Here is a 112,222-nt window from a genome sequence, read left to right as displayed (position 1 = left end):
CGGATCGACCAAGCACATGATCGACTGGGTCAAGGCCAACAAGCCGGCCAAGGTGATGATGATCACCGAGTGCTCCATGGCGGACAACGTGGCCAGCGAAACGCCGGACGTGGATTTCATCCGCCCCTGCAACCTGTGCCCGCACATGAAGCGCATCACGCTGGCCAAGATCCTCGACGCCCTCGTCGAGATGAAGGAGGAGGTGACGGTCGACCCGGCGGTTGCCGCCCGCGCCCGTCTGGCCGTCGAGCGCATGATCAATCTGAAGATGTGACAGTCCCGACGGGCGAGGCCGCAAGCCTCGCCCGTTCTGCTTTCCCCTCCCGGCTGACCTGGCGCGCGCATTGCCCCGCCCAGCCTGAGCGGCTAGGCTTTGCCTCCGCAGTCCAGAAACGAAAGCCCTCCCATGGCAGTACGCAGCGACCAGTTTGTCCCGGCCCAGTCGGCCCGAGGCGTAGATGATGTTGTGATTCTTGGCGGCGGCCTCGCCGGCCTGTTCTGCGCGCTGAAACTGGCGCCGCGGCCGGTCACCATCATCTCCAACGCCCCGATTGGCGAAGGCGCGTCATCCGCCTGGGCCCAGGGTGGCATCGCCGCAGCCGTCTCCGAAGGCGACACCACAGAAGCCCACATGGCCGACACCATCGCGGTGGGCGGCGGCATCTGTCAGGACAAGATCGTCGCCATGATGACGGCGGAAGCGCCGCGCCGGGTGCGCGATCTCCTGAGCTATGGCGTTCCCTTCGACAAGGATCTGGAGGGACATCTCGCCGTCTCACGCGAGGCGGCCCATTCCGCCAGCCGCGTCGTGCGCGTGCGCGGTGACATGGCCGGACGGGCCATCATGGATGCCCTGGTCGCTGCCGTGCGCCAGACCCAGTCCATCCGCGTCATCGAGGGTTTTCTGGGCGAGAGCCTGATCACCGAGGGCAAGTTCGTCACCGGCGTCATGGCGCGTCGGCGCGGCGGTCTGGAGCGCCTTGCCTTCCAGGCGGCGGCTGTCGTGCTTGCCTCCGGTGGCATCGGCCATCTCTATGCGGTCACCACCAACCCGGGTGAAGCGAACGGCCATGGCATCGGCATGGCCGCACGCGCCGGTGCCGTGATTGCAGACGCCGAGTTCGTGCAGTTCCATCCGACGGCGCTGGATGTGGGCCGTGATCCGGCACCGCTCGCCACGGAAGCCCTGCGCGGCGAAGGCGCGACCCTGATCAACTCTGCCGGCGCCCGTTTCATGGAAGCGGTGCATCCGCTGATGGAACTCGCCCCGCGTGACATTGTCGCCCGTGCCATTTTCCGCGAGCGTGCTGCCGGCCGCGGTGCGTTTCTGGATTGCCGCACGGCCATTGGCGCGAAGTTTGCCGAGCACTTCCCCACCGTCCATGCGGCCTGCATTGCCGCCGGGATCGACCCGGCCACCGATCCGATCCCGATCGCGCCGGCCGAGCACTACCACATGGGCGGCGTGCTGACCGACGCCAACGGCCGCACCTCGCTGGACGGCCTCTGGGCTGCCGGTGAAGTCGCCTGCACCGGTGCGCATGGCGCGAACCGGCTGGCCTCGAACTCCTTGCTGGAAGCCGTCGTCTTTGCCGCACGCATTGCCGAGGACATCCAGGGCCTGATGCCGACCCCGCGCACCGCGTATTGGGAAGCACTGGATGACGAACCGGGCCTGCCCAGCCAGCGCAACCAGGAGGAACGCGCCGCGATCTCCATCCTGCGTCAGACCATGAGCGATCTGGTTGGTGTCGAGCGCGACGCCGACGGCCTCACCAAGGCACTTGCCCGCATTGCCGCCGCCGAGACGCGCGTGCAGCGCACCTCGATCCGCAACATGATGATCGCCGGCAAGATCGTGGCTGCCGCTGCCCTGCAACGCAAGGAAAGCCGCGGCGCGCACTATCGCACAGACGCAAGGGAGACCGATCCCGCCCAGGCCCAGCGCAGCTATCTGACGCTCGATCAGGTCAACGCCGCTGCAGCCAAGGCGAGCGTCGCCCACCCGAACGCGCTGCAGGGCGTCACCAGCGCCGCAACGGCGGGAGAAACCCAATGACCGCTCCCCTGCCCGAACTGCCGCAGCTGATGATCGATGACGCGGTTCACGCGGCCCTGCTGGAAGACTGGGGCCGCGCCGGCGACATCACGAGCCAGGCAACCATCGGTGCCGGCGTCACCGCGCGCGCCGTGATTGCCGCACGCAAGCCCGGCGCACTGGCCGGGATGCGGCTCGCCGAAACCGCCTTCCGTCTTACATCACCCGATCTGAAGGTGGAGGTGCTGAAGACCGACGGCGCGCGCCTCTCACCGAAAGACGTTGTCGCGCGGATCGAGGGACCGGCGCGGGCGCTGCTGTCCGCCGAACGTGTAGCGCTCAACTATCTGGGCCATCTCTCCGGCATCGCCAGCGCCACCGCGCGCTTTGCCGAGGCGATTGCCCACACAAAGGCGAAGATCGTCTGCACCCGCAAGACGACGCCGGGCCTGCGTGCCTTCGAGAAATATGCCGTGCGCTGTGGCGGCGGCATGAACCACCGCTTCGGCCTCGATGATGCAATCCTGATCAAGGACAATCACATCGCCGTTGCGGGCGGCGTCACGGCCGCCATCACGGCGGCCAAGGCCTTTGCCGGGCATCTGGTGAAGATCGAAGTGGAGGTCGACACGCTTGATCAGCTGCGCGAGGCCATTCCCGCCGCGCCTGATGTGATCATGCTCGACAACATGAGCCCGGACCGCCTCGCAGAGGCCGTTGCCATCGTCCGGGCGGCTGTCGGCGACAGGATCAAGCTGGAAGCCTCCGGCGGCATCGAGTTGGACACCGTCCGCGCGGTCGCCGAAACGGGCGTCGATCTCATTTCCTCAGGCTGGATCACCCATTCAGCCCCGGTGCTCGACCTCGGCCTCGACATCGAAATCGGCTGACACCGCCAAGCGCGGCGACACGTCCCTGCGCTGACAACATCAAACCGTTCCTGAGGGCAGCTGGCGGCCACCAGCCGCCCGCAGGACCGCGTTGTCAGCCGGCCAAAATGCCAATACCTGCCACTGCGACAACCGCGCCGAGGGTTCGCGATACAAGAGCGCCGGTGCGGCTTTCGGTTCCCAGCACGGCCCCGATGGCCCAGCCAAGCGCGAGGCCACTGGCATGCAGCAGCGCGGTGGCCAGCACAAAGCCGAGCGCATAGCCGAGTTCCCCGGCCGATCCGATCTCCCCGCCATGGGCATGACCGTGGAAGAAGGCGAACACCGCGACAATAGCGGCGCTGGGAACGACCGGCAGACGCACGGCCATAGCCACGATCAGACCGAGAGCAACGACCGAGGCGGCGATCACCGGCTCGACAAAGGGCAGCGGCATGCCAATCACGGCGGCGGCAAAGCCCAGCACCATGGTGCCTACAAAAGCAGCAGGAATGATCCAGATCGCGCGGCCGCCACTGCTAAAGGCCCAGAGGCCAACCGCAACCATCACCAGCACATGATCGAGCCCGAAGACCGGATGGGTGAAGCCAGCGGCAAACGAGCCATGCGCCAGCGGATCAAGGTGAGCGTGAGCTGGAAGGCTCAGGGCAAGCAGGGCAAAGGCGGACATCGCAAGGCGCGGAAACATCATTCAATCCCTCATCTGACGGCAGCAGCGGTAGAGCGCGCATGTCGGGATTGTTTCCGCTTCGACCAGCAAGGCCAAGCTCAAAGCGTTCGCAGACTTCGACCCGGAGTGCACAAAATGAAGGCGGCGGACCGATCTGCAGGGTCGCAAGGTGCGGCCGGAGAGCTTTTCGCCGGGACAACGTCAGCCGCCCCGGCGAAACATCAATTCATTCAGCCGTTGCGGCGGCCGGACCCGTCGCGGTGCGAGCGGGACTGCACTTCTGCAGCGATCTGCGCCGGACCACCCGACTGGGGCTTGCGGCTGCTCTGGCCGTTACGGGCCGGGCGCTTGTCGCCATGGGCTTAGCTGGCCACCACGGGCGTGCGGCTGCGGGCGGCCCTGGCCACCCTCGCTGCGGCCACCTTCGAAGCGGCCTTCGCCGGAGCGGCCACCGGGCTTGCCCTGGCCATTGCGGCCCTGGGACTGACCCTGGGACTGGCCCTGACGCTGGCCACCGCCTGCACCACGCCCCTGGCCCTGACCCTGGCGGCCACGCGGCGGACGGGGAGCGGCAAATCGGCCTTCCGGCGGAGCTTCACCGCTGGCAACCGGGATCTTGAGGCCCGTCAGCTTCTCGATGTCGCGCAGCAGACCAATTTCATCCGGTGCACAGAAGGCAATAGCATCGCCATCAGCGCCGGCGCGTGCCGTCCGGCCGATCCGGTGGACGTAGCTTTCCGGCACATCCGGCAGGTCGAGGTTATAGACGTGGCTGACGCCCGGAATGTCGATGCCGCGCGCGGCCACGTCGGTGGCAACCAGAATGCGCGTCTCGCCGGACTTCAGTTCCTTGATGGCGCGGTCACGCTGGTTCTGGCTCTTGTTGCCATGGATAGCATTGGCCTTCAGACCAGCCGCCTCGATCTTGCGCACAACCTTGTCGGCACCATGCTTGGTGCGGGCAAAGACCAGCGACAGATCCTGCGGCCGTTCACTGAGGCAGGCGATCAGCTTGTCGATCTTCTCCGCCTGCGACACGAAATGGACGCACTGGGTGACCTTGTCAGCCGTGCGGCCGGCCGGAGCCACTTCCACGCGGATCGGATCATTGAGATAGGAACGCGACAGTTCCTCGATCTGCTTCGGCATGGTGGCCGAGAACAGCAGGGTCTGGCGCTTCTTCGGGATTAGCGTCGCGATGCGGCGCAGGGCATGGATGAAGCCGAGGTCCAGCATCTGGTCGGCTTCGTCGAGCACGAGATACTCGACCCCGTCCAGACGCAGGGCATTGCGCTCGATCAGGTCGATCAGGCGGCCCGGCGTTGCAACGAGGACGTCGCAGCCCCGCGCCATGCGCTTGATCTGCGGGCCCATCGAGACGCCACCCATGATGGTGGTCACCTGCAGCGGCGAGCCCTTGACGAAGGTGATGAGGTTCTGTGCGATCTGGTTCACCAGTTCGCGGGTCGGGGCCAGGATCAGCGCGCGGGTGCCGCGCGGCGCGGCCGGAACCGGGCGCGCCATCAGGCGCTCGATCAGCGGCAGACCGAAGGCAGCGGTCTTGCCGGTGCCGGTCTGGGCCAGACCCATCAGGTCATTGCCGGCCAGCACATGCGGAATGGCCGCCTGCTGGATCGGGGTCGGAGTGGTGTAGCCAGCAGCGGCAACGGACTTCAGAAGAGCGGACGAGAGCCCGAGGGTAGCAAAATCAGTCAAGAAATGTCCTTCACATGCGGCATGGCCTGAACAGCCATGCACGCAGGGGCAGGCGGCGAGACGTCTCGCACCAGCCCGAATGCGGTTGCGGTTCAAGGTCTTGAGGCGGACCTCATTGTCCGCCGGTCCTCAGAACCGTCAGAACCCCGCGTGACATGGGAACCAGGGAAGAAACGCCGGGACAGACCGTCCTGCGGCGAGCGATGGTCCTCGTTGCAATCAATCTCCGCTGCCAGCTGCCGGATCGCCCAACGTCAGTCCTGAAGGGACCGGGGCCATCGTGCCGGTTTCAGCCCGGACGCGGCTTCTGGCCGCGTTGCCCAGGGAATGCCAGGGCGGGCGCATGGAGATTGGCACGGGTCGCTCACGCGGCGACCGGACCACATCCGCCCCCGTGTATCTGCCTTGTGCGCTGCAATGTCAAGCACGGGACTGTCCGGCCTTGCCCGGCCGATCAGGCCTAACCCCGCGCCAGCGCAGCAACAATGCGCCTCAGGCCGGCGCCCGGTCACTCAATGGTAGCCCGGTCCGTGCTGAAATGGTGCGTTGCTCGTAGGCGACATTCCAGTCGATCAGCACCTGCCAGACCGCCTCGACCTGGTCCGGCTCAAGCCCGAGGACTTCGGCCCGCGCCCGCAACTCAGCCAGCATGGTGTCGATTCGGTGCTGGTCATAGGCCTCGTCCGGGTGCTGCTTGATCTCGGCCATGCGGCGGACATAGGTCTGCCGTTCAGCAAACAGATGCAGCAAGGCGCGGTCGAGCCGGTCGATCTCGTGCCGGATATGCGCCTTCTCCGTGCAATCCGCTGCCACGCGCAGCCGCCTGTCCGCTTCGTCCGTCACACCATCGCCTCGCCGTTCATTGCGGTCCCGGCTGCGGTAACGGCATGGGGTGTGCCGGTCAAGCGCCGCATCGTCGCAATGCGGCGCAGCGAAAACATCAGAACAGCGACAGCTGCACGCCGCCAGTCTGAGGCGCGCTGAACAGTTCGGTCGTCAGCTTGCGCCGGCGCTGGTTGAGACCAAGACGCCGGGCGGCGAGCGTGAAGCGCTGGCCGATCTGCTGCGCGTAAGGTCCCTGCCCCTTCATCCGCTGGCCCCATTCGGCGTCGTAATCCTTGCCGCCGCGCATCGACCGCAGGATGTTCATGACATGGCGGTAGCGGTCTGGCCGGTTGCGCAGCAGCCAGTCGCGGAACAGCTCCGACACTTCCAGCGGCAGACGCAGCAGGATGTAGCCCGCCTCCCCCGCGCCGTTCTCGGCCGCCGCCTCAAGGATCGCCTCGATCTCGCTGTCAGTCAGCGCGGGGATCACCGGGGCCATCATCACCGACACGGGAATTCCGGCCTCGGACAAGCCCTTGATGGCGGCAAGGCGGCGATGCGGCGCGCTCGCCCGCGGCTCCAGCGTGCGGGCAATGTCCTTGTCGAGGGACGTCACCGACAGCGCGACCTTGGCGAGGCCCTTTTCGGCCATCCGCGAAAGGATATCGACATCACGCAGCACCAGCGCCGACTTGGTCACGATGCCCACGGGATGATTGGTCTTTTCGAGCACTTCGAGGATCTCGCGCATCAACCGGTAGCGCCGCTCGACCGGCTGATAGGGATCCGTATTGGTTCCGATCGCAATCGTCCGCGGCTGATAGCCCGGCCTGCCCAGTTCCCGTTCGAGCAGCTCGGCGGCGTTCGGCTTGGCAAACAGCTTTGTCTCGAAATCAAGGCCGGGCGACAGTCCGACATAGGCATGCGTCGGCCGAGCAAAGCAGTAGACACAGCCATGTTCGCAGCCCCGGTACGGGTTGATCGAGCGGTCGAAGGAAATATCGGGCGAGGAATTGCGCGTGATGATCGTGCGCGCCTTCTCTTCCTGCACCGTTGTCTTCAGCGGCGGCAGCTCGTCGAGCGTTTCCCATCCGTCATCAAAGACCTCGCGCTGGTCCTTCTCGAAGCGGCCGGACCGGTTCAACCCTGCCCCGCGACCCCGGCGCAGGTCTTCCGCAACACGCGCGCCAGCAAGCGCCGATTCGCTGTTCACCTGATCAATCAGCGTGATCGCTGCCATGGGTCCGTCCACTCGACTCGAAATGAGAACATTACAGGAACATTATCCGAAATCGCAGACGCGACAAGGGCCTCCCTCGCCTTGACCCAAGAAAGGCGCTAGAACGGCGTGCATGATCAGTGTCGTCGTCTCCTGTCTCGATTGCGAGGAAGGCCTCGCCCACAGCCTGACCGCCCTCGTCCCGGCGGCTGCCGAGGGCATCGTGCGCGAAGTCGTCGTGATGGATGGCGGCTCGCGCGATTCAACCCGCACGGTTGCCGACGCCGCAGGCTGCGAGATGCATGTGGTCAAGGGCAGCGAGGGAGCCAGGTTTGCCGCGGGCTCAAAGGTGGCGCTAAAATCGCCATGGCTGATGTTCCTGCCGGCCGGTTCGATGCTTGAACCGGGCTGGCACGTGGATGCCTCGAACTTTGTCGAGCGCGCCGAGCGCAGCGGCCAAGCAGAACGTTGCGCCGCCGCCTTCCGCCTCAAGCGCGATGCATTTGGCTGGGGTGCCCGCGCCGGGGAAGCCCTGTCCAACCTGTCGACACAGCTGCTTGGCATGGCGTCGAGCGAACAGGGCCTTCTGATTTCGCGGCGGCTCTATACATCGGTCGGCGGACATCGCGATCTGGGAACGCTGTCCGATTTTGATCTGATCAACCGGATCGGGCGCAGCCGCCTCGTTCTGTTGCGCAGTGCCGCTGTCGCGCCGCAGGACGCCCCGCGTCCGGCACGCCAGAAACTGGCGCGCTTTGCGGTCTCCGCGCTGCGCCTGCCGCCGCGCCTGCTGGCAGGCCTCAACGGCTAGGCCAACGGCTCACGCCTTGCCCGAACGCCCCTTGCGCAGTGTTTCCGCGGGCGTCTCGCCAAAAAGCTCCCGATACGCTCCCGCCGCGCGCCCAGCATGCACCAGCCCGCAGGTTTGCATCAAGGCAGTCACATTGGCTTTGCCCCCGGCCGCCAGAAGATGCTGGCGCAGCAGGCTGAGGCGGCGTTCCTGCACCGCCTGTGAAATCGTCTGGCCGCGCTCGGCCTGGAAAGCCAGCTGCAGCGATCGCAGGCTGTAGCCGCAGGCCCGGGCGAGTTCAGCAAAATCAATCGGCTCGGCGAGGTGTGCGTCGACAAAGTCCAGCGCACGCGACACCTTCCGCCGCGCTCCTCCGGTCTCCTGCGGCGCGGCCAGAAGCAGGTCTCGGGCGCTGCCGGCATGGGTCCACAGCAGCGCGTGCGCAACCGACCATCCAAGGCTGTTGAGCGCCTCGTCCCGACCCGGTTCACCGGGCACGCCCGCATCGGCCATCCGGGCCAGTGCCAGGATCTGCGCGCCGAGCGTCCGGCCCGGTTCGCTGTCCAGACGCAGCTGCGGCTCAAAGACGATCTCGCCGGTCTCCCGGCCGCTCAGGGCCGCAAGCAGATCCTCGACGGCCCGTCGCTCCAGTTTCAGGATCACCTGACCGCAGTTTGCCTGCCAGCGCATCAGGCTCGGCCGCGTGGGCGACAGGACGGATGCAGCACGGCCTGGCGCGGTGGTCACCATCTTGCTGCCGATCCGGATCTGCGTGCCGCCGCTGAGCGGCACTTGCACCAGAAAGAAGCGTTCAAGGCAGCCCGGATCGATCTCCACGTCACCGCCATAGGCGACATAGTTGATCGACCCACCCGCAAACAGCCGACTGTTGTGGCAGGCAAAGAAGTCGCGGCCATGGTCATGCGGTGACAGGCGGTGCGAGCAGAAGATCCTCCCGACCTCCTCCGCAGCCTGATCCACATCCCGCGTCGCCACCCGGGCGTGACCCGACAGCGGCATCTGCATGGCTTGCATCTGCATGGCTTGTACCAGCTTGTTCCCCCGGCCCGTCCCCTCGGCTTTTTTGCTCCTTGCTGGACCGGTTGTTGCTGACGCTAGCACCGGCATGCCGGCAAAGGAAAGCGGATTTCAGCCGAATTTCGCTGGCTGTATGCAGCCTTGCGCGCAGTGGATAGACCCACGCGCCCCGGAAGGGATCTCCTGAGGTCAGGACGGAGACAGGTGCAAGGCTCCTGCGATGCAGGTCCGGCCAGCAAGCGCCGCCCGTCTCAAGGGAACAGCGTGCCCGCAGAGGGCCACGAAGGAGAGACCAACATGAAAACCGCCATTGCAAACATGGTGCAAGTCAACACCGATCCGGGCATCACGCGGGCCGGCACCGGCCAGCACGACGTGGAATGGAGCATCCTGGGGCACACCTACTGGATGAAGACCGAGGGCGAGACCTGCTTCTCCTTCGAAACCCTTGATCCCCCGGGCACTTTTGTTCCCCCGCATATCCACCCGACGCAGGACGAGTTCATCTATGTCCTCGAAGGCCGCTTCGATCTCTATCTGGGTGGCGAGCATCATGTGGCGCAGAAGGGCGATCTGGTGCGCATGCCGATGGGCATTGCGCACGGCTACTACAACCTGACCGACAAGCCGAACCGTGCCCTCTTCTGGGTATCGCCGGCCCGCCGCCTGCGTGAGCTCTTCGACAATCTGCACAATCTTGGCGATCCGATGGAAGTCGTGCGCCAGTCGGCCCTGCGCGAGGTCAATTTCCTGCGTCCGGACGAAATGGTGTTTGACCCGCTGACGCTGAAGATCTGACGGCAGCCGCGACTGACCGGAACGGACAGCAACCGGCCTGGCGGCCATATCCGCCGGCCGGACCGGCTCGGCGCGGGCAGATTTCCCCCGGTTTACCCTCTGGCGTCCCATCCGCCGCCCTGTCTGACCGGGACCTCCCTGCCCGCGCCGTCCGCTCGTCCGGCACGGCGATGGAGATTTCGATCATGACAAAACGCAAAGCAGTCTGCGTCATCGGCGCGGGCGTGAGCGGCCTTGCCGCAGCGCTGGCCTTCAAGGACCAGGGACACGACGTCACCGTCCTGGAGCGCAGCCATGAACTGGGCGGCGTCTGGGCACCGCACCGGTCCTATCCGGGCATCCGGACCCAAAGCCCCAAGGATCTTTACCGATACACCCAGGCAGCCATGCCGGACAGCTATCCGGAGTGGCCGTCCGGTGCACAGGTTCATGGATATCTGGACGACTTCGCGAAGAAGCAGGGCATCGCACCGCTAATCCGGTTCAAGACGACCGTGACCGGCATGAGCCGCCGCGACGGTGGCGGCTGGTGGGTCGAGACCACGCAGGACAATACTCCAAGCCGCACAGGCTATGACTTTGTCGTCGTGGCCAGCGGGGTATTCAGCGATCGGAACGAGCTGAAGCATCCCGGCATGGAAGCGTTCCGGGACGCTGGCGGCGAGATCCTGCATTCCAGCGAATACACCGACCCAAAGCAGATAAGGGGCCGCAAGGTCGTCATCCTCGGCTTTTCCAAGTCGGCAACGGATGTCGCCGTCAACGCCGTACAGCAGGGCGCGGCGTCGGTCACGATTGTCTATCTCGAACCGGTCTGGCGGGTGCCCTATCACTTCGGCGGCCTGATCAACTTCAAGCGAATACTCTACTGCCGCGCTTCCGAGGCCATGTTCCCCGGATGGGAAATGTCCTGGGGCGAGAAGCTGCGCCACGCCCTCACCAAACCCCTCGTCTGGGCAAACTGGCGGGCGCTGGAAAGCCTGCTGACGATGCAGTTCGGGCTGAAGAAGCTTGGCATGCGGCCAAGCCAGCCAATCGAGAACGGCATATCCTGCGGGCTGTCCCTGGCAACCGAAGGCTTCTATCCGATGCTGAAAGACGGCCGGATCAAGGCGATCCAGGGCACGATCTCAGGATATGAACCGGGCAAGGTCCTGCTGTCGACCGGTGACAAGGTCGAGGCGGACGTCGCTATTCTTGCCGTCGGCTGGAAGATGGGCGTGCCGTTCCTGCCGGAGGATGTGAAGCAGAAGCTGATGGAACCGGACGGCCAGTTCCGCCTGTACCGGCTCGCTGTGAACCCGGATGTGCCGGACCTCGGGTTCGTCGGCTTCAACTCATCCTTCGCGACGGTTCTGACCAGTGATGTGGCCGCCCGCTGGCTGGTTCGCTACGCCGACGGCAAGCTCGCAAAGCAGCCGGACAAGGCGTCGATGCAGGGCTGGATCGACAGCCATCTCGCCTGGCGGCGGACCGTACGACCGGCTGCAAAGGTCTATGGCGGCCTGTGCTCTGCGCCCTACCACTTCCGCTATCTCGACGATCTGATCACGGACATGGGGGCAACCAGGCGCAGCCGAGGCAATCCGCTGGCGGAAAACTTGCTGCCGCCCGATGCCGACGCCTATCGGAGTTACCTGGAAACGGTCCCGCGCTACACCGTCTCAACCAGCTGAGCCTCATGTTCCGGCCGGGTGGCGCGAGCCAGTCCGGCCGGGTCAGGCACCATGCTGGCCGGCTGCAGCCAGGCAGGCTCGCCCGGATGGAAGTTCAGGTTAGAACACACCAAAATAGTTATTTTTGACAGTGAAAGATTTTACGGAAAAGCAACATTCAAGCAACCGAAGCCCAAGAACGAACTTAGCCATCAAATAAAATGAACAACATTTTGAGTTCTGAGTATCACCTCATTTTGATACCGATCATTTGCCTGTTCTTAACACAGTTTTTCTAGTCTACCTTCGCCGCGGCGCGATCACCTCCAGCGCAAACAGAGCCTTTTTCGCAGCACCGCGGCCGATCGCAACTCGATCTGACCTAGGGGACGATTTCATGTCGACGACTTTCTTCAAGACTGGATTGGCTGCAGCCCTGTTGATGACCGCATCCGCGCCGGCACTGGCCGATGCCTTCAAGCTGACCACGCTGGAATGGCCGCCGTATGTGATGGCAGATGCAAGCGGGACGAGTTCCGACGCCGTGAAGGCCGCCTTCGCGAAGGCCGGTCATTCTGCAGAAGTTGCCGTGTTCCCCTGGAACCGCGCCGTGAAGATGGCGGCCGAGGATCCGGCCTGGATTGGCGTTTATCCTGAGTATTACGCCGCCGATTCCGATGCCGAAAAGGGCGGATCGCGCTGCCTGTTCTCCAAATCCTTCGGCGTGAGCCCGGTCGGCTTCGTCCAGCTGGCTGACAAGCCGATGGTCTGGAAGACCCATGACGATCTGAAGGCGTTCAAGATCGGCGTCGTCCGCGGCTACAACAACGAAGAAAAATTCGACGCGATGGTCGCCAAGGGCGAAATCAAGGTCGATGAAGCCGAAAGTGACAGCCAGAACATCCTGAAGGCAGCTGGTGGTCGCACCGCTGCAGCCGTTGTCGACAAGCTGGTGTTCGAACACCTCGCCAAGACCGATCCGCAGGTCGCCGCCGTTGCCGGCAAGCTGACCTTCAATGAGGTCCTCCTTAAGGAACACGGCCTGCACGTCTGCTTCAAGAACTCGGACGCCGGCCGCGCCGCGCGCGACGCCTTCAACAGCGGTCTCTGACGGACCATCGGAGGAGCTGCTGCCAGCACGCTCCTCCGCCACCTCGCCTTGAGGAAGTTGCTCGCCGGAAATCCGGTTCGCGACCTTCCGCGTAAAACTCCCGTTAAGCCAAACGCCGCAAGGCATCGGGAGCCAGCATGACAAGCGCACGTGATCCATTGATGCAACGACTGGCCGTCGCCTGTCTTGTCGCAGCCGCACTTCTGCTTGCTGCAGTTCCCGCCCGCGCCGACCTTGGACCTGCCAGTCGGCTTGTTCCATCTGCGGAACTCGTCGGCCAGGGACGGCTGACGTTCTTCGGCTTCCGGATTTTTGACGCAGAACTCTACGCCCCTGATGGCGTTTACGCGCCAAGCAAGCCCTTCGCCCTCAAGCTCACCTATCTGCGCAATTTTTCGGGCGACTCGATCGCCGAGCGGTCGATCGATGAAATCCGCCGCCAGGGCTACGCCAACCAGGCGAAGCTGGCGGACTGGGACGCAAAAATGCGCAGCATTTTCCCGGACGTTTCGCCTGGTCAGTCGATCACGGGCGTACGCGACACCGCCGGGCGCACTGTCTTTTACAGCGGCAGCCGGCGGCTTGGCACAATCGACGATCCCGAATTCGCGCAACGCTTCTTTTCCATCTGGCTCGGCAACAATACGCAGGATCCGGATCTGCGGGCCCGCCTGATCGGCGCGTCGCGGTGAACACAACACCTTCCCCTGCCGGGACCCTCTCCGCGCTGGCCATGGCACGCTATGGCGCAATGGCCCTGCCGCTGGCCTTTGCGGGGCTGCCGGTCTATCTGCACGCACCAGACTTCTATGCGACCGATCTTGGCGTCAGCCTGACGGCACTCGGGCTCATCCTGCTGGTCCTGCGGCTGATCGATGCGGTTCAGGACCCATTGATTGGCAGCTGGTCTGACCGTTGGTCGAACCATCGACCTGCGATCCTGACTGTCGGCGCATTGATGCTGGCGGGCGGGTTCTGGATGGTGTTCACACCGTTCGTCTCGGCTCCGCTGACGTGGTTTGCCATGGCCGTCCTTCTTTGCACCACAGGCTTTTCGGTGGTCTCGATCAATCTGCAGGCCTTGGGCGGACTCTGGCACGCAACGGATGCCGACCGGACCCGCATCGCCGGCTGGCGCGAAGGCCTCGGGCTGCTTGGCCTCTTGCTGGCTGCCATGGCCCCAACGCTGCTCGGGGCAGGTCAGGACCGCTCCAGCGCCTTTGGCTGGCTCGCGGTGCTGTACCTGCCGCTCATTGCGCTGGGTCTCTGGTCGTTGCTGTCCTGGTTGCGGCAGGCGGCCCTCGACCATCCGCTCGGTGACCAGCCGGCACTGCGCTGGCGCGATCTTGTCTCCAGCCCCTGGCGGAAGCGGTTCTTCGGCCTCTATCTCCTCAACACGATTGCCGGCAGCATCCCGGCCGTGCTGGTGATGTTCTTCATTCGGGACCGCATTGGCGCGGAAGATCTGACCGGCCTGTTTCTGCTCGCCTATTTCCTGTCCGGAGCAGCATCGATGGCCGTCTGGCCGAAAGTGGCAGCGCGCATTGGCAAGGCGCGGGCCTGGGCCCTATCGATGGCTCTGGCCATCGCCACCTTCATCTGGGCCGCCCTGCTCGGTTCCGGCGACATTGCGGCCTACACCATCGTCTGCGTGCTTTCGGGACTGGCGCTGGGGGCAGATCTGGCCCTGCCAGCCGCCATCCTCGCCGACCACATCGTGCGAACGAAGGCGCAGGAAGCGGCATCGCGGCTCTACTCGATCATGACGTTCGTCTCCAAGGCAGCTTTGGCATTGGCAACTGGCCTGGTCCTGCCGGTCCTGGGACTGCTGGGATACGTTCCGGGAAACCTGCCGGATACGACAACCGCGACGTTGCTAAGCATCGCTTATGCCGCGCTTCCCTGCGCCCTGAAGCTTGTAACGCTCATCTGGCTGCTCCGTTGTCTTCCAGCCCTTGATCACGCAGCGGCATCAAATCTCGCACCAGCGCGTGAGAGACACGAAAATATCTGAAGCGTTCAGTGCGGACGGCTTGCAAGCCGTGCCCCGCAAATGATGTTGTGGCGTCATTCGGAACGTGATTCGCAGAGATGCAGCCTTGCGCCTGCCGACTGCGTTTTGTCCGCAAAAAACCATGTTTTCGTCTTGCGCTTTAATCATTGGCCCGTGTAATTCCACGCGGCGGGGGCCTGGAGTCAGGCGATGGAATTGACAGGAAGAAAGCGCCCGGCACGGCGCATCTCTTTGGCCATGGCTGGCTTTCTGGCGGCTTTTGGCTTCGCCTCGTCGTGTCTTGTGGACAGTCCGGTGCAGGCTCAAGGCGTCCGCGTCGTCCCGGAAGGCAACCGCAACGGCCAGCAACCGTCCATTCCCTTTGCCTCCGCCCGCCGGACGGCCGCGCTCAAGTCTTCCTATGACGCCAAGTTCGAGCGTGTCCTGGCTGTCTTGCGCCGCGACACAACGCTGATCTCCGACATCAAGCGCGTCGCTGCGCGCTATGACATTGATCCGGTTCACATGATCGGGGCCATCGTCGGCGAGCACACCTACAACTACGATTCCCTCGACAGCGCCCAGAGCTATTACGTCAAGGCCTTGGCCTATGCCGGCGTCAGCCTGCGGTTCCAGTATGACGGGGTCGATGTCGCTGACTTCGTCATGCGCCCTGAGTTTGCTGAATGCAATTCGGACGACAAACAGGACAACAGCAACAGCCTGTGGACCTGCTATGAGGCCGTCTGGGAAAACACCTTCCGCGGCCGCAGCGTCGACGGTGTCCGCTATCCGCGCAAGAACCTGAACGAAACGTTCTTCCAGCCGCTCTTCGCCGGCCAGAGCTTTGGCCTCGGTCAGCTCAATCCGCTCACAGTCCTGAAGATGACCGACAGGGTCGCCCGCGTCAGCCGGTTCTCTCGCCTGACGGCCAAGGACGCGAACGAGATCTACCAGGCCACGATGGACCCGAATATTTCGCTGCACTACATGGCAGCGATCATTCAGGACGCCATCGAAGCCTACAAGAAGGCTGGCGGTGTCGACATCTCGGACAACCCGGGCCTGACAGCCACGCTTTACAATCTCGGCAATCCCTGGGGCCGCGCGGCGCAGTTCCGCCGGTCAGGCAACGCCTGGCCGGAGGAGAACTATTACGGCTGGCTGGTCAATGACCGGATCAAGGACCTGCGCAGCCTGCTCTGACCTAGCGCGAGCGCCTTAACGCAGGAACGGATTTGTCAGCCGCTCTTCGCCGAAGGTCGACGCAGGCCCATGGCCCGGCAGGAATGTGACATCGTCGCCGAGTGGCAACAGCTTGTCGCGGATCGATGCGATCAGCGTCGCATGGTCCCCGCCCGGCAAATCGGTGCGCCCGACCGAGCCGGCGAACAGCACATCGCCGGAAATGGCGAACCGAAGATCCGCGTCGAAGAACACAACATGCCCCGGGGCGTGCCCAGGGCAGTGCAGGACCGCAAAACTACGGTCAGCTATCTCAACAGTATCGCCTTCCACCAGCCAGCGATCCGGCGTGACGCTCTTGAGCCCTGCCACACCAAACTGCACCGCCTGCTGCTCGACCCGGGCAATCAGCGGCCGATCCGCTTCGTGCGGCCCCTCGACCTGAACACCGAGTGCCGCAGCCAGATCAGCAGCGCCACCGACGTGGTCCAGATGGCCATGTGTGATCAGGATCCGCTCGACCTTGACCTTGTAGGCAGCAATCGTCTCCAGGATGATTTCAACGTCACCACCCGGGTCAACGACCACTCCATGTGACGTCGCCGGGTTCCAGATCAGCGAACAGTTCTGCTGGAAATTCGTCACCGGAATGATCGCGACCTGGATTGGCGGCAGACCGCTCAGGTCTTCGGCAGGCATGGACATGGACAGCTCCGGCGTTTGATCGGTCGATGCGTCTGAGTACCCGGCAAGGGTCAGGCGATCAAGCGCCCGTGTCAGGTCGAAAAACGCTGGCAATCATTCACATATCTGGCGCCGCCACTAGGGTTTGCACTGCAAGATCGCAGATCCGGGCTGCCAAGGCTTGAGACCGTGTCGAAGCCAAGCCCTCCAGAACTTCGATATATTCATTACAACGAACAGTGGCATTCATGGTCTTGAGGGAACGACCGACCGTACAGAAGGCGACACGTTGGCAGCTTTTGCAAAGCGAATGTCTTTCTTGGTGCAGTCACAGTCTGCAAGGCTTCAGATTAGCTCTGCTCAAATCGGCACAGCCTCTGGAACCTTCCCTTGCGGGAGACCTTGCAAAGCTGCCCCGTGTCTGAAGGTTCGAAGGCGAAAGATTGAGAAGGATTCACTTGCCGGAAGCCCTTGAGCACAGCTATGATATTTTCTGCGGCGGACTGGGTCGGGTTGCAGCATCGATGTTCCACCCCAATACCATGCTGTTTGCAGGTGCTGTCCTGTGGCCGGCACAAAACCCGCGTCTGTGATGCGGATAACGAGGAATGGGTCGGTGCCGTCAAAGGCGGCACGAAATGAAGGTGATTCAGCAATGCACGATGGCGATTCGGACCGGCGGGCGCGCGGCAAGCGCGGCGGCAAGCGCGAGTTCGGCGGTCCGCAGGACTTCGGCAGCGATTTCGGCGGCGGTGATTTCGGCGGCGGCAGCAGCGGTGACTTTGGCGGAGCCCGTCGCAGCGGCGGCTTCGGCTACGGTCGCGAAGAATTTGCGTCCGGCGACCGTGACGTTGGCGGCCGTTACGGCGGTGGTGGCGGCGGCGGCTACGGCGGCGGTCGCGATGGCGGCGGCGGCGGTTACGGCGGCGGCCGTGATGGCGGCGGCGGCGGTTACGGTGGTGGTCGCAGCGGTGGCGGCGGTTACGGCGGCGGCCGTGACGGCGGCGGCGGCGGCTACGGCGGCGGTCGCTCCGGCGGCGGCGGCGGTTATGGCGGCGGCGGTGGCGGCGGCTACGGTGGTGGTCGCTCCGGTGGCGGTGGCGGCTACGGCGGTGGCGGTGGCGGCGGTCGCTTCGGCGGCGGCGGCGGTGGTGGCGACGGTGATGGCGAAGGCGGTTTCCGTCCGCGTCGTCCGCGTCCCGAGTTCGACGCACCTGTCGAGCGCGGTCCGCGTCAGCCCGGCACGGTGAAGTTCTTCAAGGCCGACAAGGGCTTTGGTTTCATCACTCCGGACAACGGCGAAGCCGACGTGTTCGTTCACATTTCTGCCGTTGAGCGGTCTGGCTTCCAGGCTCTCGACAGCGGTCAGCGCGTGTCTTTCGAGACCGAGCCGGACCGTCGTGGCAAGGGCCCGAAGGCTGTGAACCTGCAGCTTCTCGAAGGCGAAGCTGGCGCTGAAGCCAACGATGCCGATGGCGACAACGACGGTTACGACGACTGATCGTCACTTCAACGAAAACAGATTGCGGCGGCCCCTTTCGGGGCCGTCGTTTTTTGAAGTCCCGCATTATTGACGGCCCGGCGCGCGCTGCCCGGCCTCTGCAAACTGGTGCCAATTGCCGATCCGCCCTGCCCGACCTGACGACCTGCCCCAGCTTCTGACCATCAACAATGCCTGCACGCCCGGTGTCGGCGAACTGACCATGCCAGAGCAGGTCCGGCTGACCGAACAAGCTGCGCATGTTCTTGTTGCCGACGAAGGCAACGGACCGGCAGGGTTTCTGCTGTGCCTGCACGAGGGCGCCGATTACGGCAGCCCGAATTACGCCTGGCTGAGCGCGAAGTACCCACGGATGGCTTATGTTGACCGGATTGCAATCGCTGAGAACCACCGTAGCCTTGGTCTCGGAGAGCAACTCTATACGGCGCTGGCAAAGGCCGAAGGAGGTTCGGGCCGACCGATCACCTGTGAAGTGAACGAACGTCCGGCCAATCCGGGCTCGCTGCGTTTCCACAAGCGTCTGGGCTTTGAACCGGTTGGAACGAAGGATCACGGCGACAAGGCGGTGGTGTTCCTCGCAAGGGCCGCAAAGGATGAGCTTGCATGAACTATCGCCACGCCTATCACGCCGGTAACATCGGCGATGTCCTGAAGCATGCAGTGCTGGCAGCCTGTCTGGTCTACATGCAACGTAAGACCGCACCCTTCCGTGTCATTGACACCCATGCCGGCATTGGCAGTTATCCGCTGGCGCTGGAAGAGATGCAGAAGACAGGGGAATGGGAACGGGGCATCGGACGTGTGCTGGCTGAGCCCTGCCCGCCAGCCGTCGCAGCTGTTTTGCAGCCTTGGCTGGACACTGTCCGCGCAGCAAATCCGGCAGACAAACTTGAGGTCTATCCAGGCTCACCAGCCCTGACCCGCGCATTGCTGCGCGATCAGGACCGTCTGACCCTCACAGAACTGCACCCCGCCGATTATGAGACCCTGGCTGCCCGGTTTGCAGGCGACCATCAGGTCAAGGTCATCCACCTCGATGGCTGGCTCGCCCTTGGCAGCTTTGTTCCGCCAAAGGAAAAGCGCGGCGTCGTGCTGATCGATCCTGCCTTCGAGGTCACCGACGAGTTCGAACGCATGGCCGACGGCGTCATCAAGGCCTGGAAACGCTGGCCGGGCGGAATGTATCTCCTCTGGTATCCGCTCAAGGATCGCCGTGCCGTCGACTGGTTCCACGCTGCGCTTGAGGAAGCCGGGTTGCGGGACATTCTGGCACTGGAGCTGAGCATTGGCCGCAGCGACCCGGACAGCCCAATGCGCGGGTCGGGCATGACGCTGATCAATCCGCCCTTCACGCTGGCAGAGGACATGAAGACGGCCTTGCCCTGGCTGCGCGATGTGTTGGCCGAAGGGCCTGGGGCTGCCGCGATCGTCCGCCAGATTGTCCCCGAGTAAGGCAGCTTTGCTGGCTGCCGGCGAGCAGCCACAAAGCGAGCAAGCGCGGCTCGGCTTTCGTCTTGACGCTGCCGGGCTGCTCGGCCAAGGTCAAATCAGCTTTCGCTGTTGACCCTTGGGGATTTTCGCATGTCCAGCTTCCGTAACGCCTCTCGCCTGTGCATCGCGGCTGCGATGCTGGTCAGCGCCACCGCGCTCGGAGCGCCGACAGTCGCCGGCGAGCGGGTCTATTTTGCCACGACCGCGGAACCACGCCTGCCATCCTGCGACAGCGCTTCCGTTCAGAGCGCAGTTGCCGGTCACATCGCGTCCGCCGACACCCTGTATTATGGCGGGCGGACGATTACGGCGATCGACCGTATTGCCGAAGTCGCCTACAAGGCCGACGGCATCAGCCCGGTTGCTCGCCGGTATTGTGCTGGTGTGGCCACCTTGACGGACGGCAGCCGGCACAGCCTGCATTATGCGCTGGTTGAATATGGCAGCTTTACCGGCCTGACCTGGGGCGTCGATGCCTGCCTCGACGATCTCGATCGCTGGCGCGTCCACGACGGCATCTGCCGCACCGTGCGCCCTTAAACAGAGACGGCCCATGCTTGGATCCTGGATCGCGAAGCGCGCGGCAATCGCGCTTGTCCTCGCTGGCGCAGCGCTTGCGCCGGCCTGGGCAAATGAGGACGAGCCGGGTGACTTCGACTTCTACGTCCTGGCGCTGTCCTGGTCCCCCACCTATTGCGCCGAAGCGGGCTCACGTGCCGATCCGCAGCAATGCCGCGCGTCGCGGCCATTCCGCTTCATCGTGCATGGCCTTTGGCCGCAGAAGGAACGTGGCTGGCCGGATTTCTGCGCCTTGCCGCGCGAGTTGCAGCCAAGCCCGGAGGTGCTGCAAGGCATGTATGACATCATGCCGAGCCGGGGCTTGATGCAGCACCAGTGGCGCAAGCATGGCAGTTGCAGCGGCCTGAGCCCGTCCGCCTATTTTGACAAGACCCGCGCAGCCTTCGAGAAGATCCGCATACCTGCGGCCTTCCAGAACCTGCGCAATGGCGGCCGCATCGGGCCGGATGCCGTTGAAACCGCGTTTCGCCTTGCCAATCCGGGTCTGCGCGACACGGCCATCGCCGTTACCTGCACGAGTGGAAAGCTGCAGGAGGTCCGGATCTGCTACGACAAGGAGCTGAATTTCCGGTCGTGCCCGGGCGTTGATCGGGCGGACTGCCGCTCACGGGTGGTGGAAGTTCCAGCTCCCCGGAACTGAACAGCTGTCAGCGCGGCAGGTTGAGCTTCAGATTGTTGTCGATATATTCGCGGCGCATCCTCTCGATGCGCAAGGTAACGACACGCGCCGGGCCGCTCTCCAGCACATACTGAGCCTCATCCGCTGCCTCGTGCACTGCTTCACGATAGGCACGCAGCGGAGCGTCGGCAAAACCCGGTCGCCAAGCCTCAAATGCCGGACCGGACAGAGCATAGAACAGGCAAGCGAGCAGCCCCGTTTCAATCAGGCATCTTGCAAACCAGTATCTGCTCCAGATTTCTGTAACCGCCAATTCCCGGCTCCGCGCTTCACGACGTTCCCGAACCTAGCCGCAATCCTTTAAAAAAACTTAAGACAATCCATTAGAGTTTATTTCAAAGATCCCAGCGATTTAACGGCGTTTCCCCCCTTGCGGCTCTGCGGATGGCGTGCACAGTTAACGCCTTGCCACAACCGGCTGTCCAGCCGCACGCATGCTCCGGAGTTTCCTGCCCATGCTCATCCTTCGTTCCTCGCCGGCCTCCCCGTTCGGGCGCAAGGTCAAGATCGCAGCCAGCGTGCTGGGGTTGATGGACCGCATCACCATCGATCCGGCCGACACCGCCAACCCGGAAGATACGCTGCGGATCCAGAACCCGCTGGGCAAGATCCCGGCCCTGATCCTCGAGGATGGCACGGTGCTCTACGACAGTCGCGTCATCGTCGAGTATCTCGATTTCATCGCTGGCGGCGGCCGTATCATTCCGGCCGACATCGCCCGCTTCGACGTTCTCCGCCTGCAGGCGCTGGCCGATGGCATCAACGACGCCAGCATCCTGCAAGTCTATGAAAAACGCGTCCGCCCGGAAGAGCGTCGCCACCCCGACTGGGTCGCCTATCAGGCCGACAAGGTTGCGCGGGCCCTGTCAGCGCTGGAAGCCGCGCCACCGCGCATGGTCACGAGCGGCAGTGTCGACATCGGCGAGATCGCCCTCGCCTGCGCTCTTGGCTATCTCGACCTGCGCTTCAAGGGTGTCTGGCGCGACAACGCCCCGCATCTGGCAGCCTGGCTCGGCAGCTTCGAGGCGCATGTCCCGATGTTTGCAAAGACCCGGATCGAACCGGTCGAGTGGTAAGTATGAATGGCCTGAGGCAGGGCGTTTGTCCTGCCTCGGCGTTTTCAGGTCCGCGTGCCGAGTGCTCCGCGCTTGCCCAGTATGGCCTTCAGTCCGCGGCGCCCCGAGCGCAGCGCCATGCCGCAATCATGCTGGATCGCCAGCAGTGACGGCGTCAGAAGCAGCACCAGCAACAGGCCGAAGCCGAGACCATAGGCCAGCGTAATCACGGTCGGCAGCAGGAACTGTGCCGCGCGGCTTGCCTCGAACAACAGTGGTGCGAGACCGAAAACCGTCGTCGCCGTGGTCAGGATCACCGCGCGCAACCGGTCACAGACGCCATCGACAATCGCCTGCCGGAACGGCTTCACCATCCGCTGCTCGTCAATCGTCGTCACCAGCACGATGGAGTCATTGATGATGATCCCGGCCATGCCGATGAAACCGATGATCGAAAACATCGACAGCGGCAGTCCGTGCAGATAGTGGCCCCAGATCATCCCGACCGCGCCAAACGGGATCACCAGCATGATGATCAGCGGCCGTGTCCAGGACTCGAAGATCCAGGCCAGGGTCAGGTAGATGCCGGCAAGGCAGAGCCCGAGCCCGAGCATCGCATCGCGCAGGAAATCGTTCTCCTGTTCCGCAAGGCCGCCAAGCTCGGTTTCGATGCCATATCCGCTGGCAATCTGCGGCAGGATGCGCCCGGTCAGGCTGTCCATCACCTGAACGGCTGCGGATGCATCGTCTTCCGAAATGTCACCCGTCACCCGCAGCGTTCTCAGCCCATCCTCGCGCCGCACGGACGAAAAGCCGTAGTCCGCTGTAACGGTGACGACCTCGTTCAGGGCCACATAGGCACCGGCCGGTGACTTGATCCGGGTTTCATACAGGAACGCGGAATTTGTTTCCTCGTCCGGCATGTTCACCTTGATCGTCACCGTGCGCCGGTCGAGCGGGAACTCGACGACCTCGATGCCCTCCAGCCGGTCGCGCAGCTCCTTGGCAATCTGCTCGGAGCGGAACCCCAGGGCTTCGCCCTTGGGCGTCAGGCGGACGGTGAGTTCCGTCTTGTCATAAGCCATCGTGTCTTCGAGCGCGCCGACGCCGGGAAGCATCGACAGCTGCCGTTTCAGGTCTTCGGCTGCCGCCTTCAGCGTATCGGCCGATCCCCCGCGCAGGCGGACGTCGATGGCCTGGCCACCCGGACCCGATCGGCCGCCACGCAGCGACAGGGTCTCCATCAGCGGCGTCGCCTTCACCTCTTTTTCCCAGTCGGAAAGGAAGCGGCTCGCGGAATAAGGCCGCAGATCCGGGTCAATCAGCTCAATGTCGATGCTGCCAAGCTGGTCCGGGTCCTTGGTCTCCCCGGCCCTGAAGCCCCAGCCCGAGCTGCCGCCAACCTGCGTCAGGGCAAAGAGCACCGGCGCCGTGCCATACTGTTCCGTATAGCGTGCATTGACCGCAGCCAGCGCCCGTTCCATCTCGCGCAGCATCGCCTTGGTGTCGTCCCGCTCCGCCCCCGGCATCATCGCGACATTGGCGGACACAACCGCCCGCTCCGGCGAATTGAAGAACCGCCAGGGCACGGTCCCGTCCACATAGAGGCTGAGCGACAGCAGCAGGATCATGATGCTGCCGCCCAGAACCGGGTAGCGCAGCTTCAGCACAAGCGCAGTGAACGGACGGAACAGCCGCCGGACGAACCATTCGAAGCCACGATTGAAGACGCGGTTAGGCCAGTCGATCCAGGACTGCGTCCGCCGCTCGGCGGCAATGGCGTGTTTCATGTGGGCTGGCAGAATGAAGAAGGACTCCACCAAACTGGCCATCAGGACAATGGCGACGGTCACCGGAATGTCCTTGATCAGCGAACCAAAGCGTCCACCAACAGCTGCAAGCCCGGCAAAGGCGATGATTGTGGTCAACGACGCTGCAATCACCGGCGCCGTCATCCGGCGTGCCGCGAGGGACGCCGCATCGGCCGGCGAATAGCCCTGTTTGCCAAGTGCATCCGCATGCTCGCCAACGACGATCGCGTCATCGACCACGATGCCGAGACAGATGATGAGCGCGAACAGCGACATCATGTTCAGCGTCATGCCGAGCGCGTACATCATGCCGATGGTGGCCGCCATGGCAACCGGGATGCCGGCCGCGACCCAGAAAGCCGTGCGTGCCGACAGGAACAGGAACAAGAACAGCAGCACCAGCAGAAGCCCGCCGATGCCGTTCTCGACCAGGATGTTCAGCCGGTCGACAATCTCCTGTGTCCGCGTTTCCGTCAGCGTGATCTGCACGCCGGACGGCAGCGTCGGCCGGATGTCCGCAATGGTCTTTTCGACCAGGGATTGCAGCTTGATCGTATCGCCCTGGGCATTGCGATCGATGCGCAGGACGACGGCCGGCTGGCCTTCATGGAAATAGGCAACGCCCTTCTCCGCGCCCTCGGTCGCAATGTTGGCGACGGCGCGCAGCACCAGGGCCTCGCCGCCGGCCGGTGCGCGGATGCGAATATCGCCAAGATCGCTCTCGCTGCGCCGGTCTGCCCCCGTTCGCAGCCGCGCGGAGCCGTTGGCGATGTTGCCCGCCGGTGTCGCTTCCGCCTCGGTGCCGATGGCATCGGCGACGTCCTGAAGCGTCAGGTCATGCCGGATCAGATCGGCCTCGCGCAGGCTGACGCGGATGATCGGATCAGCGACACCGCGCACGGTCACCTGCGTCACACCGGCGCGAAACAGCCGGCTCTGCAGATCGTCGGCAAGCCGGCCGATCTGGTCGAGATCCACCGGGCCGTAGATGACGACATTCGTCACCCGGTCACGAAAGCCGCCGCGGGCAACGTCAGGCTGCTCAGATCCGGCTGGCAGGTTGCTGCGGTTCTGGTCGACAGCGGCTTTCACCTCTTCCGAGGCGCGGGCCATGTCCCAGTCAGCCTCGAAGGTCAGGGTGAAGGTCGCAACGCCCTGCCTGGCAACGGTCTGCGCTTCCTCAACGCCCTCGACGGCGAGCAGCGGCGGCGCGAGCACTTCGACGACGCCCCGGTCCATGTCCTCTGGCCCTGCGCCGGCCCAGCGCACGGTCACGGTCATGGTCTCGTTGACCACGTCAGGAAAATACTGCGTCCGGATCTGCGTCGCGGCAAAGACGCCGGCCAGCAGCATGATCATCAGCAACAGGTTCGCCGCAGTCCCATGCCGGACCATGTAGTCGAGGAAGGAGCCAAACTTCTCGCCGCCAGGAGAACGCATCGGTCAGCCCCTCCGTCCAGCGCGCGCTTCGATCCGTTCGATCAGGGCCTTGGAGACTTCCGGCTGCTTCAACGCCTCGATCAGCCGGGTTTTGCGGTCCTGCGGCATGTTGCTGGCCTCAAGCTGTGCCAGCAGCGCCGCGCGGCGCTCCGGATCCAGCGTCACGACATCAGATGCCGGCGCTGACGGCGTGCCGGACGCGACAGCCGGGCCGGGCTGCGGCTGATTGGCCGGGCGCTTCTGGATGCGAATGCCTGTTCCAAGCTGCGGCAGCCGTTCACGCACGAAATCCTTGCCGAAGGGAACATCCGCCACGATCAGCTCGTTGCCCCTGCGGCGCAGAATGCGGGTCTGGATCTCTTCGAGACGATCCCCCTCCCCGACCACCAGCACGCGGCCATCCTCGGTCGCAGCACTTGCAGGAAGCAAGGCGACGCCGGTCAGCGCGGGTTCCTCGACTTCGACGGTCACGAAATCACCGGGCCGGAACACCGTGTCGGCGGTGACATCCAGGCTGGCGAACAGCGTCCGCCCTGCTTCGCCCTCGCCGACGACAGCGGCGACCCGCTCCAGCAGCCCCCGCGCCTCGATCTTGCGTTCACCCAGTCCCAGCACGACCCGAACCGGCTGCGGCAGCAAGCGGCCCTGGGTATCCAGAAGCCGCGAGAACTGCTCGGTCGAAACCGAGAACCGCACTTCAAGCGCTGTTGGATCGATGAGATTGGCAAGCGCCTCGTTGGGCGAGACACGGCGCCCGAGGGTCACACCGACGGTGTCGAGAATGCCATCGAACGGAGCCGTGACAGTCGTTTCCTGCAGGATGCGTTCGGCGTCGCTGACGGCAACCTCACCGCGCTTCACGGCGAAATCGGTGCGCTCGATGCGCTTGCGGGCCGAGACAACCGACTGCAGACGGTTGTTGAGGGACTGTTCGATCGACGCCACGGCGAGCTGCTCCTGCTCGACCAGAGCCATCGTGGAATATCCTTTTTCCATCAATTGCTTCTGCCGGTCCAGCGCCTGCTTGCGCAGCTCGACCTGCTGGCGTGTTGCCTCCAGCTCGCGCTCCGCTGCGCCAATCGCCTCCTCGGCCTCCGCCTTGTCAGACTGGGCATCGGCAAGGTTGGCTTGCGCATCAAGAAGGCGCGATGTGGCTTCGGCCGGATCGATGCGCAACAGCACATCGCCTGCCTTGACCCTGGCGCCGTCGCGGAACGTATCGGCCATCTCGACCAGGCGCCCATCCGATGACGCGCGCAGTTGCAGCGTCCGCCAGCTGCGGATCTGGCCATAGGCCGTGATGGTGGGCGCAACCGTGGTCGCCTCGAATGTCGCCGTGTTGGCCATGAAGCTGCGCTCGGCCGGCGGCTGCATGCGCGCCTCCCGAGGCGTGGTAACCGCGCTGTAGAAGCGATACCCGCCAAAGCCGATGGCAGCCAGCATCACGGCAAACAAGAACAGGCCCATGATGCCGCGCAACACAAATCGCATCCCGTCACTCTCCCTCATGGCCGCCGGCCCGGCGTACAGGGTCCATCGCCTGTTCGGCCGAACTGCAGTCTATACGTGCAATCGTCGCTTCTAAGTCGGAAAACCGAACTCCAGAAAACACTTGTCGCAACTTGTATCAAAACGAAAAAGGCCCGGTGACGGATCACCGGGCCTCATCAAGCTGCCGTCAGGCAGACTGATCAGAACTTGTAGCTGACGCCAGCGCGGATCGTCGACGTCTGGGTTTCGGTGCGGTACCGAACCGGACCCAGGTTGAAGCTGTCGCGGCCGTAGTCGGCGTAGATGTACTCGAGGCGAGCGGTGACATTGTTGGTCACAGCGCCTTCAACACCGGCACCAACGGTCCAGCCCAGCTGGGTGGCGTCATGCTTGCCGGTCGGAGCGCGGACGGTCAGGTCGGCGATGGCCAGACCACCGGTACCGTAGATCATGAAGCGATCAAAGGTCACGCCCAGACGACCGCGCAGGCTGCCGTTCCAGTTGGAGCTGGCGCGAACGCTGATGCCGTTCGACACGCGGCGCTTTTCCAGATCCGAGTACTGCAGGTCGGCTTCGACACCGGCGATGAAGTTCGGGAAAATCTCATGGTTGTAGCCACCATGGACACCGAACCCGACGCCGTGCGTGTCGGCATTGAACTTGCCGGTCGGGGTCGACTGGGTGCGGAACTGGCCCCAGCCCCAGCCAAGGTTGCCACCGAAGTAGAAACCAGACCAGTCAAAACGGGAATTGTCGACCGGCGCGCTATAGTCGGTTGCCGGATAGGTCGACTGCGGAAGGTCAGCCGCGAACGCCTGGCCCGAGACAGCGGCGAGAACGGCGAGGGAGACGCCGGCTGCTGCAAGACTCTTCATGATCATGCTCCACGCATTACAGTTACAAACAAAAAAAACGTCACCTGAAGAAGGGACAGCGCCGCAATGAAGCGTGGCAGCAATCCCCAACCTCACCCGCGATCAGGTATGGGCTCCATTTGTGTCCGAAAGATTAGTGGAATGAGGAAAAACCGTGGCACGGGCAGGGTAACTTTCGGCATGGTTAGCCCATGGTTAACGCAGCCCGGAGCCGCAGCGGCCGCGCGAAAACGCAGATGATCCGGGCCTTGCCAATGATGCGTATGCACGGGCAAACCAGATGCCTGATCTCGATCCGGCGATCGGCTGAACAAGAAAGACAATCATGACCCCATCGACCGGAACTGCCCTGATTACTGGGGCTTCCAGCCGCATCGGCGCGGCGATCGCCCGTGATCTGGCAGCCCATGGCTGGCGGCTTGCCCTGCATGCCCATCATGGCCGGGACCGCGTCGAAGCCCTCGCAGGGGAGCTGTCGGATGCCGGGTGCGTCTGCGGCACTTTCTTCGCTGACCTCACCGAGGCAGGAGAGACCGCGCGCCTGATGCGCGACATCGCCGCATCACCGCTTGGCCCCGTGACCTGCCTTGTGAACAACGCCTCCATCTTCCAGCCGGACGAACTCGGCGCGCTGAACGAGATGCTGTTTGACCAGCATTTTGCGATCCATGTGAAGGCACCGCTGTTTCTGACTGACGCTTTCGCCCGGCAATTGCCGGAGGGCTCGGACGGTCTTGTCGTCAACCTGATCGACCAGCGGGTCTGGAAACCGACACCGAAGTTCATGTCCTATGCGCTGTCGAAAAGCGCCCTGTGGGAACAGACCCGGATGGCCGCCCAGGCTCTCGCGCCGCGCATCCGCGTCAATGCCATCGGGCCGGGACCAAGCTTCCGTAACGAACGGCAAAGTGAGGACGATTTCCGGCGGCAGCAGGACGCCGTTCCGCTCCGTCGTGGCCCGGCTCCCGAAGACTTCGGCGCGACCGTGCGCTATTTCTGGTCGGCGCGATCCGTTACCGGCCAGATGCTCGCACTGGATGGCGGGCAGCACCTCGCCTGGGAAACAGCCGACGTCGTGGGCGTGGGCGAATAGGCCGACCGGGAACCAGAATCGCCAGCGTCTTCGGCTTTCGCCCGATCCGGTATAGTCTCGCGCTTCTGCCCTCAAGATTCGCGGCGGCCACAGGCCGGCCGGCGCAAGCGATTGAAGTGATGTCCAGCAGCCGTTCCCGATCCGACACGCCTGAAGAGGCCGAGGAAGTCGTCGAAGCCGTCCAGCCCGCAGTCACCTTCCTGCCAGCGGACACGGAGAGCGCGACAGGCCTCGTCGGTGTCGAGGTCATTGCCGATGTGGTGAAACGCCTGCCGATGGGGCCGGGCGTCTATCGCATGCTCGATGTGAATGGCGATGTTCTTTACGTCGGCAAGGCGCGCAGCCTCAAGAAGCGCGTGACCAACTACACCCGCCTTCAGGGGCAATCGAACCGGATCATGCGGATGATCATGGCAACGGCCGCCATGGAATTCGTGCTGACACGCACTGAAACCGAGGCGCTGCTGCTCGAAGCCAATCTGATCAAGCGACTGCGCCCGCGCTTCAACGTGCTGTTGCGCGACGACAAGTCGTTCCCCTACATCCTGATCACTGGCGATCATGCATCCCCGGCCATCGTTAAGCATCGCGGCGCCCGGCGGCGCAAGGGCGATTACTTCGGCCCCTTTGCCTCGGCAACGGCAGTTGGCCGGACGATCAACGCGCTGCAGAAGGCGTTCCTGATCCGCAACTGCACAGACAGCTACTACGAGAACCGCTCCCGGCCCTGCCTGCTGTATCAAATCAAGCGCTGTGCAGGCCCCTGCACCGGCGAAATTTCATCGCAAGGCTATGCCGATCTCGTCGGCGAAGCGAAGGCGTTCCTGTCCGGCAAGAGCCAGCTGGTGAAGCAACAGCTCGCCGCCCACATGGAGGCCGCCTCGCAGCAGCTCGATTTCGAGCACGCTGCTGTCTACCGCGACCGCCTCGCGGCGCTGTCGCATATCCAGTCACACCAGGGCATCAATCCGCAGACCGTCGACGAGGCGGACGTGGTCGCGATCCATCAGGAGGGCGGCCAGACCTGCGTCCAGGTGTTCTTCTTCCGCACCGGCCAGAACTGGGGCAACCGGGCTTACTTCCCCAAGGCAGACAAGTCACTGGAAGAGGCCGCCGTTCTGGAAAGCTTCCTTGCCCAGTTCTACGACGACAAGCCGGCGCCCCGTCTGATCCTGCTGTCGCACGAGATCGAGGAACAGGAGCTGCTGGCGGCTGCGCTGAGCGAAAAGGCCGAGCACAAGGTCGAGATCGCCGTGCCCAAGCGCGGCGAGAAAAAAGATCTGGTCGACCATGCCATGACCAACGCCCGCGAGGCGCTTGGACGGCGGTTGGCGGAAACGTCGAGCCAGACCCGCCTCCTGGAGGGCGTCGCCGAGGTGTTCGGCCTCTCCGCCACGCCGCGCCGCATCGAGGTCTACGACAACTCGCATATCATGGGCACCAATGCGGTCGGCTGCATGATCGTTGCCGGACCGGAAGGCTTCGCCAAGGGCCAGTATCGCAAGTTCAACATCAAGTCCGAGACCATCACCCCGGGTGACGACTTCGGCATGATGCGCGAAATGCTGACCCGGCGCTTCAGCCGGCTGCTCAAGGATCACGCCAGAACGCCGGTCGCGAGCGAAGAGACCGCGGGCGAGACATCTGCCGTTCTGGAGGCTGAGGCGAGTGGCGACACCGAGGACGATGACGGGCTTCCCCAGGCTGACATGCCGGCCTGGCCGGATCTGGTGTTCATCGACGGCGGCCTCGGTCAGCTCAATGCGGTGCGCGAAATCCTGACCGGCCTCGGCATAACGGATGTTCCCCTTGTCGGCATCGCCAAGGGACCGGACCGCGACGCCGGCCGGGAGAAGTTCTTCATGGAAGGACGGCCCTCCTTCATGCTGCCGGAGCGCGATCCGGTGCTCTATTTCGTCCAACGTCTGCGGGACGAGGCGCACCGCTTCGCCATCGGCACGCACCGCGCCAAGCGGTCGAAGGAGATCGCGAAAAACCCGCTGGACGACATCGCGGGCATCGGCCCGACGCGCAAGCGCGCCCTGCTGCGCCACTTCGGCACGGCCAAGGCTGTCTCCAAGGCTGGCATCGAAGACCTGATGGCGGTCTCGGGCATTTCCGAAACCGTGGCCCGTCTGATCTACGATCATTTCCACGACTGACACCGCATGCTAGAGGAAACCGGAACACCTCGCTGCATTGCAACATCGCCACTGGCCGGAGACTGACGACCCATGAGCACCGCCGCGTCCGGCCCCTCCGGCTTGCGCCGCGCCCTGACGGCGCTGTTCCGCCTTGCGGCCTGGAGCGCCTTGCTGATGGCTCTCCTGATGGCGGTGCTGTCTCTCCTGCCCTTTGTCGCACCGGATTTCTGGTTCTCCGACAACATGAGCTTCTTCCTGCCGCAGCTGTTTGGTGTCGGCTTGCTGGCCCTGGCTTCGGCGCTGCTCTGCCGCTGGATCGCGCGGCGCCGGTTTCGCCGCAGCACCTTCGTAGTGATGACAGCGGTCGTGTTGGCTGCGCTGATCGCTGGCGCCGCATTGACTGCGCTCAGAACGCTCACGGTTCTGGCCATCGGGCGGGATCCGACGACGGCCAACAGATCGGCAGATGGCACAGCGTTTCGCGTTGTCTCGATCAATCTGGAAATGCGCTATCTCGGCGATCCGCAGTTCATGGCCTATCTCGAGAGCCTCAACGCGGATGTGCTGGTGTTCCAGGAGACCAATTGGCGGCAGCAGCTGCGCTACCGGGAAAAGGTGATGAAGGAGACCGGCCCCCTGCCCGGCGTCGGTCCCTATTCCAGCACCTTCCTGACTGGCGAACTCGGCAGCTTGGTGTTCTTCTCGCGCCATCCGATCCTTGAAAGCCAGTCGATCCGGGTCGACGATGTCTGTGGCAACGGCCGCTGGGGCCAGCGCGAGATCCTGCGCATCAAGCTGGATGTGGCCGGAAAGCCGCTCACCTTCATTGCCCTGCACCCGGAAAGCCCGCGCTCGCCCTGCCGCTTCGAGGCGCGCCAGAATTACTACTCAACGCTCGGCATGGAAGTGGCCAGGCTGCGCCGCGAAGGCGTGGACCCGGTCATCATCGCGGGCGACTGGAACATGTCGCCCTGGTCGGCGCATTTCAGCCAGCTGCTCGAGGCCGGCGGACTGAAGACACAATTCCCGTCCTTCATGCCCGTCATCACGCGCTTCTTCTTCAGCTACAGCCTCAGCTGGTTCCTCGGCTCGGCTGTCGATCACATCGCCGTCTCGCCGGACGTCGGCATTGCCAATGTCAGCCTCGGTCCGGACATCGGGTCCGATCATGTCCCGCTAATCGCCGACCTCATCCTGCCCTGACCGGCCAGATCGGGCGATCCACAGCAAAGTCCGGCGTTGCTACAAGACGCGTTGAGCGTTGCCGGTCAAGCGGCAAGAGTAGCCGCAAGCGACGGGCGATTCTTCGCCGTCTTTGCAAACTCATGTCGGACGCGCGATGGCCAAGCTCTATTTCAACTATTCGTCGATGAACGCCGGCAAGTCGACCGTGCTGCTTCAGGCGTCTTACAACTATGTCGAACGCGGCATGCATACATTGCTGATGACAGCGGCCGTTGATGACCGCGCCGGCGTCGGCCGCATTTCCTCGCGCATCGGCCTGTCGGCCGCAGCAGACATCTTCCGCGCGGAAGACGACCTGTTTGAACACATCCGCAAGGCGCATGCCGCAAAGCCTGTTGATGCCGTCTTCGTGGACGAAGCCCAGTTCCTCACAGAAGCCCAGGTCTGGCAACTGGCGCAGGCCGCCGACCGCATCGGCATGCCGGTCATGTGTTTCGGATTGCGCACCGATTTCCAGGGTCAGCTGTTCCCCGGCAGCAAGGCGCTGCTCGCCCTCGCCGACAGCCTGAAGGAAATCAAGACGATCTGCTGGTGCGGCCGCAAGGCAACCATGGTCGCCCGGCTTGACGGCGCTGGCCGGATCGTCGAGGAAGGAGAGCAGGTGGTCATCGGCGGCGAGGAATCCTACGTTTCGCTGTGCCGCCGTCACTGGGTCGACAAGGATCTGGGCCAAGGATCGGGCGAGCCGGCCTGACAGAGGCCAGACGCCAACGCAACCATGAGGGCACCATGCTCGGCAAGCTGTTCGGATCACTGTTCAAGGCTGGCGCCCCAAAGGCCCCGGAAGGCCCTGCGGCCCAGGAAGACTACAAGGGCTTCCTGATCCTGGCCGAGCCCCGGCAGGCGGGCAGCCAGTGGCAGATCTCCGGTCGCATCCTGCGCGAAAAGGACGGCGAGACGCTCGAACACGTCTTCATCCGTGCCGACCAGTTGCCCACCCGCGACGAGGCAGCGGAATACATGCTGCGCAAGGCGCGCAGCATGATCGACCAGCAGGGCGACAGCATCTTCCGCTGAACGCTCTTAAGCCTCCCGGCAGTCCTCAAGCCGGCGCAGCTGCCGTCCGTCCGCATCAAAATTCGCCGGATCAAGCCAGGCTTCAAAGCCGGCCTTCACGCTCGGCCATTCGCTGTCGATGATCGACAGCCATGCCGTGTCGCGGTTGCGGCCCTTGTAGACCATCGCCTGCCGGAAGATACCCTCGAACGTGAACCCCAGCCGGGCTGCTGCCCCCCGTGAAGGGCCATTGCGGTCATCGCATTTCCACTCGTAGCGGCGGTTGCCGAGATCATCGAAGGCGTGACACATCATCAGGTACATCGCTTCCGTGGCCAGCGTGCTCCGCTGCAGCGAAGGACTGTAGCTGATGTGGCCAACCTCGATGACGCCATTGGCCGGATCCATGCGCAGGAAGCTGGCAACACCAACGGCCTTGCCGGCCACAAGGTCCACAATGGCATAGAACAGCGGATCCTGCTTCTCGGCCATCGGACCATAGAAGGCCTCAATTGCCGTCTGATCGGCAAAAGGGCCGTAGGCCAGATAGGTCCAGTTACGCCCGGCGCTATCCGCCTGGTAGGCCGCAAACAGATCGGATGCATGCCGGGCAATATCGAGACGTTCCAGCCGGCACAGGCGGCCCTGCAGCGGACGACCGTCGGGAAGCTGTGCCCCGGTCCAGCCGGGAACCGGCGCGCCTTTGGGCTGATCGGAAGGGGATGCGTTCATCTGTCTCTCCGCACGTAGGTTTTATCTGTCCTATCCAAGCAGATGGTCTGACAAAAGCACCACGCCCCCGGAAAGTACGGGACCAGTTGCGACAGTTGCCGCTCAGGCAAAGCCGCAGCCCTCCCGAGGATGCGTTGACACCCGCGCCGTTCGCATGCTTGTGTCGCCCCAAACTCGCTAGCCCTCGTAGCCGCAGACCTTTTCATGGCCCGAAACGTCGTCCTGAGCCTGCCGAATATCCTGACCTACGCTCGGATTCTGGCGATCCCAGCCGTGGTTGCCTGCTTTTATTTCGATGGCAACACCCCGCGCTGGATCGCCCTGTCGATCTTCATCGCTGCTGCCGTCACCGATTTCTTCGATGGCTATCTGGCCCGCGCCTGGCAGCAACAGTCGGCCCTCGGCCGCATGTTGGACCCGATCGCCGACAAGCTGCTCGTGGCCGTCTGCCTGATCCTGCTGGTGGACAAGGGCGACATTGGCGGCTGGTCGTTGATTGCGGCCATCATCATCTTGTGCCGCGAAATCCTCGTCTCCGGCCTCCGGGAGTTCCTGGCAGAACTGCGCGTCAGCGTTCCGGTGACCAAGCTTGCCAAGTGGAAGACCACCTTCCAGCTGGTGGCAGTCGCCCTGCTGGTCGCCGGTCCTGCGGGTGAGACGGTTCTGCCCGGCACGATGCTGGCCGGCTTGATCGCCCTGTGGATTGCGGCCATGCTGACCCTATATACCGGCTACGACTATTTCCGCGCCGGCATTGGTCACCTGATCGAAGAGTAAGCCCCAGCTCGCTGCTGGCTTGCCCGTCGGCGAGGCTGACCATGCCAGCACTGCCAGATCACGGCAAACCGGCACAGGGACGGGAAGACATGCTGATCCGCTATTTTGCATGGGTGCGGGAACGGGTAGGCCTTGATCAGGAAGAGATCGACCTGCCGCCAGCGGCCAAGACGATTGCCGATGTGATCGCCTGGCTGCAGACCGTCGATGACGCCCACGGACACGCCTTTGCCGATGCCGAGGCGATTCGCGCTGCGCTGGATCAGGTCCATGTGGACATCGACACGCCCATTGCAGGCGCGCGCGAGATTGCCTTCTTCCCGCCGATGACCGGAGGCTGAACCGATGGCTGCGCTCGTCGTCCGGGTCCAGGCAGAAGACTTCGATCCTGCCAGCGAGGCCAATCGCCTGACCGAAGGCCGCCGGGATGTCGGTGCCCTCGTTACCTTTACCGGCCTTTGCCGTGATGAAAGCGGCCGTCTGGCCGCACTCGAGCTTGAACATTTCCCCGGCATGGCCGAAGCGCAACTGACGAAGATTGCTCAGGAAGCGCTCGAGCGCTGGCCGCTCACCGGCCTCACGGTCATTCACCGCCATGGCCGGATCACCCCCGGCGACAACATTGTTTTTGTCGCAGCGGCTTCATCGCACAGGCAGGCCGCATTCGAGGCCGCCGACTTCCTGATGGACTATCTCAAGTCCCGGGCGCCCTTCTGGAAAAAGGAAATTCCGGTCGACAACACGTCCGGGACCTGGGTTGAAGCAAGACAGAGTGACGAACAACGCCTCGCGCGCTGGTGATCCTGCGTTCCAGACTTCAGCCTTGACGGCGCCCTGAAACTGACCGACAGGTTGGTGATTACCGTCCGCACCGTTTCCCCTTGCGGATCTTTCCCGGTTTCCCGTCAGGGTTCAGAGGTCATTCATGTCACAGTTGCCCCGGTCCACCAGCCCGGACGGACAGCCGCATCCCGGCATGTCGTTCCTGGAATTCGTGATCATGATAGCGGCACTGATGGCCCTGAATGCGCTGGCCATGGACATCATGTTGCCCGCACTGCCGGACATCGGCAATGCCCTCAAGATCGCCCATGAAAACGACCGCCAGCAGATCCTGATTGCCTATCTGGTCGGGTTTGGCGGCGCGCAGCTGCTGTTCGGGCCGCTGACTGATCGCCTTGGCCGGCGTGCGGTCATTCTCGGCAGTCTGGCCCTCTATGCGGCCGCCAGCCTGCAGGCCCTGTTTAGCCAGACGCTCGACGGCCTCCTGATCGCCCGCCTGCTGCAAGGCGTAGGCTGCGCCGGGACACGTGTCGTCGCAGTTTCCGTGGTTCGCGACTGCTATGCCGGCCGCCGCATGAGCCAGGTGATGTCGCTGGTGATGATGCTCTTCATGGCCATCCCGATCATCGCGCCCTCCATTGGACAGGGCATCCTGCTGATCGCTGACTGGCACTGGATCTTCAGCACCTTGCTGATCGCAGGTGTCATCATGCTGCTGTGGACCGCCTTTCGGTTGCCGGAAACCCTCCCTCCTGAGGCACGCCAGCCGCTCAAGCTGCGGCCGGTCCTGCGCTCCTATGGCCGCGTGCTCAGCAACCGCCTCAGCGTCGGATACACACTCGCCACGACGGCCATCTTCGGCGCGCTGTTCTCGTTCATTTCGATGGCACAACAGATCTATGTCGACATCTTCGGTCTTGGCGTCTGGTTTCCAGTCGTCTTTGCCGGGGTTGCCATCACCATGGCTTGCACGTCCTTCATGAACTCCCGCCTCGTGACCAGGATCGGAATGCGGCGCCTGTCGCATGGGGCGATCCTGACATTCATCACGTTCGGGCTGTTGCAATGCGCGCTGCAGTTGTTCGGCATCCAGGATCTGGTGCTGTTCACGATTTGCATGTCGATCAACATGGCCTGCTTCGGCTTCATGGGCGGCAATTTCAACTCGATGTCGATGGAACCTCTCGGCGACATCGCCGGAACCGCGTCTTCGGTCATTGGCTTTGTCACCACGCTGGGCGGAGCGATTCTTGGCTTTGTCGTCGGCCAGAATTACGACGGAACACTCTGGCCGATTGCACTCGCTTGCGCCGGCTATGGCACGCTTGGCCTCGGCTTTGTCCTGCTGGCCGAGCGTGGCAAACTGTTCCGGACACAGCACGCGGCCCCACCGCGGACGTGAACAGGCGCGAATGGGCCCGTAACATTCGGTAGCCGGAAGTGACAGGACGCGTTCGCGCGATTCTCCTAAGAACCTTGGGGCGACGGACAATCGGCCTCAAAACCAGAGAGTTGATCCTTTCGTCAGCGCATCGAAACTGGCAATAATCGGGTCAGGCAAAGTCAATATGGCTGACGTAAATTTCATGACCCTGAGCAGTTTCACCAGCCCATCGCTGACCAAGACAGATGCGGCACGACTAGCCGGATCCCGGGATGCTGCCGAGACATCAGAGGGAATCCCGCCTTACGATCTGATCGAACTGCTGTTCTTCGCCTATCGGGATTTCACCGCCGATCCGGACACCGTCCTGTCCGAGTTCGATTTTGGCCGTGCGCATCACCGGGTGCTGCATTTTGTTGACCGCAATCCGGCCATCCGCGTCACCGATTTGCTGGCGATCCTGCGCATCACCAAGCAGAGCCTTGGCCGTGTGCTGAAACAGCTGGTTGATGAAGGCTTTATCGAGCAGCGTCCCGGACCGCTCGACCGGCGGCAGAGACTGCTGCACACGACCGAGAAAGGCCATGGCCTCGCCCGGAAGCTGGCAGCGATGCAGGCTCGTCGGATCGACGCCGCCGTCAGTGCCCTTCCCGAAACGGGGGCAGAAGTCGTGCGCCGGTTCCTGTTCCAGATGATCGATCCCGACCTTCGACCCGACGTTGGCCGGATGCTCGGCCCTGCCGCCTTGTCCCGCGTGCAAGGGAGTGCCGGGCCGGCCGCCGAAAGCAGCGAGGCTTAGTGCATGCCCAAGGCCCCCGACGACAATGCCCCGCACATCCTGCTCGTCGATGACGACAGCCGCATTCGCGACCTTCTCAGCCGCGTGCTGCGCGAGGATGGCTATCGGGTTACAACGGCGGCCAATGCGGCAGAGGCGCGGCGCTGCCTGACCGGGCTGGATTTTGATCTCCTGATTCTCGACATCATGATGCCCGGCGAGAGCGGGTTGGACCTTGCAACCGCCCTGCGCCGCGACAATGCTGTCCCGATCATCATGCTGACGGCCCGGTCAGAAGCTGAAGACCGGATTGCGGGTCTTGAGGCGGGCGCCGACGACTACTTGCCCAAGCCCTTCGAGCCGCGTGAACTGATGCTGCGCATCGCCGCGATCCTGCGCCGGGGGGGGCCGCGCCGCAGCGAACGTACGGCCGAGATCCGCTTCGGGCCCTTCACCTATCTGACCGAACGCGGAGAACTCAAACGCGGCGACGAGATGATCCGCCTCACCGACCGGGAAAAGCAGATCCTCAACATCTTTGCCGATCAGCCCGGCGCCACTGTGCCACGGCACAAGATTGTCGGCGACGACAGCGGCCTGGGTGAGCGGACCGTGGATGTGCAGATCAACCGTTTGCGGCGGAAGATCGAAGAGGATCCGGCCAATCCGGTCTATCTGCAAACCGTCCGCGGGATCGGATACCGCCTTGCCTGTGACTGAGACGGACCCACCTCAAGGAGGCGAAACCCCCGAAGCCACAAAGGGATCGGGGCCGCTTCACTCGACCTTGTCCGCCGCTGCGGCACCGTATCGCCTGATCGCCGGCAGCCTTTATCGCTACATGCCCAAGGGGCTCTACACCCGTGCCCTGCTGATCATCGTCGTGCCGATGGTGATCCTGCAATCGGTGCTGGCCTTCGTCTTTATGGAGCGCCACTACCAGCTCGTCACCAACCGCCTGTCCGAAGCCGTGGTCCGCGAGATTGCGGCCGTTGTCTATGTTCTCGACAACTTCCCGCAGGACGCCGACTATCGGCTGATCGAGGAAATGGGCAGCCGCGCGCTGGACATGACGGTCTCGGTCCTGCCGCCGGAGCCCCTGCCCCCGCCGCGCCCCAAGCCCTATTTCGATCTGGTTGATCACAACCTCAGCCGCGAGATCGCCGAGCGGATCGGCAAGCCGTTCTGGATCGACACCATCGGCCGTTCGCGCTTTGTCGAGGTGCGGATCCAGCTGAAGGACAAGGTGCTGCGCGTCGTCACAAGGCGCAGCCAGACCTATGCCTCGAACTCGCATATCTTCCTGGTCTGGATGATCTGCACTTCGCTGGTGCTGATCGTTATCGCCATGATTTTCCTGCGCAATCAGATCCGCCCGATCGAACGGCTCGCCAACGCGGCCGAGAGTTTCGGCAAGGGGCGGCCGATCGAGAACTTCCGCCCCAGCGGCGCACGGGAAGTGCGGCGGGCGGCGCAGGCCTTTATCGAGATGCGACGGCGCATCGAGCGTCAGCTGGAGCAGCGCACCACCATGCTGGCCGGCGTCAGCCATGACCTGCGCACCATCCTGACCCGCTTCCGCCTGCAGCTGGCGCTGTTTGGCGACACGCCCGAAACGGCCGGCATGAAGCGCGATGTCAGTGAAATGAAGCACATGCTGGAGGATTACCTGGCATTTGCAAGGGGCGACAGCGGTGAAGCCGTCGAGGTGGCGGACATGTCGCTGATGCTGGAAGAGCTTGAAGAAGAAGCAGAAATTATTGGCGCCACCGCCAAATCCACCTTCACCGGCGAGCCGGAACTCTCGCTCCGGCGCAATGCGGTGAAGCGGTCGCTGATGAACCTCGTCACCAACGCGGCCCGGCACAGCTCGAACGTCATGATCACCGGACGGCATGCCGATGGCTGGCTGACAGTGACCATCGACGATGACGGTCCGGGCATTCCGGCCGAAGAGCGGGAGAACGTGTTCCGGCCCTTCTACCGGCTCGACGAAGCGCGCAACCAGGACGAAGGTGGCAGTGGTCTGGGTCTCGCCATCGCGCGTGACATTGCCCGCAGCCATGGCGGTGACATCCAGCTGGAAGACAGCCCGCTCGGTGGCCTGAGAGCCCGGTTCCGGATCCCGGGCTGACAAATCAAGACGCTGATTTTGTTATCGATTCAGTAAAGCCGGCCACCCAGGGGCACGTCCTTGTCCGGGACGACCAGCACCACCTCGCCGGTCTCGTCCGGCACGCCAAGTGTCAGGACCTCGGACATCACTGGACCAATCTGACGCGGCGGGAAATTGATCACGGCGAGTACCCTGCGCCCGATCAGTGTTTCTGGCGTGTAGTGCTTTGTGATCTGGGCCGAGGACCGTTTCACGCCGATGTCCGGCCCGAAATCGATCCGGAGCTTGAAGGCCGGTTTGCGGGCTTCGGGGAAGGTTTCGGCTTCGACGATCTGGCCAACACGAATGTCGACCTTGAGAAAATCATCGAATGTGATGGGGCTCGACGGGCCCTTGGAGGATGCGGACATGGCAGGAACCAGCAAGAACAGGCAGGACGCTTAGCCTGCCTGCCCTGGTCTGCCAAGACAAGCAAAATCGGGGACTTAGGTAAGAGGTGCCACCGGCTCGGCCGTGCCAGGATCAGCCTCGCCATCTGCCTCCTCCTGACGTTTCGCCCGCCGCCGCTGACGCCGTTCGGCGAGGCGGCACAGGCCGTCGACGAAGGGTTTTGCCATGCGCTCGACCCCGTCGAGGCGCTGCATCCAGCCTTCGCCCCGGTCGAGTTCGCGGTCGAGTGCGGCCATGGTGCGGGGCAGACCGGGATCGTCCTCGTCGAGGAACACATCGACCACGCGCGCGAAGGAAATCGCAAGTCCTTGCAAGAGGATAGCCCCCTTGATGCCCGGCACCTCTATGCCGGCCGCACTGAGCATCCAGCCGTGCGAGCGCAGGGCAATGCGGTTCAGGGCGAGGGCCAGCGAAGGATCGCGGCGCATGGAGTTCTTGAGATTTTTCAGGGCCTTACGATAAGGCGACAGCATGTCGAGCCGAGACATCAGGACGTCGAACAGGCGATCGCGGGCCGGCTGGTCGCCCATGTCCTCGTCCAGATCATCCAGCACCTTACCGTCGATGCGGGCGGCAAAGGCCTCCAGGATCTCGAGCTTCGAGCCGACAGCACTGCGCAGTTCGCTGAGGCGCATGCCAGCTTCCCGGGCGACGTCGGGGAGGCTTATGTCCTTGAAATCATGGGTTTCCAGCAGCCGGAACAGGGTGTCCACAGCCTGCTCGCGCAGATCCGGGGCAGTGGGCTTGGCAGATTTTGCAGCAGACATCAGCGCGTCTCCTTGCCGGGCGCAACAGGAACGGTCACTCTGGTAATGTAGGAGCTGGGCGTGAAAAGGCAAAGTCCGGCGCCTCAGCTGCCCTCTGACGCAGGGCATGAAAAGGGCAGCGCACAGGCTGCCCTTTTTGCGACAATTTCAGGTCAAAGCCGGACAAAACGGGAGAAATCAGCCCGCAAGCTCGCGTGCCCGGCGGGCGGCAGCCTGAACAGCCGCATCCATCAACGGCTGCAGCCCCTCCGCCCCCATCAGAACCGACAGGGCAGCTGCAGTCGTGCCATTGGGAGAGGTGACGTTCTGCCGCAGCGTCGAAGGCGCATCATCGGACTGGAACATCAGTTCCCCTGCCCCGGTCACGGTCGCCTCGGCGAGCCGGGCGGCAAGCTCCGCCGGTAGCCCGGCCTTGCGGCCGGCCTCGGCAAGGCACTCGACCAGCAGGAAGACATAGGCCGGACCAGATCCGGAAACGGCGGTGACGAGATCGATCTGGTCTTCCGTGGTCAGCCACTCGACGGCCCCGACGGCGGACAGGAGCGAACCAACCATCTCGCGATCGGCGGCCGTGACGGACGGTGTCGGATAGAGAGCGGTAATGCCGCGCCCGACCATCGCCGGAGTGTTGGGCATGGCGCGCACGACCGGGACGGGTCCGAAGACTGCCTCAAAGGTGCTGACCGGAGTTCCGGCCGCAACGGAGAGGACGAGGGTGTCGGGAGCAACCGCCGGACGAAGAGACGGCAGGACCGTGCCCATGATCTGCGGTTTGACCGCGATGAGGACCAGCGCCGCCTGAACGCCCTCAGGCGCGGCCGGAGCATGGGCTATGCCATGTTCGGCAAGGAAGACCTTGAGGCTGTCGGACGGGTTCGGGTCAATGATCAGGAGGCTTGCGGCGTCGATGCCGCGTGCCATCCAGCCCGCGAGCATCGCGCCACCCATCTTGCCCGCCCCGACGATCAGGAACGGGCGCTCTTTTGAAAATCTCATGCTTCTCCTGCCGTTTCGAACAGGGCGGTGTTCACCGCCTCGCTCGCGCTCTTGCCGGCCCAGACGACGAACTGGAAGGCCTGATAGTAGCGCTCGCAGCATTCCAGCGCATTGGCCAGCATGCCTTCAATCTGGGCGCTGGAGGCTTCCGCACCGCCGGCCAGCAACAGGGACTGGCGGAACATGATCATGTTCTCGCGGCTCCACAAATCGAAGTGTCCCATCCACATCTGCTCGTTGATGAGAGCCAGCAGCCGGACGATCTCGGTCTTGCGCGGCTCGGTCACCTTGAGGTCGAAGGCGCAGGCGAGGTGCAGCGATTCCAGCTCTTCCATCCACGAGAAGGAGACGTGGTAATCACTCCAGCTGCCGCCGATGGAGATAGAAATCTCGTCTTCACCCGACCGCTCGAAAGCCCAGTCATTCAGGGCTGCGACTTGTTCGATCATGTCGACGGGATTGCCGGGACGCTCGAATTCGAACTCGATGAGGCTCATGTCGATCCTCTCCGTTGCGGGCCGCCGAAGCCGGGGCAGGACGCCACCGGTCCAGCAGGACAGTCCCATGTTCAGCAGGGCACCAGAGCGGCATCTTTGGCCCTTAACCGGCGCGTGGACGATTCCCTGTTTAGAATCAGAATATAAGGTTCCTTCGCAATTGCAGTACAAAAGCGCCGGTCATTCTTGATCAATTCTTGTGGACGAGCGGACATTTTGAGCAAGTCCGCACGCCCTGCCCTCCCGGGATCAGTCTTCGGTCTTGGTCTTGCGCGCGGTCTTGGCCGGAGCTTCGGCGAGCTTTGCTTCCAGCTCGGCGATACGGGCTTCCAGCGCATCGATCCGGTCCAGCGCCCGCACGGCCATGTCGCGGGCGACGTCGAAGTCCTCGCGCTTGACGATGTCCATGTCCGAGAGGAAGCGTTCGGCCTGCGCGCGGAAGGCGGTTTCCACCTCACGGCGTGCGCCTTGCGCGACACCGGCGGCGTCCGTCATCAGCTTTGCGAATTCGTCGAGAAACCTGTTCGGGCCCTGGTTCATGACACGCTCCTGGTCAGCTGGAGCCGCAAGGGAGGCGCGGCCCGCTTGCACACACCTATTGACCTTTTGCGCCAACTTCAAGGTGAGCGCACCGCGACGTGACGCCCGGCCGCTGGGCGAGGGGTGTGGAAGGGGCGTCGGGAGGTCTGTCGAGAGGTCGGTCGTGCGGATGGGGAACGGCATGGATGCCATGGTCGAGCCATGGCATGACGAAGATAATCGCCTATTGACGGCCTCTCCACACCCATGACCAAACTCTGCAACCTGTAATCGAGAATGCATTTGGGTGTGCCATGAACCTGACGTCCGTCCTCCTTGCCATTTTCCTTCTCGCAATTGCAACACCGGCGTCTGCACAGATGTCGCCAGACTTCCAGCTTGGCATGGTCACCGAACGCGCGATCCTGTGCGATCTGCACATTGACTTCGACCTTATTCACATCGATCTGCGAAAACGTGGCGCCCTGACCGACGCCCGGAAGCAAGACTTCGAAGAAGGCGCTAGGGTGGCCACTGTCGCATGGCAGGTCAGCAGTGACACCTGCAAGATGGCAGAACGCCGGGCCCACGAGGTCGGCATCATGGCCAAATGGAAACGCTAGCAAATACACCTGACCCCATCCCAACGCGGCCGGGCCTCACGGAAGAGTGTTGGGCTGAGTAAGAGGCATCTTGGAACATGCATGTCGGGTTTTCGGTACTGGTTGGGTCCGCGTTCCCCCGGTCGTCATGCCATGACTTGATCATGGCATCCATGCCGCGACACTGCAGCGCGGGGAGAGGCCAATGGAGTGTCGTAGAGGGGCCTGTCGAGGGGATGGGGAACGGCATGGATGCCATGGTCGGGCCATGGCATGACGAAGGGATGGGGGTGGGATGGGGGAGAGGTCTGGACGGCCTCGGATGGCGGGTTTCCGGTACTGGTTGGCCCCTCGTTCCCCCTGTCGTCATGCCATGACTTGATCATGGCATCCATGCCGCAACTTTGCGGCGCGGGGAGAGGCCAATGGAGTGTCGTAGCGGGGCCTGTCGCGGGGATGGGGAACGGCGTGGATGCCATGGTCGGGCCATGGCATGACGAAGGAGAGGTTGGGACTGGGGGAGAGGTCTGGACGGCCTCGGATGGCGGGTTTTCGGTGCTACCGGGACCCTCGTTCCCCCGGTCGTAACGCCATGGCAAGACGAGGGAGCGGGCGGCAGTGTGGCCGGCGACTTGACGCATGGCGGCGAATGCGCAAGGTCTCACACGGCCGCGCCACTGGCTGCAGAGGCAGTGCGGACCTTTTGAGGATGACCGATGACACCGCTTCTTGCCCTGCCCTTCCCGGCCATTGATCCGGTCGTTTTCGAGGTCGGGCCGTTCGCCCTGCGTTGGTATGCACTTGCCTATATCGCCGGGATCCTGCTCGCCTGGCGCTACATGGTGACGGTGGTCCGCAAGGACGCCCTGTGGGGCGCAACGCCGCGTCCGACACCGGTCGACATCGATGACTTCGTCACCTGGGGAACCATCGGCATCATCGTCGGCGGGCGGCTTGGCTATGTGCTGTTCTATGATCCGGTGCGCTATCTGAACGACCCGCTCGATGCGCTGGCGATCTGGTCCGGCGGCATGTCGTTCCATGGCGGTTTTGCCGGAACCGTTCTGGCAATGGTGCTGTATGCGCGCAAGCGTGGCCTGAATGTCTGGACGCTGTTCGACCTTGCCGGCATCGCCGCGCCCATTGGCCTGTTCTTCGGCCGCATCGCCAATTTCATCAATAGCGAGCTGTGGGGCCGGCTGAGCGACGCGCCCTGGGCGGTGGTGTTCCCCAATGGCGGGCCATTTCCCCGCCACCCGAGCCAGCTTTACGAGGCCGCGCTTGAGGGTGTGCTGTTGTTTGTCGTGCTGCGGCTCTTGTCGCACCGGGCAGGTCTGCTGCAAAAGCCCGGCTTCATTGCCGGTGCCTTTGCTGCCGGCTATGGCATCACCCGGTCGACGGCCGAGTTCTTCCGCGAGCCGGATGCCCATATCGGTTTCCTCTCCGGCGGGCTCACCATGGGCATGCTGCTGTCAGTGCCGATGATCCTGGCCGGGATCGCACTGATGGTCTGGTCGGCCCGCAAGGCGCGCATTGCATGAGTACAAACCGGCTGAAGGCACGGCTTGAGGACCGGATCCGGCTGACCGGGCCGATCAGTGTGGCGGACTACATGACCGCCTGTCTCGCCGACCCCGAGGACGGCTACTACACCACCAGCCCGGAACCATTCGGCCGCGATGGCGATTTCATCACCGCACCCGAAGTGAGCCAGATGTTTGGCGAGCTGATCGGCGGCTGGGTGGTGGCGACGTGGATTGCCATGGGCGCCCCCAGTCCGGTGCATCTGGTCGAACTCGGACCCGGGCGCGGCACGCTGATGGCCGACATCCTGCGCACCGCGCGGCTGCGTCCGGCCTTCATGGAAGCGGTCGCGGTGCATCTGGTCGAGGTCAGCCCGAAGCTGCGCCACCGGCAGGGCGAAACGCTCGGCAGCATCGTGGGGGCGTTGAAGAGCGCCCCGCAGTGGCATGATCATCTCTCCGCCGTGCCGGAGGGACCGGCGATCCTGATTGCCAACGAGTTCTTCGATGCCTTGCCGATCCGTCAGTTCGTCAAGACCGGCAAGGGCTGGTGCGAGCGCGTTGTCGGGCTCGATGCTGCGGGCCAGCTGGCCTTCGGCGTCAGCGGTGTGGCGCTGGCGGAAGGTCTTGTGCCCACCGCCGCGCGAGCGGCGGCAGTTGGCGCCATCCTTGAGGCCTCGCCGGCATCCGCTGCCATCGCGGCCGAAATCGGAACGAGGATCGCCGCCCAGCGCGGAGCGGCCTTGCTGATTGATTACGGTTATCTCCGCTCTGCTCCGGGGGATACGCTGCAGGCCCTGTCGCGTCACGCCTTTGCCGATCCGCTGGCAGAGCCGGGCAAGGCGGACCTGACGGCGCATGTGGACTTTGAGGCTCTGGCGCTGGCGGCGACACACGCCGGGGCGGAGGCCCTGGCACCGCTGACGCAAGGCGAATTCCTGCTGCGGCTCGGCCTGCTGGAGCGCGCCGGACAGCTGGGCGCGGGCAAGGACGCCGCAGCGCAGGAGAGGCTGCGCGGCGAAGTCGAGCGGCTGGCAGCGCCGGACCAGATGGGCGAGCTGTTCAAGGTTCTGGCCCTCGCAACCCCGGGTCTGGTTCCGCCCGGCTTCGAGCGGCGCGGGCGATAAGGGGGGATGAAGACGGGGCTGCCACGGGGCGGAAATGAGGTGACTGCAGCGGATCGTGGAAGCAGATTGGCCGAGGCCTCTCAGCCCCCCTCCCCCTCGTGGGGAGGGGTAAGGGGTGGGGGGAGCCACGGACGCAGGGCCTAGACGGTCTTTACAGGGTGGGCGGGATCAACGTCTTCGGCTGCTGCCGGGGCTGGCTCCGCTCCCCCCTCCCCCGGCCCCCCCACTAGGGGGAGGGGAGCGAGAGGCCGTGCCACGGGAACAAACCCCTGTCGCCCGGACTTACAGGATCAGATTGAAGCGGACCGCGAGCTTCAGAAATTTGACAGGCCCGGCCAAGCGCCGCAGGATCGGCGCGCCTGGGACAGACACGGAGAGTGCTGATGATCACGTCTGACCTTCTTGCTCAGTCCGGGGGGATCCGGCACGGGTTCTTTACCCGTCAGGGCGGTGTGTCCGGGGGGATCTACGAGAGCCTGAACATTGGTCTGGGGTCCGACGATGACCGGGCCCATGTGCTGGAAAACCGGGCGCGGATTGCCGGGAAGCTGGCGGTGGCGCCGGAACGGCTGGTGTCGCCCTATCAGGTCCACTCCCCTGATGTGATCACCGTCGAGGCCCCGTTTGCGGCGGACGCCGACCGGCGGGCCGATGCGCTGGTGACCGCGACGCCCGGACTGGCGCTTGGAATCTCGACGGCAGACTGCGGACCGGTGCTGTTTGCCGACGCGCAAGCGCGGGTGATCGGCGCAGCCCATGCCGAAGCTGGCGCGGGGCGCTGACCGGGGTGCTCGACAACACAGTCGCCGCGATGGAAGCGCTCGGGGCCGAGCGCGGCCGGATCCGGGCCGTGCTGGGGCCGACAATCTCGCGCGCCGCCTATGAAGTTGGCCCGGAGTTTCAGGCCCGGTTCCTGGACGAGGCAGAGGGCAGCGGCGCGTTCTTCAGCCCCTCGCAGAAACCTGAGCATTTCATGTTCGATCTGCCGGCCTTCATCCTCGCCCGGCTGGCGGCCGCCGGTGTTGGCGCAGCGGAAAGCCTTGGCCTGTGCACCTATGCCGACGAGGCGCGGTTCTTTTCCTATCGCCGGACCACCCACCGCAAGGAACCCGACTATGGCCGGCTGATGTCGGCAATCGTCATCGAAGGAGCATGACGCATGGCGCTGCATTTTTCAGACGAAGAATTCGCGGCCCGTCTCGGCCGGCTGCAGGGCCGGATGGGCGAGGAAAAGCTGGACGCCATGCTGCTGTTTGCGCAGGAGAGCATGTACTGGCTGACCGGCTATGACACGTTCGGCTTCTGCTTCTTCCAGTGCCTGGTGGTGACCGCCGATGGCCGGCAGGTGCTGCTGACCCGCTCGGCCGACCAGCGGCAGGCGCGGCACACATCCAACATCGCCGATGTGCGAATCTGGGTGGACCGGGGCGGCGCAAGCCCGGTGGCGCAGCTGAAGGAGCTGCTGTTCGAGATGGACCTGCTCGGTGCCAAGCTTGGCGTCGAGTATGACACCCACGGCATGACCGGCAAGATCGGCCGGGAGCTGGACGAGGCGCTGCGCTCCTTTGCCGAGCTGCGCGATGCCTCGACGCTGATCCCGCGGCTGCGCGCCGTGAAAAGCCCGGCCGAGCTGGACTATGTGCGCGAGGCGGCAAGGCTGGCCGATGCGGCCTATCTCGCCGCCCGTGACGAGATCCGCCCCGGTGCCGACGAGGGCCGCATCCTCGCCGTGCTGCAGGGCACGATCCTGGAAGGCGGCGGCGACTATCCGGGCAACGAGTTCATCATCGGCTCGGGCCGCGATGCGCTGCTGTGCCGCTACAAGGCCGGGCGGCGGCAGTTGTCCGCGCGCGACCAGATCACGCTGGAGTTCGCCGGAGCCTTTCGCCACTACCATGCCGCCCTGATGCGCACGGTGATCGTCGGCGAGCCGACCCCGCGCCACCTCTACATGCACGAAGCCTGTACGGCTGCGTTGGCAGCTGTCGAGACGAAACTGGTGCCCGGCAGCAGCTTCGGCGAGATCTTTGACGCGCACGCCGAGGCGATGGACGCACGCGATCTGATGCCGCATCGGCTCAATGCCTGCGGCTATTCGCTTGGCGCGCGGTTCACCCCAAGCTGGATGGACTGGCCGATGGCCTATCGCGGCAACGAGGCGGTGGTGGAGCCGAACATGGTCATCTTCATGCACATGATCCTGGCCGATTCTGCCAATGAGACGGCGATGACGCTGGGCCGGACCTATCTGACCACCGAGAGCGGACCTGTGCCCTTGTCGGCGCTGCCTCTCGACCTCGACGTCAAGGCAGGCTAAACCAAGGCTGACACAGGGTGTTTGCGCCGCAAGGCGTGCCGCTTGAGGACTGACCGGACCGCAACACGCGACCCAAGAGACAAGATGACGACGACCTTGCCCGCTGCCGCCAGGCGCCTCGCCGCTGCCGCCCTTCTGATCTCGGTTGCTGCCTGCGGACCCTCGCCCGAGCCCCCGCGCCCGGTGACGCCGCCGGTGCCGGCCAATGTGGCCCCGACGACGCCGGCCCCCTATGTGCCGAACGAACAGGCCACCTTCGCCTTTGAACCCTTCATCGGCGCGCCGGGCAACATCGCCGACGACCTGTCGCGGCAGATCGGCGCCAAGGCGCGCGAGGAAGGCCTGACGCTGGTGCGCCGGGTGGACCTGCAGGCGACCTTCCGCGTCAAGGGCTACCTGTCGGCGGCCGGTTCGCCGGGCTCGTCGGCCCTGTTCTACGTCTTCGACGTGTTCGACGCCCACGGCATGCGCGTGACGCGAATCTCCGGCAGCGAGCTGACGGAAGGTGTCAGCGGCGACCCCTGGCGCAGCGCCAATGGCGATGCCATGCGCCGGATCGCGGCCACTTCGGTGATGCAGCTGAAGGCCTGGCTGTACAGCCGTCCGGCCCCGGCAGGAACCCCTGTGGCCGGTCAGCCGGCCCGTCCGCGCGCGAGCTAAGGCAACCGTTAGCCAGCTTTGTTAGCCATGCGGTTAGCCATATTGGCGAGCCCAAGCAAAAAAACGCGCGATTGTGCACCTGCGCTGTTGTCGGCGCGGCGGGAGGTTGTTACAACGCCGCCGCCCGGCCCCTTCGGGGAAGCCGGACTCAGAGCGCTTCAGACAGCGCCTGAGCATGACGCGGACCATCGACGACCCCCTGACGAGGACGCCCCTGTCGGACGTGCCTTGTTTCGTCGCATCTAGAGGACTGGCGGCCCATGAAAATCGTCGCGGGCAATTCCAATCGCGCGCTCGCCGAAGAGATCTCCAAGTACCTCGATGTCCCGCTGGCGCATTGCCAGGTCCGGCGCTTCGCCGATCAGGAGGTCTTTGTCGAACTTCAGGAAAACGTTCGTGGCGAGGATGTCTTCGTGGTTCAGTCCACGAGCTATCCGGCCAATGACCACCTGATGGAACTCCTGATCATCATCGATGCGCTGCGCCGCTCGTCCGCGCGCCGCATCACCGCCGTGGTCCCCTATTTCGGCTATGCCCGCCAGGACCGCCGCGCCTCCGGCCGCACGCCGATCTCGGCCAAGCTGGTCGCCAACCTGATCACCGAAGCTGGTGCCGACCGCGTCCTGACGCTGGACCTGCACGCCGGTCAGATCCAGGGCTTCTTCGACATTCCGACCGACAACCTGTTCGCTGCGCCGGTGATGACCCGCGACATCAAGGAGCGCTACGCGACCGACAATGTCATGGTCGTCTCGCCGGACGTTGGCGGCGTGGTGCGTGCCCGTGCGCTGGCCAAGCGCATCGATGCCCCGCTCGCCATCGTCGACAAGCGCCGTGACCGTCCGGGCGAATCGGAAGTCATGAACATCATCGGCACCGTCGACGGCAAGGACTGCATCCTGGTCGATGACATCGTCGACAGCGGCGGCACCCTGTGCAACGCCGCCGAAGCCCTGCTGAACAAGGGCGCGAAGTCGGTGACCGCCTACATCACCCACGGCGTCCTCTCCGGTGGTGCGGTGGCCCGCGTGTCAGCCTCGAAGCTGAAGGAACTGGTGATCACCAATTCCATCGAGCCGACCGCTGCCGTGCTCGCCTCGGCCAATATCCGCGCCATCTCCATCGCCCCGCTGATGGGCGAGGCAATCAACCGGACCGCGCTGGAAGAATCGGTGTCGAGCCTGTTCGACTGAGCAGCACTGTCTGACCTTTCTGCAAAAGGCGCCCAACGGGCGCCTTTTGTGTTTGGTAACTTTAGAACTTGCGTCACCCCGGACGCAGCGAAGCGGAGATCCGGGGCCAACTCATTCGCAGCGCGCATGTTGCACCTGCTCCCGTAATCTCTTCAACAATCCTCCCCTCCGCGCCGTCCCTGCCCCAGCAATCTTCGGCCTATTCACCTCACCGCGCTGTCCCGGCCTTGTGCCGGGACCTGTCATGTGGGGCAAAGCCCTGAGCCAGAACTTCTCGCTACCGCCTCTGCGCTCATATCTCTCCGGCCCATTGCGTCCCTCACGGGTCCCGGCACAAGGCCGGGACGGCGCGGTGGGGAACGCGGCATACATAAAGCGCCACAGGTCGGCCTATCTTGTCTTCGGCTTGTCTTATCGGAGACGAAATGCGTGTTGCCGCTGGCCGGCCGTCGCCATAGCTTCAGCGTTCAAAGGAGACCAGAGATGACCGAGAGGCTTGAAGCGACCATCCTTGGTGTGTTCACCGGCAAGGCGCGCGAGCGTTGGGACGGCAAGGCGCCGAGCGCGATTGCCAAACAGGCCGCAAGCGGACCGCTGTGGCTGTCAAAGACCGGCATCATCGGCGATGAGCAGGCCGATACGGCCGTGCATGGCGGGCCGGAAAAGGCGCTGCATCACTATGCAGCAGACCATATGGCGCATTGGGCCAGCCAGTTTCCCGAAAGCGCTGGCTTCTTCAAGCCAGGGTGCTTCGGCGAGAACATCTCCAGCCTCGGGCTGACGGAAGAAAACCTGTGCCTCGGCGATATCCTCAAGATGGGCGGCGCGACCGTCGAGATCTGCCAAGGACGCCAACCCTGCTGGAAGCTGAACCTGCACACCGGCATCGCCGCGATGGCGCCCCAGTTCCAGCGCACCGGCTTCACTGGCTGGTATTACCGGGTGCTGGAGGAAGGCGAAGTCGCGGCGGGTGGAGCGATCCGGCTCGAGCAGCGCCAGCATCCGGACTGGACGCTGCAGCGGCTGATCACGGCCCGGTTCGATCCGAGACTGGACCCGGCCATCGCAGCCGAACTGGCAGAGCTGACGCTTCTTGCCGAAGGCTGGCGCACCGCCTTCGCCCGCAAGGTCGATCCGGCTTACACGGAAAACACTGACCGGCGGCTGAAGGGTTGAACGGATCAATGCCCGCAGACACGACAAGACAGCCCCGGCCATAACCGGGACTGTCACGATCATGCCAGAGCAGCGCGCGGTTACTTCAGGCGGCCAGGCAGGGACAGGTTGCCGGACGCAACGTCGAATACATCCGTGATGCACAACAACGGCGCATGGACATTTGCGTTCACCTTGAGCGCGGCTGTGACGCCATCATAGGCCATCGCCTCGGGAGCTTCGGCTGTATCGAGGGGCACGGACACCTTGATTTCCGGCCCATCAAAGACTGGCGAATAGCCTGGACTGTCCAGCAACACAGGGACGCCGGGCCAGGTCCGCGGCAACGGCGGCCGCGTGCCCGCCGGAATGTCCTTCACCGCCAGCGCCCCCTTGCCACAAGCCTCGTTGGGAACCAGCACGACCCAATGGCTGTGCCAGACATTCCCGTCATTTCCGAGCTGACCGTCATTGTTCTCGTCGAACAGCGGCGTGTCGTCAAAGTCCGGATGGACCGTGGCAACCAACGCGAGGATTCCAGCCTTCTGCTCGAACCCGACTGTCGAGGGATCCAGCGATGTCGGCCAGGCATAGGTCTCCACGCGAGAGCCAGCCATGGCGCCGGTCGATGCCGGCCGGGACGCCCCGGCCTTGCCGGACGTCGTCATATGGAACGTCAGGGTCGCGCCGTCCCGGTGAACATGGGCGGCGAGGATGTCGTAATCCGCCCGAACTGCGGCGTTGGCACCGGACAGAACCGCACCTGACTGGTGCAGCGCATGGGTGCCATCAGCAAAGGCCGTGGTGGCAAGCAGGCACGATGAAAGAGCGATGGGGATGGATCTGAGCATGGGGTTACTCCGAAGCAGGTTGCAGACACCCCCATATAGTAGCGACTCGCTATTGTTGTCCATCTGATTTTGACTCGCTATCATGCGCTTATGACAACACACACGACCCGACGGACCCTGGACCTCATTGACCGCCTGACCCGCCTCGCGAATGCGGAGGACTGGAGCGGCGACCTCAACCCGGCCCAGCACATGGCGCTGAGCTATCTGCGGCAGGCCAATCGCTTCTCACGGGCCCCATCGCAGGTGGCGGACTACCTTGCCACGACGCGCGGCACCGCATCCCAGACCCTGAAAGCCTTGGCACGGAAGGGCTACATTCAGGAAACCCGCTCCCCGCACGACCGGCGGAGCATCGCCTACCAGATCACGGCAGAGGGCCTGTCAGTGCTGTCCCCGCGCAGCGGGGTGCCCGGCACGATGGAAACGGCCCTGGACGCGATGCCTGAACCGGAACGGGCCGGACTGGCCAACGGCCTTGAGCTGATCATCCGTCAGATGCTGTCACTGCGCGGCGAACGGAGCTTCGGCCTTTGCGCAACCTGCCGGCACCATGACGCAACCCCAGACGGACTGCGTTGCCTCTTGCTCGGCGTTTCCCTTGCCAACGAAGAGGAAGATCAGATCTGCCACGAGCACGCCCTGCCGCTGTCAGGAGCAGCCGGCTAAGGCTGGAAAACCGCCAAGCCAGTTGCGAAAAGCCGGTCATTCCTCTATAAGCCGGCTCGCGCACGCACCCCTGGAGGCGGCGCAAGGGGTCGATACCGGTATGCGGGCCGAAGGGCACGCGGTACCGCCGGCCCGTTTTTGCATCCGAAGGAGTACTACCCATGGCTACCGGCTTTGAGCTGAAGGCATCGGTACGGAACCGGGTGGGCAAGGGGGCCGCTCGTGCACTGCGTCGCGAAGGTCTCATTCCCGCCGTCATCTATGGTGACAAGAAGGCAGCCCTGCCGATCACCATTCCGGTCAAGGAAACCACTCTGGCCCTGCACAAGGGCGGGTTCCTGACCCACATCGCCACCATCGACGTTGACGGTGAAAAGCACCAGGTCATCGCCAAGGACTACCAGCTGCACCCGGTCTCCGACCAGGTTGTGCACGTTGACTTCCTGCGCGTGTCCGCCGACGCAAAGCTGACCGTCGAAATTCCGGTTCACTTCCTGAACCAGGAAACCTCCCCGGGCCTGAAGCAGGGCGGCGTGCTGAACGTTGTCCGTCACACGGTCGAAATGATCGTCCCGGCGACGGCTATCCCGGAATTCATCGAAGTCGATCTGGGCAAGGCCAAGATCGGCGACTCGCTGCACATTTCGGCCGTCAAGGTCCCGGCTGGCTGCCATCCGACCATCACCGACCGCGACTTCACCATCGCAACGATCGCCGCTCCGGCTGGCGGCGTGACCGAAGAAGCCGCCGGCTGATCCAGCCCGCAGGCATTCCTTCGAAAGGGGCGCGATTTTCGCGCCCCTTTTTTGTTGTTTTTGGGTATGAGCCTGCTGTCTTCCCGGGCGTAGCGAAGCGCCGATCCAGGATCCACTCGCTTGCAGAGCGGAAAGGAATTCGCGGCGCAGCGGCGGGCGCCATCAACGATGAACCCTGCGCCTCACGGCTATGCCGTCGCTATCGTTTGCTCTGGAAACGAGTAGGCCCCGGGTCTGCGCTTCGCTACGCCCGGGGTTGTTTGTTGTCCGAGGTGCTAGGGTAAAGGGGAAGCTGCGACCCTTAACCCGCAGCTTCAGCGTCAGGCGACCGTCCCGGGGTCGGGCTTTCACCCGCTGTCATCATGGCTCCCTGACGCTTCCCTTTTCCCGCTTGGAGAGTTGATTGGGCCTCTGGCTGACACCCACGCCCGCAAACAATCCGAAGCACGTCAAGGATAGCACGGCCATGCCCGCCCTGCAGCAGCCTCCCGCCCATGTCTGCGGCTTCGATGTCGCCAAGGACAGCATCACCGCCTTCGACACCGCCACCGGCCGTGTCACGACCTTCCCCAACCGCTCCGCCAGCATCCGCAAGGCGCTGACAGGCCTGTCGGCCGACTGCCTGTGCGTGCTGGAGCCGACCGGCGGCCACGAGCGCCTGCTGGTGGGCGAACTGACCGCTGCAGGCCTGGCCTGCCACCGGGCCGATACCGTCAAGGTCAAGGCATTCAGCCGGTCCTTTGGCCGTCTTGCCAAGACAGACGCCATCGATGCCCAGGCTCTGGCCCGCTATGGCGAGGAGCGCTGGAAGACACTCGCCCTGTTCACGCCGGCCGATGAGACCCAGAGCACACTCGCCAGCCTCAATGCCCGCCGTCAGGAGCTTCTCGCCCTCAAGGTGGCCGAGCAGAACCGCTCAAAGATCCCCGGAGAGGGACCTGGCATCGCGATCATCCGCCGCTCCTGCCAGGTCATCCTGCGGGCGATCCTGCACGAGATCGAGGCCATCGACGCCGCCATCGAGGCGCTCGTCGACGCCTCGCCGCAGCTCGCCCGCCGGATCGAGGTCTGCTGCTCCCTGCCGGGCGTGGGCAAGCGCACCGCCATCACCCTCGCCGCAACCATGCCGGAACTGGGAACGATGGACCGGCGCCAGGCCGCAAGCCTCGCCGGGGTCGCCCCTCATCCCAAGGACAGCGGAACCCTCAAGGGATATCGCCGGATGCACGGCGGACGCTCCACCGTCAAGCCGGCCCTCTTCATGGCCGCCTTGTCCGCAAGCCGCGCAAACGGGCCATTAAAGGAGGTCTATCAAAGGCTTATCAACAACGGGAAGAAGCCAATCCTCGCAATCGCCGCCCTCATGCGAAAGATCATCGTCATCCTGAACGCAAGGATCAGGCAAAACGCACAACAACAGAGTTGATGACACCGCGCGAATTGCGAACGACAGTGGGTCTGCTGACAGTCTGAAGCACGCCGATTCCCGCCACCACTCTGTTTGACAGTTTCACCGGTTGCAGCTCACCCTGTCATCGGCTCCACGCCCTCCAGCACAGCAGACGAGAGGGCGTTGCGGGCGAGGATGGCGAGACGCTGGAAGTGCAGCTGGCGCGGGGAGCCGGCGCGCCAGGCGAGAACGACGCGGCGCTGCATCGGCCAGTCGGAGAGTTCACGCAGCACGACACGCCGTTCCTTGCCGAATTCGGATGCCACATAGGCTGCGGGGAACAGCGACAGACCCATGCCGATCGATACCATCTGGCGGATCGCATCGAGGCTGGTGCCCTCATAATCCTCGCCCATGGCGGCCCCAGATACGGCGCAGAGCGCCTGAACCTCGTCGTAAAGCCGGTGGCCGCGGCCAAGGGTCAACATGCGTTCGCCGCCGAGCGCGGCCACCGGAATCTCGGCAAGACCTGCCAGAGGGTGGCGCGCGGGGATGCCGAGGTAGATCTTTTCGCGGCAGATTTCCTCATGCATCAACCGCTCGTCGCGCAGCGGCAGGGGCGTGAAGGCACAGTCGAGCGCACCATCGCGCACCGCCGGCTCCAGCTGAACCGGACGCTCCTCGCGGATGTAGAGCTCAAGGCCGGGCACCTCCGCCTGCAAGGCCTCCAGCACGGCGGGCAGAAGATAGGGACCGACCGTCGGCGCGACACCCAGACGGATGAGCCCGCCAAGGCCGCTGTCCGCCGCGCCCGCCACCCGGACCAGCTCGTCCAGCGTTTCAAGCACGGACCGCGCCAGCGGCAGCAGGGCCTGTCCGGCCGGCGTCGGCTGGACAGTGGCGGCGCCCCGGTCGATCAGCACGACGCCGAGCCGGTCTTCCATCAGTTTCAACTGCGCCGACAAGGTGGGCTGGGACACGTGACAGGCGCGCGCGGCGGCGCCGAAATGGCCGTGATCGGCGACGGCGACAAGGTACTCGAGCTGGCGATGGGTCGGGCGATAGGGCATGACATAGATAATATCTATCGTGGCGATACAGTCTATGTATTTCAACAATCGGACAGCACCTCCCATCTCTTTGGAGCAAGGCCAACGAAAGGAGGACAGCCATGCACCGCAAACTGGTGACCCTGCGCATCCGTCACGCCATTCTCGATGCAAAGATCGAGCGGGAAAGCCGCCGGCCGCATACCGATACGCTGCGTCTGACGGCATTGAAGAAACTGCGTCTGCGCCTGAAAGAGGAAATTACCCGGCTCGAGCGGGAATTCTTCCGCAAGCCCGCAGCACGCAACGGCGTGGTGACCGCATGAGCCACGCGACCGTCATGCCCTTCTGGTTCGCCATGCGCGGGATGGGCACCCGCAAGCCACGCAGCCGTCGGACGGAACGCCTGGCAGAACTCGACAGCCGGATGACCGAGTTTCTGGCTGAAAAACACGACACCGGCAGCCTGGATGTGATCCGTCACGTCGCCGGCGAAAGGGCCAGGATCCGCTCCGACCTGAAGGACGGCGCGATCTGAACTGAGCAGCGCCGCCAAGGCGCATTCCGGTTGGGGCGGCCACAAGAGGCCGCCCCATCGCCGTTTCCGGGCGCGCGATCGCACCAGAAAGCGGCCCCGGCTCGACACGCAGCCGGACGTCCTGTAAGCGGGCAGGATCTTGAGACGCGCCGGACCGCCGGCAAGCTGAACGGACCCGCCATGCAGATCATCGTCGGCCTCGGCAATCCCGGCGGGCAATATGCCCGCAACCGCCACAACATCGGTTTCATGGCCGTGGACGAGATCCACCGCCGCCATTCCGGCTTTGCCCCCTGGCGCAGCCGCTTCCAGGGCGAAGTGAGCGAAGGCAGCCTTGAGGGCACCAAGATCATGCTGCTGAAGCCGATGACCTACATGAACGAGAGCGGCCGGGCGGTTGGCGAAGCGATGCGCTTCTACAAGCTGGAGCCGAAGGACATCATCGTGCTCTATGACGAACTGGACCTGCCGGCGGCAAAGTTCCGCATGAAGACCGGCGGCGGCCACGGTGGCCACAACGGCCTGCGCTCCATCACGGCGCATATTGGCGATGCCTATCGCCGCCTGCGCCTCGGCATCGGCCACCCGGGCGACAAGAAGCTCGTCTCCAATTACGTGCTCGGCGATTTCGCCAAGGTGGATGCCGAGTGGATCGAGCCGCTGCTCACCGGAATTGCCGACAACGCCGGCATGCTGGCGCGCGGCGAGGACAGCCAGTTCGCCAACAAGCTGACCCTGCTGCTGGAGCCGGAAAAGGCACGCCGGCCGGAAAAGACAGCCAAGGCGGAGAAGGCGGACAAGACCGCCGCCGGGCCAGGCGAGCCGTCAACCTCCCTGCCGCCGCAGGCCGACATGCCACAACGCACCGCCCCGAAAGGCCAGAGCCACATCCGCCAGGCCCGCCAGCCCAAGGGGCCGCAGATGCCCACCAGCGGCCCGATGGCCGAAATGCTGAAGAAGCTGCTGGGCAAGGGTGACAGCTGACAGGCCACATTTCTTGCGAGCCGCAGGCAACCCGAAGCCCCCGCAAAGCTTGACGTTCCGTGCCCCCTCGGGCAAGAAGCGGCAACTCTTCGATCCAACCGAAAGCGATCTCCCATGGGTTTCCAGTGCGGCATCGTCGGGCTGCCCAATGTCGGCAAGTCCACGCTCTTCAACGCGCTCACCAGAACGGCTGCCGCGCAGGCTGCCAACTATCCGTTCTGCACCATCGAACCGAACACCGGTGAAGTCGCCGTGCCGGATCCGCGCATGGCCGCGATCGCCAAGATCGCCGGCAGCAAGGAACTGATCCCGACGCGCATCACCTTCGTCGACATCGCCGGCCTCGTCCGCGGTGCATCGAAGGGCGAAGGCCTTGGCAACCAGTTCCTGGCCAACATCCGCGAAGTGGACGCCATCGTTCACGTGCTGCGCTGCTTCGTCGATGACGACATCACCCACGTCGAGGGCAAGATCGATCCGATCTCCGACGCCGAGACCGTCGAGACGGAACTGATGGTCTCCGACATGGATCGAGCCTGGAGCGCCGTCTTGCGCCGATGAAGAAGAAGGCCCAGGTCGGCGACAAGGACGCCAAGGCGATTGCCCCGATCATGGAAGCAGCGCTCGCGCTGCTGCAGGAAGGCAAGCCGGTTCGCACGCTGAAGCTGGCCGATGCCGAGGAAGAGAAGATCCTGCAGGGTCTGAACCTCCTGACCTCCAAGCCGGTGCTTTACGTGTGCAACGTCGAGGAAGCCTCGGCGGGAACGGGCAACGAGCTGTCGGCCAAGGTCGCCGAAATGGCCAAGGCGCAGGGCGCAGGCTCGGTCGTGATCTCGGCCGCCATCGAGGCGGAAATCTCGCAGCTCGGCAATGACGAGCAGGCGGAGTTCCTTGAGACGCTCGGGATCGAGGAACCGGGTCTCGACCGGCTGATCCGCGCTGGCTACGATCTCTTGGGGCTCATCACCTATTTCACCGCAGGCCCGAAGGAGACCCGCGCCTGGACCATCACGCGCGGCACCAAGGCGCCGCAGGCGGCCGGTGTCATCCATTCAGACTTCGAACGCGGCTTCATCCGTGCCCAGACCATCGCCTATGACGACTACATCAGCCTCAACGGCGAAGTGGGCGCCAAGGAAGCCGGCAAGGCGCGGGACGAAGGCAAGGAATACGTCGTCAAGGACGGCGACGTGCTGCTGTTCAAGTTCAACACCTGAGATCCGGGACAGAGAAGCCGGGCGGCGGTCTGGCACCAACTTCTCTCCCCCCTTGAGGGGGAGATGTCTGCGTCAGCAGACAGAGAGGGGTGGCGGCGCTTCGGCATAACACCACCTCACGTATGAACGGACAGTCTGTCACCCCCCTCTGCCCCCTGCCGGGGGCATCTCCCCCTCAAGGGGGGAGAGGGGCGCAGCGGCCAAACGCAAGGCAGTAGCCCCACATCTTGTGCGGCCCGTCTAAATGTCACTCACTCCCCACACGGAGCACAGCATGACCAGCTTTGTGATCGACATTCCGAAGGTTCCTGCCCTCCCCGTCGATGGTGAGGCCGGGCTGTTTCCGGTGCGGCGGGTGTATTGCATCGGCCGCAACTATGCCGCCCATGCGGTGGAGATGGGGCACGACCCCAGCAAGGAACCGCCGTTCTTCTTCCAGAAGAACCCGGACAACCTCAATCCATCGAGCAGCTTTCCCTATCCGGGCAAGACGGCGGATGTGCATCACGAGGTGGAACTGGCCGTGGCGCTGAAGTCAGGGGGCAGCAACATCGCCGTGGCGGATGCGCTGAGCCATGTCTATGGCTATGCAGTCGCGCTTGACATGACCCGGCGTGACCTGCAGGCGGAAGCCAAGGATCTTGGCCGCCCCTGGGACACGGCAAAGGCCTTCGAGCACTCGGCGCCGATCGGCCCGATTGTGCCGGCGAGCCGCATCGGCCACCCCAGCGCGGGTGACGTGAAGCTGAGCGTCAACGGCACCACACGCCAGAGCGGCGACCTGAACCAGATGATCTGGAAGGTGCCGGAAATGATCGCCTATCTGTCCGAGTATTTCACGCTCGCTGCCGGCGATGTGATCCTCACCGGCACCCCGGCGGGCGTTGGCCCGGTCGCGCGCGGCGACCGGATCGAAGCCCGGATCGAGGGCTTTGCGCCGCTCGTTGTCGAGGTGGTCTGACCCTATTTCAGCGGCAGGCAAATCTCGGTCAAGAGATCGGAGGGTGCCGTGTCGCGGGGATTGTTGAGGTAGATCTCCATGGTCGGCGCATCGGCCGGTTCATGGCCAGATGCGGGCAACCAGGTGCCGTAGAGCCAGTCATAGGCGGCATGCATGTCCGCATAAGGCCCCTTGTGCCGCAGAACAGCATAGCGCTGCGCCGGAGATTCAACGCGCTCCAGCGGGGCAGACAAGGCAATGTCCTGCCGCAGCTCGACCGCTGCAACCGAGCGCAGGTCCTGCTCGGGAACGACAGACGGATCGCTATAGTAGAAGCCGATCATCATGCCGGCCTTGTCCATGAGGCCGCGACTGGCAAGGCTGCCGATCAGATGTTCAAAGGCGCGGCCGATTTCGATGTAGGGGCCCTTGTGCGGGATACCGGCGAGCACGCGCGGCGGTTCCTGGCGAATGACGATGTCATGCATGGGTAAAGCTCCAGGGTCTGCCGGCCGCATCATGGCCGGCGGGGTCCAGTCCTTGTCAAAGCGGCGATGCGGACCCTCGTCCCGGTAGGTTGCCGGCGGCAGGCCATAGGACTGACGGAAGGCGCGGGTGAAGGCGGCGAGGCTGCCATAGCCGGCCTCCCGTGCCAGCCGTTCCAGATCCGTCTCGCCTCTGGCGAGCGCCGTGGCGGCCCGCTGCATCCGAAGCCGCCGGACCATGGCCACAACGGTTTCACCGAAACAGGCCTGCCACACCCGGTGCCAATGCCAGCGTGACATGGCAGCGATATCGGCGAGCTGATCGAGATCGAGCGGCTCGTCGAGATGGGCATGCACATGCTCGATGACACGGGCAAAGCGCCGTTCGTAGGCATTGGCCCGGGTCAGGTCCGGTTGGGTCTGGAAGGTCATGTCGCTCACTCACTTTGACGCACTGGGCCTATCATGGGTGGTTTTGACATATCTTGCGGTTTAGATTGAGGGCTGTGTCCGCCTCTTCTTCCGATTGGATCCTGACGATGTTCTCCCGGTTCCTGACGACCAGCCGCCGCGATTTCTCGACCCTCAGCGAAGCTGAAATCCTGGCACTGGCGATCTCCTCCGAAGAGGACGATGGGCGCATCTACACTGCCTATGCCGACGGGCTGCGGGCAGATTTCCCTGCGTCTGCTGCCGTGTTCGATGCCATGGCGGCCGAGGAAAGCGAACACCGGCACCGGTTGATCGAACTGTTCCGGGCGCGCTTTGGCGAGACCATCCCGCTGATACGGCGTGAACATGTGCGCGGCTACTACAGCCGCAAGCCGGACTGGCTGGTGCGCCCCCTCGGCCTTGAAAAAGTTCGGGCGATGGCGGAGGAAATGGAGCTTCAGGCGGCCCGCTTCTACGAAGAAGCCGCCAAGCGCACGTCGGATGCGGCCACGCGCAAGCTGCTCGGCGATCTGGCGCTGGCCGAACGTGGTCATGAAAAGAAGGCCATAGCGCTCGGCGAAGCCTTGACCCCGGCAGACGTGCGCCAGGAAGAGGACAAGTCCGAGCGGCGGCAGTTCATCCTGACCTATGTGCAGCCGGGTCTCGCCGGCCTGATGGACGGTTCAGTTTCCACCCTCGCGCCGATCTTTGCGGCGGCCTTTGCAACGCAGGACACCTGGCAGACGTTCCTCGTCGGCCTGTCGGCTTCGGTTGGCGCGGGCATTTCGATGGGCTTCACGGAGGCCGCCCATGACGATGGCGTGCTGTCCGGGCGCGGTTCACCGCTGAAACGCGGCCTTGCCTCCGGCATCATGACCGCGCTTGGCGGCCTCGGCCACGCCCTGCCCTATCTGATCCCCGAGTTCTGGACGGCGACAAGCCTTGCCGCTGTAATCGTGTTCATCGAGCTGTGGGCGATTGCGTGGATCCAGAACCGTTACATGGACACACCCTTCTGGCGCGCTGCACTGCAAGTTGTGCTCGGCGGATCGCTTGTATTTGCCGCCGGGGTTCTGATTGGAAACGCCTAATTACCCTAAATATTTCATCGAATACCCCTCGCCAAAAGAAAAGCTCCCGAATAAGGTGCTGACGTTACCGGCATGTTGCCGGTGACCGGGGGATAATCATGAAGCTTGCTAAGTTTCTGACGGCCGCTGCTCTCTGCGGCCTTTTCAATGTCGGCACCGTTTTCGCACAGGGCACCGGTGCGGAAGGCTATTTCCAGATCTACAACAACACGGACCAGAACACGGTCGTCGGTTTTTACACCAACGACGGTTCGGGCTGGAGCGACAACTGGCTCAGCAATCGCCTGAAGCCGGGCGCGAACGTCAAGGCGACGTTCCACGCCAACACCGGCCCCTGCGAACAGACGTTCCAGGTGGGCTGGCTCGGCACCGATGGCGGCGAAGTGCTGGATGACCCGGTTTCGATCGACATCTGCAAGGCCTCGAACGTCTATCTCGACGACAACGAGATGTATTACGACTGATTGCAGCGCTGCATCGAGCGAAAGCCGGCGGGACATGACCCGCCGGCTTTTTTGTCCATCAACGGGGATGCGGAATGTTCGCCCTCCTTCCGGCCATCTCGCCAGCGCGGGCGGGCTGCGCTAGAACTCAGGACATGAGCACCTATCGCCATTTCGAAGACTTCACTCCAGGCGACATCATCGACCTGGGCAGCCGCAGCGTGACGCGGGACGAGATCATCGCCTTCGCGTCCGAGTTTGATCCACAGCCGTTTCACCTCAGCGAGGAAGCCGGCAAGGCCTCGCTGCTCGGCGGCCTTGCGGCCTCAGGCTGGCACACCGCGTCGATCTTCATGCGGCTCTTGGTGGACGGATTGCTGGGCCAGGCCGCCGGACAAGGGGCGCCGGGCATCGACAAGCTGATGTGGCGGCGGCCCGTCTATGCCGATGACACCCTGTCGGCCAAAGCCGAAGTACTGACGAGCCGCCCGCTGCGCTCCAAGCCCGGCCTCGGGGTTGTCAGCTTCCGCTTTACCGTTACCAACCAGCGCGGCGATGTGGTGATGACGCTGGAAAACCCGATCCTGTTTGCCTGCCGGGAGACGGCCAAATGAGCGCCTGGTTCGAAGACATGGCGATTGGCGACCGGCTGGAGCTGGGCAGCTATCTGTTCACCGCCGAAGACATCATCCGCTTTGCGCGCCAGTTCGATCCGCAGCCGTTCCATCTGAGTGAAGAAGGTGCAGCAGCAACGCATTTCGGCCGGCTCTGTGCGTCCGGCTGGCATACGGGCGCGGTGTTCATGCGGTTGCTCGTGCTGACGCACCAGCGGCTGGACGAGGAGGCACGCCAGCGCGGCGACATGCCCGTGCCGCGCGGCCCCTCCCCGGGCTTTGAAAACCTCAAGTGGCTGAAGCCGGTCTATGCCGGCGACACGATCCGCTATGCCAGCGAAGTGACGGGCAAGATCGAGACGACGGGACGGCCCGAATGGGGCGTCATCCTGGGCGTCAACGAGGGGATCAACCAGCACGGCGACGTGGTGTTCAGGTTTGACAGCAAGGTCTATATCCCGAAGCGGGGTGTGGCGGGCTGACACGGGGTTGCTGTGCCAGCTGACGGCAACGCGTCACGTCCTTGAGGCCACACCACACACTTCGGTCATCTCCGCCTCGTGCGGGGATCTGCCTTGCAGGGCGGCAGCGTCCGCAAGCGTTCCCGCCAGATCAGAGACCGGATGGATCCCCGCACGAGGCGGCGATGACCCTGAAATGGGGTAACGCTCTGATATCAAGAGGTGTTCCGGCTTCAGATCTTGCGGCCGAAGACGATCTCGTCGTGCAACGGAATACCGTATTCACCGATGATCGGAATTTCCGGCTTGAGGCGGCGTTCGGCGTCGATGACGCCCGGGACGACCCGTTCAAGACGGAAGCCACGGCGCTGGTAGAAGCGGAAGGCGTCGAGATTGTCGTTGGAGGTGCGGACCATCAGGCGGGTCAGGCCCTGGCGGCGCGCATCCTGCACCACCGCGTCGAGCAGCTGGGTGCCGGTTCCGGCCCAGCGGCTGAGCGAATCGAGCGTCAGGATCTCCCATTCGGTGTCGCGCTTGATCAGCGTGACGAGGCCGACCAGGTCGCCATTGTCCTCTGCCAGAAAGCCCGGCAGGGCCGAAGCGTCGATCATTACGCCTTCGATCAGGATATCCGGCGAGGCCCAGCGGTCGGTCAGAAGACGGGTGACGGCCGGACGATCAGCTTCCTCGATGGCACGGATCAGGGCGGGCATGGGCGGTCCTATCGGCTGAGAAGGCGTGTGGAAAGCGGCGTGCGGGCCTGCCAGCCTTCGCGCTCGAGTTCCGGATCGATGTGTTCCTCTACCGGATACCCGAGGCAGAGATAGGCCACAAGCTGCCAGTTTGGCGGAACATCCAGCGCGCTCTGCACGGCCTGCGGGTCGAGGATCGAGACCCAGCCGACCCCGACGCCGAGCATCCGCGCGGCCAGCCACAGCGCCTGGACCATGCCCGCAACGGAATGGGCCAGCGTGGCGGGCATGGTGGCGCGGCCAAGCCCCTGCCCCTGCAAGGGATCGGGATCGCAGAAGATGGCGAGCTGAACCGGCGCCTCCTTCAGCCCGGCCAGCTTGAGCCTTGCATAAAGGGCGGACCGCTCGCTGTCATAGGCCTCGGCGGCACGGGCATTTTCGGCCTCGAAACTGGCCTGGACGGCGGCCCGGACCGGGGCGCTCTCAACCAGCACGATGCGCCAGGGCTGGCTGTTGCCGACCGAGGGCGACAGATCGGCAAGGCGCAGGATCTCCTCCACCAGCCCGTCGTCCAGCGGATCGGTCCGGAAACGGCGGACATCGCGGCGCCAGCGAAGCAGTGTCTCGAACTCCGCGCGGAAACGGGCGTCGAACCTGGGCGGGGCTCCGGTAGGGGCGGTCACGGTCAGTGGCCCGGGAAGGCCACCAGCGTGCGAACGGGCACACCCAGGGCCTCCAGCTTGGCGCGGCCACCCAGATCCGGCAGGTCAACAATGAAACAGGCGGCGACGATCTCCGCCCCCTGCCCGCGCAGAAGCTTGCAGGCCGCCTCGGCGGTGCCACCCGTGGCGATCAGGTCGTCGACGACGATCACCTTGTCGCCCGGCTGGATGGCGTCCTTGTGCATTTCCATCTCGTCGAGGCCATATTCGAGCGAATAGGCAATGCGGACGGTTTCGTGCGGCAGCTTGCCCTTCTTGCGGATCGGCACGAAGCCGGCCGAGAGCTGATGCGCCACCGCCCCGCCGAGGATGAAGCCCCGCGCCTCGATGCCGGCGATCTGCTCGACCTTGGACCCGGCCCAGGGCTGGACCAGCGCGTCGACGGCACGGCGGAAGGCGCGGGCATTGCCGAGCAGCGTCGTGATGTCACGGAAGAGAATGCCGGGCTTGGGATAGTCCGGAATGGTGCGGATGGCCTCGATGAGTTCGTCCGAAACGCTGGGCATGTCCATGTCTGCGGTCCACCTGAAAAAGCTTCACCTGCCGCCCTGTTGGCCGGCTCTTTTGCCGGTTATACAGGAGTTGCGGCAGCCGGTACCAGCTCCCTTGCCGCCTGCCCCCAGCTTGGGCGCGCGCCGGTCAGCACCGGACACCGCCCCTCTCCGACCGGATCTTTCATGTTCGACTATTCCCTGCTGCACTGGACCACGTTCTTCACCGCAGCCCTGTTGCTCAACCTGTCGCCGGGGCCGGACTTCGCCTTTATCCTGGCGCAGACCGCAGCGGGCGGGCGAAAGGCGGGCTTTGCAGCGATGTTCGGAATCTGGACGGGGGCCTTCGGTCACGTGCTGATGGCTGCTGCCGGGCTGTCCGCCATTCTGGCTGCCTCCGCGGTGGCCTTTTCCCTGGTGAAATGGGCTGGTGCTGCCTATCTGATCTGGCTCGGCATCCAGGCGCTGCGCTCAAAAGGCAGCGTGTTGCTGGCCGGCAAAGCGATGGACGAGCAGAAGGTGCTGGCGATCTACCGGCAGGGCGTGATCGTGTCGCTGCTCAATCCGAAGGTCGGCATGTTCTTCCTTGCCTTCCTGCCGCAGTTCGTGGTGCCCGGTGCCGGGCCCGTCGGGGCCCAGCTGTTCCTGCATGGCTTTCTCGTGGTGCTGATCGCCGCCTGCATCGAACCGCCGCTGGTGCTGGTCGGCGAACGGCTGACCAGCCATCTGCGGCAGAGCCCGCGCCTGGCCATGTGGATGGACCGGGGCCTCGGCGCGATCTTTGTCGGCCTTGGCTTGCGGCTGGCGATGCAGCAGCGCTGAACGCGGCGTCAGTCGCCCAGCACGCGTGCAACAATGGCCGACAGCTTGGCCATCAGCGCGGGATCGCGCTTGTCCGGTGCCGTCATCAGGGCATGGTCGAGAGCGCGGTCGGAGCCGATCGGGCATGGCTCATGGATGCGCGGCAGATCGCGCGCCAGACGGGCAACGAGCCGCTGGGCGTTGTGCGCATTGTCGCGCAGGACCTGGATGATCGACTGGATGTCGACCTCGCCATGGTCTGGATGCCAGCTGTCGTAATCGGTGACCATGGCAATGGTCGCATAGCAGATCTCGGCCTCCCGGGCGAGCTTGGCCTCGGGCATGTTGGTCATGCCGATGACATCGCAGCCCCAGGAGCGGTAGAGATGGCTCTCGGCGAGCGAAGAGAACTGCGGGCCTTCCATCGCGAGGTAGGTACCGCCACGCCGATACTTAAGATCCTCGGCCCGGGCGGCCGCCTCGATGTGATCAACAAGCCGCGGGCTGACCGGATAGGCCATGGACACATGGGCGACACAGCCGGCGCTGAAGAAGGATTTCGGCCGGGCGAAGGTGCGGTCGATGAACTGTTCCACCAGCACGAAAGTGCCGGGCGCAAGTTCCTCCTTGAGCGAACCACAGGCGGAGACCGACACCAGATCAGTGACGCCGCAGCGCTTCATGGCATCGATGTTGGCGCGGTAGTTGATGTCCGAGGGCGAATGGACATGTCCTCGGCCATGGCGCGGCAGGAAGACCACCTTCAGACCGTCGATGGTGCCGATGCGCAAATCATCCGACGGCGCGCCCCAGGGGCTGTCGATGCTGACCCACTCGGCGCCTTCCAGACCTGGAAGATCATAGATTCCCGAACCGCCGATGATCCCCAGTACCGATGCTGTCATGCTGCGCCCCCTTTTAGCCGGCTGATTCCCGCAGACTAGTGTGGCTGCCTGACACGAAGAAGACAGCCGGCTTATTGAGGTGGCGCGTCCAGCGCAAGAGTAGGATCCTGCATCAGGTCCATGGGGATCAGCCCGTCCACCCACCCCTCGTCGCTCCTGCGAAGGCAGGAGCCCAGTAAACGAGGCGGTTGGATGCGGCGCACAAGCGGCAACCCATACCGTCTTGGGGGCTGGCACACGCGCTCAACTCACCAACCAAGACCGGGGTTACTGGGCTCCTGCCTTCGCAGGAGCGACGAAGAAATGATGTCTGCGGACACGCATATCCGGGAGAGGCCTGCGAGGATCTGTCCGGAATGGCGGCGCTGCCCCAAAAGTGAAAAAGGCCGCCGTGGTGTCACGGCGGCCTTTTCAAGGTCAGAGAACGCGAAGCTCCTCAGTGGGCGACGTTGCGCCACAGCTTCTGCTTGGTGAAGTACAGGAGCGATGCGAAGACCAGCAGGAAGACGATGACGCGGAAGCCCATCTGCTTGCGCTCTTCCAGCTTCGGCTCGGCTGCCCACATCAGGAAGGCCGAAACGTCGCGTGCGTACTGGTCGAGGGTCATCGGCGACCCATCGGTGTATTCCACCTGCTCATCCGAGATCGGCGGCGCCATGCCAATGGCATTACCGGCCAGGAAGGCATGGTTGTAGTGCTTGCCTTCCGGAATGACGACGCCTTCCGGCGCGTTTTCCTCGTAGCCGGTCAGCAGGGCGTAGATGTAGTCCGGGCCCTGCTCATTGTACTGGGTGAAGGCGTCGAAGACGAACCACGGGAAGCCGCGGTGCGCAGCGCGCGCCTTGGCGATCAGCGAGAAGTCCGGCGGATAGGCGCCGCCGTTGGCCGCACGAGCAGCCTGCTCGTTCGGGAACGGAGACGGGAACTTGTCCGCGAGGATCGCCGGACGATCGAACATGTCACCGGAGTCATTCGGACCATCGGTGACAGTGTACTCGGACGCGATCTTCTTGGCCTGCTCTTCGGTGAAGGACGGGCCACCGTCCTGAGCCAGGGTGCGGAACGCAACCTGACGCAGGCCGTGACACGCGGCGCAGACTTCCTTGTAGACCTTGAAGCCGCGCTGCAGCTGGGCACGGTCGAAGGACCCGAAGGGACCGGAGAACGACCATTGCTGGCGTTCGATATGCGGACCCGAACCGGCGGCGAACGCCGGTGCGGTGGCCGCGAGGACGACGGCGGCGGCAAGGGCGCGGACCGTCTTGATCATGATGCTCATGTTCAAAAACTCCTGAACCTAACCGTCATTATTTGGACTGCGGAGCCGCAACAGCCCCGGCAGGCTTGCCGGATCCACTTGCCAGCACCGCCTCGGAGATCGATGCCGGGATCGGCAACGGCTTCTCAAGGAAACCAAGCAGCGGCAGGATGACCAGGAAGTGGGCGAAGTAGTAGACGGTGCAGATCCGTGACAGGATCACGTAGATGCCTTCTGCCGGCATGGCGCCGAGATAGCCGAGAGCAACTGCGTTGATCGCGAAGATCCAGAAGAACTGCTTGAACAGCGGACGGTACACGCCAGAGCGGACCTTGGAGGTGTCAAGCCACGGCAGGATGAACAGCACCGCAATGGCGCCGAACATGGCCAGCACGCCGCCGAGCTTGTCCGGAACTGCGCGCAGGATCGCGTAGAACGGCAGGAAGTACCATTCTGGAACGATGTGCGCCGGCGTCACGAGCGGGTTCGCCTCGATGTAGTTGTCCGGATGCCCCATGTAGTTGGGCATGTAGAACACGAAGTAGGCGAACAGCACCATGAACACCACGATCGCGAACAGGTCCTTGATCGTGTAGTACGGATGGAACGGCACGGTGTCCTGGTTGGACTTCGGCTGCACGCCCGTCGGGTTGTTGTTGCCGGTGGTGTGGAAGGCCCACACGTGCAGCAGAACGACGCCGAAGATCATGAACGGCAGCAGGTAGTGCAGCGAGAAGAAGCGGTTCAGCGTCGGGTTGTCGACGGCGAAGCCACCCCAAAGCCAGGTGCGCACAGCCTCACCGACCACCGGAATGGCCGAGAAGAGGTTGGTGATCACGGTCGCGCCCCAGAAGGACATCTGGCCCCACGGCAGCACGTAGCCCATGAAGGCGGTGCCCATCATGATGAGGAAGATGATCACACCCAGGATCCAGGAGATCTCGCGCGGCGCCTTGTAGGAGCCGTAGTAGAGACCACGGAAGATGTGAATGTACACGGCAATGAAGAACATCGACGCGCCGTTGGAGTGCATGTAGCGCAGCAGCCAGCCGAAGTTCACATCACGCATGATGTGCTCGACGCTGTTGAACGCAGCAGCGGTGCTCGGCGTGTAGTGCATCACCAGCACGATGCCGGTGATGATCTGCGAGATGAGCATGAAGAACAGGATACCGCCGAAGGTCCACCAGTAGTTGAGGTTCTTCGGGGTCGGGAAGTCTACGAAGGATCCGCGAACAAGCGAAATGACCGGCAGACGGCTCTCAAGCCACTTTGCCGCCGCGCTCTGCGGAACGTAATTGGAATGTCCAGCCATGGCTGTCTCCTCAGGGCTCCGGGTCAACCGATCTTGATCTTAGCGTCCTCGACGAACGCATAGGGCGGGACCAGCAGGTTCTCCGGCGCAGGCCCGAGGCGGATGCGACCGGCGGTGTCATAGTGCGACCCGTGGCACGGGCAGAACCAGCCACCGAAGTCACCGGCGTCCCCGATCGGCACGCAGCCGAGGTGGGTGCAGATGCCAACCATCACGAGCCAGGGCTCCTTGCCTTCAGCTGCGCGGTTGGTGTCAGTTGCCTCGGCCGTGTCCGGCAGATTGGAATTGCGAGCAAACTTGTCCGGCAGCGCGCTGAGCGGCACGGCCTTGGCTTCCTCGATTTCCTTTTCGGTGCGGTGGCGGATGAAGACCGGCTTGCCGCGCCACTTCACGGTGATCGACTGACCAACCTCGACAGCGGACACGTCCACTTCGATCGATGCCAGCGCCAGAGCCGACGCGTCGGGGTTCATCTGGTCGATGAAGGGCCAGGCGACAGCGCCTGCGCCAACAACGCCCATTGCGCCCGTCGCAAGATAGAGGAAGTCACGGCGGGTCGGTTCCGCCGAATGGGTATGTGCCAAGGTCGCGTCCTCTCGAAACCTGTTCAACGTATACCGAAAGCCCGCAGGCAGACTGCCTGTGGCTTTAGACAAAGCCTAGGCAGCCCGGCGCGGGCATCAACGGCAGACGGGTGCGGCATTCGCCCGCACCTCACCAAGCGGTTCGTCTTTTTGCACCCTTCCAGGAGCTTGTCCAGATCGCCGATGGGCGCAGTCTGAAATGTCGCACCGCTACCCGTCTCGCCCTCGCCCCCTTGATGCCGCGAAAGCGCCCCGATTGGAAGAGGGGAACGACGCCTGAAACGCCATCCCCCGCCTTTATGTTCAAGCTTCCGCCTGTGAAGGCAGGAATCCGCCCGACTGATGCGTCCAGAGCTGGGCATAGAGCCCGCCTGCGGCCAACAGTTCGTCGTGCCGGCCCATCTCGATGATTCGCCCCTTGTCGAGAACGATCAGCCGATCCAGCGCCGCGATGGTCGACAGGCGATGGGCGATGGCAATCACCGTCTTGCCTTCCATCAGGTCGAACAGACTGTCCTGGATCGCCGCCTCCACCTCGGAATCGAGTGCGGAGGTGGCTTCGTCCAGCACCAGGATGGGGGCATTCTTGAGCAGCACCCGGGCAATGGCGATGCGCTGGCGCTGTCCGCCGGACAGCTTGACGCCCCGCTCACCGACCTGGGCAGACAGCCCACGCCGACCATCCTTGTCTTCGAGCTGACCGACGAAGTCGAGCGCATGAGCCTTGCGCAGCGCTTCCAGCACGTCCGCCTCGCTGGCATCCGGCGTGCCGTAAGACACGTTCTCGAAGATCGAGCGATGCAGCAGGGAGGTATCCTGCGTCACCACGCCGATGTTGGCGCGCAGGTCATCCTGCCGCACTTTCGAGATGTCCTGCCCGTCGATCAGAATCTGGCCGCTTTCCACGTCGTAGAAGCGCAGCAGCAGATTGACGAGCGTCGACTTGCCCGCACCGGAGCGCCCGATCAGGCCGATCTTCTCGCCCGGACGAATGTCCAGGGTGAGCCCTTCGATGACACCGCCCGACTTGCCATAGTGGAAGTCGACATTGCGGAAGGCGATCTCGCCGCGGGGAACGGACAGGTCGGCTGCGTTTGCGACATCGGACACTTCCCGCTCGCGCGAGATCGTGCCAATGCCGTCCTGAACCGTGCCGACGTTTTCGAACAGACCCGACACTTCCCACAGGATCCATTGCGACATGCCCTGAAGACGCAGGATGAGCGCAATGGCAATGGCGATGTCGCCGGTGGTGACCACATCGATCTGCCACAGGTAGATCGCCATCGCGCCGGTCGAGAACAACAACAGGTTGTTGATCAAGGTCAGCGTCGAGTTGAGGATCGTCACCAGCCGCATCTGGCCGAAGACCGTGTCGAGAAACGCGGTCATCGACTTGCGGGCGTAGGCCTCCTCCCGGTCAGCGTGGGAGAACAGCTTCACCGTGGCGATGTTGGTATAGGCATCCACCACGTGACCGGTCATGACGGACCGGGCATCGGCCTGATCCTGCGAGATGTCCTTCAGCCGGGGGATGAAGATCCGCAACACCGCCAGATAGGCCACCAGCCACACCAGCAGAGGCACCGCCAGGTAGAGGTTGGCATCGCCGACGACGATCACTGCGCTGGTGAAGTAGACGACGACATAGACGAAAATGTCGACGATCTTGGTCACCACCTCACGCACCGCAAGCGCCGTCTGCATCATCTTGTTGGCGACGCGGCCGGCGAAGTCGTTCTGGTAGAAGGTCATGCTCTGGCGCAGCAGATAGCGGTGCACGCGCCAGCGGATCGACATGGGATAGGGCCCGAGCAGGCTCTGGTGCATCAGCAGCTCGAACAGGACCTCGATCACCGGCAGGAACAGCAGGATCACGAGGCCCATCCAGAGCAGATGGTGCCAGTTGGCCGCCAGGAACGTGTCCCGGTCGGCGGACGACAGCCAGTTCACCAGATCACCCAGATAGGTGAAGATCGTCACCTGCAACACGGCAATGAGCGCTGCGAACAGCGCCACCGCCAGCAGGATCGGCATCACCGGCCGGGTGTAGTACCAGCAGAAGGCCGCAAACCCCTTCGGCGGCACGGACAGGTCTGTGTCGGCGAAGGGATCGAACAGGCGTTCAAAGCGCGTGAACATCATTCAGCTCCACACGGGCAGGGTTCGCCCGCAGCTGTGTCCGCGACCGGCGGACGGGAACAAGGACCCTGGACCGGCGCGCCGACAGCACCACGGCCAGCGCGAAGCTGACCAGGGCACCCGACAGGACGACAGTACCAAGGAAAAGCGACATGAGTCGCTCGGTGTATTGCGCCATCAGCATGACTTCGCCGTGACGCTGGACCGCCTGCAGGCTTGTCAGGTCATGCAAGAGCACCGGCATGAACAGCACCGCCGCGACGACGCCGACAACCGCGACAAAGGCCGCAATGGCCAGAACGGCAAGGCGCAGACGGCGGGCCAGCGGCGCGCGGCCAGGATCCGGCAGCGCCGGACCGGCAAAAGGGAAATCAACATCCGGACGGTTCGGCATGGCGAACGGGTCCATCGGGTAACGAACGGACATGGGTCTGCTCCAGGCAGGAAAGAAGTCAGAATGTCACCGGAAAACAGGAACCGGAAATGGCGGCTGCAGCCCGTCGTCTCGGCGACGCGGCTTGGACCGGTGACAGGTCAGCTGGAGTTTGAGCTTTGGGTCAGGCCTGCGGGGAGCAGGCAGACTTGGCGATCGAGCCCAGACGCAGGGCGACGGTCATGCAGACGCGCGACGCAATGGTCATGTACACCCTCCTAAGGCTCGATGGTTGGTTGGATTGCCAAGATGCATCCCCCTACCGGATGCGCGATCTTATCTAGCCGAATCGGCTCTATAGGAAAAGCTATACAATGCAGCCACAGGCGCGTTTTGACGCAGCTGTGGCTGATTGGCAACAAACACGGGTTGCAGAGCCGTCAGGCTGCGCGGATGCTGGTGAGGAACTGGCGGACCTGGGATTGCAGCTCGCCCGACAGGCTGCCGAGCTGGCCGGCGGCGGATTGCATCGCATCCGTGGCCTTGGTGCTGGCCTGCATGGCACCGGCCAATTGCGAGACGTTGCTGTCAACGCGCGCGGTGCTGGAGGTGGCGACCGCCACCGACCGGCCGATGGCATTCGTGGCCTCGGCCTGCTGCTGGATCGAGCCCCGGATGGTGTTGGAAATCTCGCTGATGCGATCGATCGTCCCGGCGATGGAGCGGATGGCAACAACCGCCTGATCGGCAACGGTCTGGACCGAGGCGACCTGAGCCGTGATCTCTTCGGTGGCCTTGGTGGTCTGCCCAGCCAGTGCCTTGACCTCGTTGGCGACAACGGCAAAGCCGCGTCCGGCCTCACCGGCCCGCGCGGCCTCAATGGTGGCATTGAGCGCCAGAAGATTGGTCTGGTTGGCGATCTGGCTGATCAGTTCGACAACCTCGCCGATCGCGCGGCCGGTTTCGGACAAACGGCCGACAATGGCATCGGTCTGGCGGGCTTCCTCAACGGCGCTGCCAGCGATAAGCGAGGCCTGCTGCACGTCGTCGGTGATACCAGCGATGGAACTGGCCAGGAGATCGGCGGCATCGGACATGCTGCTGACGGACTGACCGGACTCCGCAGTGGCCGTGCCAACTTCGGCCACGGCATGGGACGAGCGGCCGACCGCGTCGCGTAGATCTCCGGCATTGCTGCCAACGACACGGGCGGTTTCACCGAGGGACTGCACGGCGATCAGCACCGAACGTTCGAAGTCATCGGCGATGTCGCGCATCAGCGCCTTACGCTCTTCCTCGATATGCTGCTGCTGCATGGCGAGGCGGGAGGATTCCTCGCGCGCCCGCGCCGACAGCTTGCCACGGAACTCGATCACTGAACGGGCGATGTCGCCAATCTCATCGGCCCGGTTGCCGCCTTCGATGTCAACGTCAAGATCGCCTTGCGACAGGCGGGACAGGCCGTTCTGCAGCCGCTTCAGCGGGCGGGCGACGCCGAGGGCCAGGACAACCGCCAGGCCGAGGAACGCAAGCCCGACCGGTGTACAGACGAGCACGATCTGAAGCATCTGATCGAGGATCAAGCCGTCAACCTTGGCCGCACCATCCGGCCCGAGGAAGCCCTGCGCTTCGGCCGGATTGGCGAGCGAGCGGGTCAATGCCATGCGGAAGACGTAGAAGGCGTAGCCGGTGCCCGCGACCATGATCGCAGCCGCAGAGACCACAAGAACCAGAAACCGACCGATGATCGGCAACGGCAATCCAGTATTCCCGGCATTTGACATCGTAAGAACCCGCAAGACTGAACCAGAACCCGACATGGGCGAGCAACTGGGTTCAATACTGCGAAGTTACGGTAAATTTTCTATGGACGCAGCCGGAGGTTGGAAATCAAACCAGCTTTTGGGTCAAATAATAGCCGCCAGCGGCAGAGACGCCTGACAGGAATGTGCCCCACAACACGTCCACAACCACGACAGTGAAGGGCCAGTCGCGCATGGTCGCGTAGTTGGTCATGTCATAGGTGAGATAGGCAAAGAAGCCGAACAGGCCGCCGTAGACCAGCGCATGCCAGAAGGATTCGTTGCGCAGCGCCGGCAGCACGGCGAAGATCAGGATGCCGACCACATAGATGATGTAAAAGACAGCAGCCGCACCGAGGTTCGGCTTGTCCATCAGCAGATGGCCAATGCGGTCGAAATAGAACCGGGTCGCGATCTGCGACAGCCAGATCGCGTCAATGGCGAGGAAAATTGCTGCGGTCGTGCCATAGGCGACGAGTATCTGGGCCATGCGTCCGGTTCCTTTTCCAAGGCTTACGGCGCAGGGCCTGGGACAGATCACCGCAGCCTCATGCCTCGGCCAGAAAACCGCCGGACTGGCGCGCCCATAGATCGGCATAGAGCCCGCCGCGCGCCAAAAGGGCGTCATGTGTGCCTTCCTCGACAATGCGGCCGCCGTCCATCACCAGCAGGCGGTCCATGGCGGCGATGGTTGACAGGCGGTGGGCGATGGCGAGCACGGTCTTGCCGACCATCAGCGGCGCGAGGTTCTCCTGGATCACCGCCTCGACCTCGGAATCGAGGGCCGAGGTTGCCTCGTCGAGGATCAGGATCGGTGCGTTCTTCAACAGGACGCGGGCGATGGCGATGCGCTGGCGCTGGCCGCCGGAGAGCTTGACGCCGCGCTCGCCGACCTGGGCATCGAAGCCGCGCCGACCCTTCATGTCGACCAGTTCCTCGATGAAACCAAGCGCATGGGCCTGGGTGGCAGCAGCGACAAGATCCGCCTCGGACGCATCCGGACGGCCATAGAGGATGTTGTCGCGGATCGAACGATGCAGAAGCGAGGTATCCTGCGCCACCATGCCGATGCTGGCACGCAAGGACGCCTGGGTCACGGCGCGCACGTCCTGCCCATCGATGAGCACCCTGCCCGCCTCAACATCATGGAACCGCAGCAAGAGCGTTGCCAAGGTCGACTTGCCGGCACCGGACGGGCCGACAATGCCGATCTTTTCGCCAGGACGCGCAGCGAAGTTCAGGTTTTCCAGCACGCCTTCGCCCTTGCCATAATGGAAGGTGACGTTTTCGAAGGCGAGCCCGCCCTGCTTCACGACGAGGGGTCTGGCATCGGCGGCATCGGTCACCGTGACCGGCCGCGAAATCAGCTCGACGCTGTCCTGCAAGGTGCCAAAGAGGCGGAACAGGCCGTTGAGCTGGCCCAGCATGCGGCCGAGCAGCAGGTTGAGGCGAAGCACGAGGCCGAGAGTCAGCGCGACGTCACCGGTCGTCAGGCTGCCGCCCTGCCACAGATGCAGGGCAAAGCCGGAGATCGCCACCATCATCGCCCCCGAAAGCAGGGACATGAGGGAGCGGACTTCCGTGAGATTGCGGGTGAACCGCTTGAGAACACCAAGATAGATCCTGAACTGGTCCTGCATTCTGGCAGACTCGCCATCGCGGGACCCGAACAGTTTCACCGTCTGGATATTGGTGTAGGTATCCACCAGGCGGCCGGTGAGGCCCGACGCGGCATGCGCGGAAGCCTTCGACTGTTCCCGGATACGCGGCACGTAGATCCGCGCGATGATGACGAAAGCCACGAGCCACACACCGACCAGCAGCGCCAGACGCACATCCAGATCGCCCAGCATCAGCATGGTGGCCGCCGCATAGACGAGGATATACCAGACCACCTGCAGCAGGGTGACCATGAATTCGCCCGCTGCCTGGCCGGACTGCCAGACCTTGGAGGAGATGCGGCCGGCAAACTCGTCATGGAAGAAGCCGAGGCTCTGATCCATGATGCGGCGATGCGCCTGCCAGCGGATCAGGTTGTTGAAGCCCGGAATGACCGTCTGTTCTTCGACCAGCGCCGTGCCGGCAGCAACGACCGTCCGCAGCACCAGGACGACGAAAGCCATGCCGAGCAGCGTCAATGCGTGATCCGAGAACAGGCGCTCGGGCCGGGCAGCATCCAGCATGTCGACGATGGTGCCGATGAAACTGTAGATCCCGGCCTCGATGGCGGCTGTCAGACCGCCCAGCACCAGCATGAGCAGAAAGGGCCAGCGGCATTGCCAGACGTAAAGGCGCAGAAACGCCAGCGCCGACGAGGGCAAGGCGCGGGAGGCAACCGGCTGGAACGGGTCGATCCAGCCTTCGAACAGGCGGTAGATGAACTGCAAAGCGCTGGCCCCGCGAAACTGAAACGTCTCCCCCCGCGCTATGTAGCAGCTTCTGACGCTTCAGCCAGTCCTTGTGAGGCTGCGAAAACTGTGCAGGGCATCAAGCACCGCGATGCTGCTGCCGCCAACGCTGCGGTGTTTCGGCAAAACGCTGGCGAAACGCCCGTGAAAAGGCTGCAGCCGATGCAAAGCCACTGCGGAAGGCAACCTCGGCAATTGTCAGGTCTGATGTGCGCAGCAGCGCCGTTGCATGATCGAGACGCCAGCAGGCGATGTAACTCGCAGGCGTGTGCCCGACCAGTTGCGCAAAGCGTTCAGCAAACACGGTGCGGGACATGCCGGCCAGCTCGGCGAGCTCGTTGACTGTCCAGGCATGCGCCGGATCGGCGTGGATTGCCGCAAGCGACCGCCCGATCCGGTCATCGGTTGCGGCAGCGAGCCAGCCGATCTGGTTTGACGACGCGATTGCCCAACTGCGCAGAACCTGGATCAGCAGAAGATCGAGGAGCCGCGACGTGGCGACATGCGTGCCTTGCCGGATGATAGACGTTTCAAGGGCGACCAGCTGAACCATACGATCCAGCCATCCCTTCGGAACAATCTGGTTCGCACGAACGACAAGAGGAACCGGAAGGATCGAAAACAAGTGCTTGGCCAGGACGGGGTCAAAGGAAAACCAGCCTGTGAACCATGCCGGATCTCCGTCCACCTGCCCGAGCCCAGCATCGAGCGGCGGCAGCCCCAGGCGGCATTCCGCCTCGACGGGTTGTGGCAGGACTGACCAGTCATCGCTGATCTGGTGCCCCGCGGACTGGATAAAGACGGCAACATCTCCCGCCTCCAGGGCGATTGGCTCGGCATCAATGCCTGCCGCGAGCTGTACACGGCCCTGACAGACCACATGGACAACGCCGCGCGCGGGCCCGAATTCAAGTGTGAACCCGCGAGCCGGAGAAAAGGCGGAAAGCCCCTCGCCGCGAAGGCGGATCACCTCGAGAATGGGTGACAGGGCATCGCCTGATCGCAGTGCCGGTGTTTCAGCAAAATGTTCCGGCGTTTGAGACATTGCAGATCGTCCACTTCGTTTGCAAATATACAACGAACATTCGCAGCCAGATCGCATCCATCCAAAACAATTCGGATCTTGCCTTTGGCATAATTTCCAAAAATTACCCTAAAGAAATATCAAAAAGCACAGAGAAACGGATATAGAAAATGACACAACCCACCAACCAAGACATGAAGCCAACACCGGATCCGGCTGAAGACAACGCCTTCTTTCCCTCCCCATACTCCCTCAGTCAGTTTACGTCTTCAAAATCTGATCTGTCAGGAGCGGAATACGCCATGCCCTATACCGGCAAGCGCTGGAAGATCCTGGTGATCGGTGCAGACGAACGTTACCTGTTGCTCGCCAATGGAACCATGTTTTCTACCGGGAACCACCCGGTCGAGACCTTGCTGCCGCTGTACCATCTGGAAAAGGCCGGGTTTGGCTTCGAGTTTGCCACCCCGTCGGGCAACCCGATGAAATTCGAGTTCTGGGCGATGCCCAACGAAGACGAGGAAATCACCGGGCTCTTCGCCAAATACGCCGATCAGATCAAAGCACCGCGCGAGCTTGCGGATGTTGTCGAACAGTCCATCGGCGACCAGTCCGATTACATCGGCGTGTTCATCCCCGGCGGGCATGGCGCGTTGATCGGTCTGCCCAAGAGCCCCGAGGTCAAGGCTGTGCTTGAATGGGCCGCCGCGAACGACAAGTTCGTGATCTCGCTCTGCCATGGCCCGGCCGCCTTCCTGGCGGTCGGCGCGGACAGCCCGATCTACAAGGGCAAGAAGATCGTCGCCTTCCCGGATGCCATGGACGCCCAGACGCCGGAGATCGGCTACATGCCCGGTCATCTGACCTGGAAATTCGGCGAGGAACTGACCGCGCTCGGCTTCGAGATCCTGAACTCGGGCATCTCTGGCCAGGTGCACAAGGATGGGAAACTGTTGACCGGTGACAGTCCGCTGGCAGGCAATGCGTTGGGCAAGCTGGCAGCAACCGAACTGCTGGCCGAGGTCAACGGCGGCTGACCGCGCAGCCCCTCAGCAGCAAAGCAAAAGCGCCGCAGGGCTTGCAAGTCCTGCGGCGCAGCCATATCGGTCACGGGCATCATCCGAACCGAACTGTCCATGCCCGATCTCGTCCTCTATCAGCCAGATATTCCCCAGAACACAGGCACCATGCTGCGCATGGCGGCTTGCTTGAATGTGAAAGTGCATCTGATCGAGCCGGCGGGGTTTCCGCTGTCGGATCATGCGCTGAAGCGGGCGGGTATGGACTATCTGGAGCGCGCGGCGCTGATCCGGCATGTGACCTTTGAAGCCTTTGAAGACTGGCGGCGCGCACAAGGGCGGCGGCTGGTGCTGATGACCACGCGGGGGAGCGTGGCCTACACCGGACATGCCTTCGCGGCCGGGGATCTGGTGATGATGGGGCGGGAGTCGGCCGGGGTCCCCGACGCAGTGCATGCGGTGGCCGATGCGCGGATCGTCATTCCGATGGCGGAGGGCATGCGGTCGCTCAATGTTGCCGTGTCCGCCGGCATGGTTCTGGGCGAAGCGTTGCGGCAGACCGGGAACTTTCCGCCGCTCGCGCGCGTTTGAAGGCGAGGCGCGGCATTGCTGCGCTTTGCAAGAGAGGCCTCAGGCCGCTAGAACGGCGGCAGGAGAAAGCCGGGCCAGGCCCGGTCACCAAAGGATGCGACAGCCCATGAGCGACAAGACCCCGCAGACCGGACAAGAGCGTGGCGGCCCTGTGCCGGCGGACATCGAGGCCAAGAAGCTCGCCGCGCCCGCCTGGTTTGCCGAATTGCGCGACCGGATCTGCGCGTCGTTCGAGGCGCTGGAGGACAAGATCGGCGCGCTGAACGGACCGCTGGCGGACCGGCCGGCCGGGCGCTTCGAGCGCACGCCCTGGGAGCGAACCGATGCCAGCGGAGCCAAGGGCGGCGGCGGTGTCATGTCGATGATGCATGGCCGGGTGTTCGAGAAGGTGGGCGTGCATGTGTCCACCGTCTACGGCGAGTTCTCGCCGGAATTCCGGGGCCAGATCCCCGGGGCGTCGGAAGACCCGCGCTTCTGGGCCTCCGGCATCAGCCTGATCGCGCATCCGCAGAACCCGCATGTCCCGGCCGTGCACATGAACACGCGCATGGTCGTGACGACGCGGCAGTGGTTTGGCGGCGGCGCCGACCTGACCCCGGTGCTGGACGCGCGCCGCACCCAGACCGATCCGGACAGCATGGCCTTTCACAAGGCGATGGAAAACGCCTGCGCGCCGCACAAGAATGCGGACTATCCCGCCTTCAAGGCCTGGTGCGACGACTATTTCTTCCTGAAGCATCGCAACGAGCCGCGCGGTATCGGCGGCATTTTCTACGACTACGTCAATTCCGGCGACTGGGACGCGGACTTCGCCCTGACGCGCGATGTCGGGCTGGCGTTTCTCGACATCTACCCCAAACTGGTCGAGGCGAATTTCGAGAAGCCGTGGAGCGAGGCCGAGCGCGAGGAACAGCTGATCCGGCGCGGACGCTATGTGGAGTACAACCTGCTCTACGACCGCGGCACGATCTTTGGCCTGAAGACCGGCGGCAATGTCGCCTCGATCCTGTCGTCCATGCCGCCTGTGGTGAAGTGGCCCTGAGAGGGGCTAACGCCCCTCGCGGAACCAGGTAACGGACAGGGCGCCAAGCAGAAGGGCAAGGCCAAGGAGACCGGAGAGAAGCGGGATCCGGTCAATGCCCTTCAGCACGCTGGCGTCCGTTGTCTTGAGCCCAATCCAGCCGGACCCGGCATAGTCATCAGCCCGCTTGAGCGGCACGATGCGCGGGATCGACTGACCGCCGCCGATGTCGGCAATGCGCAGCGCTGCACCTCCGGTCTGGGCGGACAGAGGCCCAAGCTTTTCCGTGGTGGAGAGCACGTCGGAGAACTCGCGCGGGTTCTGCGGCCCGACATGGATGAGGGCCGTGCGCTCGCCATCCGTGGCCGAGTAGAGCCCGAGTTCGGTTGCCGCCTGGCTGGCGCGCCAAAGGCCGGGTTCCGCTTCGCTCAAGGTCAGCACCTTAGTGCCGCCCGTGGGCAAGGTGAGCGTGACATCGGCCGCCGTGTCGCCAAGGGTCTGGCGCTCGAGGATGAGTTCGGACCCACGCAGGCTGATCCTGAGGGCTTCTTCCTCCAGATCCGGTTCCTGCATCAGCCAGTGGCCGAGACGGCGCAGCAAGGGCACATGCGGGCCGCCGCCCTCATAGCCGCGCGCCCAGAGCCAGACGTGATCGGACAGCAGCACAGCGACGCGGCCGGCTTCCTCGCGGTTGAGCACAAGAAGCGGCGTGTCTGAGGGGCCGGACATCAGCGACTGACCCGCATCGACCTCGGCTTCCACCGCGCGGAACCAGCGGCTCCACTGGGGTGGTTCGGACTTGGCACCCGGCAGACCGCGCGTGACCGGATGCCGGTTGCCGATGTCGGAGACCCGGGCATGGTAGGGCGTTTCAATGACGTTGCCGGTCGGGCGCGCCGGCAGGACCGGCGCCATGGGTGTCTGGTAGATCGTCGAGCCTTGCGCGTAATCCGGCCCGCCGGCGATGAGCAGCGCCCCGCCGGCCCGCACATAGCGGGCGATGTTGTCGAAATACAGCATCGGCAAGACGCCGCGGTTCACATAGCGGTCGAAGATGATGAGGTCGAACTGGTCGATCTTTTCCGAGAACAGCTCGCGCGTCGGGAAGGCGATCAGGGACAGCTGGTTGACCGGGGTGCCGTCCTGCTTTTCCGGTGGGCGCAGGATGGTGAAATGCACCAGATCGACGGAGGCATCCGACTTCAGCAGATTGCGCCAGGTGCGCTCGCCCGCATGGGGAGAGCCGGACACCAGGAGAACCCGCAGATTCTCGCGGATGCCATCGATGGTGACGACGACGCGGTTGTTGAGCGGAGTCAGTTCACCGGGCAGGGTTGCCGCCTCGAACTCGAAGATGTTCTGGCCGCCGTGTCCGATCTCGACTGGAACCTCGATGCGCGAGCCGGGCCGCACGCGCAGCTCGTTGACCAGCTCTCCGTCGCGGCGCACGCGCAAGGTGGCCGCACTGCCATCGCCCCCCGGCAAGGTGCCGCCATCCTCCAGATTCAGTGTCACGACCTGCTCTGACCCGACAAGGCCGAAGCGGGGCGCACGAACCAGCGACAGGCGGCGATCACCCTCGTCCGGACGCCCGGTGACCAGCGCATGCAGCGGAGCGTTGAAGCCGAGCGCGGCGCTTGAGCCGGGAATGTCATGCACCTGGCCGTCGGTGAGAAGGATTGCGCCGCCAACGCGGTCCGGCGGCACATCGGCAAGACCTTCCGCCAGCGCGCCGAACAGTGCGGTGCCGTCATCGCTAAGCGAGGGACTGGCCTCGATGCGGCGCAGCTCGAACCCCGGCAAGGCGGCAATGCGGGTCTCCAGTTCGGCAAGTGCGGCCGATGTCGCGGCGTCACGGCCGTCGAGGGTCTGGCTCTGGCTCTTGTCGACGACGACGGCGACAACGCTGGAGAGAGGCTCCCGGTCCTCGCGCTCAAGGGCCGGATTGGCGAGCGCCAGCAGGACGAGCGCCAGGGCAAAGCTGCGCAGGAGACCGCCGCGCAGACGCAGAAACAGCGCGACCCCAAGGAACAGAGCAATGAGAGCCGCGCCGGCCAGCAGGCCCCAGACGGGGACGAAGGGATCAAAGGAGACAGACCAGATCATTGCCACGCCTCCTTCACTGGCCAAGCCGTTCGAGCAGGGCCGGCACATGGACCTGATCGGCCTTGTAGTTGCCGGTCAGGCTGTAGATCACAATGTTGACGCCGGCGCGGAAGGCGTATTCGCGCTGGTCCGGATCGTCCGGCACGGTCGGATAAAGCGGATTGCCACCGGCATCGACTGCCCAGGCGGAGGCAAAGTCATTGCCGGTGATGAGGATCGGAGTGACGCCATCACCGGCGCGCACGGGCCGGTCGGTGCCTTCGGGGCTTTCATCCGAGGCCTCCACCCAGAGCGGGCTGGTGGCAAAGCGGCCGGGGAAACTGTCGAGCAGGAAGAAGGCCTTGGTCAGTACATGATCGGCAGGCACCGGTTCCAGCGCCGGAACATCCAGCCCTTCAAGGATCTCGCGCAGCTTCAGCGTTGCCGGCGTGCCGGACAGGCCGGTGGCCGAGGTGGTGATGTGGTCACGGGTGTCGAACAGGATGGTGCCGCCGCCGCGCATGAAGCCGTCGATGCGGCTCATGGTGCGGGCATCGGGCTTGGGGCTCGCCGGGTCGATGGGCCAGTACAGCAGCGCAAAGAAGGCCAGTTCGTCACGGGAGATATCCAGCCCGATGGGCGCGCCGGGTTCCAGCGCCGTGCGGGCAGCCAGATACCGGGAGAGGCCATCGAGACCGGCGCGGCTGGCCTCGTCGATCTCCGGGTTGCCGGTGACGACATAGGCCAGACGGGTCTCAACGGTGGCCTCAAGCGCCCGGATGTCATCAGAGGAGGTCGCCTGCGCGGCCGCCGGATGCGAGGGGCCGAGGAGCGCTGCGGCAAGACCGAGACCGGCCACCAGCGCAACGGTTGCACCAACGCGGGCAAGGCGCAGACGGCTGATCAGGCCCGCCATCAGCAGCACCACGAGGGCATCCAGCGCCAGCAGCAGGAAGGCGGCGGTGAACAGCCCGGCGCGCAGATCGACCGGTTCGGCATCGAGATAGGGGCGGACATCAAGGCTTGATCCGAAGGCCGAGGTGTCGAGCGGCAGCAGGGCCTCTCCCCCCGTTAGCAGGTTGAGCGCCCGGTAGCCGTCCTCGCTGCCGTAAAGACCCGGGGGTGTGTCGCGGCTGGCGCGCGTGGTGGCAAAGGCCGAGGCAGAGATCGGGGTGACTTCGGCCAGCGGCGGGCCGAATGCGCCGTAGCCATCCAGAAGGCGCAGAGGCGGCAGCACGGAGCGGACCTCGGTGTCGAGCCCCTCGTCGGTGGCAATGGCGGCATCGGCCTCCGGGGCGGCGGCCACGGCGCTGGCAGAGGCTACGATGCGGCGCAGCATGTCGACATAGGTGCCAGAGAGCGGCAGGTTGGACCAGGCGCTGTCCGCGGTGACATGGAACAGGACAATGGCCCCCTCCCCGCGCCGGCCGGCGGTGACGAGCGGCGTGCCATCCGTCAGCATGGCCCAGCTTCGCTCGGGCAGATCCGCCGTCGGTTCGGCGAGCACCTGACGCGACACCAGCACCTCGTCAGGGACAGCGAGCCCGGCAAAGGGCGAGGCGGCCGGGAAAGGCGCAAGCTTCTGCGGCTGTTCCCAGGACAGGCTGCCGCCAAGGGTACGCCCGCCGGCCCTGAGCGCGACGGGCAGGAGATCATCAGTGCCACCGGCCGTGCGCGGACCGGCAAAGCGTACCAGGAGCCCGCCGCCACGAACCCAGCGGTCCAGAGCCTCGACGGCCGGATCCGGCAGACGGCCGACATCGGCGAGCATCACGACGGAGACGCCCTGCTCGAGCAGCTCCGGGATCGCCTCGCCAAGATCGCCCTGGCGCGGCAGGCGCAGGTCGGCAAACGGCGCGAGCGCCCGTTGCAGATAGTAGAGCGGTGACAACAGCGGCTGCGCCTGATCAGCGCCCGCACCGGAGATCAGGCCAACGGTGCGGCGGCGCCAGCTGTCATCAATCAGCTTCACGGCACCCGTGGAGCGTTCGCCCTCGATTTCCAGCCGGGCGATGTCATTGCGCAACTCGCTGGGCAGGGCAAAGGTTGCCTCTGCATTGACCGCATCGGCATCAAAACGGGCGGTGGCCTCGCCCAGCACCAGCCCCTTGGGATCGAGCGCCAGGAGGCGGACGTCGTCCGCGCCGCCCTCCGGCGCGCGGATGACGGTCGCGGTCAGGGCGTCCGCCGTGCTGGACAGGGCGGCAATGCCCTGCGGCGTGCGCGCACCGGTGTAAAGCGTTACCGGGATAGTGCCGGCAAGAGCGGAAAGATCGCGCTGGAAGCCGCCAGCCGAAGGGTCCTGCAAGCCGTCCGAAATCCAGACGATATGGCTGGGGGCAGCCTCAGCCATCGCCTTGCGCAGGGCGGTCACCAGCTCCGCACGCTGACGCTCCCAGGGCTGCGGCGCCATGGCGCGCAGACGCTCGGCGGCAATGGCTGCGGAGGTCGGGGCAAGCGGCTGGGCCGGGCCATCGGCGGTGGCGGCCAGCATGACCGGCACCTCGGCAGCCTCGGCGAGATCGAGGACGCCCCGGGCCGCCACGATCTGGCGATCCCAGTCAGTGGCGGAGGTCCAGCCGTTGTCGAGCAGCAGCAGCACCGGGCCGGCCCCAAGCTCCAGCCGGTCCGCAGGGCGCCACATCGGCCCGGCGAGCGCCAGGATCAGCAGCGCAGCGATGAGCAGGCGCAGCAAGGTGAGCCACCACGGGCTCTTCTGCGGCGTTTCCTCGCGCTTCTCGATGTCGATCAGCAGCCGGGTTGGCGGAAAGGTAACCTCGCGCGGGCGCGGCGGCGTGAAGCGAAGCAGCCACCAGATCACGGGAAGCAGGACGAGAGCACCCAGAACAAGCGGCGTGGCGAAGGCGAGCGGCAGGCCAAACATCACAGTCGCCCTCCCTTGGCCGCAAGGGCATCCGAATGGCCGCTGAGACGCTCGTGCAGCGCCAGCAGAGGCTCGGTCGCCGAGCGATCAGTGTGATGCAGGATGTAACTCCAGCCGGCGCGGGTGGCGATCTGGCGCAGGGCGTCCTTGCGTTCCGCAAGGCGCGCCTGATAGGCCGCACGCCAGCCTTCGGCGCGCCCCGTCGTCAGCTTGAGGCCGCTTTCGGGATCGCGGAACTCGACCCGGCCATCGAAGGGGAACGTTTCCTCGATCGGGTCCAGCACCTGGACCAGCGCGCCGCGCGCGCCAGTGCCCGCAACATGGGCGACCCAGGCGGCAATGTCAGCGATGGGATCGAGAAAGTCGGCGATCAGCACGACATCCGAAAAGCGGCGGATGCCGGTGGCGTCGGGCAAGGCGGCAGGCTTTGCCAGATGCACCAGCGCATCGGCCAGCCGCTCGGCCGCATTGCGGTCTGCCAGCGGACGGGTCACGCCCGGCAGGCCGATGCGTTCGCCGCTGCCGGCCAGCATGTCGGCCAGCGCAAGCATCAGGACGACTGCGCGGTCGCGCTTTGACACGGCACTGAGATTTGAGCGGAAGGCCATGGACGACGACAGGTCGGCCCACAGCCAGAGCGTATGCGCCGCCTCCCACTCCCGTTCGCGAACGTAGAGATGGTCATCGCGGGCCGAACGGCGCCAGTCGATGCGGCGTGCTGGCTCACCCATGGTGAAGGGGCGGAACTGCCAGAAGGTCTCACCGGGACCGGAGCGGCGGCGCCCATGCCAGCCAGCAGACACGGTGTTGCCGATGTGGCGCGCGTCAACAAGGAGATCCGGCAAGGCGTCCGCAAGGCTGCGGGCCTCGCCCATGGTGGCAGGGCCGGCAAGCGAGGGGCTTGCGGCGGTGTCCCGCTCGGTCCTGGATGTGGCTGTCTCCGCGCCGCGCGCCATTCAGCTCTCCCGCCTCAGCCGATCCTGGACTTCAGCCGGCCGATCACGTCCCGGACGGTATGGCCGTCGGCACGTGCGGCGAAGGTCAAGGCCATGCGGTGTTGCAACACCGGCTCGGCCAGCGCCAGGACGTCGTCGATGGACGGGGCAAGCCGACCTTCCAGCAGGGCGCGGGCACGAACCGTCAGCATCAGGGCCTGGCTGGCGCGTGGGCCCGGGCCCCAGGCGATGAGGCGCTGCAGGTCATCGCCGGCACCGCCGTCAGCCGGGCGAGCCGCCCGCACGAGCGTGAGGATCGCCTCGACGACGCTTTCGCCAACCGGCATGCGGCGGACGAGGGTCTGGATCGCGGCGAGTTCCTCGCCGTTCAGGACGCCCTTGGCCTTGGCTTCGCCCGCACCGGTGGTTTCCAGAAGAATGCGCCGTTCGGCCTCAAGCGAGGGATAATGCACGTCAATCTGCATCAGGAAACGGTCAAGCTGGGCTTCCGGCAGGGGATAGGTGCCTTCCTGCTCCAGCGGGTTCTGGGTGGCCAGGACATGGAACGGGCGCGGCAGGTCATGCGGCTGGCCGGCAACGGTGACGTGGTATTCCTGCATCGCCTGCAGGAGGGCCGACTGGGTGCGCGGGCTGGCACGGTTGATTTCATCGGCCATCAGGAGCTGGCAGAACACCGGCCCTGCAATGAAGCGGAACGCACGCACGCCGTCGGCCGACTGTTCCATGACTTCGGCGCCAAGAATGTCGGAGGGCATAAGGTCCGGGGTGAACTGGACGCGGCGGGCGTTGAGGCCAAGCACCGTGCCGAGTGTGTCGACCAGCTTGGTCTTGGCAAGGCCGGGAACGCCGACAAGGAGCCCGTGGCCGCCGGCAAGGATGGTCACCAGAGCGCGCTCGACGACGCTTTCCTGACCGAAGATGACGCGGGCGATATCCGCTTTCGCCTCGCCGATCCGGGCAACGGCCTTTTCGGCCTCGGCCACGATCGCGGCGGGATCCGTTTCTGGGGAGGGGCTGATTGCGCTCATCGCGGACCTCTTCGCTTTGCCTGCATCACCACCGGACGGACTGGCCGAACGGGCCATTGGTCCTGCCACTCTGACAGCATATCTTTACACCCGTAAGCCGCTAATTCTGGCAAGCAGGGCTATGCTGAGGCTACGCGGCGGACCGACGAAGCAGATCACAGCGCCGGGACATGGCGGAACAATGGCGCGGCCACGGGTCAGGATCGACAGGCCAGCGGCACAACGGGACGAGACGATGACGCAACTGGATGCAGGACTGACCGCGCTGCTGGCCCGTGCCGGTGCCGGCAATGGCCGCAAGCCGCCGGTGGAGCGCTGGAACCCGCCATTCTGCGGTGATCTCGACATGCGCATCGCGGTTGACGGCACCTGGCACTACATGGGCTCCCCCATCGGCCGGGAGGCCCTGGTGCGCCTGTTCGCCTCGGTGCTGCGGCGCGACGAGGACGGCGCTCACTATCTTGTGACCCCTGTGGAAAAGGTGCGCATCCGGGTGGATGACGCCCCCTTCCTGGCGGTCGAACTGCACGCGGAGGGCGAGAGTGCAGCGCAGCGACTCACTTTGCGCACCAGTGTCGGCGATGTGGTGACAGCGGGGCCGGAGCATCCCCTCCGCTTCGTGGTGGAGCCAGAAACCGAAGGCCTGAAGCCCTATGTGCTGGTTCGCGGGCGGCTTGAGGCGCTGCTGTCGAGGCCACTGCTCTACGAGCTGGCTGCGCTTTTCGACGTCCGAAATGGCGAAACCGGCGTATGGAGTGAGGGAGCCTTCTTTGCCTTGCCGCCGGAGGCGCTGACTGTGCTGAGCGAAGACACGACCGGGGAGACTGCAGCGTGAGTGTTCTCGACCTTGCCCCCTTCGGCGTTGCGGAGTTCCGGACCCGGGCCAGCGCCCGGCTGCCCGTGCCGGCGGACCTGGTGACGGGCGACCATGTCCTCAATCCGGACATGGGGCCTTATGCCAAGTGGACCGGCGCGCCGCGCGAGGCGGCCGTGCTGATCCCGATTCTCGACCGGGGACAAGGGCGGGCCAGCGTGCTGTTCACCGAACGCACCGCCCATCTGAACGCCCATGCCGGCCAGGTGGCGTTTCCAGGTGGAAAGATCGACCCGGAAGACGGGACGCCGGAAATGGCGGCCCTGCGCGAGGCCGAGGAGGAAATCGGCCTCAGCCGCGATCATGTCGAACCCTTCGCCCGGCTTGCCCCCTATCTCACCGGCTCGGGCTACCGGGTGACACCGATCATCGGCTTCGTCAGCGGCGATCCGGTTTTGACACCGAACCCCGGCGAGGTGGCGGACGTGTTCGAGGTTCCGCTCGGCTTCCTGATGGATCCGGCAAATCATTTGCGCCAAAGCCGGGACTGGCAGGGCCAGGCGCGCTATTTCTATGCCATGCCCTATGAAACCAGATACATCTGGGGCGTCACGGCGGGCATCGTCCGCTCCCTTTACGAAACGGTGTATGGCTGATGCTGCGCGTGGTTCTGACCCAGCTCCTGTTCTTCCTGCTGCCGTTTATCGGCTATGCGCTGTGGCTCTGGTTTACCCGCAAGGGACAGAGTGCCGACAACTGGCGCAACGGGCCCGTGTTCTGGCTCGTGTTCAGCGGGCTCCTCATCAGCATTGGCGGCTTCGTGCTGATGGCTAGCTTTGACCGGATGCCGCAGGACAAGGAATACAAGCCCGCCGAGTTCCGCGACGGGGTGCTCATTCCGGGGCATTATGAATAGCAGTCTGCCCTCGCTGGCCGGCGCCGACTGGCTTGGCACCCCTGCCCTGCAACGGGTGTTCGATGCGATCGAACAGGACGGCGACGAATTGCGCGCTGTCGGCGGGGCGGTGCGAAACAGCCTGATCGGCGAACCGGTCATGGATGTCGACCTGTGCACGACGGCCCTGCCGCAGCAGGTGATGCGACGGGCCGAGAAGGCCGGTCTGAAGGCCATCCCGACCGGCATCGACCACGGCACGGTGACGGTGGTGAGTTCGGGCGAGGCCTTCGAGATCACCACCTTGCGCGAGGACGTTGAAACTTTCGGGCGCCACGCGGTGGTGCGGTTCGGGCGGGACTGGACGCATGACGCGGCACGGCGCGATTTCACGCTGAACGCGCTTTATTGCTCCGCCGATGGCACGCTGCATGACCCCTTGGGCGGGCTTGCCGATTGCCTCGCCCGCCGGGTGCGTTTCATTGGCGATGCCAGCCAGCGAATCCGGGAAGACTATCTGCGCATCCTGCGCTTTTTCCGCATGCACGCGAGCTATGGTCAGGGGGATCTGGACGCCGAAGGCCTCAGCGCCTCGATTGCCCTGCGCGATGGTCTGCGCCAGCTGTCTGCCGAGCGGATCGGGACCGAGCTGAAGCGACTGGTCACGACGGCGGGTGCCGCACCCGTCGTCCATCTGATGGAAGACAGCGGGATCCTGGAGATCGTAGCCGGTGGGGTTGCGCGGCTTGCTGATTTCGAGGCGCTGAAACACTTGCAGCCGGATCTGCCGGAGGCCGCCGCAGCGCCGGTCTGCCTCGCCGCGCTGTTCGGTTTCGAGACCGATGACCTTGAACGGCTGGCCGAGCGCCTGCGGTTGTCCAATGCCGAACGCGAGCGGATGGTTGGCGCAAGACTGGCAGCCGATCACATCGTGGCCGCCCCGGATGCGCAGCGCGTCGTCAAGGCGCTCCTGGTCGACGAGGGCGTGGCGACGGCGGCCGATGGTCTGGCACTGGCGGCCGCGATGCTGAGGGCCAGAGGCGAGGACGAAGGGCAGCTTGCCGCCGCGCGGGCCTTGCTGACGGACTGGACCGCACCGGTGTTTCCGGTGACGGGACGCGACCTGATCGAGCTTGGGCTGGAAAAAGGCCCGGCGCTCGGGGCAGAGCTTGCACGCCTCAGGACGGTCTGGGCTGACAGTGACTACACCGCCAGCCGCTCCGACCTGCTTGCGCTGATCCGGGCTTAAACCGCTCCGCCGCGAACGAGACCGGACGGCATCGGCGAGCCGTCCAGCATCGCGACCAGCAACCGGTTCGGATCGACCGGCCCGGGCATGACAATGCGGCCGAAGGGCACCGGATCGAAGCCGAAGGGACCGTAATAGGGCGGATCGCCCACCAGCAGTACGGCAGTCTCGCCGAGCCGCCGCGCCTCATCGAGCGCCGTGCGCATCAGGAGCTTGCCAAGACCCCGGTTCTTGTACTCCGGCGCGACAGTCAGCGGCCCGAGCAGCATCGCCGGCGTGTCGCCGATGCGGATGCGCGTCAGACGGACGGAACCAGCGACCTGATCGCCGGCAAGGCCGACGTAGCTGAGGCGCTCGTCATGCGGGATGCCCTCGCGGATGCGGAAGGCTGTGCGGGCAAAGCGGCCAGGGCCAAAGGCTGCGGCTTGCAGGGCGTCAACTGCGGCCTCGTCGCAAGGGTGCTCGAGGCGAATGAACCAGGTGTCGGCTTTCATGGTCAGGGGATCCTGGGCAGATATGGACATCAGTCGCGTCCGTTGCCCGTATCCGCCGAAGCGGATGATCCGCTCAGCAGCCAGCAACCAGACGTGCGAAGGCGGACGAGAACGGATCTCGCCGGCAACGTCGTCGTCGTTGGTCGTGGCACGCGGTCATCGCATATCCTGCAGCTGGCTTCTGAAGCGAAGCCCTATGAATCGCACTAACACGCACAGGCGGACGAGGTCCACGAAAAAATCATCCGGCTCACCAGATCGCGCTCGGAGCCAGATGCCCTGCAATCTCGTCGAGGCGCCGCCGGGTGGCGCTGGTCACTTCCGCCGGCAAGGCCAGCGGGGAAAAGAAACGGGCCTCGGCGATCTCGGCATTGGGGACGGGGCTGCGGCTCGGCGGGGTCCACTCCGCGATCTCGAACAGCGCCACGTGATCGCGGCGGGTGGTCTCGCGGTTGTGGTAGAGGCCGAGCAGGACGGGCTCGCTGCGGGCCGTGATGCCGGTTTCCTCGAAGATCTCGCGCCGCGCCGCCTCGCTCAGGGTCTCGCCCACATCCACACCGCCGCCGGGGAAGTACCAACCGGGCAGATAGGTGTGACGGACGAGCAGGACATAGCCGGAGGCATCGCGCACCAGGACACGCACCCCGAGCGTATGCGCGTGGCGCAGGAGCGCAGCGCCGTGGATGAGGCGGCGGGTCAGGCGGGCGGGAAGGAACGACAGAAGCGAATGCATGGGACACTTATGCGCAGACCCAGCCGCGAGACAAGCCTTGCGGCGCGGCAACCGGCCATTTGCTAACGGACGGAAACCGGCCATGCGGAAAACGCATCCCTGCCCCTCGGGAAAGCCGGATTGTGCACTTGCGAAGAAAGGTTATATATCGCGCATTCCGATCAAAAAGTGGGCAGCGACTTGCGCAACTCCTGTGCAGGGCTCCCGCCGGAAACCAAAAGAGTTCAAAATGTTCACCGCTCTGTTTACGCGCCGTCGCCGCACTCGCCGCTTCGCCTGGAAGCCGGAGATTGATCTGAGCAACCCGCGCATTCGTGCAACCCTGTCGACTTTCAGCGCCAGCTAAGGCTGCGAAACACCGACACAAAAAAAACGCCCGGCCTCCCCCGGGCGTTTTTTATGGGCACGCGGCAGGGCTTTTTCCTTGACCGGCGCGTGCTGACAGCGAACATGCGGCCCATGTTTCGACTGGCGCATTTTTCCGACCCCCATCTTGGCCCCCTGCCGGACCCGAGCCTCTGGCAACTCGCCTCCAAACGCGTGCTGGGCTACATGAACTGGCGTGGCAACCGGCTGCGCTCGATGGGCGGGGATTATCTCGCACGGCTGCTCGATGACATGGATGCGGCAAGGCCCGATCACATCGCCCTGACAGGTGACCTGGTCAACATCGCCCTGCCCGCCGAAATCGCGGCCGCGCGCGACTGGCTGACCGCTGTGGCCGCGCCCGAGCGGCTGTCTGTCGTTCCCGGCAATCACGACGCCTATGTGCCCGGCGCGCTGAAGAGCGCGATGCAGGCCTGGAGCGACTACATGACCGGCGACGATGACGCCATGACCCACACCGGATCGGCGCATTTTCCTTTCCTGCGACGGCGCGGGCCGCTCGCGCTGGTCGGCGTATCGACGGCAAAGGCGACCGCGCCCGGCTTTGCCTCGGGACGGGTCGGCGTGCGCCAGACGCGGCGGCTGACCGAGACGCTGGCGGGCCTTGGCGAGGCCGGTGCGTTTCGGGTGGTGATGATCCATCACCCGCCCTTCAAGGGGGCAACGAGCTGGGCGAAGCGGCTGGAAGATGCCTCGCGGGTTCGCGCGGCGATCAAACGGTCAGGTGCGGAACTCGTGCTGCATGGCCACACGCATATCGACAGCCGGACGATGATCGAGGGGCCGAACGGCCCGGTTCCGGTGATCGGCGTGCCTTCCGCGAGCCACGCGCCGGGCGGACGCAAGCCGGGCGCGCGTTACAACCTGTTCGATATCGCGAAAACGGACGGCGGCTGGACCTGCCATCTGGAAGAACGCGGCTTCATTGAAATCGGCGGCGGGATCGAGGTGATTGACCGCGCCGAGCTGGTGATCCCGTCAAGATAAAGCCACGACAGGCAGAGCTGCCGCGGCCGTTCAGCCCATCGGGTTGGCGAACCAGGCAAAGGCGATCAGGCCAATGACGCCGGCCAGCGTTCCACCAAGAAACGAAACGAGCACCGGTCCCCAGATCGCGGAGCTGCGGCCGGTCTGGGCCGGCTGGCCGTTGATGGCCGCCTTCATGCGCTTGTCGAGCCAGTCGCCCTCCAGCGCCCTTTCGCGCTCGATGACCCGTTCGGCGATGTATTCGGTGACACAGTCCGCCATGTCGTCGATATCTGCCGTCTCCAGGATGACGACACGGCCAAGTCTTGTGTCCTTCAGGAAGCGGTAGGTGCGGCGGTCACCTGCCACTGCAATGTGGCTGGTCATGTCGATCCACAGGCGCGGCGTCGTGCCCGGGACGATCTGGAACGAGAACTGGTCGTCGTTCTCCGGCACTTCCTTGAAGACATCGGTCAGCTCGTCGGCGAGCATCTCCAGCCGCGTGCGTTCGGTCTCCTGCAGTTCGATGACGACATCGGCCCGCTCGGCCTCGCCAAGACGCACCTTGCGAATGGCATCCCGCAGATTGCGCACCTTTGCGTGGGGCACGACATTCGTCGGTGAACCGCTGGTCTGTTCGTTGGCCATGGTGATTCCAGGTTGGGAGGTCGCTTTTGTTAAGCGGACTTTTACCGAAATGCGCCGTGAGGAAAACCGCACGGACCCCGCTCCCGGCAGTCGTCCACCGGCAATGTCGGGAGTTTGGTTAACCCTTCTTAAGACATTTTAACCGTTACCGCCAGCTATCCGGCCTTCCGGACGCACCTCAGGGACGGATCAGCGGCAGATGCGGGCCTGCAGTTTCCGGCAGCACGCCGGACAGACGCGGGTCATCGATCACCTCCAGCGCCCGGCGATAGGCGGCAAAGCCGCAGGCGCGATAGAAGCCGAGCGCTGACGGGCTGTCGCCGGTGCAGGTGTGCACATAGAAGCGCCGGGTTTCCGGCCTTGCCCAGGCCATGTCGAGTGCGGCTTCCATCAGCCAGCGCCCGAGGCCGCGTCCAGTTTCCTGTGGCACCAGACCGAAGAAGGCGAGCTCGACGTTGGCTGGATCGGCAAAATCCAGCTCCACGAGGCCAAGCGGGCGCCCATCCAGCTCGGCGACGTGGATGGTCCGGGTTTCCTCCGAGAGGATCGCCTGCAACCGCGCGCGCGGCATCATCAGGCGCGAGAACCACATCCACTCCTCCCCGATTGCGCGGAACAGCGGCAGATAGGCCTCCGGCTCGGGCTTGATCCAGGGACGCAGCGTCAGACCTGCCGGCACCGTGACCTGGCGCGACGCGGGGCGCGCATGCATTTCGAGAAACGTCACGACAAAGGCGATCTTGCCGTTCGGTACATCGGTGTAGCCGTCGAGATTGAGGGTAGTCATGGGAGGGTCCTGGGACGGTTCGGTCCACAAACGGGTCCGGCTGGAAAGATGCCCCGGGGAGTAGCACCCGAAAATACAAGCCAGCAACCGTCATTTGACGCAGAACGCACGCGTTAACCAGCTGTTAACCATAAGCGCGCAGCATGCCCGTATGGCAAAGATCGGCAACAATTCCGGCAACAGGTTTGGACAGAAGCAAGAGCGCGTCACGCTGAAGGACTACAATGACGCATGGGCAGCCGTGCGCAAGAAGTCCATCCAGAAGACGCAGGCCCTGTCCAAGGAAGTGCTGGGTTCCGTCTACCAGGCGACCGTGACCAACGGCCAGCAGCAGACCTACAACGCCTTCCAGGGCAGCAACATCAGCACGGCATCGGCGCTCGGCCGGCTCAACATCCTCGTCTGATCGCGCCCGTCTTCCTCAGATCGAACCGACCGTCTTGAGCTTCACGCGCGGGTGAACCTCGTTCTGGCTCATCACGGTGGTATGCGCCCGGAACCGTTCAACGATGGAGCGGACGAAGGGGCGCGTCTGCGGCGAGGTCAGAAGCACCGGCACCTCGCCCTGCTGCGCCGCCTTCTCGAACGCGTCCCGCACCAGCGTCACGAATTCCTGCAGCTTGGACGGCTGCATCGCGAGCTGGCGGTCATCGCCCTCCCCGACAATTGCCTCGATAAAGGACTGCTCCCAGCGCGGGGACAGGGCCACCAGCGGGAGATAGCCGCCGGGTGACATGTTGGCGGCGCAGATCTGCCGGGCAAGGCGCGTGCGCACATGTTCGGCGATGGTGTTGGTGTTGCGGGTAAAGCCCGCAGCTTCCGCCACGCCTTCGAGAATCGTGCCGAGATCGCGCACGGAAATGCGCTCGCCCAGAAGGGTCTGCAGCACGCGCTGGATGCCCGACACGGTGATCTGCGAGGGAATGAGATCCTCGACCAGCTTGGCCTGCTCGCCCTTCAGCTCCTTCAAGAGCTTCTGGACATCGGCATAGGTGAGCAGTTCGGCGACATTCGCCTTGATCGTCTCGGTCAGGTGTGTCGAAAGCACCGTCGCGGGATCCACGACGGTATAGCCGCGCAGCGACGCATCCTCGCGGTAGATCGCCTCGACCCATGTGGCGGGGAGCCCGAAGGTCGGCTCGGTGGTGTTCGTACCGGGGATCTTCACCTGCCCGCCAGCCGGGTCCATGACCATGTAACGGTTGGGGAAGAGCATGCCCTTGCCGGCTTCCACTTCCTTGACCTTGATCGTGTATTCGTTGGCGCCGAGCTGAATGTTGTCGAGGATGCGGACCGGCGGCATGATGATGCCCATGTCCGCCGCGACCTGGCGGCGCAGGGCCTTGATCTGCTCGGTCAGCTGGTCCGGCTGGCCAGTCTGCTGGCCGTTGATCAGCGGCAGCAACGCATAACCCAGCTCGATGCGCAGTTCGTCCATCTTGAGGGCATCGGTGATCGGAGGCTCTGCCGGCGGTTTCGGTGCGGTCTCGACGGCCTTCACCGCAGCCGCCTTGAAGGCCGTCATCTTTTTCGCGTTGCCCGCCTTCACCGCAAGCCAGCCGGCAAGACCAGCAAGCCCAAGGAAGGGAACCATGGGAATGCCGGGCAGCATTGCCAGCGCCACCATGACGAAGGACGACATGCCCAGCGCCTTGGGATAGCCCGTGAACTGGGCCACCAGCGCCTTGTCGGCCGATCCGCTGACACCGGCCTTGGACACAAGAATACCGGCAGCGGTGGAGACGATGAGCGCCGGAATCTGCGACACCAGACCGTCACCGACCGTCAGGATTGTGTAGTTCTGTGCCGCTTCGCCAAAGGACAGACCCATCTGGCCGACACCGATGATGATGCCGCCGATCACGTTGATGAAGGTGATGAGCAGGCCGGCGATGGCGTCGCCGCGGACGAATTTCGAGGCACCGTCCATGGCGCCGAAGAAGGTGCTTTCCTCTTCCAGCTCCTTGCGCCGGCGCTTGGCCTCTGTCTCGTCGATGAGACCGGACGACAGGTCGGCGTCGATGGCCATCTGCTTGCCGGGCATCGCGTCAAGGGTGAAGCGGGCCGCCACTTCGGCGATACGGCCGGAACCCTTGGTGATGACGATGAAGTTCACGATCACCAGGATCGCGAACACGATGATCCCGATGATGAAATTGCCGCCCATGACGAAGTTGCCGAAGGACTGGATGACCTGTCCGGCGGCAGCTGTTCCTTCGTGACCATGGGAGAGGATGAGGCGCGTCGAGGCGAGGTTCAGCGCCAGACGCAACATGGTCGAGATCAGCAGGACCGTCGGGAAGGACGAGAACTCGAGCGGCTTCTGGATGAACAGGCCGGTCATCAGGATCATCACCGACAGGATGATCGAGATCGCCAGGAAGAAATCGAGAAGGATCGCCGGCATCGGCATGATGAGCATCACGAGGATGACCATCACACCGACGGCAAGGCCGATATCGCCCTTGCGGATCGAGTCCATGAACTCAGCCGCTGACGGCAGGCCAAAGCTGGGCACGGCCGGCGGACGCGGCGGTGTCGGCTGGGTCGGCTCGTTGGCGGACGTGTCGGTCATGGATATTCCCTGGCCTCAACCGGAATGGACATCACGCGCTGCGCGCCTCGCCGGGACCGGGCACGAGGACGCCTTCGTCCATGTACTGGTTCAGCTTGTTGCGCAGCGTGCGGATGGAAATGCCAAGGATCTTGGCGGCATGGGTGCGGTTGCCGAGGCAGTGGTCCAGCGTGTCGAGGATGAGATCCCGCTCCACATCGGCCACAGTGCGCCCGACGAGCGACCGCGACACGGCCTCGGCCGTCTCGACCGCGCGTTCGGCAGGCCCCCGCGAAACACTGAGCGGACTGCCGTCCGGCATCCGGATCGCGTCGACGCCGATCTCCTGGCCACTGGCCAGCAGGACGGCGCGGTGCATGGTGTTTTCCAGCTCGCGCACGTTGCCCGGCCACGGATTGCCCGTCAGGGCCCGGCGCGCATCCGTGCTGATCGGGCGGTCTGGAAGGCCATTGGCCTGGGCGTAGTGGCGGGCAAAATAGCCGGCCAGCTCGAGGATATCCGCAGGCCGGCTGCGCAGCGGCGGCAGCTTGAGATTGACCACATTGAGGCGGAACAGCAGATCCTCACGGAACGTGCCCTGGCGCACACTGTCGGCCAGATCCCGGTTGGACGTGGCGATGATGCGGATATCGACAGGAACCGGACGCGTGCCGCCGACACGGTCGATCACCCGCTCCTGGATGGCCCGCAGCAGCTTGGCCTGCAGCCGGACGTCCATCTCGGAAATTTCGTCCAGCAACAGCGTGCCGCCATCGGCTTCCTCGAACTTGCCGACGCGGCGGGCGACGGCGCCGGTGAAGGCACCTTTCTCGTGGCCGAACAACTCGGATTCCAGCAGCTGCTCCGGGATGGCGGCGCAGTTGATCGAGATGAACGGCTTGCCCGAGCGCGAGGACGAGCGGTGCACATGGCGGGCAATGACTTCCTTGCCGGTGCCGGATTCACCCGTGATCAGGATCGAGGCATCGGAGGGAGCGACCTGCTCGGCCAGCTTCACGACAGCCGCCATGGCCTCGTCGCGGTAAATGAGATCGCCGCGCTCCTGCGCGACAGCGGCCAGAACGGCGGCAATCATCTCCGGGTCCGGCGGCAGCGGGATGTATTCCTTGGCCCCGGCCCGGATCGCAGCGACCGCAGCCCGGGCATCGGTCTCGACACCGCAGGCCACGATCGGAACGTGAATGCGTTCATCCGCAAGGCTGGCAAGCAGCGCGGCAATGTCCAGCTTCACGTCGACCATCAGGAGATCCGCGCCGCGGCCGGACCGCAGCACCTTCAGCGCGCCTTCGGCATCCTCGGCATGGGTGACCTGGGCACCGCGCTGCATGGCAATCTTGGATGCCGTGGTCAGCTGACCACCCAGCGTGCCAACAATCAGCAAACGCATCGTCGTCTCCTGCTCGAGCTCTTAGCGCTCGGCCTTGATCATTTCCGTCATGGTCACGCCGAGCTTGTCCTCGACGAGCACCACTTCCCCACGCGCCACGAGGCGGTCATTGACATAGATGTCGATCGCCTCGCCCACCTTGCGGTCCAGCTCCAGAACGGTGCCGGAGGCCAGCTTCAGCAGGTCCGAGACATGCAGCTTGGAATGGCCCAGAACGGCGGAAATCCTGACCGGAACGTCAAACACGGCCTCAAGATCGGCTGCGGACTGGGCCGTGCCCATGCCCTCTTCCCGGTCGTCCCGCTGACGGCCCTGCGGCTGCAGTTCATCGAGCGGAATGCCGCGGTCACTGTCACTGCTCATGCTTCAGTCTCCCTGGCACCTGCCTCGGCGCCTTGCCGGCCCTTGGTCCGGGCAGCTGCCTTGGCCTCGAAATAGTTGCGAATGGACTGGTCGATCTGTGCCTCGACCGCCTTGCGATCGCGCTGGATACCGCCGTCCGCCCATTCAATGCGGCAGTCCCCGCGCGCAATCTCCGGCTCGCCGAGAAGCACCAGACGGCCATCAAAGCCTTTTTCCCTGATGACGGGATCAAGGCGCGCCTTCAGCGCTTCAACATCCCGCTCCGCGACGCGGATGACGAGATGCGGTGCCTGGCGCAGCGGACCCAGACATTCCGATACGAGAGCCACGGTCTCGCCCAGCGGATTGCGGGCGATCAGATGGGCGCTCAGCCGGCGGGCGACGAGGAAGGCGAGCGTCACCGCGTCCTTTTCCGTCTGCTCCCGCGCCTCGTCGAGCGTCGTCAGAATGCGGGCTGCGACCTGGGTCAGGTCGCCAACCTGATCGGCAAGACGGCGTTCTTCACCGGAGCGCCCTTCCATCAGTCCTTCGGCATGGCCCTGACGGCGGGCCTCTTCACGGGCAGCCGCGATCAGCCGCTCGTGTTCGGCAACCGTCATCATCGGCTCGACCGGTTCCGGCGGCGCCATGACCTCGGGCACCTCCGGCTCGCTGAAGTTCTTGTCAAACAAGAACTTCGACGGTTTGCTCAGGCGTGACATACGCTGATCCTAAGGTTGCCCGAGATCAATAGATGATCTCGTCGTCGTTCTTCGACTTGGAAATCATGAGCTCGCCGCGGGCGGCGAGATCCTTTGCGGTGTTGACCATGCCGGTCTGTGCCTCGTCCACATCGCGCAGACGAACCGGTCCGAGCGCCTCCATATCGTCCTGCAACATCTTGGCCGCGCGGCCCGACATGTTGGCAAAGAAGAACTCCCGCACCGCATCGTTGGACCCCTTGAGGGCGATGGCGAGGCGGTCCTTCTCGACGTTGCGCAGCAGTGTCTGGCAGCCGGCCGCATCGAGCTTCATCAGGTCGTCGAAGGTGAACATCAGGTTCTTGATGCGTTCGGCGGACTCGCGGTTTTCCTCTTCAAGGGCCGCCAGGAAGCGCGCTTCCGTCTGGCGGTCGAAGTTGTTGAAGATGTCCGCCATCATTTCGTGGCTGTCGCGGCGGCTGGTGTTGGTCAGGTTGGACATGAACTCCTTGCGAAGTGTCAGTTCGACCTTTTCCAGGACTTCCTTCTGCACCGCCTCCATGCGCAGCATGCGGTTGATCACCTCGAGTGCCAGGTCTTCCGGAAGGATGCCGAGCACCTTGGCCGCATGATCGGCGTCGATCTTGGACAGAACCACCGCCACCGTCTGCGGGTATTCGTTCTTCAGGTAGTTGGCGAGAACGTTCTCCTGCACGTTGGAGAGCTTTTCCCACATGTTGCGGCCGGCAGGACCACGGATTTCCTCCATGATCGTCGCCACCTTGTCCTGTGGCAGGAAGGCCGCGAGCAGGCGCTCGGTCGCGTCGACGTTGCCCATCAGCGATCCGCGCGAGGACAGGCGGCGGACAAAGTCGGCGAAGAGGTCCTGCAACATCGTTGGCGTGACAGGCCCGAGCTTGGCCATCGCCGCAGAGATCTGACGCACCTCGATCTCGTCCAGCCGCGCCCAGATTTCCTTCCCGTGCACCTCGCCAAGGGCCAGCATCAGAACGGCTGCGCGCTCCGCGCCCTTCAGTTCACGCTCGACGCCGTCCTCCGAGACGGTCAGCTGGTTCTGCAAGGAATCGGTTGCCATGCTTACGCTGCCTCATCCAGCCAGCCGCGCACGATGGTCACGGCTTCAGTCGGGTAGTCTTCGATCATTGCGCCAACCTTGGCGACGGACGAGGCCTGCAGCGCGCCTTCGCGCTTGGCCTCTTCAAGCCATTCGATCACGATGCCGTCGTCTTCGTCCTCAAGTTCGCCAGCCGGGAGTTCCGACTGGGCGACCAGCGTGCCATCCGGTGCGATCACCAGTTCCTGGGCGGTCTTTTCTTCCGGCGTCACGATGCGCTTCAGCAGCGGGCGGACGACGAAGAGCAGCAGGAGCAGCGAGATCAGCAGAAGCACGCCAAGCTCGGCGAAGCGCATGATGTCATCGCGGGTGAAATCGAACATGCCCTGCTCGGCCGTCTCGAAGTCCGTCTCCGGAGCCGTGGCAAAGCGCAGGTTGACCACTTCCACCACGTCGCCGCGGGCGGCATCGAAGCCGACAGCCGAGCGCACCAGCACGGAAATCCGGTCAAGGACCTCCTGCGGACGCGGCGTGTACTGCAGCACGCCTTCCGCATTCGGCTCGTAGATGCCATCGACCAGCACGGCGACCGACAGGCGCTTGACGCGGCCAGCCTCGATCACCTCGGTCCGGATCGCCTTGGAGACTTCGAAGTTGACGATTTCCCTCGGTCAGGCTGGAGCCTTCGGTGTCCCCGCCTGCCCCTCCGGCATCGGCGTTCGGGATCTGGTTGCCGGCCGTCACACCGCCCTGCTGGTTGGTGCGGGTCGAATTTTCTTCCTTGCTCTGGGTCGAGCGAACAACCTGGCCTTCGGGATCAAAGCGCTCCTGGGTCTCGGTGATCCGGTTGAAGTCAACGTCGGCTGCGACACGGACACGGGCGCGGCCAGGGCCGACGATGCTGTTCAGGATCTCCTCGATCTGGTTGCGCAGCCGCTGTTCGACCTCGAACGTGCGCTCCTGGATCTTGCCGGAGGACATGTTGTCGGGGTTGTCATCGCCGACGGTGGCGAGCAGCCGGCCGGCGTCATCCACGATCGACACGCGTTCCGGTGTCAGACCATCGACGGCGGCGGCGACGAGATGCTGGATGGCACGGATTTCACTTGCACCCAGCGACCCGCGGACCTTGACCGCAATGGAGGCGGAGGGCGGGCGCACATCGCGCTGGAACAGCTGGCGCTCCGGGATCACCAGATGCACGCGCGCCGAGACAATGCGGTCGATCGAACGGATGGTCCGGGCCAGTTCGCCTTCAAGGGCGCGCAGGTGATTGATGTTCTGGACAAAGCTCGTGGCACCGAGCGTGTCGGTGCGGTCGAAGATCTCGTAGCCGACGGAGCCGCCGGTCGGCAGGCCCTCTTCGGCAAGGCGCATGCGTGTGCGGGCAATCTGGTCCTTCGGGATGAGGATCGTCGAGCCGTCCTGACGAAGCTCATAAGGGATCGCGAGCTGCTCCAGATTGTTGACGATCTGGGCAGAGTCCTCGATCGTCAGGTTGGAGTAGAGCTGTCCCATCTCCGGCGACGTGACCCGGAAGATGATGAAAGCAAACATCCCGACCAGAATCGCAGCCACCGCCCCCATCGCGGCGATGCGCGTTGGCCCCATGGTCCGAATAAATTCGATCAATCCGTTCACGTTTGCCCGCTCAGCCTGTTTGCCCCGCCGCAGACACCGGAAAGGAATCGAATCCCCTCCAGTTACCGACGCGCCATTGTCCGATAGGCAAAATTTGCCCGCCAGAAGGTAAACAAGTTATTAACGAGTATCGCCGCCAGAGATTGAAATGGCGGAATTGCGCCATTTGTGGCGGACGCCCCGTTTTGCAAAACGGTAGAAAATGCCGCCCAGCGTTAACCAATCACTCACGATTGGGGTTTGGCGATCCGAATCCACCCCTCGCATCGGCCTGGCCGGACCCGTGCGTGGCATGAAACCGGCCATAAAAAAAGCCTGGCCGCGAGGCCAGGCTTTAAGGCTTTGGAGGTTCGATCCGTGCGCGCGGGGGGCGCCGGTCGTTAATTGCGATACTGCTGAACCCGCGTAGCTCGCAGGCCAGCCAATCCGTGGCGCTCGATAGAGCTCTGCCAGGACAGAAACTCCTCAACCGTCAGCGTGTAGCGCTGGCATGCTTCCTCCAGCGATAACAGGCCGCCGCGAACCGCGGCGACAACTTCAGCCTTGCGCCGGATAACCCAACGCTTGGTGCTTGGTGGCGGCAGATCCGCGATCGTCAGCGGACTGCCGTCAGGCCCAATCACATATTTCACACGCGAACGAATTTGCTCGGTCATTGTACTCTCACACAAACCATGACCAGGTTTAGAGGTGAGATTACACGGCGGGATTTAAAATTTACCTAAGCAACCATACACTTATGATTAACCACGAAATTGCAAATTCTTCAGTTGTTATTAAATCGTTCGCTGCGATTTGCATTGCCTTGTTTCAACCACATTAACAGATCGCTAACCATAGTTTTCACGATAACGCTGCGTCTTCAACGAAAACGGCCGATGCGTGTGCACCGGCCGTAAAATGCGTCGGGATTGAACGACAGAGGTCAGAGAGCCGTAGACGAAACAGATTTCACCGAGGCCACCGGAATTCTCACGTCGCCAATCTTCAGGAATGCAGTTCCACTCGAGATATCGACCTTGTCGACCTTGCCCTTCACCTCGGTGGTCACCGTCTGCTGGGTGCTCGAGCTGTCGAAGACGGAGAACTTGATCGTGTAGGCACCGGCTGTAGCCGTGCTTCCTTCGGTCGTCTTGCCATCCCAGGTGTAAGTGCCCGATCCCTTGTCGAGCTTGACGTCGCCCCGGTAGACAAGAGCACCGCCCGAGTTGCGCACTTCGACGGTGCCCTTGGCATCCTTCGGCACGGTGTAGTTCCAGGTCGCCTTGCCATTGTCCAGCATGGTGGTGTCGCCGGATGCTGAAACATAGGAGCCGAGGTAGGACACGTAGCTGCTCGCCTGCCCGGACTGGATGACGCTGAGCAGGCTGGCCAGCTGCTCGTTGGTCTTCAGCCCCTGCTCGACCGTGGAATACTGAACCAGCTGCTGGGTGTATTCCGCCGGATCCATCGGCTCGAGCGGGTTCTGGTTCTTGATCTGCGTGGTCAGCAGCTTCAGGAACAGATCGTAGCTGCCAAACAGGGTCTTGCGGCTCTGCTCGGTTGCCGAGTTGCTGCTGGTTCCCGATGTGCCGGCGGCGCTGACTGTTGCCATGATGATTGGTCTCCTTCACGCGCCCCTTTAAGGGGCAACGCCCTGGCGACAGCCACCTTGCTGTCCGGCCGGGCGCCGGGTTGTTTCAGTCGATCCGGCGCGCAAGATGTTCCGCGCGGCCGGAACTGGTTCAGATCCGAATGTCCAGCCCACCAGCCGCAGAACCACGGTAGAGCTGGGCGACACGCTCGCCAGCCTGCCGCTCGGCCTGTGCAGCGTCAGCTTCACGCGCCGGACGCTGGCCCTCCTGGCCGGAGCGGCCCTGGCCATCCTGTCCGGCAAAGTTGAACGAGCGGCCGCCCTCATCGCGCAGCGAAAACTGCAGGCCGCCCTGATCCGGCTTGAGGCCTGCCGCTTCAAGCGCCCGCTCAAGCGAACGCTGGTCGCGCATGAACATGTCCAGCGTCTCGGCCTTGTCGACCGTCAGCTTCGCCTTCACTTCGCCGTCCTTGGTGACGGTCATTTCCACGTCGATGCGGCCAAGCTCTGCCGGATCCAGCCGGATCTGGAAGCGGCTCTGCCCCGGGCGCGACTGCGACTGCATCTGCGCCACGACCTGCGCTGCCGCAGCCTGGGCCATTGCCGAGCCGGATTGGGTGCCGGCGCTGTCGCCCGGCATGCCGGATACCGGGGCCGCCGTGCCAAGGAAGCCGGAAATGGTGCGCGTGGCAGCGCCGAGGTCATCGAACTCGCCAAACCTGCCGAAGTCCAGTGCTGCAGCCGGCAAGGGCGCGTCACGCTGGGGCTGATCGACGGTCTGGGCCGTTGCCGGGCTCACCGGCGCGCCGCCATCGGCGGCAGTTGTGCCGCGCGTGCCGGTGCCTTCTGCGCTGGCGACGGCCGCACGGCCTTCGCCTTTCGGCGCCGCGCGCAGATCATCCTGCGACAGGTCGGACGCATTCAGATCCCCCGTCTGATCCCCGGCCAGATCGCCATTGGCGCTGCTGGAGGCTGCAAGCTGAGGAGACTGAGGCGCAACCGGCTTGACCTCGGGCTTGGCGGACGATGCCAGCTCCCCGGCAATTGGGCCGTCGGCGCTGAGCGTCTCGGCTTCACCGGCCAGAGGGTTGGCCAAAGCGTCGGCCAGGGGGGCAGATTGCGTGGTTGCCCGCGCAGGCTGAAGACGCGCGGCAGCCACGGTGAGGGCCGGTTCGGCAGATGCAGCAGCCGGCAGCGGCGCAACCGCCTGCCGCAGCGGCGATCCGGCCTCGGGCGCCTGATCCTCGACAGAGGTTGTCACGCTGAAGCCATCGGCAACGGCCTCAGCCAGCTGCACCAGAAGCGGATTGGCGGATGCCGTCGCCGGCTGCACCGGCTGGGGCGCGTCCTTGGCCGAGGTCGCAACCAGCTGCAGCGGAGCGCTAGTCTCCCGATCCTGCTTCACAGCGGCCTGCGCGGCAGCTGCGCCAGACGGATCGGCCGCTCTGGCCGCGAATTCGGCGATGGCCGCATCGCGGGCGGCAGAGAAGAAGCGGTCATTGCCCGTCTGGCCCGGCTCCGGCACGCGGGTTTCCCAGCCGTCCGGATTGGTTGGCACGGGACGTTCGGACAGGACCTTGGGCGCCTCTTCAGTGGCGGCCGTTTGCGAGGCAACAGGGCCATTCGCCTGCGCGGCAAGGGCTGCGCTCTTCTGGCCCTCGGCCTGTGAGCCGAGAGCTTCACCTTCGGGTGCAGCGCCGCCCAGCAGCGCGGCGAAGCGCGCAGCGAGCTGGTCGGCCAGGTCATCAGCGGTGCCATTTGCTGCCGGCAGTGGCTCGGCCTCGCCAGCCAGTTGCACGGCAGGAGAGGCTGGCGCGTCCGCTGCAACAGGTGCCAGGGGAGCCGTCACGGGCACGACCGGTGCCGGGACAGCGGGAGCAAGAGGCGCACCGGCGGCGGGCTGCAGCTGGGCACCGGCGGCAACCTGTTCAATAGACTTGCCAGCCAGGTTGCCCGCAAGGGTTTCAGCAGGGTTTTCGGCCCCGGCTTCAGCGAGACCGCCAGACGGCTTGTCGCCCAAACCTCCAGCGAGGCCACCAGCATCGGCTCCAGCAGACAGCCCGGCCGGCGGAGCGGGCAAAACCGGCGGCGGCGTCAGGACCGGGACAACCGGCAGCAGATCACCGGAGGCAAGAAGCGTTTCCGCATCGGGCGCAAGATCGTCAGTGGCAAGATCAAGCGGCAGATCAACCGGGCGGGACGGGGCTGTGGCAGCGGCGGGCGGAACAGCCTCGGCCGCTTCCCCCGGCTGCAAGGCGGCCAGAAGGTCCTGAAACACCCCCGCGAGCGGGCCGCCTGCCGGCGCAGTCTTGCCGGCATCGCCGCCCAGAGCGGAAGCAGCTGCACCCAATCCATCGATCCGGATCTGAAACGCCTGCACGAGCACCCTCACACACCAACCGCCCGCAGGCGGACTTCACGTGCGCCTTCCAATGCAATGCCCGCGCCAGTTTTCCTCAGGCTAAAATGCTGTTTTGAATCAAGAAAGTGGCGGAGACCGCCGCACAAACCGCAGCAACCGCGCGCGCGCCTGCGGCAGAAGTTGCAGGCGCACCCGGCAGAGATTGCCGCCCTCGCGCCGGGCTGATTTGGCTTTGGTCGCAAGTTTCTGTATAAGCGGCGTGTTTCTCGCAATCGGACCTGCCGGCCCTGACGTGCCTTGCCAAGGGCAAGCCACCCTGGCTGTGCGCCCGTTGCGGGGCGACGTTTCATCCCCGACTGGCGGACCTTGACCCCGCCAAGGCGCAAGGATCGACCTGAGATGCTGAATTCCCTCGACCTGCCGCGTGCACCCAAGGACACGCGTGTGGTTGTCGCCATGTCCGGCGGCGTGGACTCCTCCGTTGTTGCCGGCCTGATGCAGCGCGAAGGCTATGACGTCATCGGCGTCACGCTGCAGCTGTATGACCATGGCGCCGCCGTGCACCGCGCCGGCTCCTGCTGCGCCGGCCAGGACATCCACGATGCCCGCCGCGTTGCCGAACGGCTCGGCATTCCCCATTACGTGCTGGACTACGAGCGCCGCTTCAAGGAAGCCGTGATCGACCGCTTCGCCGACAGCTACATGAACGGCGAGACGCCGGTGCCTTGCGTCGCCTGCAATCAGACCGTCAAGTTCTCCGACCTCCTGGAGACCGCGCGCACGCTGGGCGCCGACGTGCTGGCCACCGGCCACTATGTGCGCTCGGAGCAGGAGGGCGCGCACCGGGCGCTGTACCGGCCGGTCGATCTCGACCGCGACCAGAGCTATTTCCTCTTTGCCACGACGCAGGCGCAGCTCGACTTCCTGCGCTTTCCGCTCGGCGGCATGTCGAAGCCGGCGGTGCGCGAGCTGGCGCGCGAGTTCGGCCTCTCCGTTGCCGACAAGCAGGACAGCCAGGACATCTGCTTCGTGCCGAACGGCAAGTATTCCGACGTGATCCGCAAGCTGCGGCCGGAGGCAGCAGAGCCGGGCGAGATCGTGCATGTGGACGGGCGCGTGCTTGGCCGCCACGACGGCATCATCCATTACACCATCGGCCAGCGCCGCGGCATTGGGGTGGCCACCGGCGAGCCGCTCTATGTGGTGCATCTCGACGCGCCGAACCGCCGCGTGCTCGTCGGCCCGCGCGAGGCGCTTGCCACCCGGACGCTGGAGCTGCGCGATGTCAACTGGCTGGGCAGCACACCGCTTGGCCAGGACATGAGCTGCGAGGTCTTTGCCAAGGTGCGCTCGACCCGGCCGCCCACCCCGGCGCGGCTGACGCTGGACAACGGCCAGGCGCGAGTGGACCTCACCGACGGCGAGACCGGCGTCGCCCCCGGCCAGGCCTGCGTGTTCTTCGACAGCGACAGCCCCGGCGCGCGCGTGCTGGGCGGCGGCTGGATCTCCAGAGCCCGGCCGGTCGGCCTCACCGCCGCGCCAGACTTTTCCCGCGCGGAAGTGCGCAGCCATGCGGTGGCTGTCACCGCCACCCCCGTTCGCGGCTAAGACCAGCTCGTGATGAACCTCGCTCACCGAGAGCTGGGCCAAGCCCGGGCGGCGGTTGAGCCTTTTCAAGGCGTGATGCGTCAGCATCTCAGCGCCTTGGTACAAGCCCCGCCCCGGCACCCGGAACGCCGGGGCGCAGCCCCTCCCCCTCCCCTGGAGCCGCCCCGGCCCGGCGCGACGACCGGTCAGGCCGGGTCTGGCTCCCCGGCAGTTTCATCCACAGCCGGCAAAAAACTCTGATGCGGGAGGCCGCAAGTCCGCTTGACAGGCCGCCCCGCTCCTTTCTATAAGCACGCCACATCCGGCGTCGCCCAAGACGCCGGTCCATCCGACCCCGGCACATTGGCCATGCAAAGCCAACACGCCCGGACCTCGGACCGGATGGCGGAGTAGCTCAGTTGGTTAGAGCAGCGGAATCATAATCCGCGTGTCGGGGGTTCGAGTCCCTCCTCCGCTACCACCATTCCCCCCAACCTGTTGTCATTTGAGTCGGACAGGTCCTTTGTTGCTTCGACAAGAAGGCCAACGGCTCCGAAGACCTCAACTTCTGTGCCTGTGTCAGTCGGTGTAACAACTACCTTCTGGACCAGCTTCCGGGCCGCTTCCGCTGCTTCACGGTTCTCGTCCGTTATTTGGATGTGAAATGTCTGCAATAACTCTTCGACGTACCTTGCGAACTCCTTGATCGCTCCTGGGTGCACCGCGACGTTTTCCGGCAACGGTGGGAGAGCGACAAGTTCGGCTTCAATGGCTTTGATCTCGGCCCTTATGTCGGCAAGACGTGGATTTGCGATTTCGGCTCCGAACATGCCTGCATCGTAGTCATCCCAAACACGCTTTTCTCGCGCCCGTAAAATGCCGAGTTTCTTTTCAAGTATTCGAACCTGCTCGACAGTGTCTTCAGCCAATCGAGTTCTTTCGACGTTGTAAGCCTTGACAACTTCGACGATCAAATCCGGTTGCTTCAAATGTTGTCGCAAACCGCCGAAAGCCGCCTCAACCAATTCATCGAGATAGAAGGCCGAACGATTGTCACACGAACGCGACTCTTTCATCGTCGAACATTGAACTCTGATGCGTCCGTTCGATTTGTCCTTCATTGAAAGCCCTCCACCGCAACAGCCGCACTGCAAAAGGCCAGAAAGCAGGGTCTTGGCTCTGCGAAAACGCTCAGGACGGACTTCCCTGTCTTTCGGAAACAAGCGCTGTACCGCTTCAAAGTCACAAGATGAAACAATCGCCAATTCGGGAACTTCAATCCGAACAACCGCATCGTCATCATTCGGACGCGATATCCGCTTTCCGGTCTGCGGATGACGCACCATAGAAACGCGATTCCATTCCCGAATTCCGTGATAGATGGCGTTCCTAAGGATGCCGTTCCGACGTGATCGTGAGCCGTTCAAAGTAGAAGCGTTCCAGCGTTTACCGCGCGGTGCGGGAATGCATTCGGCATTCAATCGTGCCGCGATATCGCGGGGAGACCGCCCCTCGAGCCTTTCTTTAAAGATCCGACGAACAATCACCGCCTCCCCGGGCTGCATAGCATCACCTTCATCAGGCTGAAGCTCTCCATTTCGTCCGACGAGCAGATAGCCGTAAGGGCGACCGCCCGCGCTTTTTCCTGCTCTTACCTGTCCCTGTTGTCCGCGTTTTACCGCATGCCCGGTGCTCTCAAGCTGATTACGCCCAACAATCGCAAGGATCGCAGCTGTGTTTCGATCCACCTTTCCATGAGCAACAGAATGCAAAACGATACCGTTGAACGCCAATTGTCGAAAAATGACGGCCATGTCGCCTTCATCGCGGGTCAGGCGGTCCAGATGATCGACGATCAGGAGGCTTGGTCTCTCGTGCTCAAGTTCAGTCAACAGGGTATTCAAACCACGACGATTAAACATGGTGGCACCCGACAAAGCGTGGTCAGTGTACCGACGCTCAATCGTAGCGCCAATGGAGGCCGCATAGCGCATGCAAGAGGCCTCCTGATCTGCAATGGATTTGTCTGTCGAATCTTCATGGGAATAGCGCCCATAAAAAAATGCACGTTCCGCCAAATCGCCCCCCATCAACTTCTGACATCTACCAGGTGAAGCCGCGCAAGCGAGCGCCCAAAAGCAGCAGCCAGTTCCGAAAGAGGAACGCCTGCTGGATGCACCTGTGGACACGTTGCCGCTGCATCTAGGCACGCAACTGGTGTTCGGTGTTCCGCCGCAGAGTTTTGCGACTTTGCAAATTTGCCGCCGGCTACCGCAGCATTCATTGATGTGGGCTTTTCGAAGACAATCTTCGTAGCCGCCCCGTGCTTATCAGATTTCACGTTTCCGCTCATTCTCCCGCGCCGTCGACGATCTACGAACTCGGGGAGACCGCCGACAGACGCGGGTGATTTACCTCACCTTCCCGAACCGGCTGGGAGTTGAACGAACGCCGTTCAACCCCCCAACAACAAAAATGCTGTCGTCATTTCACGAAACCTGCAAGAACTTTTTTTGATAAACGGCGCGAAAAAATCCAAGGGAATCAAATTGTTGACAATTCCCCCTCTCAGAAGTTCTCAGTTTCTGAGTGGATAGGTTGTCGCTTCAAGGTCGAATACAGCCTCGTCGGTCGCATCGTCGTCATCAGCGCTTTGCAGGCTTTGTTCTGCCTGCCTCCAAAGCACTTCAAAGCCTTTGGAAACAGCGCCTGGATCATTGGCAAGAATATCTCGCATCGCTTCCAGAACGAACAGTCGTTCTCTGGCGAGCTTCTCACGTCGATCATGTGCGGACAGCCTCTTCTTGTATTCTGCGTTGGCCAGTCGAAGTTCTCTTCGCCGTTCAAAATGCACATTCGCGACAAGCTGTTGCTTCGCTTGAACAGCAATATCTGCAACCGCCAAGGCTTGAGCAAGAGCCGCCGACTTTGCCGCCATGCGCTTTCGTTTCCCCGGCCATAATGCCCACCACCAGCTCGGTTTCGGGTTCCGCTGAACCTGCTTCCAAGCCTCGTCCTGAGCGACCTGAGCCTTCGTCAGAGCATCTGAGGCGTGCTTCTCTTTCTTGGCAAATTCCTTCGGTGAGATTGGCTCGGGACGAGGAGGCAGCGGGGCAGACAGTTCCACATGCAGTTGCTCCTCAAGATGGTCAAGCTTGCGCAAAACATCGGCTTTTTGGCGCTTAAGGTCCAATGCCGGGACACCCTTGAGTGTGGAGTCCTTCTCACCCGCGTCATTTCCGGCGGTTCTCACGACATCAACCTGCGACGACATAAAATCCGCAGCAATACGCTTTCGAACACCCGCAAGCCGATGCAGCGCCCCTACCAGCTTTCCTTCCTGCGTTTGGACGATCCAAGTGCCCGGTTTATCTCCGACCTCGATCGCCATCCCGTGGGAGCCGAACGCATCCCTTAATTCCTGTAGTGACAACGCCGAGGCCCAAATATCTTTCACAACGGCTCGAAGCGCGGGGAGATCGATTCCCCTCCGCTTACATTCTTGATGCTGTGCATGGGTGAAACCTTCGCGCGGCAACGTGGTGTTCGTTGCAATGAAGCTTGCCAGCGCCTTAGCGACATCGTTGAGGCCACGTTTAACCAGACCCGCCAGAACAGCTTTTGAATGTCGTCCGTGTACGAATTCATGCCCAAACTCGTGCTCAGACCATCGAGCTATTAGCTCGTGTCGAACGTGATCATACGACGACGACAAAACCCGACCGGATATCGGATCGACTTCACCTACCAGGACATGCCAATGCCGATCAAAAGCGGAGGTCACAGCCCGTGGCTTTTGATGTTCGACAACAACCGCAGCAGAGATGTCGAAGCCAAACTCCCCCGCCAATTTCCTGAGAAAAGAACGGACCTGGTCATTTGACATGCTCTCATGCGGAGAAATGATCCAATGCCGGACGCAAAATTTGCTCTCGTTCGCCCTTGCATCAGCGTGCATGTCGGAAACGTCTGCTTCTGTCCCTTGGATGAACGCCACGCGTTCATTTTCATCGCCATGGACGAGATGTCGAAGGAGGCGTTTGATCCCCTTACGGGTGCTAACACGATGAGCCTTCAGGATCACGGGACCCTCGCCAAAACGCGCGTTGTGATTTTCCGAGCGCTGTCTAAGGCTTCCCGCGACCTCATGCCGTCATCAGCCAAGAGAGTGTTCAGAGACCGGCGCAGGGCGACTAAGTCCTCGTGAAGAAGGCGATCAATCTGCCGACCGGCTGCCGCCTCCGATGCTGCCTTGCGAAGAAGTGCGGAAACCGTCCGGCCGGACCGCTCGGCAGCCGCATGAAGACGCGCCTTCTCTGCGCTGGTCGCGCGAAATTTGATGATGGTGTCTTGACGCATCTGCTTCTCTCCGGGGGTCCACGGGGGCCAAAGCCCCCTGGCCTGCTGCGGGCCACGTCCGCATGGCTGGCAACTCCCTTTTCGCCCTTCACTTCGTGACCACGCACTAACTGAACCGTGAGCCCTCAGATCACCGGCCACAACCGTCCTGTGGACACAAAAAGCCCGGCCGCATTAGCAGCCGGGTCCTCAAGGGTTTGAATGACTTGTCAGGAGTTCGTGTGAATCCCGAATGCAAC

General features: G+C 64.0%; 108 protein-coding genes, 1 tRNA gene and 3 pseudogenes (1 of these 112 cut by a window edge). 60 read left to right on the top strand and 52 right to left on the bottom strand.

Translation table 11 applies throughout. The features are described 5' to 3' along the window. The 3 genes from nadA to nadC all read left to right on the top strand — a co-directional run. A protein-coding gene (gene nadA, locus OVA12_RS04975; protein ID WP_268135064.1) for a quinolinate synthase NadA crosses the window boundary here: on the top strand, window positions 1-274 show its final stretch. It extends 812 nt beyond the left edge of the window; 274 of the gene's 1,086 nt are visible here — the last part of the coding sequence; its start codon lies off the left edge, out of view; the stop codon is at window positions 272-274. A 132-nt stretch (window positions 275-406) separates the two neighbouring features. Next, window positions 407-2,059 carry an L-aspartate oxidase gene (locus tag OVA12_RS04970; RefSeq protein ID WP_268135062.1) on the top strand — a complete coding sequence of 551 codons (1,653 nt, stop codon included), beginning with the start codon at window positions 407-409 and terminating at the stop codon, window positions 2,057-2,059. Next, the gene (gene nadC, locus OVA12_RS04965) at window positions 2,056-2,928 is read left to right on the top strand and encodes a carboxylating nicotinate-nucleotide diphosphorylase (RefSeq protein ID WP_268135060.1); all 873 of its coding nucleotides are present in this window, start codon (window positions 2,056-2,058) and stop codon (window positions 2,926-2,928) included. The genes OVA12_RS04970 and nadC overlap by 4 nt, the downstream gene beginning before the upstream one ends. 94 nt (window positions 2,929-3,022) lie before the next feature. On the opposite strand, the gene OVA12_RS04960 is transcribed toward nadC, so the two are convergent. The 4 genes from OVA12_RS04960 to OVA12_RS04945 all read right to left on the bottom strand — a co-directional run bounded on the left by OVA12_RS04960 (window position 3,023) and on the right by OVA12_RS04945 (window position 7,379). After that, window positions 3,023-3,616 (bottom strand): HupE/UreJ family protein, encoded by a 594-nt coding sequence (locus tag OVA12_RS04960; RefSeq protein WP_268137014.1) that lies wholly within the window; start codon window positions 3,614-3,616, stop codon window positions 3,023-3,025. A 315-nt stretch (window positions 3,617-3,931) separates the two neighbouring features. Further along, complete coding sequence (locus OVA12_RS04955) at window positions 3,932-5,314, bottom strand: DEAD/DEAH box helicase (protein WP_268135058.1); 1,383 nt, start codon at window positions 5,312-5,314, stop codon at window positions 3,932-3,934. A 492-nt stretch (window positions 5,315-5,806) separates the two neighbouring features. Further along, window positions 5,807-6,157 carry a chorismate mutase gene (locus OVA12_RS04950; RefSeq protein ID WP_268135057.1) on the bottom strand — a complete coding sequence of 117 codons (351 nt, stop codon included), beginning with the start codon at window positions 6,155-6,157 and terminating at the stop codon, window positions 5,807-5,809. 97 nt (window positions 6,158-6,254) lie between these two features. Continuing rightward, window positions 6,255-7,379, bottom strand: coding sequence for a PA0069 family radical SAM protein (locus tag OVA12_RS04945; RefSeq protein ID WP_268135056.1), 1,125 nt, complete (start codon window positions 7,377-7,379; stop codon window positions 6,255-6,257). A 112-nt stretch (window positions 7,380-7,491) separates the two neighbouring features. Here OVA12_RS04945 and OVA12_RS04940 point away from each other — a divergent pair, with 112 nt between their 5' ends. Further along, the gene (locus OVA12_RS04940) at window positions 7,492-8,169 is read left to right on the top strand and encodes a glycosyltransferase (protein WP_268135055.1); all 678 of its coding nucleotides are present in this window, start codon (window positions 7,492-7,494) and stop codon (window positions 8,167-8,169) included. 9 nt (window positions 8,170-8,178) lie between these two features. On the opposite strand, the gene OVA12_RS04935 is transcribed toward OVA12_RS04940, so the two are convergent. Then, window positions 8,179-9,189, bottom strand: coding sequence for an AraC family transcriptional regulator (locus tag OVA12_RS04935; RefSeq protein ID WP_268135054.1), 1,011 nt, complete (start codon window positions 9,187-9,189; stop codon window positions 8,179-8,181). Window positions 9,190-9,483: 294 nt separating this feature from the next. On the opposite strand from OVA12_RS04935, the gene OVA12_RS04930 reads away from it, so the two are divergent. From OVA12_RS04930 to OVA12_RS04905, 6 genes are all read left to right on the top strand, one after another. Beyond that, window positions 9,484-9,984, top strand: coding sequence for a cupin domain-containing protein (locus OVA12_RS04930; RefSeq protein WP_268135053.1), 501 nt, complete (start codon window positions 9,484-9,486; stop codon window positions 9,982-9,984). 185 nt (window positions 9,985-10,169) lie between these two features. Then, window positions 10,170-11,660 (top strand): flavin-containing monooxygenase, encoded by a 1,491-nt coding sequence (locus tag OVA12_RS04925; RefSeq protein ID WP_268135052.1) that lies wholly within the window; start codon window positions 10,170-10,172, stop codon window positions 11,658-11,660. A 376-nt stretch (window positions 11,661-12,036) separates the two neighbouring features. Continuing rightward, window positions 12,037-12,750, top strand: a complete 714-nt coding sequence (locus OVA12_RS04920) for a substrate-binding periplasmic protein (protein WP_268135051.1) — start codon at window positions 12,037-12,039, stop codon at window positions 12,748-12,750. A 137-nt stretch (window positions 12,751-12,887) separates the two neighbouring features. Continuing rightward, on the top strand, window positions 12,888-13,442 hold the full coding sequence (locus OVA12_RS04915; protein ID WP_268135050.1) for a chalcone isomerase family protein: 555 nt from the start codon (window positions 12,888-12,890) through the stop codon (window positions 13,440-13,442). Then, window positions 13,439-14,764: an MFS transporter gene (locus OVA12_RS04910; protein WP_268135049.1), complete on the top strand. Its 1,326-nt coding sequence runs from the start codon at window positions 13,439-13,441 to the stop codon at window positions 14,762-14,764. The genes OVA12_RS04915 and OVA12_RS04910 overlap by 4 nt, the downstream gene beginning before the upstream one ends. 237 nt (window positions 14,765-15,001) lie before the next feature. Beyond that, on the top strand, window positions 15,002-15,949 hold the full coding sequence (locus OVA12_RS04905; protein WP_442793849.1) for a DUF1402 family protein: 948 nt from the start codon (window positions 15,002-15,004) through the stop codon (window positions 15,947-15,949). A 15-nt stretch (window positions 15,950-15,964) separates the two neighbouring features. Here OVA12_RS04905 and OVA12_RS04900 read toward each other — a convergent pair whose 3' ends face one another. Continuing rightward, complete coding sequence (locus tag OVA12_RS04900; protein ID WP_442793848.1) at window positions 15,965-16,627, bottom strand: MBL fold metallo-hydrolase; 663 nt, start codon at window positions 16,625-16,627, stop codon at window positions 15,965-15,967. A gap of 640 nt (window positions 16,628-17,267) precedes the next feature. Between OVA12_RS04900 and OVA12_RS23875 the strand changes: the two genes are divergently transcribed. The 5 genes from OVA12_RS23875 (at window position 17,268) to OVA12_RS04875 (ending at window position 20,823) form a co-directional block, all read left to right on the top strand. Next, window positions 17,268-18,113, top strand: coding sequence for a cold-shock protein (locus tag OVA12_RS23875; RefSeq protein WP_326493887.1), 846 nt, complete (start codon window positions 17,268-17,270; stop codon window positions 18,111-18,113). A 115-nt stretch (window positions 18,114-18,228) separates the two neighbouring features. Then, window positions 18,229-18,720, top strand: a complete 492-nt coding sequence (locus tag OVA12_RS04890; RefSeq protein ID WP_268135045.1) for a GNAT family N-acetyltransferase — start codon at window positions 18,229-18,231, stop codon at window positions 18,718-18,720. Continuing rightward, window positions 18,717-19,565, top strand: a complete 849-nt coding sequence (locus OVA12_RS04885) for a 23S rRNA (adenine(2030)-N(6))-methyltransferase RlmJ (RefSeq protein ID WP_268135043.1) — start codon at window positions 18,717-18,719, stop codon at window positions 19,563-19,565. The genes OVA12_RS04890 and OVA12_RS04885 overlap by 4 nt, the downstream gene beginning before the upstream one ends. A gap of 129 nt (window positions 19,566-19,694) precedes the next feature. Further along, window positions 19,695-20,144, top strand: coding sequence for a cytoplasmic protein (locus OVA12_RS04880; RefSeq protein ID WP_268135041.1), 450 nt, complete (start codon window positions 19,695-19,697; stop codon window positions 20,142-20,144). Between the two features lie 13 nt (window positions 20,145-20,157). Continuing rightward, a complete protein-coding gene (locus OVA12_RS04875) occupies window positions 20,158-20,823 on the top strand; it encodes a ribonuclease T2 (protein ID WP_268135039.1) in 666 nt (221 codons plus the stop codon). 7 nt (window positions 20,824-20,830) lie between these two features. On the opposite strand, the gene OVA12_RS04870 is transcribed toward OVA12_RS04875, so the two are convergent. Beyond that, complete coding sequence (locus tag OVA12_RS04870; protein WP_268135037.1) at window positions 20,831-21,115, bottom strand: hypothetical protein; 285 nt, start codon at window positions 21,113-21,115, stop codon at window positions 20,831-20,833. Window positions 21,116-21,317: 202 nt separating this feature from the next. Between OVA12_RS04870 and OVA12_RS04865 the strand changes: the two genes are divergently transcribed. Then, window positions 21,318-21,938, top strand: coding sequence for a glutathione S-transferase (locus OVA12_RS04865; RefSeq protein WP_268135035.1), 621 nt, complete (start codon window positions 21,318-21,320; stop codon window positions 21,936-21,938). A gap of 44 nt (window positions 21,939-21,982) precedes the next feature. On the opposite strand, the gene OVA12_RS04860 is transcribed toward OVA12_RS04865, so the two are convergent. The 3 genes from OVA12_RS04860 to OVA12_RS04850 form a co-directional block, all read right to left on the bottom strand. Further along, window positions 21,983-25,168, bottom strand: coding sequence for an efflux RND transporter permease subunit (locus OVA12_RS04860; RefSeq protein WP_268135033.1), 3,186 nt, complete (start codon window positions 25,166-25,168; stop codon window positions 21,983-21,985). Window positions 25,169-25,171: 3 nt separating this feature from the next. After that, complete coding sequence (locus OVA12_RS04855; RefSeq protein WP_268135031.1) at window positions 25,172-26,659, bottom strand: efflux RND transporter periplasmic adaptor subunit; 1,488 nt, start codon at window positions 26,657-26,659, stop codon at window positions 25,172-25,174. A gap of 200 nt (window positions 26,660-26,859) precedes the next feature. Next, complete coding sequence (locus tag OVA12_RS04850) at window positions 26,860-27,534, bottom strand: outer membrane protein (RefSeq protein ID WP_268135029.1); 675 nt, start codon at window positions 27,532-27,534, stop codon at window positions 26,860-26,862. Window positions 27,535-27,859: 325 nt separating this feature from the next. Here OVA12_RS04850 and OVA12_RS04845 point away from each other — a divergent pair, with 325 nt between their 5' ends. The 5 genes from OVA12_RS04845 to OVA12_RS04825 all read left to right on the top strand — a co-directional run bounded on the left by OVA12_RS04845 (window position 27,860) and on the right by OVA12_RS04825 (window position 33,033). Further along, window positions 27,860-28,627, top strand: a complete 768-nt coding sequence (locus tag OVA12_RS04845; RefSeq protein ID WP_268135027.1) for an SDR family oxidoreductase — start codon at window positions 27,860-27,862, stop codon at window positions 28,625-28,627. Between the two features lie 119 nt (window positions 28,628-28,746). Then, on the top strand, window positions 28,747-30,789 hold the full coding sequence (uvrC, locus tag OVA12_RS04840) for an excinuclease ABC subunit UvrC (protein ID WP_268135025.1): 2,043 nt from the start codon (window positions 28,747-28,749) through the stop codon (window positions 30,787-30,789). Between the two features lie 72 nt (window positions 30,790-30,861). Continuing rightward, window positions 30,862-31,974: an endonuclease/exonuclease/phosphatase family protein gene (locus OVA12_RS04835; protein ID WP_268135023.1), complete on the top strand. Its 1,113-nt coding sequence runs from the start codon at window positions 30,862-30,864 to the stop codon at window positions 31,972-31,974. Between the two features lie 136 nt (window positions 31,975-32,110). Beyond that, entirely contained in the window at window positions 32,111-32,710 is a 600-nt protein-coding gene (locus OVA12_RS04830) for a thymidine kinase (RefSeq protein WP_268135021.1), read from the top strand. 35 nt (window positions 32,711-32,745) lie between these two features. Continuing rightward, entirely contained in the window at window positions 32,746-33,033 is a 288-nt protein-coding gene (locus tag OVA12_RS04825) for an HlyU family transcriptional regulator (protein ID WP_268135019.1), read from the top strand. Window positions 33,034-33,039: 6 nt separating this feature from the next. Here the strand turns inward: OVA12_RS04825 and OVA12_RS04820 are convergent, their stop codons facing one another. Beyond that, complete coding sequence (locus OVA12_RS04820) at window positions 33,040-33,744, bottom strand: GNAT family N-acetyltransferase (RefSeq protein ID WP_268135017.1); 705 nt, start codon at window positions 33,742-33,744, stop codon at window positions 33,040-33,042. 204 nt (window positions 33,745-33,948) lie between these two features. Between OVA12_RS04820 and pgsA the strand changes: the two genes are divergently transcribed. From pgsA to OVA12_RS04785, 7 genes are all read left to right on the top strand, one after another. Then, the gene (gene pgsA / locus OVA12_RS04815) at window positions 33,949-34,521 is read left to right on the top strand and encodes a CDP-diacylglycerol--glycerol-3-phosphate 3-phosphatidyltransferase (RefSeq protein ID WP_268135015.1); all 573 of its coding nucleotides are present in this window, start codon (window positions 33,949-33,951) and stop codon (window positions 34,519-34,521) included. Window positions 34,522-34,610: 89 nt separating this feature from the next. Beyond that, window positions 34,611-34,862 carry a molybdopterin converting factor subunit 1 gene (gene moaD, locus OVA12_RS04810; protein ID WP_268137010.1) on the top strand — a complete coding sequence of 84 codons (252 nt, stop codon included), beginning with the start codon at window positions 34,611-34,613 and terminating at the stop codon, window positions 34,860-34,862. Window positions 34,863-34,866: 4 nt separating this feature from the next. After that, window positions 34,867-35,322 carry a molybdenum cofactor biosynthesis protein MoaE gene (locus tag OVA12_RS04805; RefSeq protein WP_268135013.1) on the top strand — a complete coding sequence of 152 codons (456 nt, stop codon included), beginning with the start codon at window positions 34,867-34,869 and terminating at the stop codon, window positions 35,320-35,322. A 124-nt stretch (window positions 35,323-35,446) separates the two neighbouring features. Beyond that, window positions 35,447-36,706 carry a multidrug effflux MFS transporter gene (locus OVA12_RS04800; RefSeq protein ID WP_268135011.1) on the top strand — a complete coding sequence of 420 codons (1,260 nt, stop codon included), beginning with the start codon at window positions 35,447-35,449 and terminating at the stop codon, window positions 36,704-36,706. A gap of 166 nt (window positions 36,707-36,872) precedes the next feature. Beyond that, on the top strand, window positions 36,873-37,487 hold the full coding sequence (locus OVA12_RS04795) for a MarR family winged helix-turn-helix transcriptional regulator (protein WP_268135009.1): 615 nt from the start codon (window positions 36,873-36,875) through the stop codon (window positions 37,485-37,487). 3 nt (window positions 37,488-37,490) lie between these two features. Next, a complete protein-coding gene (locus OVA12_RS04790; protein ID WP_268135008.1) occupies window positions 37,491-38,186 on the top strand; it encodes a response regulator in 696 nt (231 codons plus the stop codon). 121 nt (window positions 38,187-38,307) lie between these two features. Continuing rightward, entirely contained in the window at window positions 38,308-39,600 is a 1,293-nt protein-coding gene (locus OVA12_RS04785; RefSeq protein WP_268137009.1) for an ATP-binding protein, read from the top strand. Between the two features lie 29 nt (window positions 39,601-39,629). On the opposite strand, the gene OVA12_RS04780 is transcribed toward OVA12_RS04785, so the two are convergent. From OVA12_RS04780 to OVA12_RS04760, 5 genes are all read right to left on the bottom strand, one after another. Further along, a complete protein-coding gene (locus tag OVA12_RS04780; RefSeq protein WP_268135007.1) occupies window positions 39,630-39,992 on the bottom strand; it encodes a tRNA-binding protein in 363 nt (120 codons plus the stop codon). Between the two features lie 75 nt (window positions 39,993-40,067). After that, on the bottom strand, window positions 40,068-40,799 hold the full coding sequence (locus OVA12_RS04775; RefSeq protein ID WP_268135005.1) for a TetR/AcrR family transcriptional regulator: 732 nt from the start codon (window positions 40,797-40,799) through the stop codon (window positions 40,068-40,070). 177 nt (window positions 40,800-40,976) lie between these two features. After that, complete coding sequence (gene proC / locus OVA12_RS04770; protein WP_268135003.1) at window positions 40,977-41,795, bottom strand: pyrroline-5-carboxylate reductase; 819 nt, start codon at window positions 41,793-41,795, stop codon at window positions 40,977-40,979. Continuing rightward, window positions 41,792-42,292 carry a YbjN domain-containing protein gene (locus OVA12_RS04765; RefSeq protein ID WP_268135001.1) on the bottom strand — a complete coding sequence of 167 codons (501 nt, stop codon included), beginning with the start codon at window positions 42,290-42,292 and terminating at the stop codon, window positions 41,792-41,794. Before OVA12_RS04765 ends, proC begins: the two co-directional genes overlap by 4 nt. A gap of 249 nt (window positions 42,293-42,541) precedes the next feature. Then, on the bottom strand, window positions 42,542-42,832 hold the full coding sequence (locus tag OVA12_RS04760; protein ID WP_268135000.1) for an accessory factor UbiK family protein: 291 nt from the start codon (window positions 42,830-42,832) through the stop codon (window positions 42,542-42,544). 293 nt (window positions 42,833-43,125) lie between these two features. Between OVA12_RS04760 and OVA12_RS04755 the strand changes: the two genes are divergently transcribed. The 8 genes and pseudogenes from OVA12_RS04755 to OVA12_RS04720 all read left to right on the top strand — a co-directional run bounded on the left by OVA12_RS04755 (window position 43,126) and on the right by OVA12_RS04720 (window position 51,409). Beyond that, window positions 43,126-43,434: a hypothetical protein gene (locus tag OVA12_RS04755; RefSeq protein WP_268134999.1), complete on the top strand. Its 309-nt coding sequence runs from the start codon at window positions 43,126-43,128 to the stop codon at window positions 43,432-43,434. 695 nt (window positions 43,435-44,129) lie between these two features. Beyond that, window positions 44,130-44,954: a prolipoprotein diacylglyceryl transferase gene (gene lgt, locus OVA12_RS04750; RefSeq protein ID WP_268134998.1), complete on the top strand. Its 825-nt coding sequence runs from the start codon at window positions 44,130-44,132 to the stop codon at window positions 44,952-44,954. Then, window positions 44,951-46,063, top strand: coding sequence for a class I SAM-dependent methyltransferase (locus OVA12_RS04745; RefSeq protein ID WP_268134997.1), 1,113 nt, complete (start codon window positions 44,951-44,953; stop codon window positions 46,061-46,063). The genes lgt and OVA12_RS04745 overlap by 4 nt, the downstream gene beginning before the upstream one ends. A gap of 380 nt (window positions 46,064-46,443) precedes the next feature. Further along, a pseudogene (gene pgeF / locus OVA12_RS04740) lies at window positions 46,444-47,219 on the top strand (peptidoglycan editing factor PgeF). A gap of 3 nt (window positions 47,220-47,222) precedes the next feature. Then, window positions 47,223-48,380: a M24 family metallopeptidase gene (locus OVA12_RS04735; protein ID WP_268134996.1), complete on the top strand. Its 1,158-nt coding sequence runs from the start codon at window positions 47,223-47,225 to the stop codon at window positions 48,378-48,380. 84 nt (window positions 48,381-48,464) lie between these two features. Continuing rightward, window positions 48,465-49,040, top strand: a complete 576-nt coding sequence (locus OVA12_RS04730) for a hypothetical protein (protein WP_268134995.1) — start codon at window positions 48,465-48,467, stop codon at window positions 49,038-49,040. 260 nt (window positions 49,041-49,300) lie between these two features. Next, complete coding sequence (locus tag OVA12_RS04725) at window positions 49,301-50,233, top strand: ribose-phosphate pyrophosphokinase (protein ID WP_268134994.1); 933 nt, start codon at window positions 49,301-49,303, stop codon at window positions 50,231-50,233. Between the two features lie 483 nt (window positions 50,234-50,716). Next, the gene (locus OVA12_RS04720; RefSeq protein WP_268134992.1) at window positions 50,717-51,409 is read left to right on the top strand and encodes an MOSC domain-containing protein; all 693 of its coding nucleotides are present in this window, start codon (window positions 50,717-50,719) and stop codon (window positions 51,407-51,409) included. Between the two features lie 80 nt (window positions 51,410-51,489). Here the strand turns inward: OVA12_RS04720 and OVA12_RS04715 are convergent, their stop codons facing one another. Beyond that, entirely contained in the window at window positions 51,490-52,239 is a 750-nt protein-coding gene (locus OVA12_RS04715) for a hypothetical protein (RefSeq protein ID WP_268134990.1), read from the bottom strand. Window positions 52,240-52,329: 90 nt separating this feature from the next. Between OVA12_RS04715 and OVA12_RS04710 the strand changes: the two genes are divergently transcribed. The 3 genes from OVA12_RS04710 (at window position 52,330) to OVA12_RS04700 (ending at window position 55,089) form a co-directional block, all read left to right on the top strand. Continuing rightward, a complete protein-coding gene (locus OVA12_RS04710) occupies window positions 52,330-52,908 on the top strand; it encodes a MarR family winged helix-turn-helix transcriptional regulator (RefSeq protein WP_268134988.1) in 579 nt (192 codons plus the stop codon). A 161-nt stretch (window positions 52,909-53,069) separates the two neighbouring features. After that, on the top strand, window positions 53,070-53,663 hold the full coding sequence (locus tag OVA12_RS04705; protein ID WP_268134985.1) for a 50S ribosomal protein L25/general stress protein Ctc: 594 nt from the start codon (window positions 53,070-53,072) through the stop codon (window positions 53,661-53,663). A 466-nt stretch (window positions 53,664-54,129) separates the two neighbouring features. Continuing rightward, entirely contained in the window at window positions 54,130-55,089 is a 960-nt protein-coding gene (locus tag OVA12_RS04700) for an IS110 family transposase (protein ID WP_268134326.1), read from the top strand. 98 nt (window positions 55,090-55,187) lie between these two features. Here the strand turns inward: OVA12_RS04700 and OVA12_RS04695 are convergent, their stop codons facing one another. Further along, entirely contained in the window at window positions 55,188-56,123 is a 936-nt protein-coding gene (locus OVA12_RS04695) for a LysR substrate-binding domain-containing protein (protein WP_268134983.1), read from the bottom strand. 101 nt (window positions 56,124-56,224) lie between these two features. Here OVA12_RS04695 and OVA12_RS04690 point away from each other — a divergent pair, with 101 nt between their 5' ends. The 5 genes and pseudogenes from OVA12_RS04690 to OVA12_RS04670 all read left to right on the top strand — a co-directional run bounded on the left by OVA12_RS04690 (window position 56,225) and on the right by OVA12_RS04670 (window position 59,802). Beyond that, window positions 56,225-56,428 (top strand): YdcH family protein, encoded by a 204-nt coding sequence (locus OVA12_RS04690; protein ID WP_106754273.1) that lies wholly within the window; start codon window positions 56,225-56,227, stop codon window positions 56,426-56,428. Beyond that, window positions 56,425-56,640: a hypothetical protein gene (locus OVA12_RS04685; RefSeq protein WP_157950443.1), complete on the top strand. Its 216-nt coding sequence runs from the start codon at window positions 56,425-56,427 to the stop codon at window positions 56,638-56,640. The genes OVA12_RS04690 and OVA12_RS04685 overlap by 4 nt, the downstream gene beginning before the upstream one ends. 180 nt (window positions 56,641-56,820) lie before the next feature. Next, window positions 56,821-57,624 carry an aminoacyl-tRNA hydrolase gene (gene pth / locus OVA12_RS04680; protein WP_268134980.1) on the top strand — a complete coding sequence of 268 codons (804 nt, stop codon included), beginning with the start codon at window positions 56,821-56,823 and terminating at the stop codon, window positions 57,622-57,624. Window positions 57,625-57,738: 114 nt separating this feature from the next. After that, window positions 57,739-58,841, top strand: a pseudogene (ychF, locus tag OVA12_RS04675) (redox-regulated ATPase YchF). A gap of 274 nt (window positions 58,842-59,115) precedes the next feature. Then, window positions 59,116-59,802, top strand: coding sequence for a fumarylacetoacetate hydrolase family protein (locus tag OVA12_RS04670; RefSeq protein ID WP_268134978.1), 687 nt, complete (start codon window positions 59,116-59,118; stop codon window positions 59,800-59,802). 2 nt (window positions 59,803-59,804) lie between these two features. Here OVA12_RS04670 and OVA12_RS04665 read toward each other — a convergent pair whose 3' ends face one another. Next, the gene (locus OVA12_RS04665) at window positions 59,805-60,698 is read right to left on the bottom strand and encodes an AraC family transcriptional regulator (RefSeq protein ID WP_268134976.1); all 894 of its coding nucleotides are present in this window, start codon (window positions 60,696-60,698) and stop codon (window positions 59,805-59,807) included. A gap of 107 nt (window positions 60,699-60,805) precedes the next feature. Between OVA12_RS04665 and mbfA the strand changes: the two genes are divergently transcribed. From mbfA to OVA12_RS04645, 4 genes are all read left to right on the top strand, one after another. After that, complete coding sequence (mbfA, locus tag OVA12_RS04660) at window positions 60,806-61,789, top strand: iron exporter MbfA (protein ID WP_268134974.1); 984 nt, start codon at window positions 60,806-60,808, stop codon at window positions 61,787-61,789. A gap of 98 nt (window positions 61,790-61,887) precedes the next feature. Beyond that, window positions 61,888-62,253: a hypothetical protein gene (locus OVA12_RS04655; protein WP_268134972.1), complete on the top strand. Its 366-nt coding sequence runs from the start codon at window positions 61,888-61,890 to the stop codon at window positions 62,251-62,253. A gap of 134 nt (window positions 62,254-62,387) precedes the next feature. Further along, window positions 62,388-62,846 carry a MaoC family dehydratase gene (locus OVA12_RS04650; RefSeq protein WP_268134970.1) on the top strand — a complete coding sequence of 153 codons (459 nt, stop codon included), beginning with the start codon at window positions 62,388-62,390 and terminating at the stop codon, window positions 62,844-62,846. Further along, on the top strand, window positions 62,843-63,328 hold the full coding sequence (locus tag OVA12_RS04645; RefSeq protein ID WP_268134968.1) for a MaoC family dehydratase: 486 nt from the start codon (window positions 62,843-62,845) through the stop codon (window positions 63,326-63,328). Before OVA12_RS04650 ends, OVA12_RS04645 begins: the two co-directional genes overlap by 4 nt. Before the next feature lie 212 nt (window positions 63,329-63,540). On the opposite strand, the gene OVA12_RS04640 is transcribed toward OVA12_RS04645, so the two are convergent. From OVA12_RS04640 to OVA12_RS04630, 3 genes are read right to left on the bottom strand one after another with little or no spacing between them, the layout of a single operon-like run. Then, on the bottom strand, window positions 63,541-64,020 hold the full coding sequence (locus OVA12_RS04640; protein WP_268134966.1) for a GNAT family N-acetyltransferase: 480 nt from the start codon (window positions 64,018-64,020) through the stop codon (window positions 63,541-63,543). A gap of 8 nt (window positions 64,021-64,028) precedes the next feature. Continuing rightward, complete coding sequence (gene bluB / locus OVA12_RS04635; RefSeq protein WP_268134964.1) at window positions 64,029-64,682, bottom strand: 5,6-dimethylbenzimidazole synthase; 654 nt, start codon at window positions 64,680-64,682, stop codon at window positions 64,029-64,031. Between the two features lie 2 nt (window positions 64,683-64,684). Then, window positions 64,685-65,233 (bottom strand): adenine phosphoribosyltransferase, encoded by a 549-nt coding sequence (locus tag OVA12_RS04630; RefSeq protein ID WP_198647084.1) that lies wholly within the window; start codon window positions 65,231-65,233, stop codon window positions 64,685-64,687. A 165-nt stretch (window positions 65,234-65,398) separates the two neighbouring features. Here OVA12_RS04630 and OVA12_RS04625 point away from each other — a divergent pair, with 165 nt between their 5' ends. Further along, complete coding sequence (locus OVA12_RS04625) at window positions 65,399-66,034, top strand: LysE family translocator (RefSeq protein WP_268134962.1); 636 nt, start codon at window positions 65,399-65,401, stop codon at window positions 66,032-66,034. 8 nt (window positions 66,035-66,042) lie between these two features. Here OVA12_RS04625 and OVA12_RS04620 read toward each other — a convergent pair whose 3' ends face one another. From OVA12_RS04620 to OVA12_RS04575, 10 genes are all read right to left on the bottom strand, one after another. Then, window positions 66,043-66,918: an S-methyl-5'-thioadenosine phosphorylase gene (locus OVA12_RS04620; RefSeq protein ID WP_268134960.1), complete on the bottom strand. Its 876-nt coding sequence runs from the start codon at window positions 66,916-66,918 to the stop codon at window positions 66,043-66,045. A 436-nt stretch (window positions 66,919-67,354) separates the two neighbouring features. After that, complete coding sequence (locus OVA12_RS04615) at window positions 67,355-68,197, bottom strand: cytochrome c1 (protein WP_268134958.1); 843 nt, start codon at window positions 68,195-68,197, stop codon at window positions 67,355-67,357. Between the two features lie 28 nt (window positions 68,198-68,225). Then, window positions 68,226-69,491, bottom strand: a complete 1,266-nt coding sequence (locus OVA12_RS04610) for a cytochrome b (RefSeq protein ID WP_268134956.1) — start codon at window positions 69,489-69,491, stop codon at window positions 68,226-68,228. A 23-nt stretch (window positions 69,492-69,514) separates the two neighbouring features. Further along, window positions 69,515-70,075, bottom strand: a complete 561-nt coding sequence (gene petA, locus OVA12_RS04605; protein WP_268134954.1) for a ubiquinol-cytochrome c reductase iron-sulfur subunit — start codon at window positions 70,073-70,075, stop codon at window positions 69,515-69,517. 303 nt (window positions 70,076-70,378) lie between these two features. Beyond that, entirely contained in the window at window positions 70,379-72,217 is a 1,839-nt protein-coding gene (locus OVA12_RS04600; protein WP_268134952.1) for an ABC transporter ATP-binding protein, read from the bottom strand. Beyond that, window positions 72,201-72,644: a hypothetical protein gene (locus OVA12_RS04595; RefSeq protein ID WP_268134950.1), complete on the bottom strand. Its 444-nt coding sequence runs from the start codon at window positions 72,642-72,644 to the stop codon at window positions 72,201-72,203. The genes OVA12_RS04600 and OVA12_RS04595 overlap by 17 nt, the downstream gene beginning before the upstream one ends. 386 nt (window positions 72,645-73,030) lie before the next feature. Next, window positions 73,031-74,344, bottom strand: coding sequence for a methyl-accepting chemotaxis protein (locus tag OVA12_RS04590; protein WP_268134948.1), 1,314 nt, complete (start codon window positions 74,342-74,344; stop codon window positions 73,031-73,033). Window positions 74,345-74,480: 136 nt separating this feature from the next. Continuing rightward, the gene (locus OVA12_RS04585; protein ID WP_268134946.1) at window positions 74,481-74,882 is read right to left on the bottom strand and encodes a DUF2177 family protein; all 402 of its coding nucleotides are present in this window, start codon (window positions 74,880-74,882) and stop codon (window positions 74,481-74,483) included. A 58-nt stretch (window positions 74,883-74,940) separates the two neighbouring features. After that, complete coding sequence (locus OVA12_RS04580) at window positions 74,941-76,779, bottom strand: ABC transporter ATP-binding protein (RefSeq protein WP_268134944.1); 1,839 nt, start codon at window positions 76,777-76,779, stop codon at window positions 74,941-74,943. 100 nt (window positions 76,780-76,879) lie between these two features. Beyond that, entirely contained in the window at window positions 76,880-77,845 is a 966-nt protein-coding gene (locus tag OVA12_RS04575) for an AraC family transcriptional regulator (RefSeq protein WP_268134942.1), read from the bottom strand. Between the two features lie 149 nt (window positions 77,846-77,994). On the opposite strand from OVA12_RS04575, the gene hchA reads away from it, so the two are divergent. From hchA to hemF, 3 genes are all read left to right on the top strand, one after another. Beyond that, complete coding sequence (gene hchA, locus OVA12_RS04570; RefSeq protein ID WP_268134940.1) at window positions 77,995-78,861, top strand: glyoxalase III HchA; 867 nt, start codon at window positions 77,995-77,997, stop codon at window positions 78,859-78,861. A gap of 99 nt (window positions 78,862-78,960) precedes the next feature. Beyond that, complete coding sequence (locus OVA12_RS04565; RefSeq protein WP_268134938.1) at window positions 78,961-79,434, top strand: tRNA (cytidine(34)-2'-O)-methyltransferase; 474 nt, start codon at window positions 78,961-78,963, stop codon at window positions 79,432-79,434. A 106-nt stretch (window positions 79,435-79,540) separates the two neighbouring features. Beyond that, on the top strand, window positions 79,541-80,476 hold the full coding sequence (gene hemF, locus OVA12_RS04560) for an oxygen-dependent coproporphyrinogen oxidase (protein ID WP_268134936.1): 936 nt from the start codon (window positions 79,541-79,543) through the stop codon (window positions 80,474-80,476). Between the two features lie 6 nt (window positions 80,477-80,482). Here hemF and OVA12_RS04555 read toward each other — a convergent pair whose 3' ends face one another. From OVA12_RS04555 to OVA12_RS04540, 4 genes are all read right to left on the bottom strand, one after another. Continuing rightward, window positions 80,483-82,561, bottom strand: a complete 2,079-nt coding sequence (locus OVA12_RS04555; RefSeq protein ID WP_268134934.1) for a hypothetical protein — start codon at window positions 82,559-82,561, stop codon at window positions 80,483-80,485. A gap of 13 nt (window positions 82,562-82,574) precedes the next feature. Continuing rightward, complete coding sequence (locus OVA12_RS04550) at window positions 82,575-85,424, bottom strand: DUF4159 domain-containing protein (RefSeq protein ID WP_268134932.1); 2,850 nt, start codon at window positions 85,422-85,424, stop codon at window positions 82,575-82,577. Further along, window positions 85,424-86,299 carry a DUF58 domain-containing protein gene (locus OVA12_RS04545; protein WP_268137008.1) on the bottom strand — a complete coding sequence of 292 codons (876 nt, stop codon included), beginning with the start codon at window positions 86,297-86,299 and terminating at the stop codon, window positions 85,424-85,426. Before OVA12_RS04545 ends, OVA12_RS04550 begins: the two co-directional genes overlap by 1 nt. 95 nt (window positions 86,300-86,394) lie before the next feature. Next, window positions 86,395-87,408: an AAA family ATPase gene (locus OVA12_RS04540; RefSeq protein WP_268134930.1), complete on the bottom strand. Its 1,014-nt coding sequence runs from the start codon at window positions 87,406-87,408 to the stop codon at window positions 86,395-86,397. A gap of 235 nt (window positions 87,409-87,643) precedes the next feature. On the opposite strand from OVA12_RS04540, the gene OVA12_RS04535 reads away from it, so the two are divergent. Genes OVA12_RS04535 through OVA12_RS04520 form a run of 4 tightly spaced genes read left to right on the top strand, consistent with a single transcriptional unit; the run spans window position 87,644 to window position 90,366 of the window. Next, the gene (locus OVA12_RS04535) at window positions 87,644-88,243 is read left to right on the top strand and encodes a DUF1285 domain-containing protein (protein WP_268134928.1); all 600 of its coding nucleotides are present in this window, start codon (window positions 87,644-87,646) and stop codon (window positions 88,241-88,243) included. Further along, entirely contained in the window at window positions 88,240-88,878 is a 639-nt protein-coding gene (locus OVA12_RS04530; protein WP_442793811.1) for a CoA pyrophosphatase, read from the top strand. The genes OVA12_RS04535 and OVA12_RS04530 overlap by 4 nt, the downstream gene beginning before the upstream one ends. Continuing rightward, on the top strand, window positions 88,878-89,138 hold the full coding sequence (locus tag OVA12_RS04525) for a DUF6111 family protein (protein ID WP_268134926.1): 261 nt from the start codon (window positions 88,878-88,880) through the stop codon (window positions 89,136-89,138). Before OVA12_RS04530 ends, OVA12_RS04525 begins: the two co-directional genes overlap by 1 nt. Further along, window positions 89,131-90,366: a CCA tRNA nucleotidyltransferase gene (locus OVA12_RS04520; protein WP_268134924.1), complete on the top strand. Its 1,236-nt coding sequence runs from the start codon at window positions 89,131-89,133 to the stop codon at window positions 90,364-90,366. The genes OVA12_RS04525 and OVA12_RS04520 overlap by 8 nt, the downstream gene beginning before the upstream one ends. Here the strand turns inward: OVA12_RS04520 and OVA12_RS04515 are convergent. After that, the gene (locus tag OVA12_RS04515; RefSeq protein WP_268137004.1) at window positions 90,363-90,860 is read right to left on the bottom strand and encodes a GNAT family N-acetyltransferase; all 498 of its coding nucleotides are present in this window, start codon (window positions 90,858-90,860) and stop codon (window positions 90,363-90,365) included. The two genes, OVA12_RS04520 and OVA12_RS04515, sit on opposite strands and share 4 nt — an antisense overlap. 250 nt (window positions 90,861-91,110) lie before the next feature. Then, window positions 91,111-91,593: an NUDIX domain-containing protein gene (locus OVA12_RS04510; RefSeq protein ID WP_268134922.1), complete on the bottom strand. Its 483-nt coding sequence runs from the start codon at window positions 91,591-91,593 to the stop codon at window positions 91,111-91,113. 459 nt (window positions 91,594-92,052) lie between these two features. Here OVA12_RS04510 and OVA12_RS04505 point away from each other — a divergent pair, with 459 nt between their 5' ends. Then, window positions 92,053-92,967: a metallophosphoesterase family protein gene (locus OVA12_RS04505; RefSeq protein ID WP_268137002.1), complete on the top strand. Its 915-nt coding sequence runs from the start codon at window positions 92,053-92,055 to the stop codon at window positions 92,965-92,967. Window positions 92,968-92,997: 30 nt separating this feature from the next. Here OVA12_RS04505 and OVA12_RS04500 read toward each other — a convergent pair whose 3' ends face one another. Then, complete coding sequence (locus OVA12_RS04500) at window positions 92,998-93,594, bottom strand: hypothetical protein (protein WP_268134920.1); 597 nt, start codon at window positions 93,592-93,594, stop codon at window positions 92,998-93,000. Between the two features lie 178 nt (window positions 93,595-93,772). Then, the gene (locus OVA12_RS04495; protein WP_268134918.1) at window positions 93,773-94,381 is read right to left on the bottom strand and encodes a GNAT family N-acetyltransferase; all 609 of its coding nucleotides are present in this window, start codon (window positions 94,379-94,381) and stop codon (window positions 93,773-93,775) included. 151 nt (window positions 94,382-94,532) lie between these two features. Between OVA12_RS04495 and OVA12_RS04490 the strand changes: the two genes are divergently transcribed. Continuing rightward, entirely contained in the window at window positions 94,533-94,787 is a 255-nt protein-coding gene (locus tag OVA12_RS04490) for a hypothetical protein (protein ID WP_268134916.1), read from the top strand. A 15-nt stretch (window positions 94,788-94,802) separates the two neighbouring features. On the opposite strand, the gene flhA is transcribed toward OVA12_RS04490, so the two are convergent. From flhA to OVA12_RS04445, 9 genes and pseudogenes are all read right to left on the bottom strand, one after another. Beyond that, on the bottom strand, window positions 94,803-96,956 hold the full coding sequence (flhA, locus tag OVA12_RS04485) for a flagellar biosynthesis protein FlhA (RefSeq protein ID WP_442793810.1): 2,154 nt from the start codon (window positions 96,954-96,956) through the stop codon (window positions 94,803-94,805). Window positions 96,957-96,987: 31 nt separating this feature from the next. Further along, window positions 96,988-98,343: a sigma-54-dependent transcriptional regulator FlbD gene (flbD, locus tag OVA12_RS04480; protein WP_268134914.1), complete on the bottom strand. Its 1,356-nt coding sequence runs from the start codon at window positions 98,341-98,343 to the stop codon at window positions 96,988-96,990. Window positions 98,344-98,364: 21 nt separating this feature from the next. Continuing rightward, window positions 98,365-98,706 (bottom strand): flagellar motor switch protein FliN, encoded by a 342-nt coding sequence (gene fliN, locus OVA12_RS04475; RefSeq protein ID WP_268134912.1) that lies wholly within the window; start codon window positions 98,704-98,706, stop codon window positions 98,365-98,367. Continuing rightward, window positions 98,703-99,407, bottom strand: a complete 705-nt coding sequence (locus OVA12_RS04470; RefSeq protein WP_268134910.1) for a FliH/SctL family protein — start codon at window positions 99,405-99,407, stop codon at window positions 98,703-98,705. Before OVA12_RS04470 ends, fliN begins: the two co-directional genes overlap by 4 nt. A 25-nt stretch (window positions 99,408-99,432) precedes the next feature. Continuing rightward, window positions 99,433-100,482: a flagellar motor switch protein FliG gene (gene fliG / locus OVA12_RS04465; RefSeq protein WP_268134908.1), complete on the bottom strand. Its 1,050-nt coding sequence runs from the start codon at window positions 100,480-100,482 to the stop codon at window positions 99,433-99,435. 2 nt (window positions 100,483-100,484) lie between these two features. Further along, window positions 100,485-102,102: pseudogene (gene fliF, locus OVA12_RS04460) on the bottom strand (flagellar basal-body MS-ring/collar protein FliF). A gap of 380 nt (window positions 102,103-102,482) precedes the next feature. Beyond that, window positions 102,483-102,758 carry a CtrA inhibitor SciP gene (gene sciP, locus OVA12_RS04455; RefSeq protein ID WP_106754310.1) on the bottom strand — a complete coding sequence of 92 codons (276 nt, stop codon included), beginning with the start codon at window positions 102,756-102,758 and terminating at the stop codon, window positions 102,483-102,485. A gap of 269 nt (window positions 102,759-103,027) precedes the next feature. Further along, window positions 103,028-103,696, bottom strand: a complete 669-nt coding sequence (locus OVA12_RS04450; protein WP_268134905.1) for a flagellar hook assembly protein FlgD — start codon at window positions 103,694-103,696, stop codon at window positions 103,028-103,030. A gap of 130 nt (window positions 103,697-103,826) precedes the next feature. After that, a complete protein-coding gene (locus OVA12_RS04445) occupies window positions 103,827-106,055 on the bottom strand; it encodes a flagellar hook-length control protein FliK (RefSeq protein WP_268134903.1) in 2,229 nt (742 codons plus the stop codon). Between the two features lie 381 nt (window positions 106,056-106,436). On the opposite strand from OVA12_RS04445, the gene mnmA reads away from it, so the two are divergent. Together mnmA and OVA12_RS04435 are read left to right on the top strand one after the other, a co-directional pair. Further along, window positions 106,437-107,645: a tRNA 2-thiouridine(34) synthase MnmA gene (mnmA, locus tag OVA12_RS04440; RefSeq protein ID WP_268134901.1), complete on the top strand. Its 1,209-nt coding sequence runs from the start codon at window positions 106,437-106,439 to the stop codon at window positions 107,643-107,645. A 383-nt stretch (window positions 107,646-108,028) separates the two neighbouring features. Continuing rightward, window positions 108,029-108,105, top strand: a tRNA-Met gene (locus tag OVA12_RS04435). Here OVA12_RS04435 and OVA12_RS23960 read toward each other — a convergent pair. The 3 genes from OVA12_RS23960 to OVA12_RS23955 all read right to left on the bottom strand — a co-directional run bounded on the left by OVA12_RS23960 (window position 108,062) and on the right by OVA12_RS23955 (window position 111,983). Continuing rightward, window positions 108,062-109,714 (bottom strand): recombinase family protein, encoded by a 1,653-nt coding sequence (locus tag OVA12_RS23960; protein ID WP_442793847.1) that lies wholly within the window; start codon window positions 109,712-109,714, stop codon window positions 108,062-108,064. The genes OVA12_RS04435 and OVA12_RS23960 overlap by 44 nt on opposite strands. Before the next feature lie 488 nt (window positions 109,715-110,202). Continuing rightward, entirely contained in the window at window positions 110,203-111,708 is a 1,506-nt protein-coding gene (locus tag OVA12_RS04425; protein WP_268134897.1) for a relaxase/mobilization nuclease domain-containing protein, read from the bottom strand. Then, window positions 111,705-111,983 (bottom strand): plasmid mobilization protein, encoded by a 279-nt coding sequence (locus tag OVA12_RS23955; RefSeq protein ID WP_442793809.1) that lies wholly within the window; start codon window positions 111,981-111,983, stop codon window positions 111,705-111,707. The genes OVA12_RS04425 and OVA12_RS23955 overlap by 4 nt, the downstream gene beginning before the upstream one ends. Window positions 111,984-112,222 lie beyond the last annotated feature (239 nt).

Origin of the sequence: Pannonibacter sp. SL95 (assembly GCF_026672425.1) — a bacterium.
Classification (GTDB): domain Bacteria; phylum Pseudomonadota; class Alphaproteobacteria; order Rhizobiales; family Stappiaceae; genus Pannonibacter.
The sequence above is the reverse complement of the archived record's forward strand: the minus strand, read 5'-3'. Positions and strand labels throughout refer to the sequence as shown.

Excerpts from the sequence above, each read along its gene's own strand:
- OVA12_RS04500 (WP_268134920.1), bottom strand. The coding sequence starts at position 93,594 with ATGGCCAACGAACAGACCAGCGGTTCACCGACGAATGTCGTGCCCCAC.
- fliG (WP_268134908.1), bottom strand. The coding sequence starts at position 100,482 with ATGGCAACCGATTCCTTGCAGAACCAGCTGACCGTCTCGGAGGACGGC.
- OVA12_RS04725 (WP_268134994.1), top strand. The coding sequence starts at position 49,301 with ATGAAAATCGTCGCGGGCAATTCCAATCGCGCGCTCGCCGAAGAGATC.
- OVA12_RS04800 (WP_268135011.1), top strand. The coding sequence starts at position 35,447 with ATGTCACAGTTGCCCCGGTCCACCAGCCCGGACGGACAGCCGCATCCC.
- OVA12_RS04935 (WP_268135054.1), bottom strand. The coding sequence starts at position 9,189 with ATGCAGATGCAAGCCATGCAGATGCCGCTGTCGGGTCACGCCCGGGTG.
- OVA12_RS04620 (WP_268134960.1), bottom strand. The coding sequence starts at position 66,918 with ATGACAGCATCGGTACTGGGGATCATCGGCGGTTCGGGAATCTATGAT.
- OVA12_RS04540 (WP_268134930.1), bottom strand. The coding sequence starts at position 87,408 with ATGAGCGCAATCAGCCCCTCCCCAGAAACGGATCCCGCCGCGATCGTG.
- OVA12_RS04755 (WP_268134999.1), top strand. The coding sequence starts at position 43,126 with ATGAACCTGACGTCCGTCCTCCTTGCCATTTTCCTTCTCGCAATTGCA.
- OVA12_RS04930 (WP_268135053.1), top strand. The coding sequence starts at position 9,484 with ATGAAAACCGCCATTGCAAACATGGTGCAAGTCAACACCGATCCGGGC.
- OVA12_RS04710 (WP_268134988.1), top strand. The coding sequence starts at position 52,330 with ATGACAACACACACGACCCGACGGACCCTGGACCTCATTGACCGCCTG.
- OVA12_RS04650 (WP_268134970.1), top strand. The coding sequence starts at position 62,388 with ATGAGCACCTATCGCCATTTCGAAGACTTCACTCCAGGCGACATCATC.
- OVA12_RS04470 (WP_268134910.1), bottom strand. The coding sequence starts at position 99,407 with ATGTCACGCCTGAGCAAACCGTCGAAGTTCTTGTTTGACAAGAACTTC.
- sciP (WP_106754310.1), bottom strand. The coding sequence starts at position 102,758 with ATGACCGAGCAAATTCGTTCGCGTGTGAAATATGTGATTGGGCCTGAC.
- OVA12_RS04450 (WP_268134905.1), bottom strand. The coding sequence starts at position 103,696 with ATGGCAACAGTCAGCGCCGCCGGCACATCGGGAACCAGCAGCAACTCG.
- OVA12_RS04925 (WP_268135052.1), top strand. The coding sequence starts at position 10,170 with ATGACAAAACGCAAAGCAGTCTGCGTCATCGGCGCGGGCGTGAGCGGC.
- OVA12_RS04565 (WP_268134938.1), top strand. The coding sequence starts at position 78,961 with ATGCCCGATCTCGTCCTCTATCAGCCAGATATTCCCCAGAACACAGGC.
- OVA12_RS04790 (WP_268135008.1), top strand. The coding sequence starts at position 37,491 with ATGCCCAAGGCCCCCGACGACAATGCCCCGCACATCCTGCTCGTCGAT.
- OVA12_RS04830 (WP_268135021.1), top strand. The coding sequence starts at position 32,111 with ATGGCCAAGCTCTATTTCAACTATTCGTCGATGAACGCCGGCAAGTCG.
- OVA12_RS04915 (WP_268135050.1), top strand. The coding sequence starts at position 12,888 with ATGACAAGCGCACGTGATCCATTGATGCAACGACTGGCCGTCGCCTGT.
- OVA12_RS04705 (WP_268134985.1), top strand. The coding sequence starts at position 53,070 with ATGGCTACCGGCTTTGAGCTGAAGGCATCGGTACGGAACCGGGTGGGC.
- OVA12_RS04845 (WP_268135027.1), top strand. The coding sequence starts at position 27,860 with ATGACCCCATCGACCGGAACTGCCCTGATTACTGGGGCTTCCAGCCGC.
- OVA12_RS04600 (WP_268134952.1), bottom strand. The coding sequence starts at position 72,217 with ATGTTCACGCGCTTTGAACGCCTGTTCGATCCCTTCGCCGACACAGAC.
- OVA12_RS04920 (WP_268135051.1), top strand. The coding sequence starts at position 12,037 with ATGTCGACGACTTTCTTCAAGACTGGATTGGCTGCAGCCCTGTTGATG.
- OVA12_RS04765 (WP_268135001.1), bottom strand. The coding sequence starts at position 42,292 with ATGAGCCTCATCGAGTTCGAATTCGAGCGTCCCGGCAATCCCGTCGAC.
- proC (WP_268135003.1), bottom strand. The coding sequence starts at position 41,795 with ATGAGATTTTCAAAAGAGCGCCCGTTCCTGATCGTCGGGGCGGGCAAG.
- OVA12_RS04850 (WP_268135029.1), bottom strand. The coding sequence starts at position 27,534 with ATGAAGAGTCTTGCAGCAGCCGGCGTCTCCCTCGCCGTTCTCGCCGCT.
- pgsA (WP_268135015.1), top strand. The coding sequence starts at position 33,949 with ATGGCCCGAAACGTCGTCCTGAGCCTGCCGAATATCCTGACCTACGCT.
- OVA12_RS04860 (WP_268135033.1), bottom strand. The coding sequence starts at position 25,168 with ATGCGTTCTCCTGGCGGCGAGAAGTTTGGCTCCTTCCTCGACTACATG.
- nadC (WP_268135060.1), top strand. The coding sequence starts at position 2,056 with ATGACCGCTCCCCTGCCCGAACTGCCGCAGCTGATGATCGATGACGCG.
- OVA12_RS04695 (WP_268134983.1), bottom strand. The coding sequence starts at position 56,123 with ATGCCCTATCGCCCGACCCATCGCCAGCTCGAGTACCTTGTCGCCGTC.
- OVA12_RS04690 (WP_106754273.1), top strand. The coding sequence starts at position 56,225 with ATGCACCGCAAACTGGTGACCCTGCGCATCCGTCACGCCATTCTCGAT.
- OVA12_RS04760 (WP_268135000.1), bottom strand. The coding sequence starts at position 42,832 with ATGAACCAGGGCCCGAACAGGTTTCTCGACGAATTCGCAAAGCTGATG.
- lgt (WP_268134998.1), top strand. The coding sequence starts at position 44,130 with ATGACACCGCTTCTTGCCCTGCCCTTCCCGGCCATTGATCCGGTCGTT.
- OVA12_RS04715 (WP_268134990.1), bottom strand. The coding sequence starts at position 52,239 with ATGCTCAGATCCATCCCCATCGCTCTTTCATCGTGCCTGCTTGCCACC.
- OVA12_RS04970 (WP_268135062.1), top strand. The coding sequence starts at position 407 with ATGGCAGTACGCAGCGACCAGTTTGTCCCGGCCCAGTCGGCCCGAGGC.
- OVA12_RS04505 (WP_268137002.1), top strand. The coding sequence starts at position 92,053 with ATGTTTCGACTGGCGCATTTTTCCGACCCCCATCTTGGCCCCCTGCCG.
- OVA12_RS04960 (WP_268137014.1), bottom strand. The coding sequence starts at position 3,616 with ATGTTTCCGCGCCTTGCGATGTCCGCCTTTGCCCTGCTTGCCCTGAGC.
- moaD (WP_268137010.1), top strand. The coding sequence starts at position 34,611 with ATGCTGATCCGCTATTTTGCATGGGTGCGGGAACGGGTAGGCCTTGAT.
- OVA12_RS04670 (WP_268134978.1), top strand. The coding sequence starts at position 59,116 with ATGACCAGCTTTGTGATCGACATTCCGAAGGTTCCTGCCCTCCCCGTC.
- OVA12_RS04535 (WP_268134928.1), top strand. The coding sequence starts at position 87,644 with ATGACGCAACTGGATGCAGGACTGACCGCGCTGCTGGCCCGTGCCGGT.
- OVA12_RS04630 (WP_198647084.1), bottom strand. The coding sequence starts at position 65,233 with ATGGACATGCCCAGCGTTTCGGACGAACTCATCGAGGCCATCCGCACC.
- OVA12_RS04940 (WP_268135055.1), top strand. The coding sequence starts at position 7,492 with ATGATCAGTGTCGTCGTCTCCTGTCTCGATTGCGAGGAAGGCCTCGCC.
- uvrC (WP_268135025.1), top strand. The coding sequence starts at position 28,747 with ATGTCCAGCAGCCGTTCCCGATCCGACACGCCTGAAGAGGCCGAGGAA.
- pth (WP_268134980.1), top strand. The coding sequence starts at position 56,821 with ATGCAGATCATCGTCGGCCTCGGCAATCCCGGCGGGCAATATGCCCGC.
- OVA12_RS04555 (WP_268134934.1), bottom strand. The coding sequence starts at position 82,561 with ATGATCTGGTCTGTCTCCTTTGATCCCTTCGTCCCCGTCTGGGGCCTG.
- OVA12_RS04645 (WP_268134968.1), top strand. The coding sequence starts at position 62,843 with ATGAGCGCCTGGTTCGAAGACATGGCGATTGGCGACCGGCTGGAGCTG.
- OVA12_RS04655 (WP_268134972.1), top strand. The coding sequence starts at position 61,888 with ATGAAGCTTGCTAAGTTTCTGACGGCCGCTGCTCTCTGCGGCCTTTTC.
- OVA12_RS04780 (WP_268135007.1), bottom strand. The coding sequence starts at position 39,992 with ATGTCCGCATCCTCCAAGGGCCCGTCGAGCCCCATCACATTCGATGAT.
- OVA12_RS04795 (WP_268135009.1), top strand. The coding sequence starts at position 36,873 with ATGGCTGACGTAAATTTCATGACCCTGAGCAGTTTCACCAGCCCATCG.
- flbD (WP_268134914.1), bottom strand. The coding sequence starts at position 98,343 with ATGCGTTTGCTGATTGTTGGCACGCTGGGTGGTCAGCTGACCACGGCA.
- OVA12_RS04510 (WP_268134922.1), bottom strand. The coding sequence starts at position 91,593 with ATGCATTCGCTTCTGTCGTTCCTTCCCGCCCGCCTGACCCGCCGCCTC.
- hchA (WP_268134940.1), top strand. The coding sequence starts at position 77,995 with ATGACACAACCCACCAACCAAGACATGAAGCCAACACCGGATCCGGCT.
- OVA12_RS04490 (WP_268134916.1), top strand. The coding sequence starts at position 94,533 with ATGGCAAAGATCGGCAACAATTCCGGCAACAGGTTTGGACAGAAGCAA.
- OVA12_RS04865 (WP_268135035.1), top strand. The coding sequence starts at position 21,318 with ATGCTCATCCTTCGTTCCTCGCCGGCCTCCCCGTTCGGGCGCAAGGTC.
- OVA12_RS04550 (WP_268134932.1), bottom strand. The coding sequence starts at position 85,424 with ATGTTTGGCCTGCCGCTCGCCTTCGCCACGCCGCTTGTTCTGGGTGCT.
- OVA12_RS04575 (WP_268134942.1), bottom strand. The coding sequence starts at position 77,845 with ATGTCTCAAACGCCGGAACATTTTGCTGAAACACCGGCACTGCGATCA.
- OVA12_RS04720 (WP_268134992.1), top strand. The coding sequence starts at position 50,717 with ATGACCGAGAGGCTTGAAGCGACCATCCTTGGTGTGTTCACCGGCAAG.
- OVA12_RS04875 (WP_268135039.1), top strand. The coding sequence starts at position 20,158 with ATGCTTGGATCCTGGATCGCGAAGCGCGCGGCAATCGCGCTTGTCCTC.
- OVA12_RS04885 (WP_268135043.1), top strand. The coding sequence starts at position 18,717 with ATGAACTATCGCCACGCCTATCACGCCGGTAACATCGGCGATGTCCTG.
- OVA12_RS04595 (WP_268134950.1), bottom strand. The coding sequence starts at position 72,644 with ATGTCCGTTCGTTACCCGATGGACCCGTTCGCCATGCCGAACCGTCCG.
- OVA12_RS04945 (WP_268135056.1), bottom strand. The coding sequence starts at position 7,379 with ATGGCAGCGATCACGCTGATTGATCAGGTGAACAGCGAATCGGCGCTT.
- OVA12_RS04640 (WP_268134966.1), bottom strand. The coding sequence starts at position 64,020 with ATGCCCGCCCTGATCCGTGCCATCGAGGAAGCTGATCGTCCGGCCGTC.
- OVA12_RS23875 (WP_326493887.1), top strand. The coding sequence starts at position 17,268 with ATGCACGATGGCGATTCGGACCGGCGGGCGCGCGGCAAGCGCGGCGGC.
- OVA12_RS04610 (WP_268134956.1), bottom strand. The coding sequence starts at position 69,491 with ATGGCTGGACATTCCAATTACGTTCCGCAGAGCGCGGCGGCAAAGTGG.
- OVA12_RS04745 (WP_268134997.1), top strand. The coding sequence starts at position 44,951 with ATGAGTACAAACCGGCTGAAGGCACGGCTTGAGGACCGGATCCGGCTG.
- OVA12_RS04905 (WP_442793849.1), top strand. The coding sequence starts at position 15,002 with ATGGCTGGCTTTCTGGCGGCTTTTGGCTTCGCCTCGTCGTGTCTTGTG.
- OVA12_RS04855 (WP_268135031.1), bottom strand. The coding sequence starts at position 26,659 with ATGCGATTTGTGTTGCGCGGCATCATGGGCCTGTTCTTGTTTGCCGTG.
- OVA12_RS04525 (WP_268134926.1), top strand. The coding sequence starts at position 88,878 with ATGCTGCGCGTGGTTCTGACCCAGCTCCTGTTCTTCCTGCTGCCGTTT.
- OVA12_RS04545 (WP_268137008.1), bottom strand. The coding sequence starts at position 86,299 with ATGGGCGAGGCCCGCAGCCTTGCGGACGCCTTGCCGGATCTCCTTGTT.
- OVA12_RS04805 (WP_268135013.1), top strand. The coding sequence starts at position 34,867 with ATGGCTGCGCTCGTCGTCCGGGTCCAGGCAGAAGACTTCGATCCTGCC.
- OVA12_RS04825 (WP_268135019.1), top strand. The coding sequence starts at position 32,746 with ATGCTCGGCAAGCTGTTCGGATCACTGTTCAAGGCTGGCGCCCCAAAG.
- OVA12_RS04900 (WP_442793848.1), bottom strand. The coding sequence starts at position 16,627 with ATGCCTGCCGAAGACCTGAGCGGTCTGCCGCCAATCCAGGTCGCGATC.
- flhA (WP_442793810.1), bottom strand. The coding sequence starts at position 96,956 with ATGACCGACACGTCCGCCAACGAGCCGACCCAGCCGACACCGCCGCGT.
- OVA12_RS04730 (WP_268134995.1), top strand. The coding sequence starts at position 48,465 with ATGACGACGACCTTGCCCGCTGCCGCCAGGCGCCTCGCCGCTGCCGCC.
- OVA12_RS04835 (WP_268135023.1), top strand. The coding sequence starts at position 30,862 with ATGAGCACCGCCGCGTCCGGCCCCTCCGGCTTGCGCCGCGCCCTGACG.
- OVA12_RS04625 (WP_268134962.1), top strand. The coding sequence starts at position 65,399 with ATGTTCGACTATTCCCTGCTGCACTGGACCACGTTCTTCACCGCAGCC.
- OVA12_RS04495 (WP_268134918.1), bottom strand. The coding sequence starts at position 94,381 with ATGACTACCCTCAATCTCGACGGCTACACCGATGTACCGAACGGCAAG.
- OVA12_RS04700 (WP_268134326.1), top strand. The coding sequence starts at position 54,130 with ATGCCCGCCCTGCAGCAGCCTCCCGCCCATGTCTGCGGCTTCGATGTC.
- mbfA (WP_268134974.1), top strand. The coding sequence starts at position 60,806 with ATGTTCTCCCGGTTCCTGACGACCAGCCGCCGCGATTTCTCGACCCTC.
- OVA12_RS23960 (WP_442793847.1), bottom strand. The coding sequence starts at position 109,714 with ATGGGGGGCGATTTGGCGGAACGTGCATTTTTTTATGGGCGCTATTCC.
- OVA12_RS04820 (WP_268135017.1), bottom strand. The coding sequence starts at position 33,744 with ATGAACGCATCCCCTTCCGATCAGCCCAAAGGCGCGCCGGTTCCCGGC.
- OVA12_RS04520 (WP_268134924.1), top strand. The coding sequence starts at position 89,131 with ATGAATAGCAGTCTGCCCTCGCTGGCCGGCGCCGACTGGCTTGGCACC.
- OVA12_RS04785 (WP_268137009.1), top strand. The coding sequence starts at position 38,308 with ATGCCCAAGGGGCTCTACACCCGTGCCCTGCTGATCATCGTCGTGCCG.
- hemF (WP_268134936.1), top strand. The coding sequence starts at position 79,541 with ATGAGCGACAAGACCCCGCAGACCGGACAAGAGCGTGGCGGCCCTGTG.
- OVA12_RS04515 (WP_268137004.1), bottom strand. The coding sequence starts at position 90,860 with ATGAAAGCCGACACCTGGTTCATTCGCCTCGAGCACCCTTGCGACGAG.
- fliN (WP_268134912.1), bottom strand. The coding sequence starts at position 98,706 with ATGAGCAGTGACAGTGACCGCGGCATTCCGCTCGATGAACTGCAGCCG.
- OVA12_RS04735 (WP_268134996.1), top strand. The coding sequence starts at position 47,223 with ATGGCGCTGCATTTTTCAGACGAAGAATTCGCGGCCCGTCTCGGCCGG.
- OVA12_RS04615 (WP_268134958.1), bottom strand. The coding sequence starts at position 68,197 with ATGAGCATCATGATCAAGACGGTCCGCGCCCTTGCCGCCGCCGTCGTC.
- OVA12_RS04685 (WP_157950443.1), top strand. The coding sequence starts at position 56,425 with ATGAGCCACGCGACCGTCATGCCCTTCTGGTTCGCCATGCGCGGGATG.
- OVA12_RS04585 (WP_268134946.1), bottom strand. The coding sequence starts at position 74,882 with ATGGCCCAGATACTCGTCGCCTATGGCACGACCGCAGCAATTTTCCTC.
- OVA12_RS04775 (WP_268135005.1), bottom strand. The coding sequence starts at position 40,799 with ATGTCTGCTGCAAAATCTGCCAAGCCCACTGCCCCGGATCTGCGCGAG.
- OVA12_RS23955 (WP_442793809.1), bottom strand. The coding sequence starts at position 111,983 with ATGCGTCAAGACACCATCATCAAATTTCGCGCGACCAGCGCAGAGAAG.
- OVA12_RS04665 (WP_268134976.1), bottom strand. The coding sequence starts at position 60,698 with ATGACCTTCCAGACCCAACCGGACCTGACCCGGGCCAATGCCTACGAA.
- OVA12_RS04880 (WP_268135041.1), top strand. The coding sequence starts at position 19,695 with ATGTCCAGCTTCCGTAACGCCTCTCGCCTGTGCATCGCGGCTGCGATG.
- mnmA (WP_268134901.1), top strand. The coding sequence starts at position 106,437 with ATGCTGAATTCCCTCGACCTGCCGCGTGCACCCAAGGACACGCGTGTG.